This window comes from Dokdonia sp. PRO95 (genome assembly GCF_000355805.1).
In the GTDB taxonomy this organism is placed as follows: domain Bacteria; phylum Bacteroidota; class Bacteroidia; order Flavobacteriales; family Flavobacteriaceae; genus Dokdonia.
The window spans coordinates 590,080-705,422 of the sequence record NZ_CM001837.1; the positions used below are offsets into that span (position 1 = coordinate 590,080).

Below are 115,343 nucleotides of genomic sequence, written 5' to 3' on the forward strand. Positions count from 1 at the left end.
ATACAATCTCTAAACGCATATTACTGGCACGAGCTTTTGTTCATGAGCCTAAGGTGTTATTGCTCAAAGATGCTCTAGAGCATTTTGAAGAAACTCAAGCTAGAGAGATCATGGCTTACCTTGCCAGCCCAGAAAGACCATGGGCACTCATAGTAGCGAGCAACAATAAAGACTGGAGAGCTTTGTGTAATCAACACATAGAACTTGAAGAGGGTAATATTATTTCAAAATCATAAATAGCGATGCTTAATATATCAAACAATCAACTTAATAAGAAGATAGATGTGGGTGGCTATTCGGCTTTTGCAAAGGCACACAAGACCAGGCACTATAAATACTTCAATAGATTCTTACTAGCCTTTGCAATCATAGGTGTAATTGTACTCTTTTTACCATGGACTCAAAATGTTAATGGTAAAGGATATGTCACTACATTAACTCCGGATCAAAGACCGCAAACTATACAATCTCCTATCCCTGGACGTGTAGAAGAGTGGTATGTACTAGAAGGAGACTACGTAGCAAAAGGAGATACTATTTTGCGCATTTCTGAGATTAAAAACGAGTATCAAGATCCTCTTCTTGCTGAGCGTACACGCCAGCAACGTGATGCAAAAAGTAATGCGGTAGGCTCTTACAAATCAAAGGTAATAGCGCTAGAGAATCAGCTCGGAGCTCTGCAGCGTGAGCGTGCACTAAAACTAGAACAAGCAGAAAACAAACTAAAACAAGCTCGTTTTAAAGTACAGAGTGACAGCATTGACCTTGTTGCAGCAACTACTAATCGTGATATTGCCTTAAAACAATTTGAACGTACTGCCACGCTAGAGGCCGAAGGCTTAAAATCTACGGCAGATGTAGAAGATAAAAGATTAAAACTACAAGAGACTGAGGCAAAGCTTATCTCTCAAAACAATAAATTATTAGCTAGCCAAAATAATGTTCTCAACGCCTCTATAGATATCTCTAGAACAAGCGCAGAGTATGCCGAAAAAATAAGTAAAGCCCAAAGTGATAAGTTTAGCGCTTCAAGTGCGCAATACGACACAGAAGCTCAAGTAAGCAAACTCGCAAACGCAAGCACAAACTATGAACTGCGTAGTGCACTACAATATATAACAGCTCCTCAAAATGGATTTATTAATAAAGCTATTAAGGCAGGTATAGGTGAGACTTTTAAAGAAGGAGAACAACTAGTAGGCATTATGCCTGCAGACTATGACCTAGCTGTTGAAACTTACGTGAGACCCATAGACCTACCACTCATACACACAGGAGAACAAGTGCGTGTGCAGTTTGATGGGTGGCCGGCAATCGTTTTCAGCGGCTGGCCAGACGCATCATTCGGAACCTATGGAGGAACCGTAGTTGCTGTAGAAACCTTCATAAGCGCCAATGGTAAATTTAGAGTGCTTATTGCGCCAGATAAAGAAGCAGAGGCATGGCCTAAAAATGTACGGGTAGGCTCTGGAGCACAAACTATCGCCTTGTTACAAGATGTTCCTATATGGTACGAGTTATGGAGACAACTCAACGGCTTTCCGCCAGATTACTATTTACCAGATGGTAGTTTAACGCCTAGAAAAGAGAAAAAATGAGGTTACTTATAAAATATACAATCCTTGTGTTGTGTTACGCTTTCGCGAAAGCGGGACTAGCTCAAACACCTGTACTTTCTCCACAAAATATTTCTTTTGAGGAATACTTAGGATATGTAAAGCAACATCATCCATTAATCAAACAAGCCGAATTAGTATTAAGCACAGGAGAAGCTAATCTACTTAAAGCACGAGGAGGTTTTGATCCAAAAATTGAGGTAGACTATGATCGTAAGAAATTTAAAGACACCGAATATTTTGATCAGCTTAACGCTACTTTTAAAATTCCTACTTGGTACGGAATTGAGCTAAAAGGAAGTTTTGAAGAAAACACAGGTGAGTTTCTCAACCCCAACCTTACCGTTCCCGAAGATGGATTATATAGCGCTGGAGTTTCATTTGCGCTGGCACAAGGTCTTCTTATTAATGAACGCATGGCTACCTTAAAGAAAGCACGCTTTTTTGAACAGCAAACCATCGCAGATCGTGACTTACTCGTAAACAACTTAATTTATGAGGCTAGCTTAGCATATTTTGACTGGGTAGAAGCAGAAAATGAAAAAGCTATTTACGGTACTTTTTTAGAGAATGCTACCACCAGGCTAGACGCCGTAACAAGAAGCGTAGCAGAAGGTGACAAAGCGGCTATAGACATTACAGAAGCTAGAATCACTGCTCAAACAAGACGTCTTGATCTAGAAGCTGCCTCGCTTAAGGCTCAAAAGGCACGCCTAGTTGCGAGTAATTTTTTATGGATAGATGGTATTCCATTAGAAATACAAGAAACGGTATATCCAGAAAAACCTGAGCTTGCAGTACTGGACGCCTCTCTATTATTAGTGGGCATTACAGATACCTCGGTTTTTTTAAATAATCATCCTAAGCTTAAAAGTCTTGACGCAAAGATTGATGGACTAGAAGTAGATCGATTTTTAAAGAAAAACAAGTTGCTTCCTAAGGTAAACTTGCAATACAATTTTCTATCACCAGATGCAGATCGATTAGATGGTTTTAATACGGCAAATTACAAGGCTTTTGTAGATGTGAGCTTTCCTATTTTCTTGCGTAAGGAACGCGGAGATCTAAATCTTGCTAAGCTTAAAGTACAAGACGCCCAGTTTGAACGTACAGCCACTTCCCTTGCTATCAAAAACAAGCTTGACGCCACAGAAGCCGAGATTACATCCCTTTTAGAACAAAATAACCTCATCACTGAGATTGTGGTAGATTATGAAGCCCTTGTAAAAGCTGAGGAGCGTAAATTTTTTCTAGGAGAAAGTTCACTATTCCTCATTAACTCCCGCGAGCAAAAGTTGATAGACGCAAGACTTAAAGCAAATGTCCTTTCTGTAAAGGAACTTACGGCAAAGGCAAAGTTGTATAATGCGGCAGGGCTATAAATCCATCATGACATTGCGATAACGACTTATTATTAAGCATAAAAAAACCGTAATTCTATATAAGAATTACGGTTTTTACTTTTAAAAATCATCAGAAGTTATTCTTCCTTGTCGCTTCCGTTTTCTTTTACTTTCTTACGGTTATCACTACCACGACGGTCTATCAATTTATTAAAAGGATCTATTCCAGCTTCTACTGGTTTCTCATCAACTATCACATCAAAACCATTGTTAATGTCGCTCACTTTCACTTTCTTTAGATACAGTACATTCTCTGCTCCTGTTTCCTCATCCTCTTCGCCAAAAACCCCTAGCTCAATATAATCTGCTAGTGGTAAGGATGCAATGGCATCCTCCTCACCTTCTGGAGTAAATGAAAGACTATCGCCCGCGATGGATTTATATTCTTTTTTTCCTTTCTTTTTAGAACGATACTTACTTATAATCGCATCTATATGTACAGCATAACTACCATCTGGCAATTCTGTATAAGTGGCATCTTCTACTTTATTATCATAAAGTGTGATGGTCTCAAACATATCAGTAACTAGATATTTAAGCGAGTCTGGCGTCACCGCTTTTATATCTGCCACAAACTCTGTAGCTACTGGATAAGGACGTCCTTTAAATTGATACTTCTGGGCAAAGCGTTTTGCTACACCGTTAAAGACATCTTCTCCTAAGTAATCACTCATAGCATATAAAACTAATGACCCCTTTTGGTAATGAATATACTGTTGGTTTTCATTATACATTAATGGCTGCTCCTTAATCTGCTCACTAGTTCTACCTGTCAAGTATCCATCCATCGCGTCTTTTAAGAAACGGCGCATCTGGTTTTTACCATAAGTTTTCTCAAGCACCTTGAGCGAACTATACTCAGACATACTTTCTGACAGTAATGTTGCTCCTTTAGCCTGTGCTCCTATTACTTGGTGAGCCCACCACTGGTGTGCTAGCTCATGAGCAGTTATTGCCAGCGGATAATCTACTGCATCTTGATCATCATCATCTACATCTGCTACAAAACCTACTCCTTCACTAAAAGGGATTGTATTTGCAAAGGCCTGTGCAAAGCTTCCATAATCTTTAGGGAACTCTATGATACGCACTTGCTTATGCTGGTAAGGTGTATAATTCTCATTATAATAAGCGAGGCCCTTTTTCATACCATTCATCATACGATCAAGGTTATAAGTGTGACCAGGATTGTAATAAATCTCAAGATTAATCCCCTGGTATTCTTCTCGCATCACTTCATATTCTGCACTTAAGAAAGAATAGAAGTTGAGCATTTTTGAATCCATTTTATAATGAAAATACTTTCTTCCATCTTCTTCCCACTCCTTAATGAGATAGCCTGGCGCAATCGCTATTTGCTCCGGAGAAGTACTCAATGTAGCCTCAAAGTCTATCCAGTCACTATAACCTCCTATATAACTACGATCTCTTGCTCCAGGGGCATCTGGATCTGGTAAGCGGTCCTTAGGTGCTAGATCATACTTTTCACGTAGTTGTGTGTTTCTTAATTCAAAATTATCATTGTAACCTATAGAAGGAAACATACCATAATTTACAAAGGTTCCATTGGTAGAAATAGGCGACTTATCATCTAGAAATTTATTCTCCTCATTATGCATGGTGAACTTAAACACTAAAGTATCTCCAGGCTGCATAGGCTTACTAAAAGCATACATTTTATAATAATAATCTTCGTTATCATAAACCACTTCTGCATCTCTGTCTAGCGTGATTTCTGTAGGGTAATCTGTGAGACTCACATGTAATGTATCTATAGCAACACTATCCTTATTAATCATGGTAAATGTTGCTCCTGCTTTAAAGTCTCTAGTTTTTGGATACATATCCATAAACGTATTTACAGCTACGAGTCTAGGTTGTGGTATTCCTGCATACTTTCCTAAATCTCTTTCGGCTTGCACACGTAATTCTTCACGTTCTTTTCCTGTGAGTAATTCATTCTCCACGTTATTTACATACCAAGAGTAGCTACCTATACTTAAAAATATCACTAGAGAAACTACTGCCGTTGCTATGATGGGTGTAGATAATCTCGCTTTCGCGAAAGCGATACGACCTTTTACATTAGTCCCCATACCGCGTCTGTAAAATAAAATAGCCGCCATTAAAAGAATAACACCAAATGAGATCCAATAGACCCTAAACGTATAGAAACGAGGTAATACAGAACCGTAACCATCAAAATCTGATGGACTAGGTGTACCTCCAGAATTAAAATCATAGATAGCCTGCTCTACTCCAATTGCATTTTGCAATAATGGAATCGCAACAGCAAGCACTAATAAAGTTACAAGGCCAAGCCATTTATTTTTAATCAATGTGTGCACAAGAAGCGCCATCAAAATCCACGGAATATACTTCCAGATATTGATTAAAAAAGCTTGGAATACATAAAGATCTATCTGGTAATCATAAAAACCTTTGGCCGTTTGAAATGCAAGACCACAAAGGATAAGTACCACTTGCAGAAAACCTGTCATAAGTAATAGCGATATTCCTTTTGATACTAGAAACACCCAGTCCTTTGTAGGCGTTACATCGACTATCTGGTTAAGATGAGCCGCCCTAGAGCGATCCATTAAAAAACCGGCATATAAGTGAATAAGTAAAAATGAAAATAATATCACATATGCAGACGGCTCTGCAAGCATAGTCCACGTTTTAGGCAAAATAGCCGTGTTAAAAATGAGCTGAGAAAAACTCATCATTACAATGGTAAGTACAATGGCTAAGAAAGTTATAATTATGAATGGCCAGCCCGTAATGATATATTTAGTGTCACTTTTAACCAATAACCACAATGTTTTTAACTGCCCAACGAGAGAGAAATCTGTAGATACTGCTGGCATTTCAATGTTTCTTACTTCACTAAAGTTTTTCTTAGTTGCTCTTACCGTCTTTTTCTTGAAAAGACGAATGGTCATTGCATGTTGAGAAAAATTAAAGCGTGCAATAATCCCAAATAAAATTGCAAATGAAATCCCAGCCCATAATAAACGGTTATACAGTAATGCTCCTACCATAGGTATAGAACGACTATTTTGCTCAATTGGAGTCCAGTACTCTGTTGCATCTGCCAGTGCCACATTTGCCATAGGGTCTAATAATGAGAACCAAAATTTGTCATCTGCATTATCAGCCATGCTTGTAGCGATAAGCTGTATGATAATCATGGTAAGTATGGCCATGAAACCTATATTCATGTTACGTGTGAACACCACAATAGCAAAAACTATAGCACTATAAAAAAGTACGTTAGGAAAAATGATGAACGCAAATGGCTGCAAGTAATTCCATAATCCAAAAGGTCCCAAAAGTTCTTCATTTGCGCCAGGCAATATAGAACCTATCAGTAACCCTAAAATAGTTGCTGCGGCAATACAAAGATTTACCGTTATTGCAGCAGAAAACTTTGCAAGGAGGTATTGCACCTTTGTAAGAGGATAAGAATACAATACATTATGCATGTTATTTTTAAAATCTCTATCTATAGTTCCTCCGGTAATTGATGGAATTAACAAATAAGATAGCAATGCCAGCTGGGATAAAATACCCGTTATTGCCAGCGGACTATTAAGATATACATTGCTCGTTACTGTGACATTGTCACTACTAAAAACGCCTAAACCAGCTGCCATAATCAAGACACCTAGTAAAAACATGATTCCAGCAAAAATGTAAAAAAGTGGTTTCTTAAACCACGTTCTTATTTCGTGTAGATATATTGTGCTGAACATATTACTGTACGTTTTCAGGTTGGTTCTGATTTAACGTAGTAAAATATACGTCCTCTAGAGTTGCTACAGCAGATTCAAAACCTTCTCCTGGCGAGGTTGTACTATAGACTCTCACATCTAAATCATTGGTATCATTAAAGCTGGATGAAATCACATTGTACTGCTTTTGTAGCTCATCTATTTTATCTCTAGAAGCACTTATCTTCCAGATATGACCAGATAGACTTTGCACAAGCTCTTTTGGTGTACTTTGCGATAAGATTCTTCCTCCATTGAGAATTGCCATATCAGTACATAGTTCCTTAACATCATCCACAATGTGCGTAGAGAAAATAACAATGTGATTAGTCCCTATCTCACGTAATACATTTAAAAATCGATGCCTCTCTGCAGGATCTAGTCCAGCAGTAGGCTCATCTACAATAATAAGTTTAGGATTATTAAGTAAGAGTTGTGCGATACCAAAACGTTGCTTCATTCCTCCAGAGTAGCCTGCAACGTGCTTATCACGCACATCACTAAGATTTGTAACTTCTAAAGCTTTATCAACAATTGCGTTGCGCTCTACTTTATTAGTAATCCCCTTCAAGCTTGCAAAATAATGCAAGAGGTAGCTTGCGCTCATTTTTGGGTACACCCCAAATTCTTGTGGTAAATAGCCCAAGGTTTTTCTAAACTCAATTTTATTGTTAAGAATATCAAGTCCATTAAACTCTATACTTCCTGTATCTGGCTCTTGAAGCGTGGCAATAGTCCTCATAAGAGATGATTTTCCTGCTCCGTTAGGCCCCAAAAGACCAAACATTCCTGCCTTAATATCTATAGTTACATCATCTAGGGCTTTTACACCATTGCTATATGTTTTTGAAACATTCTTTAAACTGAGAATCATACCTGTTGCTTTTTAGTTGTAGCATAGGTATGACTTATATAACGTTTGTTACAAGTAATTATGTAAATAATGAGGAAATAGGTAAAGACAGCCTATTTGAGTGCACATTGCTTTGAGAAAAGCTCGCCCTTTAATTTAATTTTATAAAAGAATGCCTTTTGAGACGTTCATCTACATCATTTGCTAGACCAATGTAATTCAAAGAGGATATGAGTTTCATATTGCTCAAAAAGCATTAGCAATAAATAGCATACGAACCTTAGTTGGAAAAACCTTTTATGATAGCCAATCTTGCGCCTAAGTCTAAACATTCTAAAAAAGCTTCTTGTCTTTCAAATAAAAATCCATTTGCATTAAAGACCATTTCATAACTATCAGTTTTTAAACTCATCTCCATTGGATCTATAGAATACTGTTGTTTTGTCAGCCCCAAATAGCGTGATTGTAATACTGAAAAACCAAGCTTTAATAAAATCCACATGGGAGAGAAAGGAATTGGATTAATCTTCTCTTCACCTCGTATTAACTTTATCTCTAAAATATCTGCTTTGACAATTGGCACTAATGACCGTTTTCCTGAAAAATTTGAGTGAAGTAGCAGCCCTTTACCTCTAATTTCTAAATTGCATTTAGAGTTAACTTTCAATTTTTCTGAACTACTCGTTTTATTCTCAAAAGAACTGAGAAACATTCCAACACCACCTACTACCCTGCGGTTCTTCCAATTAAACTTAAGTGCTTTACCTATAAGTTTATCAATCTTCTTGCTATCAATATTCCCGTCAGTTAAAATCATTTTACAATTTCTAAATAATTTCTTTATGATTTGTCGAACCAATATAATATCGATTGAGACTAGAAGAAAATAATATGTATACGTAGAAATTCATATAACAAAAAAAGGCTCCCATTTCTGGAAGCCTTTGTGGGCGCTAAGGGATTCGAACCCCTGACCCCTTGGGTGTAAACCAAGTGCTCTGAACCAACTGAGCTAAGCGCCCCGATATTTTATAATCAGGTAACAATAAAATGAAGAATTAAATCTTTCTCTTATTGCGGGTGCAAATATAGAATTAAACTTTCATACTTTGCAATATTTTTTAAGAAAAATCAAATAATTTCTGCTACAACAAAAGTACTGCCGCCTATAAAAATAAGATCACTTGCTCCAGCTGTCTTTTTTGAAGCACTAAAAGCTTCTTTTACACTAGGATACGCCTTTCCATTCAATTTATGAGTCTCTGCAGTTTTTCTTAATAACTGCACCTCCATTCCTCTAGGCACATCTGGTTTACAAAAATAATAAGTAGCATAACTTGGAAATAATGGCAAAATACTTCCTAGATCTTTGTCAGAAACTACACCTAAGACTATATGAAGCTTTTTGTACTTCTCCCTACTTAACTGCTCCATTACATATGTTAGGCCCTCTTTATTATGACCTGTATCGCAGATAACTCTGGGTAATTCTTGTAATACTTGCCATCGACCTAAAAGTCCTGTATTCTTAACTACATTTTTAAGTCCTTTTGCAATGTGCTGTATTCCTACATGGAAGTCTGCACCTTGCAACACTGAAAACGCTACCTGCACAGTCCTAATATTGTGTTTCTGGTATGAACCTATCAAATCTGATTGCATAGGCATTAAGTCAAAATCATAAGCTTTATAAAGTGGTGCGTTACGCTTTCGCGAAAGCGTACTAAAAACATTTTCTGTCTCCTCTTGAAACTCCCCTATCACTACGGGAACACCTTCTTTTATAATTCCTGCTTTTTCAGTAGCGATAAGTGGTAATGTGTCGCCCAGGAATTGAGTATGATCAATACCTATGTTTGTAATAACAGACAACACAGGTGTTATAATATTTGTCGCATCTAGTCTACCTCCTAAGCCCACTTCAATAATTGCAACATCAACTTTTTTTGTTGCGAAATACGAGAAAGCCATCCCTACTGTCATTTCAAAAAATGACAATTGGTGCTCCTCAAAAAAAGCTTTGTGCTTCTTTATGAACCCCATGACAAATTGCTTACTTGCCATCTCTCCATTAATCTTGATGCGCTCTCTAAAGTCTTTGAGATGTGGAGACGTATACAGACCTACCGTATATCCAGCTTCTTGTAGTACAGACGCCATCATGTGACTTGTAGAACCTTTACCATTAGTTCCCGCTACATGAACAGCTTTAAACTCAGTGTGTAGATTGCCAAGGTACTCTGATAATAATTTAATATTATCCAAATCTGCCTTATAAGCAGCTGCTCCTTTGCGTTGATACATTGGTAATTGAGCAAATAGCCAATCTAAAGTTTCTTGATAAGTGATAATGGGTCGCTTTTAAGTGTATGTAAAGATAGGTAGATATTACCTAGGTAGTTCTATATGAAATGCTGAGACACGTATAGATAGCTATAGTTGTTATATGAACCTATTAGTCTGAGAGACTAAAACGATATACAATCTTCCCTATTTGCTTAGAGGGTGCACTAGCATCTGCATTAAACTTTGTTGCTAGCGCTGCGGCTTTTGCAGGCTCAAGAAGACAGCGTGTATTATTAGTAGTCCCACGTACTCCAGGAGTTGCTTTTATCACCTTTCCGTTACGATCTACTTCGATACTTACAACTACAGTCCCTGCTTCATTACATTCTTGCTGGCGCTTAGGCTTCCCAAGTGCTTTACGACCTCCTAGCTGGTAATTACCATCTCCATCAAGGCCTTTTCCAGTTCCGTAGTAACTTGAGGCATTAGGGTCTCCATTAGGATCACCTTTATCTCCCGCTTTGTCATCATCACCTTCACCTGCTTGTGAAGCTCCATCGCTTTTTGGCCCGTTAATTAATGCATCTAAAGCACTCGTAGTAGATTTATCTGGTTTTGGGTCTGGCTTTGCCTCCTCTACTGGTTTTTCAATAGGCTTTTCTTTTGGCTTTTCAACCTTAGGTGTAGGCTTCTCTTTTGGCTTTTCTTCTATAACTGGGGCATCTTCAATATCCTGCGTTACTACCTCATCCTTCACTTCTGGCTCTTGCACTGTAGGCTTAGGCTGTGGAGCTGTATTCTTAGGTGCAGAGGCCACCGGTTTTGTAGGTTGGACATTACCAGACCCCACCTCAGAGGTACCAAAGTTTACAGCGATTCCTCCTTCTTCAGGTGGATCGAGGTATTTCATCCCCACTACAAACATGAGCAATAGTATGATAGCCATCACAATAGTGCTTATGGTAAAAGATTTACGTTTATGTATGGTATCTAAGAATGCCAAGTTTTGGATTGAAAAATTAAAAATTACGCTTTCGCGAAAGCGTATAATGTATAAATGTCAACTAATTAATTAGGACGTACCGCAAGGACAATTTTGTATTTATTGCGGTTTGCAATATCCATTATTTTAACGGCATTCTCGATAGGAACTCCCTCCTCTGCTCTTAAAATAATGGTAGGATCTTCTACTCCTACAAGTTGGCTTGTGATGAACCCTTCAATACTATTCTCAGTTACACGTTCTTTATTTACGTAGTAATCTAGGTCTTTAGTAATACTTACGGAGAGGTTCTGCTTGTTACTGGTTTTCCCTTTTGCTTTAGGCAAAATTAGGTCTAGAGCATCTGGCGTAATGGCTGGTGAGGTTAAGAGAAAGAATACAAGTAGTAGAAAGACAATATCTGTCATACTACTCATACTGAACTCTGGGCTCACTTTATTTCTTCCGCGCAGGTTCATATTAGCTTGGCTCGTTTAGAAGATCTAAGAAATCTACAGCATTTGCCTCCATAGAATGCACTACTTTATCTGTGCGCACTACTAGGTGGTTATAACCCATGTAAGCAATAATACCTACGATAAGACCGGCTACAGTTGTGGTCATTGCTGTGTAGATACCTTCGGCTAGAGTTCCCATTTCTGCTTGTCCTGAACTAGTAGCTAGTGTATGAAAAGCAAGTACCATCCCAATTACCGTTCCTAAAAACCCAATCATAGGTGCAGCTCCTGCTATGGTAGCAAGAACACTTACGTTGCGTTCTAACTTGTAGACCTCAAGTTTACCTTGGTTCTCTATTGCTGTATTGATATCCTCAAGAGGACTACCTATACGTGAGATTCCCTTTGCAGTAAGTCTTGAAACCGGTGAGTTTGCTTGAGCACAATAAATTTTTGCCCCTTCAATGTTACCGGATTGAACATTATCGCGTATTTGATTCATAAAGTTGCTATCCACCTTGGACGCTGCTTTTATTGCAAATAGACGTTCAAAATAAATATAAATAGCAACAAATAGCAGTACAAAAAGTACTGCTATTATGATGATTCCTGCTGTACCACCTGTGATAAGCAAGTCTATAATTGATAAAGTCTGCTCTACAGGCTCATCTGTTGTAAGAACGTCTGCCGCATCTTGAGCGCCGTCTTGTAATAAGATATTAATCATAAATTAGGTCGTTGTGACTTTAATATGAAACGATGGTTATGGTATTAAATTGTATGAGCTTAAGATCCCATTGTTCCTCCCGTAAGAAGAACAAAAGCAATTGCACCTGCAGCAAATCCAATAAATGCTAACCATGTTATTTTCTTGAGGTACCAGATAAAATCGATACGCTCCATTCCCATTGCTGCAACACCAGCTGCAGATCCTATGATAAGCATACTTCCACCGGTTCCTGCAGAATATGCTATAAAGTGCCATAATAAACTATCTGTAGGCGCTTCATACATACCCATTGATGCAGCTACTAAAGGAACATTATCAATAATTGCAGATAATATACCAAGAAGTACTACAACAACATCTTGATTAGGTACTGCTCCGTTTAAGATTTCGGCTACGTAACGTAAAGTTCCCACTGGATCTCCAGACTCTGAAACCCCGTATACTAGACTTTCAAGTCCAGCAACCGCCATTAAGATTCCTAAGAAAAATAGGATACTAGAAATCTCAATACGAGACAATGCTTTGTGAGCACTGTATAAGTGCTTACGTTCTTTTGTAAAATCTTCTTCTGGGTGAATGTATTCTGATACTAACCACACTACTCCAAGTGCGAGCATCATTCCCATATAAGGAGGAAGGTGTGTTATCGTTTTAAAGATAGGCACAGATACAATCATACCTAAACCTAAGAAAAGCATTGTTTTACTACTAAGTAGTCTACCGGCTTCTTCGTCTTCTGTAGTGTCTACAATAATCTCACCTTTGAATGCTGGTAGATAAGAAGCAATTACAAAAGGAAGTACAAAACATATAATTGATGGTACTACTACAAATTTTATAAGTCCCATTGCCGTTACATTATCGGCAATCCAGAGCATTGTAGTTGTAACATCTCCAATAGGTGACCATGCACCACCTGCATTTGCCGCAATAACAACCATAGCTGCAAACCACAAACGCTGATCTCTATTTACAATAAGCTTACGTAGTAAGGTAATAAGTACAATAGTAGCAGTAAGGTTATCAATAATAGCCGAAAGTATGAATGCTAGTATACCTATTATCCATAATAATTTTTTCTTGCTCTTGGTGCGCACAGCACCTTTAAGCACCTCAAAACCACGGTGGAGATCAATAATTTCAACAATAGTCATCGCTCCAATAAGGAAGATAAGTATTTCTGCTGTTTTACCTAGGTGGTGCAACAGTGTGTTATCAAAACCATGCTCTGCTTCGTGCAATGCATCTCCTGTGAGCGCGGTGCCGTTAGGAAAAATACTAAATGCATTTTCATAAGTATCAATAACGTCAAACCACCCTAAGTGGAAACCTACCGCAAGGAAAGCCCATATAAGTGATGCCATTATTAAAGCAGGCACTGTTTTATCTAGTTTAAGAGGATGTTCAAGGGTAATAGATAGGTACCCTATAATAAAAATGAGAATAATTACTGATTCCATAAGTTGTCTGGTTAATTGTAAGTATTAAAGTAATTCTTTTAGTGCAATCTCAAAAGCAGTTTTACTTATATTTTGCTTGCTGCTATTATTGCTATATGTATTTTCGATAGCGTTTCTGATAGTTTGCGAAGTATCGTTAAAGATTGCATCATCTGTCATTTGTACACGACGCTCCATGAAGTATGCAAATACACGAGCCATACCACAGTTTGATATAAAATCTGGTATTAAACTCACCTTTGCATCTGTATGCTCCATTATAGGGCCAAAGAAAATTTCTTTATCTGCAAATGGAACGTTTGCACCACAAGATATAACCTCTAGGCCAGTTCCAATCATGTTATTAATTTGATCTTCTGTAATAAGTCTAGAAGCCGCACATGGAGCAAAAATCTCTGTCTCAAGATTCCATATTTGCTCATTCATCTCTGCAAATGGAATTAACCCTTCTGAGTTTGCATTAAGTGTATTTCCAGTTTTATTAAGGTACATATCACGTATTTCTTCAAAAGAGAAACCGTCTTTATTAATAAAACCTCCTACTATATCAATGATTCCTACCACCTTTGCTCCCATTTGAGCAAGGTAATAAGCTGCTGCTGCTCCTACGTTTCCAAAACCTTGTACAACGGCTCTTTTTCCTTTTACATCACCACCATAAATATCATAATAATGACGTACGGCTTCTGCAACTCCATACCCAGTAATCATATCTGCAACCGTATACTTACGTGTTACGTCTGGAGAATATACTGGATTTTCAATCACTTTAATCACACCTTGACGCAGTTGCCCGATGCGGTTAATTTTATCTGCCTCTGTAGGTTGGAAGTGACCTGTAAAGACTCCTTCTTGAGGATGCCATACTCCACTTTCTTCGGTAATTGGGATTACTTCATGTATTTCATCTACATTAAGATCACCTCCCGTACCGTAATAACTTTTAAGTAATGGTGACACTGCTTTATACCAGCGCTCTAAAACTCCTTTCTTACGTGGATCTTTTGGGTCAAAATTGATTCCAGATTTTGCTCCACCTATTGCAGGTCCCGAGACGGTAAACTTCACTTCCATTGTTTTGGCAAGCGACAATACTTCATTCATATCCAGACCCGTACGCATACGTGTTCCACCACCTGCAGCACCGCCGCGTAGTGAGTTGATTACAACCCAGCCTTCTGCTTCTGTTTCTGGATCATTCCAATGGAAAACTATTTCTGGTAATTTATCTTCATAACGCTGTAAAAGAGCTCTCATACTTTCTAATTAGGTAAGCCCAAATATACAATTTAGAAACACCTTGTAGAAGAAGTGTTAATAATTTAAGATTGATATAACATTCCACTAGTGTGATCCTGCCCTGCACCGGTCACACTTGCTAGACAGTTCGGGAGGTTCTCAAGTTTTAACACTCCTAATAATCCAAAAATAAGCGCCTCTTTAAATTCAACCAACTTAGGGTCTGGCACTATGAGTTTTACGCTTTCGCGAAAGCGTATCCTGTCTAATAAGTAAGCGTTGTAAGCACCTCCACCGGTAACGAGCACAGTAGCACCTTCTTTAAACTGCGCCGCAAGCTGAATAGCAATATGCTCGGTAAACGTGGCCAACACGTCAATAGATGAAATTTGAGCGGCATCTATAAGTGGAAATATATGCGTGTGCACCCATTCTATCCCAAGAGATTTGGGAGCTGGAAGCTTATAAAACAAAATATCATTTAGTTTATCAAGGAGAGGTTGGTGTACAGTTCCTGTTTTCGCGAAAGCGCCACCATCATCATACTCTTTACCTAAATCTTGTGCATATTTATTGAGTACCACGTTTACAGGAGAGATATCATACGCAATTCTCACTCCTTTTTCATCCTTAGAAACATTTGCAAATCCACCAAGATTTAGACAATAATCATAATTGCCAAATAACAGTTGGTCGCCTATAGGCACCAATGGCGCTCCCTGACCACCCATTGCTACATCTTGCACCCTAAAATCACAGACCACGCGATGGTTAATTAAAGAGGCAATTTCTGGTAGGTTTCCTATTTGCAAAGTAACTCCCTGATCCGGCTGATGGAGCACCGTGTGTCCATGAGAACAGACTACATCAACATCCACAAGTTTGTTATTTTTTATAAAATCTTTAATTACGTGGGCCAGATAAGCTGTATAATCTTCATTAAGAGCGTCTAGGTCTTCTCTACTAAGCAAATGAGCCGTAGAAAGTATTTCTTTCCACTTTTTAGGATAGGGAACAGTTTCTGCAACGATGATATCACTGGTAAATGATGGATATATCGAGTCATCTTTTGATGGAGAAACACCAATTTTTGCATAGGCACAATCAATACCATCTAAGCTTGTGCCGCTCATCACTCCTATAACGTTATAGTTTTTTTGTCCCATTGGTCTAAATCTATTGAGAAAAAGGCAAGAAACAAGTATCTTTGTGTAGATTTTTTAGATAATTCTTAATAATTCAAACACGATGGATTTTAGCTTAACAGAAGAACATATAATGATACGCGATGCGGCTCGCGATTTTGCCCGTACAGAATTACTTCCTGGCGTTATTGAACGTGATAACATCCAGCAGTTTCCTGATGAACTCGTTAAAAAAATGGGTGACTTAGGTTTTATGGGTATTATGACAGATCCTAAATACGGTGGAGCTGGTATGGATGCTACTTCTTACGTACTTGTTATGGAGGAATTATCTAAAATTGACGCCTCTGCCTCTGTTATAGTTTCTGTAAACAACTCTTTAGTTTGTTACGGTCTTGAAGCTTACGGAAGTGAAGAGCAAAAACAAAAATACTTAACTAAACTTGCTACTGGTGAGATGGTGGGTGCTTTTTGTCTTTCTGAACCAGAAGCTGGATCTGATGCAACATCACAAGCTACCACTGCAATAGATAAAGGAGATCACTACGTGATTAACGGAACAAAAAACTGGATTACAAATGGTGGTCGTTCTGATGTATATTTAGTTATTGCACAAACCGACAGAGAAAAAGGTCACCGAGGAATCAATGCTTTTATCGTAGAGAAAGGCATGGAAGGTTTTGAAGTAGGACCTAAAGAAGACAAATTAGGAATACGCGGTAGTGACACACACACGCTACAGTTTAACGATGTAAAAATTCCTAAAGAAAATAGAATAGGAGAAGATGGTTTTGGATTCAAATTTGCGATGAAAACTCTTTCTGGTGGACGTATTGGTATTGCTGCACAAGCATTAGGTATTGCATCTGGAGCTTATGAGCTTGCTCTTAAATACTCTAAGGAACGTAAAGCCTTTGGCACAGAAATCTGCAATCACCAAGCAATCGCTTTTAAACTAGCAGATATGTATGTGGAGATTGAAGCTGCACGTCACCTAGTGATGAAAGCTGCTTGGGATAAAGATCAAGGAAATAACTACGATATGTCTAGCGCAATGGCTAAGCTTTATGCTTCAAAAGTTGCAATGGAACAATCTGTAGAAGCTGTGCAAATACACGGTGGTAACGGATTTGTAAAAGAATACCACGTAGAGCGCCTTATGCGTGATGCTAAGATCACTCAGATTTACGAGGGAACAAGTGAGATCCAAAAAATCGTAATCTCAAGAGGTGTTATCAAAGGATAAAATCTTCCAATATAGATTAACAAAAAAATGCGGCAATTGCCGCATTTTTTATTTTATATAATATCACTTTACTATCTAAGCTTCCAGCCGCTGGTGCTTGTACTCGCTTCAAGCCTATCCTCTACTCCATCCTCTAGTTCAGGAAAGAAATCAATACCTGTGAGTTTCTCAATCTGATCTACAGAGGTTACAAATGTTTTTAATGACTTCTTTGATGCCGAGTGATTCATTAAAAAGGCAATCATTTTTACATCACCCCCGGATTGGTCATAAATAATTTTATAAAATGATTCTGGAACAGTCACACCTTCTGTTCCTATTGCACCCATTTTATCTTTGAGAATCCCTCCGGTTACCACATAAACACCATCATACTTTTTTGCCCAATATCGTACTTGCTGCTCTAGTTCGTTCCATATACCCGCATTAAAATCATGTCGCTGGGGACTAATATTACTTGTCAAAAATGTCTCGTCATAAGCCGCCTTGCTAAATTCTCTATCGCCAGCTGGGCAAAGGTGCCCTCTATCATAGCCAGATTTCTTATAATTACGCCAGTGAGCAGACTTTGTCCCTACCTTAGGGTCTACTTCAAAGTATGGGCGTTTAAAATCGGCATTTACGATGTGTTCCTTTTTAAGCTCATAAGCCACCCACTCTGCTTGTTCATCTTTCTCACTATAACTAAGCGAGTAATAATTATGATGCACAATCTGACCCGTAGTTGATGTAGGAAGGAAATAAGTATTTGTAGTAGACTTAGGCTGCTTTCCTTCCTCTACAACTGGCGCATCAATAGCTTGATGAGCATAATTTTCAAATATGTACCATCCTAGTGTAAATAATAGTACTAGTAATGGATAGGTGTATTTTCTTTTCATATATAAATTAACTTTTCACATCTAGCGCATCTCTCAACGCATTCCCCACAAGCATAAAAGCCATTACGAGTAGCATGATTGCTGCACCGGGAATTAGCGCAAGATAAGGTTTCCCAAGAATGATGTAGCTATAGTGATCTTTAATCATCGCTCCCCAGCTAGGCGTAGGAGGTTGAGCACCTATCCCCAGAAAACTCAAACCGCTTTCTATCAAGATGGCTCCAGCAAAATTTGCTGCAGATATTACAATAAGTGGCGCAATTACATTAGGCAATATATGTTTGATGATGATTCGTCCATCTGTATAACCTAGCGCTCTTGCTGCGGTTACATATTGCATTTGTTTTACTCCCATCACTTGACCTCGCACTACGCGAGCTACCTCAACCCACATGGTTAAACCTACAGCAATAAACACCTGCCAGTATCCCTTTCCTAGAGCTAGAGTGATAGCAATTACAAGCAATAATGTAGGGATAGACCACGTCACGTTAATCACCCACATGATTGCAGCGTCAATTTTACCTCCAAAATACCCCGCAAGCGACCCCATAAGTAAACCTATGATAAGCGAAATAAATACAGCAACAAATCCTATTGAAAAAGAAATACGCGCACCTATAAGCATACGACTTAGTAAGTCCCGACCATACTTATCTGTACCTAACAAAAATGTACGTGAGGAGATATTCGCTTTCGCGAAAGCGTTATAATCCTCCACGCCATCTATTTCCAGCGTTTTAGGCATTCCCTCTACGCCATCGCCTACATACTGGATGTAAGTAATACCACTTTCTGAAATAGTATACGAAGTGACGGGAATCTCTGTACTCGTATTCTTACTACCAGAAAACCATTTTGAAAAGAAACTTTGACTCGCATCAACTTGAGCGGGTATGGTGAGTATATCAACAGTAAACCCCGGCCCTTGGGAGTGAATAGAGAGGTGCATTTGATTTGCGTTCTCACTACTATCTGGGGCAATCACATAGGCAAACAATGCAGCTAGGCCACATAAAACGATATATAGTAAACTCAAAACGCCCCAAAAATTCTTCTTGAATTTTTGGAGCGCTAAGCCTGTTAAAGAATTTGCTCGTTGCGACATGAATTAATCTTTTATCGCAGCAAGTTTATCTTTTCTTATATTATTTATTTTGAGATCCTTAAGCACATTTAACGCCTCTTCTACATAAGCATCTTTGGCTAAATTCTTGTGCCAGCGATCACGCTTTTCCTTTAAAATCGTATCACTTTTGAAAAGTTTCTGCTCATAAGGAAGTGACTTGTATGACAACTTAGTATCATAATCATCTATCGCATCAAATTTCTTTGCATACTCCTCACTTTGCGCTAGACGTTCTTTGTACTTCTCATAGTTAAGCGACCACTTCTGATCATCTCTACGATCTTTAATCCATTTAGCATAATCATCTACTAGCTGTAAATGCTCGCTCTTAGACATACGTTGCACACTATTTTCTATAGTTTCATCAAAATCTACATAACCATCCCACACGTCATAACTTGCCGCTTTAATTTTATCCCAAGGAAGCGGGTTTTCTTGATCGCGCTCTCCGATGTCGATATACTTAAAACGATCCGGAACCACTACATCACTTTTAACTCCTTCTAGTTGAGTAGATCCTCCATTTACACGGTAGAATTTCTGCGTAGTTAACTTAAGTGCTCCAAGATCTCCATAAGGGTTTTTACGCAGGTACTGATTAAGATCTGCTACGTTTTGTACAGTTCCCTTACCGTATGTTTGTTTACCTCCTATGATGATTGCTCGTTTGTAATCTTGCATTGCTGCTGCGAGAATCTCACTTGCCGAAGCAGATATTTCATTTACTAGAATTACAAGTGGTCCATCCCATAAGATAGAAGAATCTGCATCCTCAAGTACTTCTGGCTCATCGCCACTAGAAGCTACCTGTACAATAGGGCCATCTTTAATAAATAGTCCAGCAATATCCACCACTGTTTTAAGAGAACCTCCACCATTATTTCTAAGATCGATAACTAGACCTTCCATCCCTTGTTCTTTAAGGCGTTCTATCTCTCTCTTTACATCACTTGCAGCGTTCTTTTCTTTATAATCGTCCATTGTAAAGTAAAACTTAGGAAGATTAACGATACCATATTTTCGACCGTCTTTTTCAACCTCTGCAGATTTTGCATACGTTTCTTCAAGCTCTACAATATCTCTTTCTATAGTGATATTCTGCGTGCTTCCATCCAGCTTCGTTTTTACCGTAAGAATCACCTTAGTCCCTTTTGGGCCTTTAATGTATTCTATGGCATCTTGAAGGCGCATCCCAACAATGCTAATGGCGTCTTTCTCATCTTCTTGACGCACTCTCATAATAACATCACCTTCACGCAACTCATCACCTCTCCATGCTGGACCTCCAGAAATAACATCTGTAATTTTTATTTCACCATTCTTTTTTTGGAGTCTAGCACCTATTCCTTGAAATTGACCACTCATCTGAGTATCAAAACGATCTTTTGCTACTGGAGCAAAGTAATATGTATGAGGATCAAATTCCTCCACTACCGCATTTAAGAACATCGCAAAATAATCTTGACGCTCTAGCTCGTCTGTAAATTCAAAGAATTCTTTGGTATTATCCTTTACTTCATTTCTAGCCTTAAGCTCTAAGGCTTCGTCGCTAAGAATTTCCTTAGGCTCATCTGTACTTACAACATCTTCACCTTCTTCTGGTGTTTTTTCTTGCTCTTCCTTTTTATCAAAATAAGAACTTAACGCATTTAGCTTTAATTGCTGCCTCCAGCGATTTTTAAGTTCTCTCTTGTTTTTTGCAAAAGGCTGCTTTTCATAATCTGTATCTAAGATTTCATCCTCAGTAAAGTCAAACGGCTTCTCAAGCAAGTCTGCTTGAATCTCATTTGCTTCCTTAGTACGCTCCATAAGACGTGTGTAAGTTAGGTCAAAGAATGTCAAATCCTTATCTCTAATAGCATCATCTATCTTATCCTTGTACTTTTCAAATTCTTGAATATCTTTTTTGTAAAAGAAGCGGCGGTAAGGATCCAGTGCATCTATATAATCATCAAATACCGCTGCAGAGAAGTCGTCATCTATATCTTTTGCATCATAATGACCACGCTTAAGTAGATAAGAAATAAGATCAAGTAATGTCTTATCCTTATCTGGATCATCAAATGACTTTGTAGTAAAACTGCAACTCGCTACCGAGAAGAGGAGTACTACTGCGATTAATTTTAAATTCCTTTTCATAAAATCTTTTATTTGCATGTAACTTACAATGTACATTAAAAATTGTGCCACGATAAGAATAACCCTCGTAATCTTTTGTTAAACCCGACTGTCGCTCGAATTGAAGTACAATTTACGTATTTTCGTGCTTAGTTTACAACTCCTCTTATGAACAATAAACCATTAATACTTGTTACTAACGATGACGGTATAACGGCTCCCGGAATACGCAACCTTATCGATGTAATGCTCACCATAGGTGATGTCATTGTTGTTGCGCCAGATAGCCCACAGAGTGGCATGGGACACGCCATTACCATAAACGATACACTTTACTGTGATCCCGTAAAACTTGATCCCGCCGCGACACATAAAGAATATACATGCTCTGGAACACCGGCAGATTGTGTAAAACTTGCAAACCAGCAGATTGTACCTCGCAGGCCAGATATCTGTGTGAGCGGTATAAATCACGGCAGCAACTCTAGCATCAATGTAATTTACAGCGGTACGATGAGCGCTGCAGTAGAAGCTGGTGTAGAAGGCATCCCAGCAATAGGATTCTCATTACTAGATTATAGTCATGATGCCGATTTTGAACCGGCGAAAAAATATGTGGAGCGCATCACTCGCCAAGTCTTGAAAAACGGACTTCCCAAAGGGATTGTTTTGAATGTAAACATCCCAAAACTACCAGCAGCCGAAATTAAAGGAACTAAGGTATGCCGTCAAGCAAAAGCGCAATGGGTAGAAGATTTTGACAAGCGCACAAATCCTATGGGTAGAGATTACTACTGGCTCACTGGCGAGTTTGTAAATCAAGACAAGGGAGAAGATACAGATGAGTGGGCACTATCTCAAGGATATGTATCTGTCGTGCCAGTCCAATTTGACCTCACGGCTCACCACTTTTTACAAGAACTAAATGAGTGGGAAGACTAGTCTAAAGTTTACAAAGCAATCGTAACTTTGACACACATCAATATCTTTCTATAGCTTAAGGTTGAGAATTCCGCTTTCGCGAAAATTTTAAAACAATAAGCTCATTTACAAAGAATTCAAATTTTGGCGAAAGCCGAAACATTACATATGAAAAAAGACATCATTATAGGAATCATAGTTGGACTTATTGCAAACGCAATAGGTGTACTGCTGTTTTCTCTATACATAGGCAGCACACAAGACCGAACCATCACAAACGTACTTCAAACAGCAGTGTCTGAAGGTCGTCTAGGCAAAATTATGGCAATAGGCGCTGTGCTTAATTTGCTGGCATTTTTTATGATGCTTAGACAAGGACAAGATGCGAGAGCGAGAGGCGTTCTTCTTGCTACGATTACTATTGCATTTGTAACTATGATATTAATGTTTACCTAATGAAATATTACATTCTTGCAGGCGAGGCCAGTGGTGATTTACATGGTGCAAACCTTATGAAATCACTATACAAAAAAGATCCAGAGGCAGATATACGCTTTTGGGGCGGTGATCTCATGCAGGAAGTAGGCGGTACTCTTGTGACACATTACAAAGAGCGTGCTTTTATGGGCTTTATGGAAGTTATTACAAACTTGCGTAAAATCACAGGTCTTATTAAAGATTGTAAGAGAGATATTGCCCGTTTTGAACCAGATGCGCTTATACTTATAGATAACTCCGGTTTTAACTTGCGCATTGCAGAGTGGGCAAAACCACTAGGCGTTACTACGCACTATTATATCAGTCCGCAGGTGTGGGCATCTCGTGCGAGTCGTGTCAAAAAGATTAAAGCATATGTAGATCACATGTACGTGATATTACCTTTTGTAAAGGACTTTTATGACAAACATGACTACAAAGTACATTTTGTAGGCCACCCACTTCTAGATGCGGTTGCTGGTCGTAAGCAAGCAGATGCCGCTACGTTTACAAAAGAACACAAGCTCGATGAGCGACCTATGATTGCATTACTTCCAGGAAGTCGTAAGCAAGAAATAAGCGCTATGCTAGATGTGATGTTAAGCGTAGTAAATGATTATCCAGACTATCAGTTTGTAATTGCTGGAGCGCCAAGTCAAGAGGTTTCTTTTTACCAACCTTTCCTCAAAGATTACCCAGTTAAACTGGTGATGAATAAAACGTACGACATCTTAAGTTTTGCAAATGCAGCTTTAATCACGTCTGGTACGGCAACACTAGAAGCTGCTATTTTTAAAGTACCACAGGTAGTTTGTTACAAAGCAAATGCCGTCTCATACAGTATTGCAAAACGTATAATTAAAACTAAATTTATTTCCCTTGTAAATCTTATAATGGATAGAGAGGTGGTAAAAGAATTGATTCAAGGAGATTTAAATACTAAAAATTTAAAGCAAGAGCTGGATAAGATCACTAATGATGATTATCGCGCAAAACTCTTTAAAGATTATTTTGCACTAGAGAAAAAATTAGGGGGTACAGGAGCTAGTGACAAAACCGCATCTCTCGTTGTAGCAACAACCAAAGCACAGCTTAGCAATTAAAAACCTACAAGCCCATCTACTATATGAAACAATTATTCACAGTAGTTTCTTTACTTTTTTTATTGACTTCGTGCGGAAGTTCAAAAACCACAACATCTAGATCAAAAACTAGAACTACTGCTAGGGTTAAACATATAAGCGCATCAAAAACAGACCGCATTATCCAGCAAGCGCAAGCCTTTAGTGGTACTCGTTATAAATTTGGTGGCACTACAAGAAAGGGAATGGACTGCTCTGGATTGATTTATACTGCTTTTCAAAAAGAAAATATAGTCTTACCTCGTATCTCTAGACAGATGGCACAAAGAGGACAACCTATAAAAGACAAAGAGATCTCTAAGGGTGATTTGTTATTTTTTAGGACGAACAAAAGCAGCAAACGCATAAATCATGTGGGACTCGTCACAAAAGTTACGGGCGATGACATTTACTTTATACACGCCACAACCTCAAAAGGCGTTCTTACTTCTAACCTCAATGAGCGTTACTGGAATGACGCATACATAATGGCCAGACGCGTCTTGTAAATTATAATTTACTATATTACTGACAGTTACACCTTAAAAAAGGTTAATCAGTAATATATTGAAGAGGATTAACACACCCATTTTAGTAATACTTCTTGCCTTCATTGCAGGGATTATTTGCTATGACGCCTACCGCGCCTCTTGGTTCTGGATAGTTATTATCCTCCTACTCACTATATCATTTCTCTTTGTACTTCACAGACTTGCTTTCAAAAGACCTCTCAATGCTATAGCTTTTACAACAGGTATTTCTGTTGTATTTATAGCGCTAGGCTATTTAACCTCTGAAAGAGCAAACACACTAAACAACGACACCCATTTTACTCACACAAACACTAGCAACCCTAGCACCTTCTTATTTACTGTAGACCAAGTTCTTAAGCCCACAATGTATCAAGATAAATATGTTGTTACATTAAAGACAATAAATAAAAAAGCTGCTTCAGGTAAGGTAATTCTTAATGTCAGCAAGGATAGTGCATCACAACGTCTTCGGGTAGGAACATGGTATTACACAAGATCTGTACTTTTACCTGTCCCTAAACCCAAAAACCCATTTCAATTTGATTACGGGAGCTATTTAAAAAGAAAACAGATATACGGGCAGCTATCAATTAATAAAAACGAGTTACTTATATCACAACACACCTCTAGCGGATTGAGGGTGTGGGCATCACGCTTTCGCGAAAGCGTACTAAAATCTATACACTCTCATTCATTTACTAGCGACCAACTAGCAGTTATAGATGCACTCGTTCTTGGACAGAAAAATGGTATAGATAAGCAAATAAGCACTAATTATGCATCTGCTGGAATGATGCATATACTAGCCGTCTCCGGCCTGCATGTAGGAATTATACTATTATTACTACGCTTAATTACCAAACCAATAGCTGACTATAAGCTCCGGTGGCTTCGGTCTATAATTATTATCGCTATGATTTGGGCTTTTGCTTTTATCACTGGATTATCACCCTCTGTATTGAGGGCAGCGACTATGTTTAGCTTTCTTGAGGTAGGACAACAACTAGGTGGAAAAAGAAAAACTACAGATGCAGTTATGGCATCTGCGGTGTTGCTACTTTTATACGATCCATTTCTCATATATCAAGTAGGCTTCCAGCTGAGTTATCTCGCTGTTATTGGTATTTTATGGATTCAGCCATGGTTATCATCTTTTTATACTCCGGGCTACTATATAGACAAGCTTCTCTGGGGTATAGCGACGGTTTCAGTAGCTGCTCAGCTAGGCGTGCTACCCTTGAGTTTATTTTACTTCCACCAGTTTCCAGGATTATTTTTTCTCTCTAATGTTATCATCATCCCCTTTCTAGGAATCATATTAGGCGGTGGCATACTGGTTGCAATACTTGCAGCACTGGATATCTTACCAGATGCTTTAGTAGCAACGTATGGCTACGTGATAGACTTAATGAATGGATTTATTTTTTGGGTTGCCAGTAAAGAGGCTTTTATCACAAATCACATCACAATAAGTTTTGCATTTCTTATAGGCTTATACCTCTGCATTGTTTTTAGTATTTCTTTATTCAAAAAATTCAATAATCCCAGACTTGTAGCGGCATCTCTATCTATAATATTATTGACCTCTATTATTATTTATGAGAAAAGCAATCCTCCTACTACGCATCTCACGATTTTCAACAAAAGTAAATCTACCATGATAGGTACTTTCCACAACTCCAAGCTTAAAATACATAGCACAGACTCATTACACACCATAATACAAGATAGCAGAGTACGCAATTATAAGGATGGCTTACGCATAGATGAAGTCGCTGTAGAAGGCATGCAGAACTATTTTCGCTTTAAGCGAAAAGAAATACTCGTTATAGATAGCCTTGGAATATACCAATTAGCTAATGCAAATCCAGATTATATACTTCTCACTCAGTCCCCAAAGATTAATATAAACAGACTTACAGAGAGATTTCCGAAAGCTCTAATCTTTGCAGACGCATCAAATTATAAAAGCTACATAACTCGCTGGAAAGGGACTTGTATAAATAAAAAAATCCCTTTCCATAGCACGTATGAAAAGGGAGCTTATATAATTGAGTGAATATTTTAATTAGGCCACGAGTATTCAAACTCCTTTTGATAAGTTGCCCATTTCTCTTGAGTAGTAATATCTTTATAATCATCGTTACCTACCATCTTAACGTATATTTCTAAACGTTTAGGGGAGTGATAACCAACTATAGGCTGGATATAATTACCCTTTTCATCAAAGAATACCATACTTGGATACCCTTGAAGCTTTAAAGCCTGTGCTAGCTCGTGCTGACTATTACGACTTCTGGACTTTTTAGGATCATAACGAGGATTAGTATATGTATTACCTAAATAGTTAATGATCTCAGTCCCTTCTGCATTAAACTTTACTGCATAGTAATTTTCATTTATAAAAGCCGCTACATCAGGATTTACAAAAGTGTTTTTGTCTAACATCTTACAAGGTCCACACCAAACAGTGTACACATCCATAAAAATCTTTTTAGGATTTTTTTGTTGGGCAGCTAGCGCTTCATTCATAGTCATCCAGTTGATTTCTTGTGCGCTCAGTGTTGATGTAGCAAGAAATAGAAGAAGGTATAATACTTTTTTCATCAAATTCTTTGTTTTAGAGGTAGTCTGTATATGTTTCAAATTCTTACAGACAAAAAACGTTCCACAAAATAGGGAACGTTTTTAAATTATACTATTATATGTGCTTAGCGTATACCATGCATCATTCTAATAAGTGTTTTATTTAATAGCAACATCACAACACCAGCTGCCGCAGGTATTACTGTAAATATCAAAAAGAAGATTGCCATACCATGTTCTTCAACAATAGGATCAATATAACTACCTGTTATACCTGCAGCAAAGTTTGCAATAAAGTTTGCTACGAACCAGATACCGAACATAAGGCCAACAAGTTTTGCTGGTGCAAGTTTACTAACATATGAAAGTCCTACTGGAGATACGCATAACTCTCCTAGTGTATGAAATAAATATGCAAGCACTAAAAATACCATACTTACAGAAGCCGTCTTAGCACCTAATGGAATTCCCATAGACCCAAAAGAAAGAATACCAAACCCAAGACCTAATAAGATAAGACCTATAGCAAACTTTACTGGACCGCTTGGATTGTACTTACTCTTCCATATTTTTGAAAATAAAGGTGCAAAAGCAATAATGAAGAATGAGTTTAAGATACCGAACCAAGAAGCTGGAACTTCTGGAGCATCATCTGCAAACTGACGAGATAACATCCAGATTACAATACCCCATATTATAACAAACCCTAAACCTAAGATAATATTAGAAAGGGCGTATTTACCATACGTTTGTTTAAATAGCATCGCTAATACCCATGTAATAATAAGCATAGGCACTACTGTAAGTATTGTGTTGACTATTTTGAAAGTCATACCACTACTACCTTCAAGAACTCTATCTGTATAATCTGCTGCAAAGATGGTCATAGACCCTCCTGCTTGCTCAAACGCCCACCAAAAGAAAATAGTAAAAAATGCAAGAACACTAATTACAATTAAACGATCACGAGTTACTTTAGACTTTTCGGCATCATCAATAACATCTTCAATTGCATCTGCTGCATTTTCTACACCATCTTCTAATACATCATCAAGTTCGCCCGCTTTTGCTGGTGCTGACCCTATAGTACCAAAGATTCCTTGAGCAAAATAGAATTGTAGCATTCCCACAAGCATAAAAATACCCGCAAGTCCAAATCCATAGTGCCATCCAACAGATTCCCCTATATAACCACAAAGAAGAATACCTAAAAAGGCACCAGAGTTGATACCCATATAAAATATAGTGTACCCCGCATCCTTTTCTTTACCTTGATCTTTATACAGTTGCCCTACCATAGAAGAGATGTTTGGCTTAAACATACCATTACCTATTATGAGTAGTACGAGACCTGCGTAAAAGAAAATATCTGAGCTTATCTCAAAAGCCATAGACGCGTGACCTAATGTCATCAATAAAGCACCTATAATTACAGCTTTTCGGTACCCTGTAATCTTATCAGCTATTAAACCGCCTAGAATAGGAGTCACATAAACTAACCCAGTATAAAATGCATATAATTGTAATGCCTCTGCTCGCTCCCAGCCCCAGCCGCCATCAATAATAGCTGATACTAAAAATAAAACAAGTAATGCGCGCATTCCATAGTAGGAAAATCGCTCCCACATTTCTGTAAAGAAAAGCACAAAAAGACCTGAAGGATGTCCTAAAACTGTCTTTTGATTGGTTTCAGAACCACCGAATTTATATTCCATATTGTATTATTTATTTACTGCTAATATAAGTTGTTTATCCTTAAAGTTTCTCTTTTATGAATTCTGTCATCATTGTATATAAATGAAAACGGGTATTTCCGCCATAGATACCGTGGTTCCTATCTGGATAGTTGAAGTAATCAAATTGCTTATTTGCTTGCACTAAAGCTTCCACAAGACGTGTAGCATTCTGCACATGCACGTTATCATCTCCACCACCATGCACAAGTAATAAGTCACCTTCCATCTTGTCTACGTGACTCATAGGAGAATTGTTATCATACCCACTTGCATTTTCTTGCGGTGTTTGCATATAACGCTCTGTATAAATAGAATCATAAAATCTCCATGATGTAACTGGTGCAACAGCTATAGCCATTTCAAAAGTATCTGCTCCTTGAAAAAGACAGTTAGAAGCCATAAAACCTCCATAACTCCACCCCCAGATTCCTGTACGATTTTCATCTATGTATGAACGTTCACTTAATTGTTTGGCCGCTGCTATTTGATCTAGCACTTCATACTTACCTAATTCTTTCTGTGTTACTTTTTTAAAATCACGTCCTTTTAATCCTGTTCCTCTTGGGTCTACACAAACCACAATATAATCGTTTTGCGCAAGCATATGAAACCAATAATCATTAGACGTATCCCACTTATTTGCTACGCTCTGTGATCCTGGTCCAGAATATTGCGTCATAAACATAGGGTACTTTTTAGATGAATCAAAATCTGTAGGTTTAATCATATATGCATTAAGTGACACTCCATTTACATCAATCTCAAAAAATTCTTTTGGAGAGATATCATAACCTGCATATAGGTCTTTTAAAGCTTGATTATCTTTTATTACACGTATTTGCTTTCCGTTCTTAGCATCATTAAGCGTAAAGCGATAAGGCGTTGTAGTATTTGAGTATGTGTGAATAAAATTGCTAAAGTTTGCACTAAAATCGGCATCATTTGTTCCCTCGTTTACAGCCAGTGCTTGTTTCTTTTTACCATTAAGACCTATCGCATATACACCACGATTTATGGATCCATTTTCTGAGCTTTGGTAAAAAATTCTCTTTGTTTTTGCATCATAACCGTAATATCCTGTCACTTCCCAGTCGCCTGATGTTACTTGCCTCTTAAGACTTCCATCTGCGTTGTGATGGTATACATGGTTCCACCCATCTTTTTCACTCGTCCAGATAAAGCTATTATCTTCTAGAAAGGTAAGGTTATCTGTCACATCTACATACGCCTTATCCGTTTCAAGAACAGCAAGCTTTGTTTGATAAGTAGCCGCATTAAATAGAGAAAGCTTTAATGTGTCTTGGTGACGATTTAATGTTTGTACAGCAAGTACGTTTGGATCTTTTGACCAAGAGATGCGCGGAATATAGTGTCCAGCATTATCACCCAGATTAATCTCAACATCCTTTGCTTTACGGCTATTTCCGTTATCAAGATTATGTAAACGTAGTGTTACTTTTGCATTTGCTTCACCAGCTTTAGGATATTTAAAAACCGATTGGGTTGGGTATAATTCTTTGCCGTAAATATCCATAGAGAATTCTGGCACGTATGTTTCATCAAAACGTATATAAGCAATCCTCTTGCTATCTGCACTCCAATCAAAGGCGCGCACAAAACCAAATTCTTCTTCATAAACCCAATCCGTAATGCCGTTTATGATACTATTTTTCTTTCCATCTGTGGTGAGCTGCTGGGTTGTACCTTCTGCAATGTTAAACACATATAAGTTGTTACCCTTACCGTAAGCAATCATCTTCCCGTCAGGAGAAAATGTAGGCTCTTGGATTAAATCGTCTGATACCTTTGTTAGCTTTCGCGAAAGCGTATTCCAAACATAAAACTCTCCTAGCGTAGATCTTCTAAAGATCGACTGTAGTTTGGTAGCTAATAAAACCTGCTTTTCATCATCGCTAAACTCGTAGCTTATAAAATAATCAAGGCCATCTATATCTGCACTGCTTACCGCTGTACGCACTTTTTCTCCAGTCGCATAGCTATAAATATCTACACTTCCTGTACGTGTTGCTCTGTCAAAGTTTTGAACGGCATACTCCTGTCCATTTGCCATGGAGTGAATAGACTGGAGTCTCTCTGCACTAAAAGTGCCTTCTTTCCATATATCTTCAAGGGTGATTTGCTTTTTTTGCGCAGTGGCGCTCTGGATTGCCATGAGTAAAATGGCACTCAAAAAGAGTTGTATTTTCATATATAATTGCTGATTCTAGTAATGTATCTCAATTTTACTAAAAATAACGCAAAAAGCCCCGTAAAAGCTGTTAAATAGCACCATATTGTTAAGAAATAAAATCACTACATTATCGATATAAAGCTAGGTTTACCTCATTCTCAGTATCTTTGATACTTTTATAAATACAGCTTAATGACAAAGGCAATATCAGGATTTTCAAGACTTTCAAAAACTGAAAAAATAGCGTGGCTCACGTCTACCTATTTTGAGAATCCCGCACAAGCAACTCAAGTACTATCATCTTACTGGAATGATGATAAAAAATTACAGCAGCTTCATGACGAGTTTATAGAAAACACGATTACTAATTACTACTTACCACTAGGAGTCGCTCCTAACTTTGTTATAAACAACCGCATCTATACCATTCCCATGGCCATTGAGGAAAGTTCTGTGGTGGCTGCTGCAAGTAAAGCGGCAAAATTCTGGCAAGAAAGAGGAGGTTTTAAAACTACTGTACTAGGAACCACCAAAGTAGGACAAGTACACTTCACCTATGATGGCGATGCGTCACTTTTGACTTCATTTTTTGAAAGCATCAAGCCACAGTTAATTGCAGATACCGCTGCTATCACAAAAAACATGGAGAAACGTGGTGGTGGCATTAAAGACATCACGCTCGTAAACAAAACTTCGGCGGTAGCAGATTACTACCAACTTCATTGCACGTTTGAAACGCTAGATGCAATGGGAGCCAATTTTATAAATAGTTGTTTAGAACAATTTGCAACAACACTTAAAGCAGGTTTTGAGGCAGAAGCACGCTTTCGCGAAAGCGGAGCAAACCTCTCCATCATCATGTCTATTTTATCAAACTACGTTCCAGATTGCGTAGTGCGAGCCGAGGTAAATTGCCCAGTAGCTCATCTTTCTGAAAAGAATATAGAGGGTGCGGAATTTGCTAAAAAATTCATCCAAGCGATTGCTATTGCCGAAGAAGAACCCTACCGCGCAGTGACTCACAACAAAGGGATTATGAACGGTATTGATGCAGTAATTCTTGCCACTGGAAACGACTTTAGAGCTGTAGAAGCTGGTGTACATGCATATGCCGCTAGAGACGGACAATATAGAAGTCTTACGCATGCTAGTATAGACGATGGAATATTTAAATTCTGGATTGAGGTTCCACTCGCGCTAGGAACCGTGGGCGGACTTACAAAATTACATCCGCTGGTAAAGTGGTCTATGGAGTTGCTAGAAAATCCATCTGCCCAAGAGCTTATGCAAATTGTTGCTGTTGCAGGACTTGCACAAAACTTTGCAGCATTAAAATCACTTACTACAACGGGAATTCAAGAAGGACACATGAAAATGCATCTCATGAACATCCTCAACCAGATGGAAGCTACAGATACCGAAAAACAAGAAACAGTCACTCACTTTAAGACTAATACGGTTACACATAGTGCTGTTATTTCTTTTATAGAAGCACTTCGCTCATAAGTATTTAATAAAGACAAAAGAATACACTAAGTGAACTCATCCTTTTACAGCCACGGTAAGTTACTATTAACCGCAGAATATCTGGTTCTTGATGGATCAAAGGCTCTTGCGCTTCCCACAAGCAGAGGCCAAAAGCTCACAATAAATGCGACAGAAGACCAAGGTTTGTTTTGGAAAAGCGAGCTGCATGATGGCTCCACATGGTTTGAAACCCATTTTACTTTACCCATAAAAGACTGTGCGGTTCCTAATGGAGATATCCCGCAGCGCTTACTCACCATATTACAAGCAGCACAACAACTCAATCCACAGTTTTTACAAGGTCAAGAAGGGCTTACAGCTACTAGCACTTTAGAATTCCCTAGAGATTGGGGATTAGGCTCCTCCTCTACTCTTATTGCAAATATTGCTTTATGGGCGCAGATTAACCCTTACAAGCTACTTGAAATGACTTTTGGAGGAAGTGGTTACGATATCGCATGTGCAACAGCAGAAAGCGCCATTACCTATGAGAGAACCAAAAATGACCCAATCATAAAGAATGTAACATTTGACCCCGACTTTAAAGAAAATATCTTCTTTATACACCTTAATAAAAAGCAGAATAGTAGAGAGAGCATTAAGCATTATAGAAGCTTAGACAGCAAGTTACTACTCAATGAGGTTTCTCATTTTTCTCAGCTTACCACAGCAGTCATGCAAAGCAAAACACTTCAAGATTTTGAACAATTGCTTACTGAGCACGAAATAAGACTTTCAAGTATTATCAAATCTCCTACTATTAAGAGTCAGCTATTTTCTGACTATCCACACCTTATTAAGAGTTTAGGTGGCTGGGGCGGTGATTTTGTAATGGTTACTGGAGAAACTCAAGATATGGCGTATTTTAAAAACAAAGGCTTCCACACTATCATCCCTTACAGCGAGATGATACTCGACTTCTAAGAACGAGTTACAAATAAGCTTCACGCTTTCGCGAAAGCGAACTAAAACCATGGTAAACTAAAAAGGCTCGAACATTACGTTCGAGCCTTCTTAATATGTATGTGATTCAACTACTAGTAAAAAGTAGCTCTATTATCTTCAATCTCTGCAGCTTCTTTAAGCGCATTAAGCACTTTAGAACTTACAGCTACTCTAGCCTTTTGAGCTTGTTGCGATGCAAAAGACGCGTAGTTTTCAAGAGCTGGTGCTTCAGTAATTTTTGTTACTTTAACCACATATACACCTCTTGAACCTTCTATAGGATCAGATATTTCACCTTCTTTTAATCCAAATGCTGCTCCTACCACTTTAGGCTCATTACCTGCTCCAGCGATTGTAGGCGCATTCATAGATATTGCAGATGCAGTCTTTACAGTTTGACCTTGTGACTGTGCCATCTCTGCAAGTGTAGCTCCAGAAAGCTTTTCTTTTATGATTGCAGCTTTCTTCATGTTACGAAGTATAGGAGTTACTTGAGTAGACACATCCTCTACACGCTCTGTTCCTTCTGGAGTACGACGAGTAACTTGCGCTACTATATAACCATTGTTTACTGGAAAACGCTTGATGTCACCTACAGAAACTTCTTCATCAAAAGCCCACTGCACGATTGCACGTTGAGCACCTTCACCTGGAAGATTTTCATCCATTGCACGTATACGCTGCACTGGTCTTACCGTATAACCATTTTCTGTCGCTACTTCTTGGAAATCTCCATCTTGTGCAGCTAGTTCAAATTTTTGAGTTGTATTATAGATAGAAGAAATTGTCTTATCTGATGGTACAATCTCTTTTACTACCGTTGCAACCTTAATTACATCTTGAAGATTCTTTTGATCTGTGATCTCAATCACGTGGTAACCAAAGTTAGTTTCTGCAACACCTACAGATCCAGTTCTGTTATCTACAATAAAATCTCTGTAACCTTCAGCAAAAAGATTAGGGTTTTGGTAATCTAGGTCTCCTCCTTTTTCACTATTATTTTTATCTGAAGAAAATTCTTTTGCTAGTTCTTCAAACTTCCCTTTATTTCTTTTGATAACAGAAAGTAAACTATCTGCAAGTTTCTTTGCATCTTCTTTAGAACGAGTAGCAGATGAAGGAACCGGTCCTCTCTGTGTGTTTGTTACTGCTCCCTTAAAATCAATTAATATATGACGAGACTTTACTGAGTCTGGCATTTTTCTCACATCCATCACACGAGATAAGTTCATGTAGTTGTTGTCCTTGTAAGGACCATACACGCCACCTTTGCCTAGAGCAAATAATGTATCTGCGTTTGTTGCAGGTAAGTTCTTTTTAAAGAACCAACGATTTACATAAGGAATATCTGAATTGTCTAGTAAGAAATCTTCTACTCTATTTGTATTATCAAATCCAGCAAGTGTCTCTGTTACACCTGTTGCACCATTACGAGATGTGTACTCCTTTCTAAGTTTTGACAACTCAGCTTTAAGTGCATTTTCATCTTCTAATGAAGCTTCTTCAGAAAACTTCACAAAACGAATACTGCGAGTTTCGTCTGTTTTGTATTCTTCTTTATGCTCATTTACATATTTCTGAATTTCTTCCTTACTTACTGTCGCCTCTTCATCTGGAACAGATGTGTAAGGAACTTGTACAAATTGTATATCTACATTGTTATTATCAAGCTTGTAAGCAATCTCACCATCTTTAAGTGTAGATCCTACTCCTGCCTTGATAAGGTTATAATATATACTTTGCTTTTCTTGGTTTCTTAAATTTTCTTCAAAATTTAACCAGTTTTGGTAATCATTACGGTTCTGGCTGTCCTTAAGAGTTGCGATAAATTCTTGCATCTTACCTTCACTAAAGAAACCATCGCTATCTTGAAAACGAGGATCACTTTGCAATGCTTGCTTAAGTAATTCTTGCGTGCGGTCTTTACCTACTTCAATACCTAATTCTTCATACTGTTCCTCAAGAACAACACGATTAATCTCCTGCTCCCATACTGTATTTACAGCACGTGTAGTTGAGGCATTTGCTCCTAATCTACGTGTTTGCTCCTCTACTTTTGAAGCAAAAGCTTCACGATCGATACTTACTCCATTTATAGATGCTACACGGTTTTGCTTATCAGCATTAAAACCTCCACTATCTAAAATTGAAGAAAAAATGAATGCAAATAGAGCAAGTGCGATAATGATTATCAAAAAGATGCTCTTGCTACGTATTTTATTTAAAATTGCCATTGTCTGTTGTTTATGCTATAATAGTGGGCGAAAATACCATTTTCTCCCATAATAAAAAATAAAAAAATAAGCCAATTTAGTCTTTAGAAATACGGACTTCCAAGAGTTCAATTTTTGTATTTGAAGTCTCAAGAATATGAAAGATTATTCCATCTATCTCAATGTTCTCTCCTTCTTGTGGTATTTCTTCTGCGTGGCTCACTACTAAACCACCTAAGGTTTCATAGTTCTCACTCTCTGGAAGGTTTAACTTATATGTCTCATTAAGGTAATCTACCTCATGCCTTGCAGAAAGTTTATAGTGGTCTTCTCCAAGCTGTTCTTCTATAAGCTCTGCAGTATCATGCTCGTCTTCTATCTCACCAAAAAGCTCTTCTACAATATCTTCTACCGTCATCATGCCACTTGTACCACCATACTCATCAATGACTACACAAATACTCTTGCGCTTTTTTGTAAGCATATTAAGAACATCTTTTACAAGCATTGTCTCTGGCACATACACCACAGGCATAAGAACACTACTTATTGTTTTAGGCTTTTTAAATAACTCAAAAGAGTGCACATACCCAATAATATCATCTATTGTATCCTTGTAGACTAATATCTTAGATAACCCCGTATCAATAAATATCTTGTTGATCGCTGCTGGAGTAGTGCGCTCATCTACAGCGATAATTTCGGTACGAGGAAGCATCACCTCTCTAGACTTAACCTCAGAAAATTCAAGTGCATTTTGAAATATCTGGATTTCTGTATCTACATCATCTTGATCATTTACAGATTCCATTTGTTCAGAAATATAATTTCCCAATTCCACTTTCGTGAAAGCTAGCTGCACCTCATCTCCATCTGTTTTAAACAAATATTTAAGCACTAAGTCTGACACCCAAATTATAAAAGCACTTAAGAAATAAAACAGCAGATAAAAGATATAGGCAGGTATTGCAAAAAACTTGAGCAGCTTGTTTGCATAGATCTGAAAAAATACTTTCGGTAAAAATTCGGCCGTAATTAGAATGACAATTGTAGAAATAATAGTCTGACTTAATAGACTAAATTCTTGGACGAATGTACCTAACCATATCAAATTTTCGCCAAAAGGCAAACTCTCAAGCCACCCTTGTAGGAGTGCTCCCATAAAATAACCATAAACTACCAAAGCAATATTATTGCCCAGCAACATGGTTGCGATAAACTTAGAAGGTTTGGCTGTAAGCCGAGTCAATACAATAGAAAGAAAATCATTCTGTTTTTTTTCTATCTCAATATGAATTTTATTTGCCGAGATGTATGCAATCTCCATTCCTGAGAAGAATGCAGACAATAGTAATGAGCAACAAACGACAATTATCTGGACTTCAAAGCTGCCCATTAAGAGTTTTTCCTGTTTTCAAATTTCTTACGGAAGTGACGTCTAAAAAAATACATACCTACACTTATCGCAAAGAAAAACAAAAACAAATAAGCTCTAGGCTGATCCTCTCCCCATAGTGACACCACTTTATACCCAGCTAAAACAGCTACTATGATATAAACGTACTCCGTATATTTTGCATATCGCATCATAAGTCTTCATTATTTTCTTTAACGTATTGTTTACTTACGTTGTTTAAAGATACAAAATTTGTAAAGTCTTCATTAGAATCAAAAAGGTCTCCATCATTGCGAGAACCATCTTTTGTTATAATGGTATAGGGTTGATCTGTAAAAATCCAATTATTAGTTTGATCCCAATAAAGCTGCTCTGCTTTGAGTGTAATAGAATCACTAGTTACAAGTGTCACGTTGCGCTGCAAGTCTATAAGATTTGTGGATTTGTAACGTATGGCATAATCTGAGGTAATAACATTCTCCTTGTTATCATCTATAAAGATAACCTCAACACCTTCTGGAAACTCCTCATATGGAAAAGAAGAGTTTGCATAATTCTTAATGTATGGAGTTTTAAGGTGAGCTGTAACTTTTCCAGAGTCTGTATACTTTAGATTGATACCTCTTCCTTCTGTAACAGGCCCATCAGACTTGATACTCATTTTACGTATCTCCTCTCCTTTATCACCACAACTTAAAAACAAAGTCACGGCAAAAGCCGTGACTAAGAATTTTAATATATGTCTATGTTGGAAGTACATTAGTTACCTGGAACTCTTACACTTGATCCAATCCAACATCCTATCTTGATAGTTTGACCTGCTTTTCCAGACTGGAAAACATCTGCTTTACTTGGAGCATAACCTCTGTAACTTGCAGCTGTTTTGTTTGCCGTACCAGCTAGTGATGGGCTTACACGTCCAGCTCTTTCTGCAGTACTAGCAGCTAACCAGTAAACCGCTCTTTTATCAAAAGTAGTCTGCCCACAGTTATTTGCACTTGCCGCATACATCGCTGCAATATTTAAATACGCCTGTCCTAAAGATCCATCTTCAGATAATGCCTTATTAAATAAACCTCTTGCTTTCCCGTAGCTTCCTGCCTTTTTAGCTTGAAGTGCAAGTCTATAATAAGCACTAGCTCTCTCTTTTGGATCTGTTTCAAGATCAATAGCTTCTTGGTAATATCTAGCCTCTGCTGCAGAGTCTCCTCTGTTTCCAGCTAAGATACCTAAGTATTTTGCAGATTTTGCAGAAGGCTCAAGTCTGTGAAGATTCTCAACCATTTGCTTAAATAAATCTGTATCTGTACAGTCTTTTCCAGCAAGACGTCCAGCAGCCTTTTTAATCCATTCCTTGTCATTTTTCATAGACTCGAAATCTTTTTGGTAAAGTGGCACTAAATTCTCACAGTTACCTAAAGCTCCTAATGCACCATCTGTACTACCCGCAAAAATTCCAAAAGCCTTAAGGTTAGTATTGTATCCTTTTACTCTTCTTTTCTCTTTTGCACTTAATGCAGTACCCGCTTCTTCCTTCTCTACTAGCTTCTGTAATTTTGAATCTAATATTGTTGCTCCTTTATTAAGTTTTGCTTGTGTATCATCATAAAGATCAAAAACCTCTTGAAGTTGCACTTGCTGTCCATCCTTATATAAATCTACAGCTAACTTAAAACGAGTGTAGATGTTTTTTGCACTTGTAATAGAGTTTGCATCCATATTAAATGCATTTTGAAATGCATCAAATTGTGCTTTAGGCGTCTCCAATTTATTATCAAACATTACCTGAGCTTGAGCTGCTGCGTTCTTTCCTTTTGGAGTTTTTGCAGGAAAATACTGCTCTCTTTGTTGTAGCAATGAGATTAAGTCCTGAGCTATTGCCGTCTTTTGATCACCGCTTGCGGCTTTAAGATCTGCTTTTAGCAACTTCTCTCCATACTGGTATAATGCAAGTGACCAGTTAGGACAATCTTTTCTAAGTTTTGTAAATGGAGCTCTTGCAGCATCCCAATTTTTAACTTTTGCAGCTTCATTGAATATAGAACCTGTAGTCATACATTCTTCACTTATTTGAGCCTGAGCAGTAAATCCTACTGTCATTATTATAGCTACAAAAAGCGTGGTCAATTTAGTTTTCATAGTGTTAGGTTTTTCAATTAATTAAATTTACTCTGGACGAACCATAAGTCGTTTACTGATAAGCTTATTCCTACATTAATAAAGTTCTCTTGAATAAGACCTGAATTTGTTGTTCCTCGCTGGCCCATCTCAAACATAAGGTTAAAATTACTTATTCTACGTCCTGTGGGTAGTCCTACTCCAAAAGATATGCCAAACTCGTTTATGTCCTCGTCAGACACTACAATACCGCTCTCTTCATATCTGAACCCAGCCCTGTAAGTAATACGATCCCAGTAACTTGTAACAGAGTTATATTTAGGTATATAAAATCCTCCTATACGCATCTGAGTAGCATCATCAAATGTTACATCATCTAGTGTAAATGTTCTATTACTAAAATTGCTTGATTTCTGGGATGTATATTCTGCGCCTATAAACCACTTATTTACACCTCCTATACCTAATCCTAAGGTCAAAGTAGAAGGGAAATCAAAATCTGAATCAAGCACATCAATCTGATCAGAATCCACATCTGCACTTACTCCAGAAGTATTAAAAATCACAGAAGCCACCTGACGTGAATTCTCTGTACCTATGTTTGAAGATGGAGAGTATTTAATAGATGATGTAAGTTGTAACTTATCTGATACCATACGCTCATATTGAGCTGCAAAATCAAAAGTAAATCCAGAAAAATCACTGCGATTACTTTCACGTGTAGCTAGCTCCACTCCTTCTTGAGACCTCAGAGCTTCATTCTGAATATTACCAAAGTTATAATGCGCACTAGCCCCTACTGTTAATCCAGGTGCTACCGTATATCCAGCAGATAAAAATGCCCTGTTAATACCACCACGACCCGTGAAGGCATTCACAACATCTTCAGTACTATCATCTAGATTATAACCCACCGTAGTATATGGCATAAGTCCAAAACTAACTCCTGCCTTTTTTGACACTGGAAATCCTATCGCTAGGTAATCAAATGTAGATTTTGAAGAGCCTTCTTCTGTAAAGCCATCTTTTGCCGTTACTTCTTGGTGGTTACCACCTACCGTAAAAGTGGTGTAACGCAATTTACCTAAAGACGCTGGGTTTAATAAATTCAAGTGTAAACTATCACTATAAGATTGTATACCTCCCATAGATTTATTTTCAACGGTACCTTTAAACTGTTGTAAACCTACACCGTAAAATGAATATGGAGATGTCGTAGCTCCCTCTTGTGCAAGACCCTTGAAGGCCACCATCAACACTGCTACTATAAAAAGTTTTTTAATCATTCTGATATGTTAAGATATAATTGAGGCCCTCTAGCAAAAATTTTGAGTGCGCAAAGATGCTATTTTTTAATCGTTTTGCCAAGAATTCGGCATCACCACCAGTTATTATTACTATTTCCACATTATAATGCTCTTTATAATGATTTATTGCACCGTCTATTTCAAGTAAAACCCCTTGCACTACCCCAGAGTGAATTGCTTCATCAGTACTCGTCCCCACAATATGCTCTGGCATTTGCTTTTCAAGTAGTGGTAAATTTGCAGTTAAGTTATTTAACGTCTCATAACGCAATCGTAGTCCTGGAGATATTGCCCCTCCCTTATAAGAGCCTTCTGCAGTAATAAAATCATAGGTGATACAAGTACCTGCATCTATAATGAGACCATTTTTTTTAGGATACGCTTTCGCGAAAGCGGAAACTAGCGCTATTCTATCTACTCCCAATGTATGTGGAGTGCCGTAATCATTACTAAATGGAAGTGGTGTTTTATGACTGAGTATTATAGTAGGAAATCTAAGCTGCACTGATCGCGCTTGCTCTTCAGAAAGCCTACCTACAGAAGATATAATAGCCTTCTTAATAGGATATAATCCCGCAAATTCACCTACTTCTTCTACAAAGTCTTTAAGAAGGAAGTGGTGCCAAGCCTGTAACACATCGCCATTAAAAACAGCCGTCTTGACTCTCGTGTTCCCTACATCAATAATAAGCTGCATAAATTATAGTAAGCTTCAAAAATACAAAAGCAAAGTACTCGTGGTGTTAAGGGAATGATAAAACTAAGCCGATTTATTGCCCATAAAACACATTTCTAGCATTTTATAGAGCTCTGGATGTTTTCTCTTAAACAATGCTGGACGCTCGAAAAAATACTCAGAAGCCACCGCAAAAAACTCAATCTCACTAGTCCCTCCATACTTCCGTATATCAGACTCATCATTATTTATAGCATCCATCTCCTTATACATGAGATCAAGCCATGGCATAATATATTCTTTCCCAAGCAACTGCTCTGGAACACCATCTACCACACCATCCATTTTATCAAGTAAATGAACAAATTCATGCACAGCTGTATTTCCTTTGTCTGTTTTATTTGTAAATCCAAATACGAGCGCTTTACGCGATAAAATCATATGATTCTCAAATTGCCCAGAACCCACCATACCACCTATGTTTCTATCCTCTCCCTCTGAGTGAAACTCCAAGTTTGCATTAAAATAATCTGGGTAGATTAGAACCGTGTCAAGGTTATTATAATGCCACTCCCCAAAGTTGAATATGGGAATAACAGCACTTGCAGCGACATAAATCTTATCTCTATCTGTAATTTCAAATTGCACAGCCTCCACATTTACTTCTGCGAGGAAAGCCATCATGCGCTTTTTAAAAAATGCTTGTTTCTCTGCAGGTAATTTCTGGTAAAATAACACCTCGTTACTTAAAATCTCCTCCCAGGCTACAGGGAATTGTTTTGGGGTACGCTTTCGCGAAAGCGTAAAAAGACCATAGCCCATAAAAATAAAAAGAGCTGCACCAGCTATAAATAAAATCATTTGCTAAAAATACATCATCCTACTCTTGCCCACTCATAAATTGTATAATCTCATCATACCTATTATTTGAACCAAAAATATATTGAGTAATCATAGGTACATGCTTTTTGTCTAGCGTGATCCTGCGTGCATTTGGCTGAAATTTAATGAGCGCTTCTTTAAAGCGATTATTTGCCACCGTAATAGAAGGATATGTTTTACTGCCTAAATAACTGAGTATAGGTGGCGTTTTATCATTAATGAAATATATGGGAGAGGCATCTTTCCACAACTTAGGATTAGTAGTCCACGTGGTATTGTAATTATCACTCGCACTTGGAGGGTTCTCACTCAAGTAATGATACATATCAAGTCCAGCTGCATCATTAAGGATAATCCCAGAAATATCATCTGGATTGATATTGTACTTAGGATTCATTACCGCCAGTGCCCCAAGGTGTCCGCCAGCCGAATGTCCCGTGACAAAAATCCTTTCAGGATCTCCGCCATATCGAGCAGCGTTTTCCTTTGTCCACGCTATTGCTTTTGCAATTTGCGCAGCTTGATCATCATAAGTAGCGTTAGGACTAAGCGTGTATCCTGGCAGTACAGCAAGAATATCTTTTTGCGCAAAGTTGCGTCCCAACCACCAGTATATTTCTTTTTTGCCTTGATTCCAGTTACCACCGTGCACATAAATAAGTACGGGTGTTTTTTCTTGATTGCCAGAAGGTTCATAAATATTAAGCGTAGGTGCCTCAAGATTTTCTGCTTGACTAGTGCTTATAATTTCTTCACCTAGGTAAGAGATGTTTTTATGTTTAGTACTTGAACAGCTCAACATAGTCACACCTAAAATTGCAATTGTTATATAGATATATGGACGCATATTTTTTTTATGCGAAGCTACTTTAGAATATCACGACTGTATGTTAAGCATATGGTAAGCAAATATTATAATTATCACAATAAGTGAGAAGAATGTGAGGTACAGATATCTTTCGCGTGAGCGACCAAGCACACCTTTCGATTCTAAAAATTAATCCAATTTCGCATACATTGAAAAACCACTATCATAAGGATCAATAAAGTGCTGCGAATTTCTCTCATAAAATTTTTTTGGAGATTCAAAACCTTCAATTATGTATGCTTTACGCTCTAGAATACTTAGACTCTTATTTTTAAAAACCGTCCATATTAGATCTTCGTAATAACTAGGGTCTACAAAGCTATCTGGGTTTTCTATTAACTCCTCCCTATATGGCTGTAAAATATCTCCAAGATCCATAAACTCTATCAATTGCCCATCCACCAGACTCATCATTAGAAATTTTCGATGAAGCCAGCCTATTCTATATGAAGAACCGTATATCCTACCCTCCTTATATCTGTCATCATAATCTTCAAATATTTTGAAGTCTTTTGTAGTTGACATCTTAAAGTAAAAATGTCGCTTAATTTTTACTAATTCTATATCTGTTAAGTCATCTACTTTTAATGGAGCTTCGATAGGATCTAGATAAAAATTGAATTCTTTAACTTTCCTAGATATATTGAGATAGAGCTGGTTATCTATAATTTTAAAACTAGAAGGGACATCCAAATAATTAGGAGTCCAAAATAAATCTCTTAAAGATTGAGGCAAAGCGAAACCACCGCAAGAATACCAACTCTTTAAATATTTCACTCTTTTGTAGATATTCCCTCCTCTGATTTGAGACCAACAGTTAATGAATTTTGTGTTTGAGTAGACCGTCCCATGAGAAAAGCCCTCTACAACAAAGTAATCATACTTCATACCCTCTTTACTATAACTCTTCCTATTCAATTTTAATAAGTTTCTTAATTAGACATTTTTTGCATTCAAAAACTTTTTCGAGTCAAAAGCTATTTATCTTATGATTCCTGAAAGATTATAAACGACTTTACATAGCGCATAAAAAAGTACGCAATATCTCTCAAATACCAATTAAATCTCAAACTTATCTAAAAACAAAAAACCCGATCAAAAGATCGGGTTTTTAGTGGTGCCTCCAGGAATCGAACCAGGGACACATGGATTTTCAGTCCATTGCTCTACCAACTGAGCTAAGGCACCTAAATATATTTAGGTTGCTTATGTTTGTTACTCGTGTATTCTAATAATTATCAGGATAACGTCTAGTAGCTTTCGTAAGCGGTTGCAAATATAAAACCTTTCTGAACTCTGGCAAGCATTTTTTCAAATAAAATTCATTTTTTTTGAAATTAATTTCATGTTTACAATCACAAGAACATTACCCAAAATCATAAACTATCTGTTCCTCATATACTTCCGACGGAAAAATGATTGTTGAGGAAAAATGTGAATGCGAAGGAGAATTTGGAAAATATTGCGGTTCTAAGCACAATCCTAGACTTCCTACGAGCTCATAGTCCTGTTTACCATTTGCAAGCACAATAGATTTTGCACTAAAAACTGTAATCCCAGCGAAATACAACGAGTTTTTATAATGACCGTGTGATCTAAACCTCGCCTTGAGAAGCTTGACTCACAATTCCTGCTAACTCACTACTATAAATTTAAAAATTTCTTTACCGCTAGCTATAAAGCCAAAAGTCGTTTTAGTTATAGTCATATCAATGGTTCCTATGCTAATGTACAGCTAGAATTACAAGACATCAAAACTTGAATCTAATTTTCTACGTAAGTAATTGGGAGTGGTTACGATTAAAGGTATATTCGTGTGTTTACACAACAATTTTATTATGGCAGATCAATATTACGACCCAAAAGATTTAAGAAAATTCGGAAAAATCACAGAGTGGAGTGAAGAGTTAGGAACTAAGTTTTTTGACTACTACGGTAAAGTTTTTGAAGAAGGAGCACTCACTGCGCGTGAGAAATCGCTCATCGCGCTTGCCGTTGCTCACACTGAGCAGTGCCCATATTGCATAGACGCATATACTAAAGACGGCCTACAGAAAGGAATCACTAAGGAAGAGATGATGGAGGCTGTGCACGTAGGTGCCGCTATAAAAAGTGGTGCGACGCTGGTACACGGCGTGATGATGATGAATAAAGTAAATAAACTAGACGGGTAGTTTTACGCTTTCGCGAAAGCGTACTCATACAGATTTCCAACCAAAAGAAATCAACCCTACAAACGACAAACATTTTTAAATGTCAGCAACAAAATCACTGAAGAAAGAAGGTAGCGAACTCGCACAAGCAAACAAGCAGATAGAAATTTTATCTAATGGTATTTTTAAGGACGAACTACCTACGTTTGCTAAAAAAATAAAAGAGACCAACCAGCTACCGTTACGCCCTAACAAACTAGAAATACTCCAAATAAACGTGGGGTATATGTGTAATCAAGTGTGTGATCACTGTCACGTAGATGCTGGCCCAGATCGCAAGGAGATTATGACTTGGGAGACTATGGAGCAATGTCTAGAAGTGATACGCAACACAGGAGCTCACACGCTAGATCTTACTGGTGGCGCACCAGAGATGAATCCGCATTTTAGACGTTTTGTAGAAGAAGCGAGTAAGGCTGGGATTAAAGACTTCATTGTGCGTTCTAACCTTACCATTATACGTGCAAATAAAAAGTACTACGATCTCCCAGATTTCTTTAAAAAACACAATGTACACGTCATCTCATCTATGCCACACTGGACACGTGGTAAAACAGACAAGCAGCGTGGTGATGGTGTTTTTGACAAGTCTATAAAAGCATTACAAGAGCTTAACGAGCGTGGCTACGGTATGCCTGGAAGCGACTTAAGACTAGACCTAGTTTACAATCCATCTGGAGCTTTCTTACCGGGAGACCAGGCAAGTATGGAGAAGGATTTTAAAAAGGCGCTTATGGAGGATTTTAATATCCAGTTCCACAACCTTTTTGCAATCACAAACTTACCTATAGCACGATTTTTAGATTACCTCATCGCATCAGAAAACTATGAGGATTATATGTATCAACTTGTAGAGGCATATAACCCTGCCGCAGTAGAAAATGTAATGTGTAAAAACACAATTTCAATAAGCTGGGATGGCTATTTATTTGATTGTGATTTTAATCAAATGCTAGAATTACCAGTGGCGAGTAGTGTAAAGCACATTAAAGATTATAATGAAGATTTACTTAATGATCGTAACATTATGATCTCTCAGCACTGTTATGGTTGTACTGCAGGCGCAGGAAGTAGTTGTCAAGGAACTGTTGCTTAATACGTAGAAAATCACGACACCAAAAACCGCCATACTCATATTTGCTCAAACAGCAACTACCGAAGCTTCTCGCAAGAAGCTCGGGCAGTCTGTGGCTTTATTTAAAGAGCTCAATAGGCAAACTATTGCTACGGCACGCAAGACAGGAATTCCCTACGTTATTTTTTCTGAAAATGAGCAGGTAGGAAACACCTTTGGCGAGCGTTTTACAAATGCGCTTACCTCGGTTTTTGACAGTGGTTATGACCAAGTTATAACCGTAGGTAATGACACTCCGCATCTTTCGGCGGGGCATATACTTTTAGCACAAGAAAAGCTCAAACAATCTGCGCTTGTTATTGGCCCAAGTACAGATGGCGGCTGTTATCTAATGGGGATTAAAAAGAAACATTTTAAGCCTGAGCAATTTAAAAACCTACCGTGGCAGTCTAGTAAACTGGGGGCTATTATTTCTGATACGCTTTCGCGAAAGCGTACAAACCTTTACCTCCTTGAAACGCTCTCAGATCTTGACACATTTGCAGATTTACAGCAGATGCTCAAAGAGGCTTCCACATTATCAAAAAGACTATTACAACTTATACAAAACATAGTAAATCAAGGTCTTTCTCTTGATTACCATACTACAAACCGATTCTTTGAGTCGCTCACTAAAAGCCACTTTAACAAAGGATCACCTTCATTAGTTCGTATTTAAATCTTGTAAGCCACAACAGCTTACAGTTATTCTTAGATTTTCTTATTTACCAACTAATACACTCAGATGAAATCATTTTATCTTAGTATGCTCTTGCTTTTTACAGCAAGTTTGTATGCTCAAACTACCGTTACCGGAACCGTCACAAGCGCAGAAGATAACACTACAATACCTTTTGTAAATGTCCTTGTAGAAGGCACAAATCAAGGAACCATTACAGACGAAAATGGTGTTTACACCATTACCATACCTACGGATGCATCCGTTTTAAAATTCTCTTCGCTCGGTTATAGCTCACAATTAATTACTGTAGCTGGCAGAACGCAAATAGACGTTGCTCTTAGCATTTCTCAAGAAGGACTTGACGAAGTGGTAGTTACCGCTCTAGGCGTAAAACGCAACACAAGAGAACTAGGATATACAATACAAACCATAAATGCAAAAGATATAGACGAGGTAAAGTCTGTAAACTTTCTAGACAACCTTTCTGGTAAGCTTGCTGGTGTTACTATCACTCAAGGAGCCACGGGTGTAGGATCTTCATCACGTATAAGTATACGTGGAGAAGCTTCGTTTTCTAATAACAATCCGTTGTTTGTAGTAGACGGTGTACCTATTAACAACAACACTGTTTTTAACTTCACAAATGAAGCAGCCGCAGGTTTTCAAGAGGTAGATTTTGGAAACGGCGCGATGGAAGTAAATCCAGATGACATTGCTTCTGTTTCTGTACTTAAAGGCCCAAGTGCAGCAGCACTATACGGTACGCGTGCGTCAAATGGAGTCATTGTTATAGAAACTAAAGATGGTAGCAAGAAAAAAGGACTTGGTATAAGCATTAACTCTTCTATCTTTTTTGACAGTGCTTTCCAACTTCCAGATTTTCAAAACGAGTACGGACAAGGACAAGGTGGCGTTTTTGAATATGTAGATGGTCTAGGTAGTGGTATTTCTGATGATATAACCTATTCATGGGGGCCACGCCTAGATATTGGCAATTTAATACCACAATTTGATAGTCCGGTGACACTCGCAGATGGAACTGTTGTGCGTGGGGGAGATACCGCGCTATACAATGGACTTGCCATCACTCCTACTGAATTTAGATCAAACCCAGACAACCTAAAAGACTTTTATGACACTGGAGTCACCACCATAAATAACGTATCTGTCTCTAGCGGATTTGACAAAGGAGATTTCCGTATATCGTTTACAGACCTACGTAGTGAGTCTATCATCCCTGGTGTGAACTTAGATAGACAAACCATCGCGACTAAACTCAACTTTAAGCCAACAGACAAAACTAAAATCAAGGCGAGCATTAGCTATGTAAACTCTGGTAGTGATAACCGCCCATCAAACGGATACGGAAGTGAGAATGTAAATTACTCACTCGTAGCCTGGGGACCTCGTTCTCTTAATATAGACAGCCTACGTGATTACTGGCAGCCAGGTTTAGAAGGCGTGCAGCAGTATTCTTTTAATTACACCTTCTTTGATAATCCGTTTTTTATTTTACAAGAAAACAGAAACTCTTTTAACCGTGATCGTGTTTTTGGAAACATAGCACTCACGCAGAGCCTTGCAAAAAATCTAGACCTTACCATACGTACAGGGATGGACTACAGCAGTGAGAAACGACAGTTTTTAAGAAACTTTAGCTCTAACCGCTTTTCAAATGGAGCTTATGCAGAGCATGATGTTCTCTATAGAGAGATAAACACAGATTTCTTACTTAACTACGACAACACATTTGGAGACTTCTCAGTAGATATAAGTCTTGGTGGCAATCGTTTATCTCAAATGGCTTCTACTAAACAAATTCAAACGATAAACCTAGCACAACCTGGGATTTTTAGTCTTAATAATGCCGCTTCTCCTATAGAAGCATTTGGGTTTGAGTCGGAAAAGCGTATCAATTCATTTTATGGTGTTGCAAAGCTAGGTTATAAGAACTTTTTATATCTAGACATTACAGGTCGTAATGACTGGTCAAGTGCACTGGCAACCCCTTTTAGTGCAGATAATACTTCATTTTTCTATCCATCTGCAAGTCTAAGTTTTATAGGTTCTAATATATGGGATCTTCCAGAAGTAGTGAGTTATTTACAACTAAGAGCAAGTGTTGCACAAGTAGGTAATGACACTAATCCTTTCCAAACCTCTGGCGCTTTTATCTCACAAACTCCTTTTGAAGGACAGCCTACTTCTAGTGCGCAAAATTTTATACCCAATCCTAATTTAAAGCCAGAGTTTACTACCTCTTATGAAGTAGGTACGGACGCTCGCTTTTTTAGAAATCGTTTAAATATTGATTTTACTTACTATAATACACTAACAGAAGATCAGATTGTATCTCTCCCTATCGCTATTTCCTCTGGTTTTAACCAGCAAGTAGTAAATGGTGGAGCAGTAAGAACTACAGGGATAGAAGTTATTGCTAGCATTACTCCTATTGTAAATGAAAATTTTAAATGGAATACCACACTCAACTTTAGCACAAATAAGTCTGTGGTAGAGAGTATACCTCAATCTGGAGGTCGTCTTACTTTAGGCTTTAGTCGTATTTATGATAGTGCAAATCAAACTGTCTTTTTTCAGGTAGAAGAAGGTGGCGAGGTAGGAGATATTTATGGCACTGGCTATTTACGTAACGATAACGGAGAATTTATTATAGACGATGAAGGTGGTTTTATAGAAGATAATAATTTAAAAAAACTAGGAAACTATACTCCAGATTTCAACTTAGGTTGGAATAATGAATTTCGTTTTAAACAATGGAACGCTTCCTTCTTATTAGACTGGCGTCAAGGAGGAGAGATTGTTTCTCGCACGCGCGCACTAGGTAATGTAGGAGGGCAGCTAGCCGAAACTTCTTTTCGTCCAGAAGATGGCATTATAGCTCAAGGGGTTGTTAATACAGGCACTGCTGCAAATCCTAATTTTACGCCTAATACAACAGCAGTCACTGCCGAAAATTATTACCGCCAGTTCTATAATCGCAATCATGAAGAAAATAATATTTATGATGCTTCCTTTCTTAAGCTTAGACAGTTTTCTGTAGGATATTCATTCAAATTAAAAGAGGGCTTCATCGGACTTAAAGAAGGTATCGATGTCGATCTTTCAGTGATAGGTCGCAATCTTTTTGCCATCACAGAAAATCCACATTTTGATCCTGAGCAACTTGCAGTGCAGGGACAAGGGTTTGTAAGCGGTGTAGAAGATTTGAGCTATGCCACAACAAGAAGCTTCGGATTTAAAGCTGGATTTAATTTTTAACGCTTTCGCGAAAGCGTAACATAAAACATTACAAATGAAACATTTTTTATACATCACTTCCCTCCTGCTATTACTTGGCATGAGTAGTTGCACCGAAGATTTTGAAGAAATAAATACAAATCCTAACGACCCTGTGACCGTACAACCTAGCCTATTGTTAAGGCAGGTTATTTATGATTATGGAGAACAAATGAGTTATGAAGGCTTTGTGGCTGGTGATTTATTATCACAGCACAGAACTGCGCTAGGCTTTAATCTCTTTGATCGCCATGCTCTTAAGTCACCTCAACTAGGAGGGAATCCTTGGCCTATATTTTACACTAATTTGAGAGACAATGAGATTATTATAAATCAATCTAGAGAGTCTACACTATTTGACGTTTATGAAGGTCCTGCATTAATTTTAAAAGCATACATGACGGCTGGGCTTACAGACCTTTTTGGGGATGTTCCTTACTCCGAAGCGTTTAATGGTGCACAAGGCACAGTAACACCCACTTACGATAATCAAGAAGACATCTATATGGCAGATGGTGGAATTTTAGACAACCTAAATACTGCGATTGCTATTATTGAGGCCTACGAGAATGATAACATTTTAGAAGGAGACATCCTTTACGGTGGTGATTTACAAGGCTGGATACGATTTGCAAATAGTTTAAAAATTAAACAACTACTGCGTATTTCAGACCGCGTAGATGTAAGTAATGAACTCCAAGATCTCTTTGATGAAGGCAACTACATTACAAGTAATGATCAAAATGCAATTTTTAACTTTAGTAATACAGTTCCTAATAGTTTTCGTCTGGCGCAATTACGCGCGGGAGATTTTAACAACTTTGTGCTTTCTGAAACGATGGAAACTATTCTTGTAGATTTTGAAGACACGCGACTTAATACTTTTTTTAGAACAGCATCAAGCACAGGTATTTTTAATGGATTAGTTAATGGGATTGATGCATCTGCTGGTGCTCCTGTACTAGGCAATTTATCACTAGGAGGTACTGCTTTTAGAGAAGACACCTCTGTACTAGATGCCAACTTTATGACGGCTTGGGAGACTTCTCTAGCACTAGCAGAAGCTGCCCAGCGCGGCCTTATTACCGCAGATGCGCAGGCACTTTATGAGAATGGCGTTACTCTCGCTTTTGAATACTGGCAAACACCATTACCAGCAGATTATCTAACAGGAAATGCTGCTTTTAATAACGCAGATAGTTCGCCACTAGAACAAATACTTACTCAAAAATGGATTGCAAACATCATAAACGGCTATGAAGGTTGGATAGAATATAGACGTACCGGTTTTCCTGAGTTTATGGATGTGCAAGCAAGTCTTAATGACGGTTTAATTCCCGTACGTATGCCTTACCCATCTGAAGAAGAAGCGCTCAATGCAGATAATTACCAGACAGCATTTGATGCCACAGATGGCAATAGCCTTAATGTGCGCGTGTGGTGGGATGTAGATTAAGGAATTGTGGGCGGGTACTGCGGACATCTCCCCTAGCCCCTCTTCAAAGAGGGGAACACAAGAACCAAGCTTTTGCAAAGCAAAAGCGATTACAACTAGTTAAGTAATTACTATATGAATGTAGAAATCTGGCAATGGGGATTAATTATAGCATCGAGTGTGTTGATGTTTGTGCTGTCCCCGCTTGCCAAAAGTCCTGATGAGTTTTTTAAAGCTACGCATCGTAAGAAGTCTCCTAATGTGTGGATGCTTACGGGTAGTCTCATTATCTCGTGGATTTTTGCAAAGAGTATAACTAATGCTGCCAACTTAGGCCTGAGTTTTGGGATTGTGGGTGGTGTGGCTTATGCGGGTTATTACCTCTCCTTTGGTGTGGCTGGTGTGATTATCTACCAGATGCGTTTGCAAGGTGGATTTACAAGTATACATCAGTTTCTGACTTCTCGATTTGGAAAAGGAGCGATGCGCTTATTTTCTGTGCTCATTGCTATTAGACTTTTTAATGAGGTCTGGAGTAACACGATGGTGATAGGGTCTTACTTTGGAGAAATGGGAAGTACTCCTTACTATTGGGCGATTCTGGTCTTTACGATACTCACTCTGGCTTATGCGCTCAAGGGCGGATTGAGCAGTTCTATATTTACAGATGTGATACAGATGGGATTATTCTCCATACTGCTATGTGTGATTTTATGGAGTATATTTTCGGTAGATGATTTTAGTGTGAAGGAGGTTGCGACTTCTGGAACGTGGAGTTTTGATCTTGGTCTTAATTTGCTTTTTGCAGCCTTGTTACAGTCATTCTCATATCCCTTTCACGATCCTGTATTAACAGATAGAGCTTTTTTAAGTTCGCCAAAGGTGACTTTACGTAGCTTTCTAATCGCCTCGGTATTGGGAGCTGCTTGTATTATATTATTTAGTGTAATAGGTGTGTACGCCCAGTCACAAGGAATGGCAGGCCAAGCCGCGGTAGAAGTGGGTAAAGCTTTTGGCGTAGTCATATTGTTAGTCATAAACTTTATTATGATTACCTCGGCGGCATCTACGCTAGATAGTACATTCTCGTCATTTTCAAAGCTACTTTCAGTCGATTTAAATTTAGGTAAAAATCTTTCGTTTGGGAGATTATCTATGGCTGTAATTGCCATATTGGGAACCACTCCCGTATTTCTCAATGCAGAGATTTTAAGCGCCACGACCATATCTGGAACAATGGTAATTGGACTAACGCCAGTATTTTTATTTTGGCGAAAGCCAGCCCCAAAAATCAGTTATTACTTGAGTGTAGTAACTGGTATCATTTTTGGCTTCATATTAGTTTTTGATGCCTTACCACTATCATTACAATTTACAACAGGATCTTATGCTGCGTTACTCTGGACAAACGTCTGGGGCATCACAGCTTGTACCATATTATACCTCATACCACGATGGATAAAAAGATAATTCTCTTAGCAACATTAATACTCTTTAGTATAAGTTTTGGTTATTGTCAAGATCGGACAATTAAGGGTAAGATATTATTTCAAGGATTAGACCCTTACCCTGGAGTGCTAATCACATCGAACGATTCTACCATTCTAGACACCACAGACTTCAATGGGAATTTCAGCTTTGAAAAGACTAACTACATTAGCTCTATAAAGTTTCAATCAGTAATGGCTCAAGAAGAAAATATTAAGATAATAGATAGCTGTGATTTCTACAATATAATTCTGTTGAACGAATGGACATATGACTATACAAGTATGCGCAGAGCGAAAAGAAAATTGGCAAGAGAGAGAAAGAAATTACTTCCAAACCTTTATGTAAAAGCTTACGAGGATAAAAAATTTGATAGTTCTAATTGTAATTACCAAGAATACAAAAGCTTTAAACGTGGATAAAAAGATAAAAAACATAGGCAATCTCACTGGCAAAGTATTGCTTTATGGCGGTGTGTATAGCAATCTACAAGCGCTAGAGAAACTAAAATCTATTGCAGAGCAACAAGGGATTGCTCCAGAAAATTGCATCTGCACAGGAGATATCGTGGGTTATTGTGCGCAGCCTGAAGAAACCGTACAACTCTATAAAATATGGGGAACACACGGTATTGCTGGTAATGTAGAAAAACAGCTGAGTGAGGGCGCAGAAGATTGCGGTTGCGATTTTAGAGAGGGATCGCGTTGTGATGGTTTTAGCCAGCTGTGGTATCCATATGCACAAAGCAAACTCTCTAAGAATTCGCTAGAGACATTAGAGGCGCTTGCAGACCATATTACATTTACCTACGCTGGTAAAAAGGTGACGGTTGTACACGGCTCATATAATCATATTTCTGAATTTATATTTAAATCTACGCCTTGGGAAATAAAAGGTTCAAATTTTGATACAACCCAAAGTGATGTGATTGTTGCAGGACATTGCGGCTTGCCTTTTCATACGGAGCAAGAAGATAAACTCTGGCTCAACCCTGGCGTGATTGGGATGCCAGCAAATGATGGCTCTACCGAAGTCTGGTATGCCATTCTAGATGATACTTCTGACAATCTTAGCTATGAACATCATACATTTGCATATAATTACAAGCTCACGAGCCAGTTAATGCAAAACGGCTTACTGCCAGAAGAGTATGCGCGTACCATCGTAACTGGCATCTGGGACAACACAGAAATACTGCCACCTGTAGAGAGTGGCTTACAAGGATTTGGCATAAAACTATAAGACGTGAACACTAAGAATATCGCTTACAAATTACTTCTATTGGTTTCGGCAGTTTCATTTGGACAGTCGGATATGGATGTGCTCTTAAAACAGTACAACACGCGCTCTGTTCCTTATATTTCTGTGCAAGAACTCAAGATGGAAATGAGTGACTATTTAATTTTAGACACTCGTAAAAAGGAAGAATTTGAGGTAAGCCATATCCCAGGAGCAGTGTGGGTTTCTGAGAAGGTGAATGATAGTATGTACGCTTTCGCGAAAGCAAAAAAAGATCAACCCATCGTCGTTTATTGCTCTGTAGGGATACGCTCTGAAGATTTTGGCGAGCGACTGAAGAAGAAAGGATTTACAAACGTCAAAAATCTATACGGGAGCATATTTGCGTGGAAAGATGAAGGCTACGAAATTCAAAACAAGAACAAACAACCAACCGACTCTGTTCACGTATTTTCCAAAGTTTGGGGGAAGTATTTAAAAACAGGACATAAAGTTTACTAGATGAATAAATATATACCACTCATTTTTATAGGACTCACCATAGGAGGATTTGCTTTACTGGCATATCATCTTACTAACGAGACATCCACCTGGAAAGACTATCTCTCTAGTAGTCTCATTATTATTGCAAATATTGGGATGTTTATAGCTATTAAAAAAAGTGACCAGTGGACAAAAAAAGATGATGAGTAATGACTAGAAAGAAAATCATACTCATATTTATCATACTCCTTATCCTATTACTCGTACTAACCGTAAGCAAGCTAAATTTTGAAAACCTAAGTTGGTCTATTAATGCGAGTATATACCAGCAGCTCATCACGATGGCGCTTATGTTTTTGTACCTCGTATATAATTATAGAAAGCAATAATGAAAAAAAACATAGTACTCATATTCACCAGAAATCCAGAACTAGGCAAAGTAAAAAGCAGACTAGCCAAAGGTGTAGGTCAAGAAAACGCTCTTGAGATTTACAAGAAGCTCTTATCACACACCAAAGACGTAGTAAGCACTTTAAATTGTACTAAACGTGTGGGCTACTCTGTAAAGGTGCGCGATAATGATATGTGGGATAATGCTATTTTTGAAAAATTCCGGCAAGAGGGTGAAGATCTAGGTATACGTATGCATAGTGCATTTGAAAAAGCCTTTGCAGATGGGTATGACAATGTACTCATTGTAGGCAGTGACCTTTATGACTTGCGTGCTTCTCACATAAATGAGGCTTTTGACGCCCTACACTCTAATGATGCAGTAATAGGCCCAGCCCAAGATGGTGGTTATTATTTATTGGGAATGAACAAGCTTGTAAAAGACGTATTTTACAATAAAGAATGGGGTGGCGATACGGTATTTGCCAGTACTATAAATGATCTAGCAACAGCAAAAGTTCATCAACTTGAAACCCTTAACGACATTGACTTTGCAGAGGACTTAAAACCGTATGCTGAGTTTGCTCAGTATTTACAATAACAAGAAAATTTAATACGTTTAAAAAAACATATTATGGAAAAATATATCATAGAAACAGCAGATTACTTAAAAAGCAAAGGCTTTGAAAACCCTGAAGTAGGTATCATTTTAGGTACTGGTCTTGGGCAACTTATTGATCGTGTTGAGATAGAACACACCGCAAGCTATAATCATATTCCTAATTTTCCAACGGCAACTGTAGAGTTCCATACAGGTAAATTAATTTACGGTACGCTTGAAGGTAAAAAGGTTATCATTATGCAAGGTCGTTTTCACGTGTATGAAGGCTACTCACTTACAGATGTAACTTACCCAGTACGTGTGATGCACGCTTTAGGCATCAAGCACCTATTAGTATCTAATGCTTCTGGAGCGATTAACCTTGATTTCAAAAAAGGAGAATTAATGCTCATAGATGATCACATTAATCTACAAGGAGGATCACCGCTAGCTTTTAAAGGAGTAGAAAAAATGGGAGAGCGCTTTGTAGATATGAGCGCACCTTATGATGCTGCTATGAACAATACGCTACGCACTATTGCAAAAGATAATGGCATAAACTTACACGAAGGAGTATATGCATCTGTAGTAGGTCCACAGCTGGAAACTCGCGCAGAGTATCGCTACTTAAGAATTATAGGAGCAGATGCTGTAGGGATGAGTACCGTACCAGAAATTATCGTAGCAAATCACTTAAAACTTCCAGTGGTGGCAGTATCGGTTCTTACAGATGAGTGTGACCCAGACAACCTCAAGCCAGTAGATATTCCAGAAATAATCGCAATGGCTGGTAAGGCAGAGCCAGAGATGATCACACTCTTTACGGGATTGATTAAATCTTTGTAAAGTACGCTTTCGCGAAAGCGGAATCTAAACCAAAAGATATCATTATTACAAACGAACTACTATCTATTCAAACAACGAGTTATGAGTTACCTTAATGCTACAAATGATCTTTATAAAGAAGCAGCACTTACACCAGATGTAGGACTGTGCTGTACTACAAATCCTATCTGGGAGTTACCTGGATTAAAGATCCCAAAGATTATGCAAGAGATGAATTACGGTTGCGGAAGCACTGTAAATGCTCGTGATCTTACTAATGAGCCTAAGATGCTATATGTAGGTGTAGGTGGTGGTATGGAGCTATTACAGTTTGCATACTTTAATCGTAATAAAGGTGGCGTAGTAGGTGTAGATGTAGTGGATGAAATGCTAGAAGCGTCTCGCAAAAACTTTATAGAAGCAGAGAAGTTAAACCCTTGGTTTAAGAGCGAATTTGTAGATCTTCAAAAAGGAGATGCCCTTAACCTCAATGTGGCAGATAACTCAATAGACGTAGCAGCACAAAACTGCCTCTTCAACATCTTTAAAGCCGAAGATTTAAAACGCGCCATTGCAGAGATGTATCGCGTGCTTAAACCTCACGGTAAACTTGTAATGAGCGACCCTACTTGTGAGCAGGAAATGAATGAAGAATTACGTAATGATGATCGTTTACGTGCGCTTTGTCTTTCTGGGAGTTTACCCATAGCCGAGTATGTAAAAGCACTTACAGATGCCGGTTTTGGAACTATTGAGATAAGAGCTCGTAAGCCATATAGAATACTTAATCCTGGGGCGTATCCTACAGATGAGCTCATTTACATTGAGTCTATTGAAGTAGCAGCAATCAAAGATCCTATGCCAGCAGACGGACCTTGTATTTTTACAGGTAAAGCTGCCATTTATTATGGAGAAGAAGACTTTTTTGATGATAAGCTAGGACACATCCTTCTTAAAAATCAGCCGCTGGCTATTTGTGATAAAACAGCAGGAGCACTTGCTGCTTTAGGACGTGATGACATCTTTATAAGCGAGTCTACGTATCACTATGATGGTGGTGGATGTTGCTAAGCGAATAACTATAAAATTAGCACACTTGTAAGGATTCAAATCTATTGAAACCTTGTAAGGATAATACAAAAGGCACAACTAAGGTTGTGCCTTTTCATTTTTGTAAATTTGTTATTATCACTTTATAATATGCGCAAATACGTAGATACTTTCTTACAATCTTACTCCGACTATTGGAGTTATTTTAAGCGCGAGATTTTCTTTGAGAATAACTGGGATAATTATTTCTGGGGATTAATCATTGTATCTCTTGTAGTATGGGGGTTAGAAATTGCATTTCCGTGGCGTAAGAATCAGAAGATTTTTCGTGAAGACTTCTGGATGGACTTATTTTATATGTTCTTTAATTTCTTCTTCCTCAATCTCATTGTATTTATCGCACTCACAAATACCGCAGCACTGTTTTTTGATGATATTCTAGGCGTGGTAGGATTAGAATTAAGTGATTTCCAACTTTTTGATGTAGACACATTACCCTTTGGCGTAGGGTTGCTTATCTTTTTTATCATATCTGACTTTGTACAGTGGAACACGCACAGAATACTACACAGAGTTCCATTTTTATGGAATTTTCACAAAGTACATCACTCCACGAAGGAGATGGCTTTTGCAGCACAGATGCGCTATCACTGGGTAGAGCCCATTATGTATAAATCCTTTTTATACATTCCTATTGCGATTATAGGAGGTTTTGACCTTGCATATGTGGCTATCATACATTTTACCGCACTTACTGTAGGTCACCTCAACCATGCAAACATAGGCTGGGATTATGGCCCGCTTAAGTATATTCTCAATAACCCTAAGATGCACATCTGGCATCACGCAAAAGAATTACCTGAGCGTGTAAAGTATGGCGTAAACTTCGGACTAACGTTGAGTGTATGGGATTACCTTTTTGGAACAAGTCATGTTCCGCATGATGGTCGTGATATAGAATTAGGGTTTGATGGAGATGAAACATTTCCAACGGACTTTGTAGGTCAAATCACCTATCCTCTTTCTGAAAAAGAAAAGTAGGTTATTGCATACGCTGTCGCGAAAGCGAAATAATCTTATAAAAAATCTGATGCAAAAATTAACTTACTTCATACTTACAATTGCACTTCTCACTAGCTGTAGCAGTTCTAAAAATATCACAACTACTCCCGAACCAAAGACTCCAATGGTTATTACCGAGTCCCGCGTTGAAATCCCGCAAACGGTAATTACCGAATCAGAAGAAGTTGAAACTACAATTTCCGAACTAGAGGAAGTCCTTGAAGTTGCCGTCTCAAATAGTGAACCTGAAGAGTTTGTTGAAGTGGAAACAGTCCAAGAAGCTACAAGTTTTAATCATGACGCTTTTGATACACTTTTAAAGAAATACGTTTCTAAAGAAGGTAATGTAAACTACAGTGGTATCAAATCAAACTGGAGTAGTTTGCGTTCATATATCGCTTCCTTAGGGCAATCACTGCCTACAGAGGGCTGGTCACAAGAAGAGAAACTATCGTACTGGATGAATGCATATAATGCAATGACGATAGATCTTATACTACGCAACTATCCACTTGAGAGTATAAAAGATATTAAAGATCCGTGGGATCAACGGTTTTGGAAATTAGGAGACAAGTGGTATAATCTCAATGAGATTGAGCATAAGATTCTACGTAAGATGGGCGATGCTCGCATACACTTTGGGATAAATTGTGCTTCTTTCTCTTGTCCGCCACTGCTTAATGAGGCATTTACACCTAGTAAGGTAGATGCACAACTAGATATGCTTTCGCGCAAATTTATCAATGATCCTACCCGCAATACTATCACAAGTGATCGCGTCGAAGTTTCAAAGATTTTCACTTGGTTTGCAAAAGATTTTAAAACAGACGGCTCTCTCATAGATTTCTTGAACCGCTACTCCACGACCTCAATTTCAGAGAATGCGAGAGTGCGTTATCGTGATTATGACTGGACATTAAATAAGTAGTAATGTTTTCACAAAACTCACTTAACTACACGTTAATGGGTATTGGTTTTGCTTTCGCGAAAGCGATATTGTACTCTCAATAAGATATATTATGAAAAACTTCTTACGATTACTTACCATAAGTGCCTTTGTAATTACGTTGCAAAGTTGTGCTACGCTAGCTGCAGGTGGAATTACAAGTCAAGGACAGCCTACTAAACAAGTAGAAGGAACACTAACCTCAACTACTGCAAACTCTACTGTAAATGTAGATCACTCTGCCTGGGACAGGCTTCTTAAAAAGCATGTAGACTCAAAAGGAATGGTAGATTATAAAGGATTTGCCAAAGATCAAGAAGCTCTTAATGCTTACTTAGATAAACTTGCTAGCCTAGATCCTAATAATGACTGGAGCGTTCAAGAATTGCTGGCTTATTACATCAATATTTACAATGCGTATACCGTAGATCAAATCCTTAAAAATCCAAATGTTACGAGCATAAAAGAAATAGACGGTGTATGGACTAAGGGAATTGTAACTGTGCAAAACCGCAAACTTTCTCTAGGAGGAATAGAGAATGGCGTACTACGCAAGATGAACGAACCTAGAATACACTTTGCTATAAACTGTGCTTCTATTTCATGCCCACCGCTATTGAGAGAAGCATACACTGCAGGAAAAATCAATGAGCAATTAGAGAGAGCCACGAAGGAATTTATAAATAGTGACAAGAATACTATCACAGCAAATAAAGCAGAGCTATCTTCTATTTTTAAATTTTACACAAAGGACTTTTATAGAGGATCTAATGAAAGTTTAATCCCTTACATAAATAAATACAGCATAGTAGAAGTTAAAGGAGATGCGCCTGTCACCTTTAAAGAATATAACTGGGGATTAAATAAACAATAATTGAAAACCATCTCTACTCTTTTTGCGTAGATTTGATGACCATAAATTATTTAATGAAGCCTTCTATTTCGATTGTCATACCGGTACTTAATGAATCTGAAACGATTATTAAATTACTAGCACACTTGAAAGAGAAGGCTTTTTCTATTGATGATGTCAAGCAAATTATTGTAGTAGATGGAGGAAGCAAGGATGATACTTACAATCTGGCAAGCAGCTATAGCGAGCACAATCCTGAAGTCTCAGTTATAAAATCTGCAAAGGGTAGAGCCAAACAAATGAACACAGGAGCCGCCATCGCAACAGGCTCAATTCTCTACTTTTTACATGCAGATTCTTATCCTCCTCAAGATTATGATAAGCATATCGTGGAACAAGTGGTTGCTGGCAATCCTGCCGGATGTTTTAAAATGAAATTTGACTCTAATCACTGGTGGTTAAGACTCGCTGGATGGCTTACACAATTTAAGTGGAGAGCCTGTAGAGGAGGAGATCAAAGTCAGTTTATCACAGCACATTTATTTAAGGAGCTAGGCACTTTTGACGAGTGTTATATTATTTATGAAGATAATGACCTTATCAATAAGTTATATGCTAGGCGTAAGTTTGTGGTAATTCAAGAGTGGCTTACCACCTCTGCAAGACGCTATGATGAAAACGGCGTATGGAAATTACAATTTCACTTTTGGAGTATTTATGTGCGTAAATGGTTTGGTGCAAGTGCAGAAGATTTGCATAAATATTACCTTAAGAAAATATCTTAACCTCCAGGAGATTCAAAATCTAAGAACCTTCCCTTAGTTATCATGAGGTCATTCAATTCATAGTTGAACTCTCTTCTGCGACCTAAACGCATAAAGTTCTCTTAAAATAGTACTATCTATTAAGGCAGTTATTGCAATGTAATATTGCGATACTTAATTTTACTCATATACCTAATATGGTTTAAAAACAATTGATATGAGCTTTATAAATGCAATGCAAGAACGTTATACCACAAAGAAGTATAACGCATCAAAAAAAATAGATAGTAAACATATAGAAGAGCTTAAGGAAATACTTCGCTTAAGTCCGTCTTCCATAAATAGCCAGCCATGGAAATTCACTTTTGTTTCTGACGAAGCTACCAAAGAAAAGCTTTCTAAAGTATCGTGGATTAATACCGAGAAGGTAACAGATAGTGATACTGTAGTTATTTTTAGCAGGATTAATGATCTAGCAGCTTTTGAAAAACAAATAGAAGAAGAACTACCTCAAGGTGCAGTAGATTACTATAAAGAATACCTAAAACCGTTACCAGAGCAAGAAATCAAGGCATGGTTTGACAAGCAAGTATATTTATCGCTAGGAGTATTATTAAGCGCCTGTGCTGCAATGAATATTGATGCAACCCCAATGGAAGGTATTGAACCAGAAAATTATGATAAGATTATAGATAACAAAGGCTACGCAACGCTAGTAGCTGTTGCTATAGGATATCGCGATGAGGATGATTTTAATCAACCTAGTAAAAAGCCAAAGTCAAGAATAGCTTTAGAAAAAGTAGTAGAAAGCATCTAAGGCACCAAGATTGTTACTTGAGCATCATTAAAAAAGGAGTCACTCTAAATAAGTGACTCCTTTTTTTTAGTCTAAACGTGGAGTATAGAACTAGTCATAAATAACTTCCCCAGTAAAGAAAGCTTCCACGTCAACTACGGGAGGTGTATTGCTTAATATTAAATTACCTGTACTTCTCAATTCTCCTGAGATTGATAATTGAGGAGCTATCAACACGTCGTTTGTACCTCTATGGAAAATGGTAACATGTTGCACAGCTAGATCCTGTAGTGGTAATCTACTATCACCCTCCAGCAAGTTAATATCTAAATTAGTTACGTTTCCTCGTATAAAAAAGTTAGACAAGCCGTTACATTGAAGGAATACACTTTCTGAGTCTAGCTCCATATCAAAATCTCCATCTTTATGGTAAAAATCTTCCTCAATAAGATCATCAGAAACTAGTCGCAAGGTATTCCAACCTATTACTCCATCTCCTAAAACTGTGCTGCCGCTACTATTTCTAATTTGGCTAAGGTTTGGGTGTGACACCCGTAATATAGAAGTATCATAATCTCTCACGAGATTACATGAAGCATTATTTTTTACGATGAGCGTATTATCCTCTACATACACTTCAAAATCTTCTAGCAGGTTTTCTCCAGTCTCAAGTATTACTGATATCTCTGGAGCATCTTTTACAACTAACTGCACACGTTCAAAAACAATAATACTATCAAAGCTCGCTAGGTCATATTCCTCAGTAATTATAGAACCGCTTGTTTTAAGACATGACAATGTATCCTCAGTATCACAAGATGCAAACCACATCATCACTGGCAACAACACTACTATTAAATATTTATTTTTCATCATTAAAATCTATATCCTAATCCAAATTCTACTGCCTCTGCTTTTGCGCCGTGTGCTTTTACAACCATGCTTCCAGAAAAGTGATCTCCAAAAGTTCTTTTGAGCCCTAATCGATTATAAAACCTTCCTTCAAAATCGTACGGATAATACACATAGTACCCGAGCTGGGATACAAATGAAAGTTCATTAAAATGTAACTCATGACCTATAAAAACCCCAAAGCGTTTCCAGTCTTCATCACCTGTCACTTCTCCCTCAGGAAAAGCAATAGACTCATAACGAATAAGCTCTTTTAAGAAATTTGCAAAAAAAGCATCTACACCTGCTGTAAAACTAGATTTATGATTTATACGCTTATCTGCAAATGCCGTAAGGGTTAAAAATCCGTATCGTGGAGAATTATTTATATCACTTTGATTTGCACCACCACTCACAACTAGATTATAATGTATAGGCTCTGAGTATGCTGTTTTTTCTCCTAGTGGGATGTAATCTGGAAACTCATTTGCTTTTGGAAAATAATTAATCCCCGCAGTAAATGCCCAAGTATTTGTGGAGTTATTAGGCGCTTTAAGGTTGGCGTTACTGTAGTGTATAATGGTAACCCCTGCGTGTACTCCTATATTTTTAAAGATATTATCCTGCTTGAAACCAAATTTAAGCATGGTACTACTCAACACAGTGGTACCGTAAGCATTATTTATAAAGTTAGTCTCTCTATCATATGGATTTGTGGCAATTGCAACTCCTTGCCCTATTCTAAACTGCAATCTACGCTTCCAGTAGTAAAAGTTATAATGTGCATAAGCACTATACAATTCCCCTAGATTTTCATTTTTCATATCTTGATAGACAAAAGTGTAGCCCACATCTGGAAAATTGTAGCGCCGTTCCCAGGCCTCGTACCCATACGTCTTTCTATTATAGGCAAGCATTATCCCTTGCGGATGCTCCGTTATTAGATGCGAAATATCTGGATTATGCTCTAATATTGTACCGTAAAAAAAGTCTGCTTCAAGATCAAAAGGACGTAATTTTTCTTCTTGTGCATGTATTGTAATTGTTAACATACAGAAAAAGGTAATCCCTAGCTGGCGCAAGTAATTCATAAGAGTCACTGGTTAGTCTGTGAACTTACGAAAAATTGAACATGAAGGTTTGTTTTTTACTCTAATTATATTGCTGCTGTAAATGTTTTGAATTTAATAATTACGCTTTCGCGAAAGCGTAACAACAATTAAAACCTAGTTAGTCCGCTTATAAATAGGAATTACTGTAAAACAAAAAAGGGGATGCATTTTCACGCATCCCCTACTATATACTAAAATTTTACTACTTACTATTCACATAAAATGCATGTATTACTCCTGGTAACCAGCCTAATAAAGTGAGAATAATATTTATGATTAAATCCTTGCCAGCGCCTTTTGTAAGTGCTACAGCAAGTGGTGGAAATATAATACTTAAAATGATGGTTAGAATTGACATTATTTTTGGTTTAAATTAGTCACAAATATATCTAGTGCCAGTGTATGAGAACGTTAAGTCATTATTAATTGAGATAGTCTTAACTTACTAATCATAATTTGTAGGATTTTTCTTATTTCTTGATTTGGAATAAACGATTAAATACAATTATTCTTTATGTTTTGTATATTGTCATAGATTAAGCAACTGAAATGAAGAGAATTACTTTTTTTTTAATCCTAATTATGTCCAGTTCTATAGGAACTGCACAGATTGACAGCTTGAAAATAAAAGAAAGATTAGAGCGTCTGATGGACTCTTCTGCTACCTATTACGAGGCTAATAACTATAGTAAATCCCTTGAGCTTAACGTTAGAATCGTTGAAGAAGCAAAAAAAATAAATGATACAGATTATTTACAAAGTGGCTTTAGATATTTAGGCTATGACTACTTAATCTTACAAGACACTATACAAGCTAGAGAAAGCTTTGAACGGTCTCAAGAGTATGCTAGCCTTTCTCAAGATAGTCTAGGCTTAGGCCTCACCTATATGGATCTTGCAAATCTTTATGGTTACTCAGAGTCCTCAATTAATAAAGCGCTTCAATACCACGATAAGTCTATTGTAGTTTTTAGAGACTTAAAAGATTCACTTAACTTAAGTAATGCTTATCTAAATACCGTACTTACCCTACAAGAGCATGAGCGATTTGATAAGTCATTAAAATATCTAAAAAAGGCCGATCAATTAAAAGCTCATTTATCAAATGGTCTCAAAGCAAATCTTGAAAATCAGTGGGCTATTTATTATTTACATGAAAAAAAATACAAAAAAGTAGATTATCATATAACCAAAATTTTAAAGGACACCTTGTTGCAAGGGTCTAGTTTTGAACTTGCAGATAGTTATCTTACTTACAGTTTGAGTCTTTACGGTCAAAAGCGATATAAGGAAGCTTATGAGTATGGAGTGAAGTATCAAAATTTGTATGAAGAAACTACAGACGAATATCAGAATGAAGAATCTCAAAAAATAGCTGCAAACTTTCAAGTAGCCGAATACAAAAAAAACATTGAGAGAAATGAATTAAAAAATAGGTTACAAGCAGAAATTGTACGCAGCCAAATAAACTGGAATAAATTTCTAATTGTTGTTACCGCATCAAGTGTTCTTCTCTTAGTTTTACTCTATAGAATGTATAGAAGCAAGAAGAATTATGTAAAAAGTCTAACTGAAAAAAACATAGAATATCTTACGGCAAAGAATGAATCTGAGCAGTCTACAAAAGCTAAGACGGCCTTTTTTTCAACGGTGAGCCATGAGTTGAGGACTCCTCTCTATGGAGTTATAGGACTCAGTACTATCCTTATGGATGACCCAAAATTAAAGTCACATCAGCAAGATCTTAAGTCTCTTAAGTTCTCTGCAGACTATCTTCTTGCACTCATAAACGATGTACTTCAAATCAATAAGATTGATTCAAAAACATTTATAGAAAATAATGAAGTTTTTAATACAAGAGATTTTATTAGGAATATCGTTTCTTCTTTTGAATACATGCGCCAGCAAAACAAGAATAACATTCATATTAACATTGATGATAACGTTCCCGAATTTGTAAAAGGAGATGCTACAAGGCTTTCTCAAATACTAATGAACTTAGTGGGAAATGCTTGTAAGTTTACAGAAAATGGGGACATCTACATATTACTTGAAGCGTCTGGTCTTAATGATCAAAAGGCGAGTATTCACTTTACAATTCAAGACACGGGAATAGGAATTCCAGAAGAAAAACAACAAAGTATATTTGATGAATTTTCTCAAGTAAGCTCAAGGCACTATACTTATCAAGGTACTGGATTAGGCCTTCCTATTGTACAAAAACTACTAGCACTTTCTGGAGCAGAGATACACTTATCAAGTAAAGAAGGAGAAGGATCTACATTTTTCTTTACGCTAGACTTTGAGATATCAAATGAATCATTAATTGTCGACCCCATAATTATTATAGATGATAAACAACTCAAAAACAAACGTATCCTTATTGTAGACGATAACCGTATTAATCAAATAGTCACAAAGAAAATATTAGAGAAGCTTGAAGTAACCTGCAGCATTGCAAATAATGGTCAAGAAGCTGTAGAATATGCTAGAGATAACGAGTATGATCTTATCCTTATGGATATCAATATGCCTGTAAAAGATGGATTAGAGGCCACAAAGGAGATTAGACGTTTTAATACTAACATCCCTATAATAGCACTTACTGCGGTAGAGGTTAAAGAAATGCGTTACAAAATTTACAATGCTGGGCTTACAGATATTATCGTAAAACCATATGACATCACTCTTTTTAAGCGTACAATCCTGCGCAATTTGCAGCATTTAAATAGCAGACACTCCACCTCTACAAAACATCTACAGGTCTAATATTTTTAAAAATACTGCCCTACTCCAAATACCAATCCGCTAGTGGAGTTTGGGGTTATTCCATATCCATAATCTATTCTAAAAGTAGCATTAAAAATCTTTTTGTGAGTAAAACGCAGTCCTAGCCCAGGATACACTCTAAGATTTTGGTCATCTCCAAAATCATCAAAATCTCCACCTGGATTTCTCCAAGATCCAGCATCTACAAAGGCATTTCCTTGTAATACAAATGATTCTTTATCTAATAGGGTATATCTATATTCAGTATTAAGTACAATTACTCCTGTACCACGGTCTATTGTATTACCTACGCCTCTTATATTTAGATTATTATCAACAGAAAATGGTGCAAATGGCGAGTCTGCATTAGATGCTAGGCCTACTCGTAATCTGTTTGCCCAGTTACCCTTATCCCCTACTCTAGTAAAATATTGAAAGTCATTCCACCATATTGTAAAATCTGGTAATCTGCGATCATTTGCCATCACATGCTGCACATTAAATGTACTTTTAAAGCCAGATATATACTGGTAGTAATAATCTAGTGCGTTATATTCATAAATACCTTTAAGAAGTACCTTATCTACATTAAACTCCTGAGGAACCCCTGCAGATGTAGCGCCTGCTAGGTAATCATACTTCTCATTAAATAGATTTACACCTGCCTCTACCCGATGTTTAAAGTTTATGGCATATAATCCTAATACTTCAAAGGAGGTATTGCTGTACTTATAATCTGCAGTTCCTTCTTCTAGAAAAACTGGCTCCTGCGTGGTTAATCGCTGCGCATTGACCGCAATCCCGAACTTATTATTAAATAAAAATGGAGCTCTAAGATTCACTCCATAAGAATTAAAAATATCTCGTTGATAAAATCCTCCGAAGGCTATATTTCTACCTAAGGTATTGAACTCGTATACACCTATTCTAAAGGCAAATTCATCATCGTTAGTAGTATAGACATTAAGCTGAGGGTTTATTGTTATATTCTCTTCAATATAATAGCGAACTTCATAATTATCATAAGAAGGAATCACTTGATAATATGCGTGCCGTACTGCTGGCAATCTTTTGAGTCTAATGATATCTACCTCTAGCATTGTAGAATCTAAAGGACTATCTACACGCAAATCACTAATTAACTTGATAAAAGAGGTCTTAAGTTTTTTGTTGCCATGAATGGTAAAATGATCCACAAAGCCTTCTTGCGCATTACTCATAGAGCAATACAACATAAGTAAAATGTATAACCAAAAGTATTTCATGTACTGTAGGATTTACTATGCTTTATAATTGGGTTATCTCATAATCAACATATTCTCTTACATTAAAAATACTGCCCTATCCCAAATACAAGTCCGCGATTTTGAGTTGCTCCAAGTCCTACTCCATAATCCAACCTAATGACAGCGTTGAAGATACGTTTATGTATAAAGCGCACTCCTAAACCAGAGTACAACTCTACATTATTGATACTCGCTAGATCATCAAAACCCTCTCTAGGACTTCGTATTGACCCAGCATCTACAAAAGCATTTCCTTGAAGTACAAACCAATCCTTTTCTATAAGTGTGTGCCTATATTCTGTATTTACAAAGACAAAGGATGTCCCTCTATCAATATCATTACCTGCTCCTCTAAGATTAAACTGATTATCAACCGTAAAAGGAGCAAACTCAGATTCGTTATAAGAAGCATACCCTAGCTGTAGTCTACTTGCCCAATTACCCTTTGTGCCTACTTTTTTAAAATACTCTGTTGCATTTTGTGCTACAAGCCCTTCTTCTAAGAGACCATCACCGCCTAAAATATAACGCACATCAAGAAGATTGCGCACTCCCTCTACATATTGATACGTGATGTTTAAAAAATTAGTCTCATACTCTCCGCGTAGGGATACTTTATTTGCATCAAGTACTGCTGGCAGTACACTTTGCACCTCCGTATCATCGATGTCGTAAGATTCTTTGTATACTCTCACTCCTAACTCTGCCTTGTTGTGAAAATCTATTTCATACAATCCATAAACCTCTGCACCTACATCATCTTTCTTGTAGTTTATAGGAGTTTCACCTAAGTAAACAGGTTCAAAAGTCACATTTTTAATATAGTTGACACCTAAGCCCAATTTGTTAGTAATTAAGAAAGGTGCTTCCCAGTAAGCTCCATAAGAGTCAAAAACATCCCGCTGATAAAAGCCACCAAGTATCTGACTTTGACCAAGAAAATTAAATTCGAATGCGCTTACGCGAAAAGCAAAACTACCATCGTTTGCCTCAGAGATGCGCAATCCTGGGATAATGGTAAAATTTTCGACAATCTTATAGGTGAGTTTGTACGTGCTGTCTGTAAGTTTAGTTTGAACAACGGTTGCATTTGCAATGGCTGGTAGTCTATTTAAACGCTCAATATCTGTTGCGACTTTAATAGAGTCATATGCCGTTTGTGATTTTACTTTAATAAGCCTTCTCAATAAAGATTCATCTACACGTTTTAATCCCTCAAAAGTGATTTCTTCTATAATAGGTTCTTGTGAAAAAAGAAATGAAGTCATTAACAGAGCGCAGACGAGGGAGAAATATTTCATAAAGGCTATAGCTATATTAAAAACGTTGGTCGAAAGTAATGCACAATCATTGCGCAACACGCCATTATTTACTTAATTAAATGATGAGCATCCTATTTAATACTTACCATAATGCTGTCTTATTACAGCTTCGGCTGGTTTATTTTGAGGTGTAAACTGGTTGTTTTCTGGACCTCCTACCTCATCATGTTTTATAAACCATTTCCAGATAAATCCTCCTGCCATCCACTCTTCATCCCATACTGTATTAAAGAGAGCTTGCGTCGCTTGTGCCTGTCCTTCAAGATTTACGGTGGTCATAGACCTATCTGCCTTCCAAGGTTCTTTGCCCGTATAATCTACAGAGCGGTAACCAAATTCTGTAAAAATCACTTTGCGGTTTTCCGCTTTCGCGAAAGCGGACATCTCCTCCTTCCATCGTTGCCATCCAGCTGTAACACACTCCACAGATGGCGTTTGATCATCACAAACAGGAAAATAAGCATCAATCCCTATGTAGTCTAGTTGGCTCCAGAATGGGGTTTTCTTATACTCATCCCAGTTTGCAGCATACGTAAGTTTACCATTGTACACCTTTCTTATATCAATAATAAGTTGCGCCCAAAAATCTGGTCTGTTTGTTACAAATTGCTCTAGCTCTGTACCTATACAAAATATAGCTGCTCCTTCCTCTTGCGCCAGTGTGGCATAATCCATTATAAAATCACGATACGATTGCTCAAGTGCCAGCCACTCCTCTTCTGTCTCCATCTTGAGGTAACCAGTAAACTCACCACGACGTATCCATATCTGAGGTTTTACCATTACATCAATATTTGCTTTATGAAGTTCTGACACATAATTGCGACCTCCTTCTCTGGTCTCACCATACCACTGCCTATCTGTATTATAAACAATTTGCGGCTTGTCCATTTGTGGCACAAACCCAAACGGCATTACCGCAGCATAGTTTGCATTTATACGTTGTACAGGGCTTATATGAGTGCTATCTACCGGATTACGATTTGCAACAAAACTCACCCCGTTGATTTTCTTTTCTTCTGTTTTTTGAGCGGTACATGCTTGTAGACAAATCAATAAAAAGAAACATCCTATAATATTTTTCATCTACTTATTTTTTGACTTAAAGATATATGTTTATGATTAAAATTTGAAAATCATAGTAGCTATAAGAATTTACGTAAAAGCAATAAGACCCTAAGAGCTGGGTAACTCTCAAGGTCTATCATAGTGTGCTGTATACTCATTGTAGTTAACGTAAATAAATATACATTGCACTCGTAAAGAGCTTAGATTAGGGGAACCTAAGCGCTCTAGCTATATGTTAAAAAACTGCTCTCAACCCTAGGTTAAAAGTCTGCCCTAATCCAGTATCGTTTCCTCTTACAAAGTTTGTATATAACGCTTCAAGATTAAGAGCATCTGTAAGTTGATATTTTGCCCCACCGCCTACAGCTGTAAAGTCTTGTGAGAATTCGTTTCCTAGGTCAAGAAGTTGTGAGTGCTGTACAAGGCCTAATACTGTAAATTTCGAACTTGGGAAATAACTTAAAAACAATCCAGGAGTAAGACGCAAACTATCATTTGCAAAACTATCCTCATCATCTCCAAAGTTGAGCTCAGAATTCAAATCTGCAAATAGTTGCCAGTCTCCTCCTGCAAAAGTATGATCAAAGAAAAATCTGTTTTGCCATGTAAATCCTTTTTGATCAAGAAAAACACCTTCTTCTGTCTCATTATCTACTAGAGGAATAAAAAACGAACTCTGGATAGAGAAGTTATTTACTTTACTAAACGGAACAAACTTTACAGATGGTGCAATAGAAGTAAGACCACTACGAGCAGTACCTCGCTCACCATCAAATTTAAAAACATCAAAAGCATCACGACCTCCTATAGTGCTGGATCTGGCCTCTAGAATCAATCCTACGTTTACTCTATTATTATTTGAAACACCAGTGTACACTTCAAGTGTTGAGGTAAAGAAATTATTTCTTGGGATATCACGATCTTCACCATTTTCGCCAAAGGTATCTTTTGTTTCTGTGTAAAGATTATTAAACCATTTGATATCAAATTGCCCTTTTGAGATAAGTTTAGAAGGTGTGAGTGTCTGTATTACAGAGCCTCCGTCTTCAAGGTTTTCTGTATCATCTTGTGCAAAAGAAGTTGCTGCAATAAGCATTAAAGCGACTAGTAGGATTGTTTTTTTCATTGTAGTTGTTTTTGATTATTTGTTTGTGCGTCATACACCAGACGGCTAGGGTTTAATACTATCTGGTGAGAACGGCTTTTTAAGTCAATAGTTATCTACCTCGACAGGTATCGAGTAGTTGTAGTAGGTAAATTTTAAAGGAGTTATAGCAAGTAATCTATACCAGCTCTAATGTACTAGAAATTATTATTTAGTATCATTAAGTGTCCAGTCATAAGGGTAGTATGACAGCTTTGCATCACTAGAAATAGCCTCTTTCCGGTATTTATTTAAAAAATCTATCTCTGTACCATTGCGTACAAAATCTTCTTTATACCATTCAAATATTTGAGAAATCTGCACCTTATTTCCTTTCACTTTAATGAAGTTAGGATTATTTAAAGCAAGCGTAGTCTGGCGTTGTAATTGTGATTTTAATTTGGCTGGTGTATATGCCTCATTGATGATAGGAGGACATCCTAGTCCTGCACATACTAGCACAAAGTGAAAACGAGGTTCACCTGGAAATTGTGCTCTTAACTTCTTATTTTCTATATCGTTTAAAGTGATATTTGTCCCGCCTAACTTGAAGGTGTTTTTATCAAAGAAACCTTTTATAGATAGTGGTTGCTTTACCGGATATTTCTCTGTGATTCCTTTTATTACTGCTAGATTGTATGCGTTAATCCAAAACGATTGATACGTTGCCGCATCAGATGTGCTTACAGATATAGATGCTGCATTTTCTAATAGCTCATCTAGCGCTTGCGGGTTTGCCTTTACAGCGGCATAATTAACTAAACCGTTTTTTACGTTTGCCTTAAAAAAAGTATCTGCATCAGCAAAAAATGATGCAGTATCTTGAGCTTGGATATGCACACTTGACAAGGTGATTACAAGAAGTAGTGCGAGGTTGGTAATTGATTTCATAAGTAAACTTTTTCTGCACAATCGGTCGAGCTCAAATAAAGAGACTTACAACCAGATCATTAAAAATTTAAAATATGTAGTCTGTAACGCTCCATAATGAGCATCAAATTTTCCTTACAGCACTTTCTGCATTTAGATAAATTCTAAATAGACAGCATCCCGTTAAGTTTGTTATCTTTAAAACGACCCAAGGATATGTTATCTCATAGAAACAAGTTTTAATATGCTTGTTTAGACTACTATATATTTTGCTTTCGCGAAAGGGTAACAAAAAGATTTTTTCGCGAAAGCGGGACAACAACAACCATACATTTCTTAATTTTTACTTAGGTGAAAATTATATAAAACCAACCTCTATGGAAGAACACATCGTCATTATAGGCAACGGGATTTCTGGCGTTACAACCGCCCGTCACATCCGCAAAGCTTCTGACAAAAAGATCACCATCATTTCTGCCGAAACAGATCACTTCTTTTCTCGCACAGCGCTTATGTACATCTATATGGGACATATGAAATATGAGCACACAAAACCGTATGAAGATTACTTCTGGAAGAAAAACCGTATTGATCTTAAACGCGATTTCGTAGAGACTGTAGATCATGAAAACAAACAATTACTACTTTCTGGTGGTGAAAAAATGAGTTATGATAAGCTGGTGCTTGCGGTAGGGTCAAAACCTAATAAATTTGGCTGGCCAGGGCAAGATCTAGATGGTGTACAAGGGTTGTACTCAAAACAAGATCTAGATATGCTAGAGGCAAATGCTCCAGATAAAGAAACCTGTAAACGTGCCGTAGTAGTAGGTGGCGGTCTTATAGGTATTGAGATGGTAGAGATGCTGCTCACGCGTGATATACCGGTCACATTTTTAGTAAGAGAAAACAGTTTCTGGAATGGCGTTTTACCACAAGGAGAAAGCGAGATGATTAACAGACACATTAAATCTCACCACGTAGATTTACGTTTAGGCTTTAATCTAGATAGTATTCTAGCAGATGATAATGGTAAAGTGCGCGCTGTTACTATAAAAGAGACAGGAGAAGAAATCGCCTGCAACGTAGTAGGGCTTACCGCTGGTGTGTCTCCTAATGTGGCTTTCTTAAAAGATAGCGGTATTGAGTTAGGCCGAGGTATTAAGGTAAACCCTATGCTGGAGACTAATATAAAAGATATTTATGCCATAGGTGATTGTGCAGAGCAACACGAGGGTATAAACGGTCGTAGACCCATTGAGGCTGTCTGGTATACGGGCAGAATGATGGGAGAAGCACTTGCTCAGACATTAACTGGAAACCCTACTGCCTATAACCCTGGTCACTGGTTTAACAGTGCAAAATTTATGGATATAGAGTACCAGACGTATGGATGGGTGTTCTCAAAACCTAAAGAAGGCAATACACACTTTCACTGGATGCATAAGGATGATAACAAGTGTATCACTATAGAGATGCAAGAGGGTACTCGCAAGTTTGTGGGTATAAATAACTTTGGTATCAGGCTACGTCACGAGCTATTTGACCGCTGGCTTACTGAGGGACGCACAACAGATTATGTGCTAGAGCATCTTAAAGATGCAAACTTTGATCCTGAGTTTTATAGCCATTATGAGAAGGATATTCTAGATGCTTATAATGCTGCATACGAGACATCACTTAGTCCCAAAAAGAAAAGCTGGAAAAGAATTTTTGCATAACCAACCTAACGACTTATACTTATGAAAATTATTAAAAACCTAGGCTTGGTGATCTTTATTACTGGGCTTGCCATCTGGACAGCTTCCATCTTTATGGGAGACTTCACCTTACAACAAAAACAACTTGATTCCTTTATTTCTGAAAAAGGAATTAAAAGTGAGCTAGTAGCTCAAAAAATCTCAGATAACGTAGTGGGTAAAAAACTAGGCACATTTGCTTTTACAGGTGCCGTAAGAGATGCCCTTGCTCAAAACAATGACTACTATGATGAACAAATTGCAAAATATGATGCGGCAAAGGAGTGGGATAAAAAAGGAGAACAATATCAGTACAGAATAAATGATAAAGACTTTCAAGCCTTTAGCTTCTCACTAGCCAAAAAAGCCGGAACAGGATTTATAGTAGAAAACAAAGGGCTTATGTGGTTCTTAACCTTTGGGCTAGGGATACTAGGAGCTCTTATGTTCATTTTTCCTAATCTCGTGTTATTAGGCAAACCAGGTATCAAAAATGACCACGTATATCACGAGGCAGCAACCAATAGAGGATGGATTGCCTGGCTGGTACTTGTGTACCTCGTGCTATTTTATCTCGTGCTTTATTTTAATGCAGACTATGTGGTAAACTGGACATTCATACTCGACCCCATAAGTAATGCGCTTAATGGTGGAGATGCGAGCCAGTGGTTTGTATATGGCTTTTTATACTGTGTGATTATGGTAACGATGGCGGTGCGTATGTATATAAAATACCGTCACAATAAATACCAGATTGTACGTACTACCTCTGTACTATTCTTTCAGATTGTATTTGCCTTTCTTATCCCTGAGATTATGGCAAGTTTAGGAAAGCCTGGTTATGATTTTAAAAACGCATTCCCACTAGATTATGATTTCTTCTTTGAGTGGAATCTCGACACACTTACTCAGAGTGGTGGTTTAGGTATATTCATCCTCGTATGGGGTATTGTGCTTACACTAGTGATTGTACCGGTAATGGTTTACTTCTTTGGAAAAAGATGGTACTGTAGCTGGGTTTGTGGTTGTGGAGGCCTTGCCGAAACTCTTGGTGATCCCTACCGCCAGCATTCTAATAAATCTATGAAAGCCTGGAAGCTTGAGCGCTGGCTCATACACTCGGTTCTCGTGTTTTCACTAGTGATGACACTCGTCACATTATACTGTTATTTTACGGGTGCAGAAGCTTTTTTAGGAATCAACTCGCAGTGGATAAAGGACACGTACAGCTTCCTGATAGGAGCTTGGTTTGCAGGAGTAATCGGGACTGGTTTCTATCCTATTTTTGGTAACCGAGTATGGTGTCGTTTTGGATGCCCACTAGCAGCTTACTTGGGGTTTGTACAACGTTTTAAATCTCGTTTTAGAATTACTACAAACGGAGGACAATGTATCTCTTGTGGTAACTGTTCTACCTACTGTGAGCAAGGAATTGATGTACGTGCATATGCTCAGAAAGGAGAAAACATCGTACGTTCTAGTTGTGTAGGTTGTGGTGTATGTAGCGCTGTATGTCCTCGTGGCGTACTTAAGTTAGAAAACGGACCAGAAGCAGGTCGTATCAACCCTACCCAAGTACTACTAGGTAATGATGTAGACCTTATGGATTATGTGAATAATGATCAAAATGTAGCGTAACTATTTTATTACGCTTTCGCGAAAATGTGATATTTCAAAAGACCACCTCAGGAAACTGTGGTGGTTTTTTTTGGTTTCTAGCAAAGCTAAACGAACATGAACAGTAGACGTAGTTCCTAAAATCAAACCTAATTCTCATTCAAGGTAAAGCTTGATATGTTATCTTTAAAAGATATAAAATCTTTGAAAATCGTTTTATTTTCAGCTGTAACCATCTATCAAAATCACTATTGATCAATAATAAAATAATATAGTCTCATTTAAAATAATGACAACCCTACCTCAGCAACTAGAAAATCCTGTCTGGTATTCTTTATGTGAAACACATAAAAAGTTTGCAGTTACTTTTGATGGTGTTCTGTTTTATAATCCTACGGTATGTACGTTTGGGGCTTTCTTTGATGAGCCGAAGACTGCAAGCGCTTCTAGGGAATATATAAAGACCAGAAAAGATTTCTTCTTTGTTTCAGAAAACCAAACGCCCCAAATAGATGACACAAAGATTGTTCTAAATAGAAAAATTGATGGTTGCCAGATGGTCTTGAAAGAGTTAAGTGGCGTTGCAATCACAGAAGAGATTATCTTATTGGATGAGTCTTATATTGATGAGGTTTATGAGCTCATATGGTTAGTAATGCCTGGCTTCTATCAAAAACGAAGCTTTGAAATGGGCAATTTCTATGGAATTATTAAAAACGATAAACTAGTTGCCATCGCTGGACAACGCATGCAAACCAATCTGTTTGTAGAAATAAGCTCAGTAGTTACCCATCCAGATTACACCAAGCAAAAACTAGCTAGTCAGCTCATTGCTTACAACGCTCAAGAGATTTTAAAAGAAAACAAAACAGCCATTTTACATACCAATAAAGGAAACCTTGCAATCCCATTATATAAAAGATTAGGATTTGAGGTCACTAGGGATATGAATTGGTGGTTATATTGTAGAAAATAGTGAATACTATGAGACAACTTTTTATCTTATCAATCATTTTATGTTTTAGTGCCAGCGACACCTTGTTATATGCTCAAGAAACTAATTTCATAAATGACTATATACAGCGTTTAGAAAAATCCCAAAAATATCTCAATCTCGTTGCAGAAGTAATGCCTAGTAAGAACTACGACTACAGAGTGACGCCTGAATCTAGCAGTTTTGAAGAAAACTTAATGCACATTGCATGGGCAATGGATTGGCATAGCGAATCACTTTTAAATGGTCGTCCAGCAAGAAATTGGGAGACAGACAACGAACTTAAAGTTGCTTCCAAAACTAAGGAGGAAATGATCGCTGCTGTAAACAAGACTTTTGAACACACCGTCAAATTAATCCAAGAGCTTGATACAACCCAATTAAATGACACAGTAGCCTACGGCAATCTGCAACGCACAAAGCGCCAAGTGTTACTTATCCTCACAGATCACATAACCCATCACAGGGCACAAATGCTAGTTGCATTAAGACTTAATGGCTTAGTACCGCCACGGTATATGTTGTATCAGTAATGTAAATTTTCAAATCTGTTTTAATATTTTTTTCAAATCTCCGGCAAATTATGAAAACTACACCTGCACATAATAACCGTATAGCAATCATGACGTTTTCATCTGTGTATCCTCACTATGTTGCTAAAGTGGAGAAAAAAGGTAGGACTAAAGAAGAGTTGCATAAGGTAATTATGTGGTTAACGGGATATAGCAAATCTGAGCTTGACGAGCATATAAACACAAAAACAACGTTTACTACATTTTTTAAAAATGCATCACTTCATCCTAATGCTCAGCTTATCAAAGGAGTTATTTGCGGTTATCGTATTGAAGAAATAGAGAACGATCTTACTCGACAAGTTAGATACCTTGACAAACTAGTTGATGAACTAGCCAGAGGTCGTTCTATGGAAAAAATCTTACGCACACTATAACATTTTCGCTTTAAGCTTGTGACAAAATAATTCATGAGGGAATATTTTTTGATCACCGCCTACTCTTAATAGTGGCGGGCAATTTTGTAACGCAAATTCCTGATGCCGTCAACTTCATATTCTAGAGGTTAATTATCACCTTCCCTCCACAATTCTGGACTCAAATCATTGCAAATAAACTTTTATAACTACTCGATAAAGCATCGATTACAAATCGACGCTAAAAATACTATTTAGAATTATTATAAATAATTTGGTAATTTAAAAAGACATGAATATGTTTGCATCAAATTTACTATTTATATTAAGTCTAAATAAAAACAATGAAACAATTTTTACCAATCTTAAGCCTCATATTGCTTACAAATATGGCTATTGCTCAACAAGGCTCAATCACCGCCACTGTTGTAGATGCAAATCAATCTCATCTATACGGTGTTAATGCTACCCTCAACACATCAAAACAAGGGGCACAAACAGGAAATGATGGAACATTTATTATTAAAAATGTGAGTGATGGAACTCATGTTCTTACAATCTCATATCTAGGTTTTAAAACAAAAGAATTTACAGTAACAGTAGCAAATAATCTACGTACTACCTTGGACACAATCACGGTGTATGAAGGAAACGAAATCCTTTCTGAAGTGATTTTAGAAGGAGAACGACGCAATAAATTTTCAAGAAAGAAAACTGCTTACGTTTCCAAACTACCTCTAAAGGACATTGAAAACACGCAAGTCTATAGTACTATCACAAATGAATTATTAAAATCTCAAGTAATCACAAACTTTGACGATGCCCTTAAAAATGCTACAGGTGTCGAACAGTTATGGACTTCTACAGGACGTGGTGGTGATGGTGCAGGGTATTTTTCCTTACGAGGTTTTTCTGTGCAACCACAGTTAGTTAATGGATTACCGGGTCTTACAAATGGAACTATAAACCCTGCAAACATAGAGCGCATAGAAGTCTTAAAAGGTCCCTCTGCTACACTTTTTGGCAATGCAGTAAGTTCCTATGGAGGCCTTATAAATGTAGTTACTAAAAAACCATACGCAGGGACTGGTGGAGAATTATCTTTTACTTCTGGAAGCTACGGACTCAATCAGATCGTAGGTGATTTTAATACTCCTCTAAGTAAGGATGACAATCTATACTTTAGACTAAATACAGCATATACTACTGAACAAAGCTTTCAAGATGCAGGTTTTAGAAAATCATTTTTTGTTGCCCCTTCTCTATCATATAAAGTAAATAATAAACTGTCGTTTTCTTTTTATGGAGAAATTACTCAAGCAGAACAAACAAACCCAACATTTCTATTCTTAAATAGAAGCGCCCCTACCCAAGCATCTAATCTTGATGAATTAGAATACAATAACAAATTATCATTTACAAGTAACGAGCTTACTCTAGAAAACCCTACACAAAATTATAGGGTTGAGATGGACTATAAGTTATCTGAATCATGGCAATCACAAACCTTGTTATCTAGAAGCGCTACATCTACAAAGGGATATTACTCGTACTTATTTGACTTTGGCATTCTTGGTAATGATACATTCTCTCGATTTATCAATAAACAAAATGCTAACACCCAGACTACAGATATACAACAGAATTTTGTAGGTGATTTTAAAGTAGCATCTCTTAGAAACAGAGTGGTAATAGGTATTGATTACTTCAATGCAACAGAAACTAACAATAGCTCAGGTTATGCTTTTTATGGTAATGTAACTCCAGATGGCGGAATTAATAATGACAATCCATTTACGGCAGATGTTGAAGACACACCGTTTCCGTTATCAACATCTGCAGTAGATGCGGCAATTGCAACTCAAGGTGTAAGTAACATCAAATCAAAATACCACATCTACAGTCTATACGCATCTGATGTACTCAACCTAACGGAATCGCTATCTGCGATGGTGGGATTACGATTAGACCATTTTGATAATGAAGGTGATCTAGCAAATGCAGATGATGATTATAACCAAACTACACTCTCGCCTAAGTTCGGCCTATTATATCAACCTATAAAAGATGTTCTTTCCGTATTTGGGAACTACCAGAATGGTTTTACAAACGTAGCTCCACAACTCGTAGGAAATCCAGAAGATGGACCGCAAACTCTACAAACTTTTGATCCAGAACAAGCTAATCAAGTCGAGTTTGGTTTAAAAACAAACCTTTTTAATAATAAGCTTAACGCTACCCTAAGCTACTATGATATTACGGTAAAAGACCGCGTGATTACTGATCCGTCCTCGCCATTCAATAAAATTCAAGGCGGAGAAGTTACAAGTAGTGGTTTTGAAATTGAAATAAATGCAAATCCGCTAAAAGGATTAAATATAAGAGCCGGGTACAGTAATAATGATAGTGAAACCACAGCCTCTGATAACGCCGAAATTCTCAACCGTAGACCACTAGAAGCTGGACCCGAAACACTTTATAACTTCTGGACAAATTATGAATTTCATGAAGGAAGTTTTGATGGCTTTGGTATAGGCCTAGGATTTAATGGAGCTAGTGAGCGACTTGCAATAAACTATGCATCAACGGGAACGTTTACACTTCCAAGTTATATCATTGCAAATGCCTCAATTTTCTACCAAGCAGATAAATATAGGATAGGTCTAAAGGTTAATAATGCTTTTAATAAAGAATATTATAAAGGCTGGACAACCATCAACCCACAAACGCCAAGAGCAGTAATGGCAAACATTTCATATAATTTTTAATTAGCCCACTAAAGAGGATATGACCACCTGGTCATGTCCTCTTTTTTAAATTTCTGATAATGACTAACAAAAAAATCATATTTCAAATTCATAAAATACTTGGTCTAGCTACAGGTATAGTTGTTTTTATAGTTGCTATTACAGGGTGCTGCTGGGCTTTTAGAGAGGAGATTGAGCAGCTTTATGATGATTATAAAACGGTCACACCCCAAGATACTCCTATTATTACTCCTACCGAGGCAAAGACGCTTGCACAAGAAGTATTTCCAGAAAACACAGTGCACGGAACCGTATTTAAAAAAGCTGGTAACGCTGTAGAAGTAATATTTTATGATGCCGAACCAGAATTCTATCAAAGCGTCTTTCTCAACCCTTATTCTGGTGAGGTTATTCAAGTAGACAATCACCTTACAGGTTTCTTTGCTTTTATACTCAAAGGACATATGCGCCTATGGTTACCTAAAGATATAGGAGAGCAAGTGGTTGGGGCATCCATACTACTATTTATTGCCATAATTATTTCGGGATTTATCTTATGGCTTCCTAAAAAGCGTAAAAATATTAAACAACGCATACGGTTTGACTGGAAAAAAACAACGAGGTGGAAGCGCAAAAACTTTGATTTGCACACAGTCGTAGGTTTTTACATTTGCTCCTTAGCATTAATTATAGCTTTTACAGGATCTATGATGTCGTACAATTGGCTCAAATATGTAGTGTATAAATCGACGGGTGGTGATAAGGAGGTTCAGTTTATTATTCCAGAAAACATAAGTAGTGGCCAACACACTAAAGGACCCTTACCTATAGACTACCTCATAGTCAAATTACTTAAGGAAAATCCCGAAGCAGAAGCCTTTGAGCTCCACTACCCTCAATCTTCAGATGAAAGTATATATGTGGAAGTATCCAACAGTAAGGGGCTCTATTATGATGCAGATTTTAGATTTTTTGATCAACATACTCTAGAAGAGTTAACTACTCCAAGTATTTATGGAACGTATAAAAATGCTAGTGTTGCAGATAAAATTCAGAGAATGAATTATGACATACATATAGGAGCCATAGGCGGTATCGCAGGTAAAATAATAGCATTTTTAATAAGTTTACTTACAGCCACTTTACCTATAACTGGAATATTACTATGGTATGGAAGAACATACAAAAAGAAGGGTAGCGTATAGTTTTTCACAAAGCACTCTTTAAAAAAATGTTCAAGCTTTTAGACTAACACACTTAATATTGTGGGGATTAATAAAGTCTTCTTCTGGTAGGTACGCTTTCGCGAAAGCGTAATAAACAATATCTTGTCAGAAAGCTACACAGATGACTACTTCACATTTACTAAGCAAACACTTACAGCAGTTCATTGCGGGGCCTAATCTGACCGGATCTCACCTGTCACAACACTTGGATGATGTTTCCATCAAAGAGGCAAACATAAGCCTCTATGGGGTCAATAGCATAGCACAACTAGTATTTCATATAAACTATTATATAAGTGCAGTAGGAGACGTGCTAGAGGGCAAACCACTTCTTGCTAAGGATTCTTTAAGTTTTGATGCTCCCATAATCACTACTGAAGCAGCCTGGCAGCCACAAAAAGAAAAGCTTTATACGGCAATACATCGCTGTGCTCAACTAGTAAAAAGTTTTCCTCAAGAAAAATTAAAGGAAGAATTTGTATTAAAAAAATATGGGAGCTATGAGCATAATCTGCTAGGTTTACTAGAACACTCACATTACCATTTTGGGCAGATAGTAATTATAAAGAAAATGTTGCGTGCTGGATTAAGGTGATCAAAGGCTACACTTTAAATCAAAAAAAATCTCGATAATACTATCGAGATTTTTTTAAAAAACTATTCTTGTTCTGCTGGCTTCATTACAAAGTCTTCCATAAACTTCGTGGTATAATTACCTTCTATATAATCTGGGTGATCCATTAATTGCCTGTGGAAAGGTATTGTAGTTTTAATTCCTTCTATCACAAACTCATCAAGAGCACGTTTCATTTTATTAATTGCCTCTTCTCTTGTTTGCGCAGTAGTAATCAACTTTGCAATCATTGAGTCATAATTAGGAGGAATCATATAACCACTATAAACGTGCGTATCTATACGAACTCCATGACCGCCTGGTGCATGTAAGTTTGTAATACGTCCAGGTGACGGTCTAAAGTCATTATATGGATCTTCTGCGTTAATACGACATTCTATTGAGTGCAGTTGTGGGTAGTAATTCTTACCAGAAACTGGTACACCTGCAGCAACAAGTATTTGCTCACGGATCAAATCGTAATCTACCACTTGCTCTGTAATAGGGTGCTCTACTTGGATACGAGTATTCATCTCCATAAAGTAGAAGTTACGATGCTTATCTACTAGAAACTCTACCGTACCTGCTCCTTCATACTTAATAAATTCGGCAGCTTTTACAGCAGCATCTCCCATACGCTCACGCAGATCGTCAGTCATAAATGGTGACGGCGTTTCCTCTGTAAGTTTTTGGTGACGTCTTTGTACAGAACAATCTCTTTCAGATAGGTGGCATGCTTTACCATTACTATCTCCTACAATCTGGATCTCGATATGGCGTGGCTCTTCAATAAGCTTTTCCATATACATCCCGTCATTTCCAAATGCAGCAGCACTTTCTTGACGAGCTCCTTCCCAAGCTTTAAGAAGGTCTTCTTCTTTCCACACGGCACGCATACCTTTACCACCACCACCGGCAGTAGCTTTAAGCATTACTGGGTAACCAGTCTCAATAGCTAGTTTCTTACACTCTTCAAAATCTGCAATAATCCCGTCAGATCCAGGTACACAAGGTACACCTGCGGCTTTCATTGTTTCTTTTGCTGTAGCTTTGTCTCCCATTTTAGAAATCATCTCTGCAGATGCTCCTATAAATTTGATATCATGCTCCTCACATATTTTTGAAAACTTAGCATTTTCAGATAAGAAACCATATCCTGGGTGAATTGCATCTGCATTTGTAATCTCAGCAGCAGCAATTACGTTAGACATTTTAAGGTATGACTCATTACTAGGTGCTGGGCCTATACAAACGGCTTCATCTGCAAATTTTACGTGTAAACTCTCACGATCTGCAGTAGAGTAAACAGCAACAGTTTTGATGCCCATCTCCTTACATGTGCGTATTACACGAAGTGCAATCTCACCACGATTTGCTATAAGTATCTTTTTAAACATAGTGTTTATTTTTTATTGTGGTACGTACTGTTGAGTGGTAAAATTACGCTTTCGCGAAAGCGTACTACCCCAATACCTCCTCAATGATTAAAATACCCGCAAGGGATTATGATGGATCTACCAAGAATAATGGTTGATCAAACTCTACAGGAGAAGAATCGTCTACAAGAATCTTTACGATTGTTCCAGATACTTCACTTTCGATCTCGTTAAAAAGCTTCATCGCTTCAATAACACAAAGAACATCTCCTTCTGAGATTTGTTTTCCTACCTCAACAAACATAGGCTTGTCTGGTGCAGGCTTTCTATAGAAAGTTCCAATTATAGGAGACTTTATAGTGATATATTTTGAGTTTTCGTCTTCAGCTGGAGCTGCTGGTGCAACTGGTGCTGCGGCAGCAGGAGCAGGTGCTGCAGGAGCTGGCGCCTGTGGTGCCATCTGCATTGCAGGCATTTGCTGTACAAAAGTAGTAGGTGCCTTATCATCTTCGCCAGTCTTGATAGTGATTTTTACGTCATCCATCTCAAGTTTTACTTCGCTCGCGCCAGACTTTGCAACAAATCTGATCAGGTTTTGAATTTCTTTTAAATCCATAAGTGTTTGAATTTAGCTTGTTTAGTTTTAGTTGGAGTCATATGCCCACTTGAAGTAAATAGAACCCCAAGTGAATCCGCCGCCAAAGGCAGCAAATACAATATTATCTCCTTTTTTTAGTTGGTTTTCGTAATCACTCATCAGCAAAGGTAAGGTAGCTGATGTGGTATTTCCATACCTATGTATGTTTATAAGTACTTTGTCATCATCAAGACCCATTCGCCTTGAGGTAGCGTCTATGATACGCTTATTTGCTTGATGCGCGATAAGATAATCTACGTCATCTCCAGTAAGGTTATTACGTTTCATTATTTTATCACTTACATCTGCCATATTAGACACTGCAAATTTAAAAACAGTCTTTCCATCTTGAAAAACTGTGTGTTGCTTATTATCGACCGTTTCTTGTGAGGTAGGTAGTATACTTCCTCCAGCCTCAATCTTTAAGAACTCTCTACCTATTCCATCAGATCGCAATAACTCATCTTGTAATCCTAACCCTTCTTCATTGGGCTCAAACAAGACAGCCCCAGCACCATCACCAAAGATGATACAGGTAGTTCTATCTGTATAGTCTATAATAGAGGACATTTTATCTGCCCCGATAAGAAGTACTTTTTTGTAACGACCAGACTCAATATAACTCGCTGCTGTAGACATCCCATAAAGGAAACTAGAGCAAGCCGCCGAAAGGTCAAATGCAAAGGCATTTACGGCTCCTATTTGAGTTGCAGTATACACTGCTGTGGATGCAACAGGCATATCTGGTGTTGCAGTAGCAACTATGACCATATCAATTTCTGAAGGATCAAGTTGTCTTTTTGCAAGAAGATCTTGGGCTGCCTTCACGGCTAGAAACGATGTTCCCTTTCCCTTTTCCTTGAGGATTCTACGTTCTTTAATACCAGTGCGAGAGGTGATCCACTCATCATTAGTGTCTACCATACCTGCCAGTATTTCATTGGTCAAGACATAGTCTGGAACGTAAGCGCCTACAGCTGTAATTGCCGCTGAGATTTTACTCATTTGTTTCAGTTAGATTTTTTTCGAATATTGACGATTATAGTCAAAAACGAGGGGAAAAATACTAAAAATTGATCAAAACCAGCCTTTAATTAACTTTTTTTGATCAATTGTGAGCATAAAAAAAACTCTCACGTTGTGAGAGTTCTATTTTATAAAAGCAAAGCTTACGCTTCTACTTCTTCCGTCTTATCAATAACTACTTGACCTCTATAGTACAACTTCCCTTCAAACCAGTGTGCTCTATGGTAAAGGTGTGCTTCTCCAGTTGTTGGATCTACAGCTATTTGTGGTATAGCAGCTTTGTAATGCGTTCTTCTTTTATCTCTTCTTGTTTTGGAGATTTTTCTCTTAGGATGTGCCATTACGTACTCTTATTTATCTGTTAATAGTTTTTTTAAAGAATCCCATCTAGGATCTGTATCTTCTTTTTCTTCTTTTACTTTTTGATCTGGAATACTTAATTCTTCCAACTTATCTAATATATCTGACTGTAATGTTCCGTCTGCAATACCAGGGTGAACCCTTTTATTAGGTAAGGCAAGAATGATGAGCTCATAAATATATTGAGCCACATTTACCTCATATTCACCGTAAGGCAAGATTAAAATATCCTCAATATCATCATTAAACTCATGACCAAACTTTACTACGAGCGTATAATCATCTTCTACATGCTCATCATAAGGCTCATTTGTAACATCACAATTTACATTGATAGTTCCTGATATCTTAAAATCAAACTCCATTAAGGTAGTCTTCTTTGTTAAGAGAAGAGTAGCCTCAATGTTTGCATCATTAAAGTCATCATATTCAAAAAGATCAAAGAACGATTTTGTAATCGTGTAATCAAATGTATGCTCTCCCTCTTTTAAACCTACGTATTGTATGGTGTATGGTTTCAATCCTTTCATCACATCAGCCATTTGGAGCGTGCAAAGATACATAATTTTTTATATCACAAAGCACAAGCTCAATTTTATTTTAATTCTATACAAATACCCCAAAAAAAATCTTTCAGCACTTTACCTCTTTGCAGGCGGCCTACCTGACCGCTCTCTACCAGGACGTCTAGGAGACACTCTAAGAACATCCTTTGTAATCTCTTTATATTCCTTCCTTTTATTAAAAATTTTTACCGCCGAAAAAACAGCTTCTCTAAAAGAACCTTCATCTGCCGTAGATTTTCCAGCAATCTCGTAAGCAGTTCCATGATCTGGAGAAGTACGAATTTTATCTAACCCCGCAGTATAATTTACCCCTTTACCAAAAGACAAGGTCTTAAACGGGATTAATCCCTGATCGTGATAAGCAGCAAGAATAGCATCAAAATTTTTATAGTTACCTGACCCAAAGAAACTATCTGCTGCATACGGCCCATAGACTAACTGACCACTTGCTCGCATTTTTTCAAGTGTAGGTATCAACACTTTATCATCATCATCCCCTATCACTCCATTATCACCCACATGAGGATTAATACCTAGCAGTGCAATTTTAGGCCTATCTACTCCAAAATCCTGCTTTAAAGCACTATATAATGTATTTACTTTCTTTACAATCACCTCTGGCGTGATCTCACTAGCAACATCTTTTACAGCTACATGATCAGTAAGTAAGCCTACCTTGAGCGTATCTGTAATCATAAGCATCATTGCATCTCCCTCTAACTCTTGAGCTAGATAATCTGTGTGACCTGGGAATGCAAAATCTTCTTTCTGAATATTAGCTTTATTAATAGGAGCAGTAACAAGCACGTCTATATCTCCGTTTTTAAGTGCCTTAGTAGCTTCCATAAAAGATTTCAAAGCATAATCGCCTGCTGTATCGGTCGCCTCGCCCCACTTAATCTCTACAGGCTCCTTCCATAAATGAAAGACATTTATTTTATTATCTAACGCTTTCGCGAAAGCGTCTATTCCATGAAACTCCCCCTGCAACTTCAAAGACTTCTTGATATAAGAAAGCGTCTTTGCCGAAGCAAAAATGATAGGAGTACAAAAATCAAACATCATCACCTCTGAAAATGTCTTTATCACAACCTCTGCCCCTATTCCATTTAAATCTCCAATAGAAATCCCTACACGTACTTTTTGATCTTTATTCATGTGATGCCTCTAGCGTTTTGTATTTTTACAACACAAAAGTAACCAAATAAAATCCATTCATGTTCACAGGTATTATCGAAGATCTTGCTACCATAGTTTCTATTGAAAAAGACCAAGAAAATATACACTACACTGTAAAAAGCGCCATCACTAGCCAACTTAAAATTGACCAAAGTGTAGCCCACAACGGTGTTTGCCTCACGGTAGTTGACATAAAGGATGACACCTACAAAGTTACCGCCATACAAGAAACACTTGACAAAACTAATCTTAACAGCCTCACTACTAACGACACTGTTAATCTAGAGCGAGCTATGCAACTAGGCGCACGTCTTGACGGTCATATTGTACAGGGCCATGTAGACCAAGTGGGAACATGTACTAACATTGAAGAAGAAGATGGAAGCTGGAGGTTTACGTTTAAATATGACACCTCTCTTGGAAATGTCACTATAGAAAAGGGATCTATTACTGTAAACGGAACAAGCTTAACGGTGGTAGACTCTACAGAAGGAGGTTTTAGCGTAGCGATTATTCCATACACATACGAAAACACTGTCTTCAAGCACTTTATCGTAGGCTCGGAGGTAAACTTAGAATTTGATGTGATAGGAAAATACGTAAAACGACTTACGCAGGGCTATTAGATCTCACCCTATTAATCTTGTAAGCATAAAAAGCACCTGCAAGAACACCTAAAATTACTAACACTATAATATGATCATCTATAGGCGCAACAAGACCTGGCAATGATGAAGTCCTTGTACTTGGAGGCGGAGGTCCATCTTGCGCATAGCTAGCCACCCCTACAAATAAGAGAAGCATAGTTAACATGAAAGTTCTGAGATTGGGGCTCATAATAATTCAAAAGTAATACTCTTTGGCTGTAAAGCAACTTTATCAGCCACAAAAGTTTAGGTTGGGTATATTTGTGTATTTCGACACCAATAATACGCATTTTAACGGAATAACAAACAAATTACTTGTTATTTTAATTTAAAGTTAGAACACAATAAAATATCAACTCAGACAGATTATCTAGTTGATATTTTACTAAAACGATAAAGTTTATGGATATTGTATTCTTAACAAAAAAGTGGTCCCACTTGGGCTCGAACCAAGGACCCTCTGATTATGAGTCAGATGCTCTAACCAACTGAGCTATGGGACCGTTGTTTTCTATGTTTCTCAGATGAGGTTGAAAACGGCTGCAAATTTAAAACAAATCTTAACCTAACCAAAGGTTTTTATTGCAAATTATCTATTTCTTGACATAATTCTATCAAAACACCTCCTGCAGTCTTAGGATGCACAAAGGCAACCAGCTTATTATCAGCTCCTTTCTTAGGTTTTTCATTTAATAAAATAAAGCCTTCTTTTTTTAGTCGCTCCATTTCTTCTACGATATTATCCACTGCAAAAGCTATGTGATGTATACCCTCCCCTTTCTTTTCTAAAAATTTAGCAATAGGTCCATCTTCTGTGGTTGCCTCTAATAATTCTATTTTATTAGGCCCAGATTGAAAGAAAGAAGTACGCACTCCTTCTGAGGCTACTTCTTCTATTTTATAATGAGCTACACCAAGCAACTTTTCGTATAAATCATTTCCCGCCTCGAGATCCTTAACCGCAATCCCTATATGCTCTATTTTTTTCATAGCTTCTTCAATTTGTAACACACAACTATGTTGTTATAATAATGTGTTGCCCAGTTTAGCTTTCGCGAAAGCGTAATTACTACATTTATTATTGGTAAAGTTCGATGATAACTTGTTTACACAAAAGTAATACAATTCAAAAAACGTATTTTTGCAGTCTATGGAATCAAACAGACAGAAAAAAGTAGCAGGAGTTCTTCAGAAGGATCTTGCAGAAGTTCTTCAGAACGCACTACGTGACAGTGGTAAGGGAGGCATCATTGTGTCCGTTACTAAAGTAAAAGTTCCTACAGATCTTTCTATTGCCAAAGTATATCTAAGCGTTTTCCCTAACGACAAAGCAGCCGATATACTTAAAGAGGTAAATCAAGTAAAACCTATTATAAGACACAATATCTCTCAACGCACACGCCACCAACTACGTCGCATGCCTGAGTTACAATTTTATATAGATGATACGCTAGAGTATCTGGACGGTATCGAACGATCTCTTAAGCGCGAGGAAAACCCACTAGAAGACCGTAGCCTACTAGCCCGACGTAAAAAGATATAAATGCAATTTCCCTATTATATTGCAAAAAGATATCTCATTTCAAAAAGCGGCACCAATGCCGTAAATATCATCACATTAGTATCTGTAGTAAGCATTATACTGGGAACGCTTGTGTTGTTTATCGTACTATCTGCGTTTTCTGGACTTAAGGAGTTTAATTTATCTATAACTTCTATTATAGATCCAGATTTAAAAATTGCTCCAGCTTCAGGAAAGACCATCACCCTATCTCCAGATCAAGAACGGCAACTAAACTCCTTAAAAGGCGTAGCTTCTTATTCTAAAATTATTGAAGAACGTGCATATCTAGAATATGATGGAAGGACTTCACTAGCTTTCTTAAAAGGGGTAGATGAGCGCTACCTAGATGTCACTCAAATGGACAGCACCATTTTTGTAGGCTACTGGCCTAGTCCAGGAGAACCTGAAGTTTCTATGGGACTTCTCGTGCGCAAGCGATTATCAATAAATGTAGGCGATTATGGGAGTCTTGTAACTATCATGACTCCAAAACCAGGCACAGGGCAAATTTCAGACCCAACGCAGGCCTTTAATTCTTCTAAAGCGATGGTGAGCGGTGTCTTTCAAGCAGGAGATGCGCTTGACAACGATCACGTTTTTGGTAATATTGATTTTGTAGGCTCTCTTCTTAATTATCCAGTAAATCAAATAAGCACCATCGAGTTTAAACTAGATCCAAATGCAGATGAAGATAATCTGCGAGATGAGTTAAGTGCTATTTTTAATGATAATATCATTATTAAGAATAGAATAGAGCTTAACGATGCTCTTTATAAAATGCTTAATACAGAGAATCTGGCTTTATACTTTATATGTACGCTCGTACTTATTATCGCTCTATTTAGCTTCGTAGGAAGTCTAATTATGATTATTGTAGATAAACGTAAGCACATCAAGACACTCAGTGACTTAGGAGCGACATTACCCACTATTAGAAAGATAATATTTACTCAAGGAGCACTTATGATTGTGATAGGAGGCGCTATTGGTATTTTACTAGGTGCAATCCTTATAGTCCTGCAGCAACAATTTGGCTTTATACCTATCACTGCAGAGCTTCCTTATCCTGTAAAATTTGAGGTAGTTAATATTGTACTTGTATACGCCACAATATTAGTACTAGGTTTTCTAGCAGCAAGACTTGCCGCTACTAGAATAAATAGAAAACTTATAGAGGATTCTTAAACGAATTGGTAATCACCAAATTCTTTTTCTATAAGATCAAGTGCTGCAAAAACATCTTCGCTTTGATCTGATGTCACAAGCTTCATACGATATTCCTTAAAGTGAGGAATCCCTCTAAAGTAATTTGTATAGTGTCTTCGGGTTTCAAAAACACCAAGTACTTCACCTTTCCAATCTATGGACATTTGCAAGTGACGCCTAGCAGCTTCTATACGTTCTTTCATAGTAGGAGGCGCCTTGTGCGTTCCCGTCTCCATAAAATGCTTTACTTCATTAAAAAACCAAGGATACCCTATACTTGCACGACCTATCATAGCACCATCCAGTCCATATTTATCACGCATCTCAACAGCGCGTTCTGGCGTATTTACATCACCATTACCAAACACTGGAATATGCATACGAGGATTATTCTTCACCTCTGCAATAGGAACCCAGTCTGCATCACCTTTATACATTTGAGCCCTTGTACGCCCGTGAATAGATATGGCAGCACAACCTACATCCTGTAATCTCTCTGCAACCTCCACTATTTTTATACTATCATGATCCCACCCTAGACGAGTTTTTACCGTTACTGGCAGTTTGGTATGATTTACCATCGCCTTGGTCAAACTCACCATTAAATCAATATCCTTTAAAATTCCCGCTCCTGCTCCTTTTGAAACCACCTTTTTTACGGGACACCCAAAGTTGATATCTATAATATCTGGGCCACTCGCCTCTACAATCTCTATACTGCGCAACATAGACTCTTCGACAGCACCAAATATTTGAATCCCGACAGGGCGTTCTTTTTCATAAATATCAAGCTTCATGACACTCTTTGCAGCATCTCTTATCAAGCCCTCACTAGAGATAAACTCCGTATACACCACATCTGCTCCCTGCTCTTTACATAACGCTCTGAAAGGGGGATCACTCACATCTTCCATAGGTGCAAGTAAAAGCGGAAAATCCCCTACATCTATATCTCCTATTTTTGCCATTATTCGGTATTAAAAAGCGCGGTAATAAATCTCACCACTATATTATTATAAAGGTCTATGTTTTAAATACGCTTTCGCAAAAGCGTAACAACCGCAAAGGTACTTTCTTTTTCTAAGCGAATAAAATGAAGAACTCAAGAAGCACTGGAAAACCGGATTTAATACCAAATAATAAAACCACTTCGCTGAAGTGGTTTTGTTATAATATATGCGATGGATACTTATCTTAATTATTGATTCTATCTCGCTCTGCCTTATCTAAATCACGATTATTATCTTTCAATTTGTAGTTTCCAAAATTATATTTGAATCCAACTCTAAGAAACTGAGTCTCCAATTCAGGAAAATATTGATTATCGAGCCCTTCATATTTCGCTGACACTACTGCATTTGCTTGATTGAGAATATCACCCACCGTTAAGCTCAAAGAAGCCCTCTTATTCCATAGCGATTTACGAAGACCTAAATCTAATTGAATAGTTTCATCTTGCGTATACGAGCCTACAATAAAGCTAGACAAATACTCAAAAGTCACAAAACCCGTTAAGGTTTCTGCTTTATCTAATGTAAGATAGTTTCCTATGTAAGCATAAAATCCGTTTACATCGTTTTTAAAGCTAGTGTTTGTAGATCTGTTTATCAAGAATGAATCCTCTTCATGAAAAGCACTCAGATATACACTAGTATAAAGCCAGCTACTTATAGAGCGCCCATGGTTAAAGTCTAGTCCCCATGACTTACTACCTAATGCATTCTGGCTGTCTGACCTCAGCACTTGATTCTCGTTGTCTTGCGTAGCTACCGTTACGATGTTCTCTCCATTATCTCTATAATAAACATCAAAAAAGTATTCATCTTTTAATGAATAATTCACATTGAATTGATGGCTAAAGGATGGTTGAAGCCCAGAATTTCCTATTATAAAGTTATTCTCATTTATGAAATATGCAAAAGGATTAAGGTCTTGGTAACGTGGCCTTTCCAACCTGCGAGAATAATCTATTGCAAAGCTGTGATTTTCAAAAGGGCTATATTGCACATAAGCACTAGGAAATAGTTCTAAGTAATCTAGCTCAGTCTTTGTGTTTAAAACAATTGAGTTACCTACGCTATTTGTTTGCTCAGCTCTTAAACCGCCTTTAATAGACCACTTTTCCCAATCTCTATTAAACGAAATGTATGCAGCGTATACATTTTCATCATACAAGAAGTTATCATTTTGAGCCTGCTCAAGTCCGGTATTTTCTACATTGTTTAGATCAAAAAAATCAATTTTAGATTGAGAGTCTATAATAGCCACTTTGGCTCCTGACTCAAAAAGGACCTTGCCAAAACTCGTATTATAATCTACTTGCCCTGTAAAAATTTCAATATCCTGAGTGGCATCAGTTGCAAATCTTACGTTACTGAGCACATCATTACTTTGATCTGTATAAGTAGACCCCAGTCGCTGTAGTTTACTGCGATTAAAACTAGTAAAATGCGCACTAGTACTGAGCTCCCCTTTCTCTAAAGCATAGGTATGTTTTAAATCAAAAGCAATATTATTACGATCGCTATCTATAGAACTCTGTGTTCTTATAAAAAATGGATCTTGTGATGTAGATAACACATCTGTAGTAGCTCTTGTAAATTCAAAAACATCTGGAGAGAATAAACCTATTACAGACAAGCTTAGCTGTGATTTTTTATTCACCTCATAATCGACTACAAGATTTGCATTGTGTGCCTTAGACCATGTCTTGCGCTCAAAATCTTGATCCCATATCGTACTAACTCCTTGATTTAAATAATTAATTGAGTTATCACTCTGCTTTGTAGCTTTAAGAGGGTTGTAACTGTAATTAAAAAACAGACTCACTTTGTCATTTTTAAAAAAATGGCTGGTACCAAAAGTATGCTTAGGGTAAATTGCATACGTACCTGTAGCACTTACATTTCCTTTATAACCCGCAGCAACAGCCTTAGATGTATTAATATTTAAAATAGCTCCTCCTTCTGCATCATATTTGGCTGGAGGATTTGTAATTACCTCTACAGACTTAATATTATTTCCATCTAGACTCTCTAGCAAACTTCGTATCTCTTCAACACTAAGTTGTACTTTTCTATCATTGAGATATACAGCCACTGGCTGATTTCTAACATTTATCCCTCCTTGAGTGATCACCACAGCTGGAGTACGTCTTAAGATATCTAATGTACTTCCTGTAGAGAGAATACTATTTTCCACATTAAAAACAAGTCTATCTGCTTTACGAGAAACAGTGGGTGTCTTGGCCGTAATGGTAATTTCATCAAGGCTTTCTTGGCTAGCTTGTAAAACAACTGGAGGAATCGTTTTATTTGCCGAAAGGGAAAACACCTCAGTTGTAGCATCTTCATACCCTACAAAACTTACTTTAATATAATACTGCTCAGATGCTTTGATAGAAGAAATCACAAAAGACCCATTGTCTTCTGTAATAGTACCTTGTATAATCTTCTTTTCGGCGTCAAGCAAAACCACGTTTGCAAATGGAATAGGTTGTGCATTAACATCTTGCACTTCACCATTAATGTTAAAGTCTTGAGAATAAGCGGAAAACGCCGTTAACACAATGATTATTAGAATGAGGGAATTCTTAATTTCTGTCATAAGTTGTTAAAAATAGGTACAAACCTAATAATGAGCACAATGTATTTAACATTTTTTTATAATAATTATTCTAATCTGCAATACGGTTACAATATGACCTCATATCTCGTATATTTGCAGTCTATTTGAGAGACTATGAAGAACATTAGAAATTTTTGCATAATTGCCCATATTGACCACGGTAAAAGTACACTTGCAGATCGTCTACTAGATGAGACTGCTACGGTTACAAAGCGTGAGTCTCAAGCACAGCTGCTAGACAGTATGGACTTAGAGCGTGAGCGTGGTATTACAATAAAATCTCATGCTATACAGATGGAGTATGTGCATGAAGGAGAGCATTATGTTCTTAATCTCATAGACACTCCTGGCCACGTAGACTTTTCATATGAAGTTTCTAGAAGTATCGCAGCTTGTGAAGGAGCATTACTAGTAGTAGATGCTGCTCAAAGTATACAAGCACAAACTATCTCAAATCTTTACCTAGCATTAGAAAATGATCTCGAGATTATACCAGTTCTTAATAAAATAGATCTTCCTAGTGCAAATCCAGAAGAAGTAACAGATGATATTGTAGACCTTTTAGGTTGTGAACCAGAAGATATCATACCTGCATCTGCAAAAACTGGAATTGGAATTAAAGAAATACTAGCTGCGGTAATCGATCGCATTCCTGCACCAAAAGGAAATCCAGATGAGCCACTCCAAGCTTTGATATTTGATAGTGTTTACAATCCTTTCCGTGGTGTGGAGACCTACTTTCGTGTAATTAACGGAAGTATAAAAAAGAACCAACAAATTAAATTTGTTGCCACAGGAAATACATATGGTGCAGATGAGGTGGGAACTTTAAAACTAACTCAAGCTCCAAAACAAGAAATTAAAGCAGGAGATGTAGGGTATTTAATTACAGGTATTAAAGATGCCCGCGAAGTAAAAGTAGGTGATACTATTACAGATGCAAAAAACCCTACCCAAAACGCTATTGCAGGTTTTGAAGATGTAAAACCAATGGTATTTGCAGGTATCTACCCAGTAGACACAGAGGACTACGAAGAGCTTCGTAACTCTATGGAAAAACTACAACTTAATGATGCTTCTCTAGTTTTTGAACCAGAAAGTTCGGCTGCACTAGGTTTTGGTTTCCGTTGTGGATTCCTTGGAATGCTTCACCTAGAGATCATACAAGAACGTCTTGAGCGTGAGTTTGACATGACGGTTATCACGACAGTACCTAACGTGTCTTACCATGCCTTTACTCATAAAAACCCTGAGGAGATTATTTTAGTAAACAATCCTTCAGATCTTCCTGAGCCTTCTTCATTAAACCGTGTAGAAGAACCATTTATTAAGGCAACAATCATTACAAAATCTGATTTTGTAGGACCTGTCATGTCTTTATGTATAGAAAAAAGAGGTCAGATTGTAAGCCAGACATATCTTACTACAGAAAGAGTAGAGCTTAATTTTGACATGCCACTTGCAGAGATTGTTTTTGACTTCTATGATCGTCTTAAAACAGTATCAAAAGGATATGCTTCTTTTGATTATTCTCCTATAGGTCTACGCGCATCAAAACTTGTAAAAGTTGACGTGCTTCTTAACGGGCAAGCGGTAGATGCTCTGTCTGCATTATTACACCAAGACAATGCTTACGATATAGGTAAGCGTATGTGTGAAAAACTAAGAGAGTTAATACCACGCCAGCAGTTTGATATTCCAATACAAGCAGCTATTGGAGCTAAAATCATCTCTCGTGAGACGGTTAAAGCTCTTCGTAAGGATGTAACTGCTAAATGTTATGGTGGAGATATCTCTCGTAAGCGTAAGCTACTAGAAAAACAAAAGAAAGGTAAGAAGCGTATGCGCGCCGTGGGTAATGTAGAGATCCCACAAGAAGCCTTTATGGCGGTTCTTAAGTTGAATGACTAATCATCAACAGCAATAATAACAAAGGGTGCAGTTTACAAACTGCACCCTTTTTTTATAGCCTACTTAAAAGTGCTTTTATTTTGGAAACATTAGAGGTTTGAAGTAAGTTATTTTCATGACCTGCTAGCGAGTGCATTTTTATAACATGATTATACCCAAGCGTGCTACTACTTAAACTACCATGCACTTCGCTAAAACCTTCCTTCTTAAATTTCATAACATTATCAATAGAGATTCCTCCGCCAGGTAAAATAACTATACGATTTCTAGCCGCAGCTTGTAATTCCAACAAGGTTTTATAACCTCCATTCACATTAGCATTCCTTCCAGCGGTTAGCACCCTAGTAGCACCTATATTTATGAGTAGCTCTAATGCTTCAAAAACATCGGGCGTCCAATCAAAAGCTCGATGAAAGGTGAAAGGTAGTTCGCCACATTCAGCTATAAGTTGTTTAGTCCTCTCCGCGTCTATTGTAAAGTCTCTATTTAATATCCCAGAAACTATTCCTTGAGCACCTTGCGCTTTCGCGAAAGCGATATCTCGCGACATCACATCAAATTCGGCTTCCGAGTACATAAAATCTCCAGATCTTGGTCTTATAAGCACAAACACAGGAATCTCAAGTTCTTGCAGTACCTTCTCTATCAAACCATGACTAGGAGTAATCCCTCCAAGCGAGAGCTCTTGACATAACTCAATACGGTGCGCACCTGCATCTTGAGCAGCCAGCGCACTCTCAAAGGAATTTGCACAGATTTCTAATTTCATACCTTAAAGGTACTAAACCATTTTAAGCACCAAGTTTTAAAACTAAAGTCGGCATCAAGAATTATGGGTTTTCTGTATCTTAGACACAAACCCACCAAATCAATGCGCTACCTTATCTCATTTTTTCTGCTCCTTTTTTTAATTTGTAGTTGCGAGCATATTACAGAGGTTACTCCCGCTCAAAAAGATCAAGACCTCATAAGCTATGTGAATCCATTTATTGGCACCGGTGGTCACGGTCATACCTACCCTGGGGCGACTATGCCTTTTGGCATGATGCAACTTAGCCCAGACACACGATTAGATGGTTGGGACGGCTGTTCTGGGTATCACTATGATGATGAGTTTATCTACGGCTTTAGCCATACACACTTAAGCGGAACGGGAGTTTCTGACTATGGAGATATTTTGCTCATGCCTTCTACTTCCATAATGTTTAATAATGGTGCAGATGGAAAACCTGGTTATCGAGATCATTTTACGCATGACACTGAAGTAGCACAACCAGGATATTACAGCGTACATCTAGACAACTCAAATATAGACGTAGCGCTTACTGTAGCTGCTCGTAGCGGTGTGCATAAGTACGCTTTCGCGAAAGCGGACTCTTTAAAAAACTTTGTGATTTTAGATCTTGAGCACCGTGATGAAGTACTGAGCACTAAAATAGACACACTTTCTAGCACAGAACTCTCGGGACACAGACATTCCAAAGCTTGGGCTAGCAACCAAAAGCTGTTTTATTACATCAAAACATCACACAGTTTCAAATATCTAAAACAACCTGAAGGGACGAAGAACGGCGCTACATCACACAAAGCTGCATTGCAGTTTGACAATCCCAAGAATGAAGAAATAATTATAAAAATAGGAATATCTGCCGTAGATGAAGCTGGGGCGAGAAAAAACCTAGAAACCGAAATAGGAAACAAAACCTTTGACCAAGTAAAGCAAGATGCACAAAGCACTTGGGAAAGTCAGCTAGAAAAAATTGTTGTAGAAAGTGAAAACTCAGATTACAAAACTAATTTTTACACTTCGCTATACCACACCATGCTCGCGCCTAATCTTTATCAAGATGTAGATGGCCGCTACCGAGGGATGGATCTAGAAATTCACAAAACAGACGCTTTTGATTACTATACAGTTTTCTCATTGTGGGATACGTATCGCGCAGCGCATCCCTTATATACCATCATAGAAGAAGAACGTACTAACGACTTTATAAACACCTTTCTTGCTAAATATGAGGAAGGCGGCATTATGCCTATTTGGGATCTAGCTGGCAACTATACTGGCTGTATGATAGGCTACCATGCAGTGCCCGTAATCGCAGATGCCTACCTAAAAGGAATACGTGATTACGATACAGATAAAGCTTTTGAAGCGATGCTTCATAGTGGCTCGCAAGACAAACTTGGCCTTGCTTCTTACAAGAAGTACGGTTTTATACCCGCAAATGACGAAGCAGAGTCTGTGTCAAAGACACTAGAATATGCTTATGATGACTGGACCATCGCTCAAATGGCTCAAGAGATGGGTAATGAAGAGATCTATCAAGAATTTACAAAGCGCGCACAGTCTTATAAAAATGTATATGATCCTTCGTCTGGTTTTATGAGAGGTCGCATGCGCAACACATGGTTCTCCCCTTTTGATCCGTTTGAAGTAAATTTTAATTATACAGAAGCAAATGCCTGGCAATATAGTCTCTATGCACCTCAAGACATAAGTGGTCTTATTCACTTGTCTGGAGGAAACAAGGCTTTTGAAAGAAAACTAGACACACTATTTACAGCAGAGACTACAACTTCTGGTCGTCACCAGCAAGATATCACAGGATTGATAGGTCAATATGCACATGGCAATGAACCTAGTCATCACATGGCATATTTATACAACTACATCCAAAAGCCTTGGAAAACTCAAAAGCGTGTACACGAGATCCTTACTACATTATACACCAATTCTCCAGATGGAATTTCTGGTAACGAAGATTGTGGTCAAATGAGCGCGTGGTACGTTCTAAGCTCTTTAGGCTTTTATCCTGTAACCCCAGGAAGTAATGAATATGTTATTGGTACTCCTTTATTTGATAAGGCAACTATACGTTTAGAAAATGGCAATAGTTTTACCATTGTTGCAGAAAACCTCTCTGAAGAAAATATACATATAGAAAGTGCCTTTATGGATGATAAGGCTTACCCATACTCGTACTTGAAGCATAAAGATATTATGGATGGCGGCGAACTCATTTTTAATATGGCGGCCTCTCATTCCCGATGGGCTAAACACCCTGCTCACAGTCCCAAAACGAGTATTATAGACAATAAATTTACTGCAGCACCCTTCATAGCAAAAGGAGAAGCCAACTTTAAAAAAGCGACCGAAATCACACTCGCTACCACAGATAAAAATGCGGATATTTTTTACGCATTAGAAGAAGATGGCAACAATTTTAAAAAGTATAGAAAACCTTTTAAAGTCAAAAATCATAATACGTTGCGCACCTACGCAAAGGGTCGTCATGGACAAAGTGCTACCATTGAGTCACCATTGTTTAAAATAAATGAGAACTATAGCCTCACACTAGACGCTACCTACGCAAATGCTTATAACGCTGGCGGAAATAATGCATTGATAGATGGTGTGAGGGGAGTAAAAGAATTCCGTTCAGGCACATGGCAGGGTTATAATGCTCAAGATGTAGTAGCTACGCTAGACTTAGGTAAAGCACAAAGCATAAGCAGTATTGAAACTGCATTTTTACAAGATCAACGCAGCTGGATTTTCTATCCTACAGAAGTAACATTACTTACATCTCTGGACGGCGAAAATTTTGAAGTCTATCACCAAGAGCAGATTGATGCTGCTGCTCCCGATGAGAATATTGCAATTAAAAATATAACTGGTGAAAAGCAAGCTACACAAGGGCGCTTTATAAAACTTATTGCAAAGACCTTAGGAGATCTTCCAGAGTGGCATTTAGGCTTCCCACATAGAGGAAAGAGCTGGGTATTTATAGACGAGATTGTAGTGCAGTAACAGAATAATTATGGTAGATCAATTAGTTTCAGTACAGTGGCTTAGGCAACATTTTAGTGGTGATAATATCGTATTACTAGATGCAAGCGCTCATTTTAATACTATCGCAAACATACAAGGCGCGCAACATTTTGATATTAAAAACACTTTTAGCGATACAAAAAGTGCTTTTCCTAACACATTTCCTCAGCCTGCACAGTGTGAAAAAGAATGCCAAGCCCTCGGCATAAATACCGATAGCCATATTATCGTATATGATGACAAAGGGATTTTTACCAGTCCGCGCGTGTGGTGGATGTTCAAAACAATGGGGCATCACAATGTATCTGTTTTAGACGGTGGCCTTCCAGAATGGATAGCAAATAATTTTCCGGTTACAACAATTGTTAAAGTAAAAAGATCTCCAGGCAATTTTAAGGCTCATCTTGATGAGTCTGCCATTAAGAGCTACGCTCAAATAGTTGAAAATATCAACACCTCAAACTGCCAACTCATTGATGCCAGATCTAGCGGTAGGTTTAATGGAACTGATCCAGAGCCGAGAACTCATATACAAAGCGGCCACATTAAAAATTCACTTAATCTTCCCTACACCATGGTTTTAGATAATGGGAAGTTTAAATCTAAGAAAGAATTAAAACTCACTTTCGACAATCTTAATCTTGCAGACACGCCTATTATTTTTAGCTGTGGTTCTGGAATTACCGCCTGTATTATTTTATTTGCTTTCGCTTTAATTTCAGATAAAGAGCGTAGTGTTTATGACGGCTCATGGACAGAATGGGCAGAAAAGCAAGAACTATTTGTTTAATATCAATCCAGTAAATATCGCATCATGAACAGAAGAAAATTCATAAATAAGTCCGTAGTTGCGGGAGCTGGTATTGCTACAGGAGCAAGCTTGATGGCATGCAATGACCTCAGCACAGAAAATAGGAAGAAAGATGATAACGCTTTCGCGAAAGCGAAAAATGAAAACATTATAAAACCATCTCCCATTGCCATTTGCACCTGGGGCTTTTCTGGAGCAACAGCAAAAGCTGGCGAACTCTTACACAATGGTGTTTCAGCACTCGATGCAATTATAGCAGGCGTTGCTGTGGAAGAAGAAAATATTAAAAATACAACTGTAGGTATAGGAGCCACACCAGACAGAGATGGTAATGTAACGCTAGATGCCTGCGTAATGAATTCTGATGGAGACTGTGGAGCTGTGCTTGCAGTTGAAAATATTGTCAATGTCGCTGCCTTAGCCCGCAAAGTTATGGAAGAAACGCCGCACGTAATATTAGCAGGAAAAGGCGCCGAAGAATTTGCTTATGAGCAGGGGTTCACGAAACAAAAACTACTCACCGAAGAACGCAAAGAAGCTTGGAAAGAATGGCTAAAAACTAGTAATTACAAACCTGAAATTAACATAGAGAATCACGACACCATAGGGATGCTAGCAATAGATAGCAATGGAGATATTGCAGGTGCATGTACTACATCTGGATTAGGTTATAAAATGAAAGGGCGCGTAGGAGATTCTCCAATTATAGGTTCTGGTCTTTTTATAGACAATGAAGTGGGCGGTGCCGTAGCGACAGGAATGGGAGAAGAAGTACTCAAGACAGTTGGGAGTTTTTTAATTGTAGAGTTAATGCGTTCCGGGATGTCACCACAGGCTGCCTGCGAGGAAGCAATCCATAGAATCACAAAGAAAGGTCCTCGTTATAAAGATTTTCAAATTGCATATATCGCTATGAATAAATCTGGCGAAACTGGCAGTCATTGTATTCACGAAGGATTTACCATGATGAAATATCAAAATAAAAAAAATGAAAATATTTTATCTTCATTTTACGACACAAAAAATAGTTAGGTCATCACGCACATTTGCCACACAAAATAGACACGATGCCTATTTACATCGCCAAAATACACAAAAGACACTATTTTACTAAGGTTAAGTTAATTGCAAAAACTAAAAAACGTTTTTTTAAGGACTGAATTTCAATCAATTAAACACCAAGATCATCGCAGAATTCAATATTACACAATATTCTATTTAAAGATTTGTTATATATTTGCGCAAGCCGTTATGGCAAAAAACATTTAAGACTGTTGTAATTGACTTTAAATAATCAATTATGATTTGGGGTGAAAGCCAAGCATTCTTGCTTGGCTTTCTTTATGCCCTTAAGTCAAGGATTGGCTTTCACAACAAATCATAACGGGGTCGCGAGTAGACAAGCTTTAATGCTAGCACTATTTTAAAACGAGCGGTTTTATGTATTTTTCATTCTTGCTTGGCTTTCTTTATGCCCTTAAGTCAAGGGGTGGCTTTCACAACAAATCATAACGGGGTCGCGAGTAGACAAGCTCTAATGCTAGCACTATTTTAAAACGAGCGGTTTTATGTATTTTTCATGCTTGCTTGGCTTTTACTGTGATTGAGGTTAAGTTCTAATACCCGATATGTTCATTTTTTTCATTGACAAAAAAACGAACCAAAAAAGTCTAGACTTAACCGAACTTTGCTAAAAATTTCCCTCGCTACGGCACAAACTAAAAGTCATCGCTGATTATGTCTTTCTAAGCTTATTTTGAAATACGTCTATTATATAGTATTGAATAGGCTGTAGCTAGTTTGCTTAACCCTCCACTCATTTCATTTTTTACGCAAAATTCGCTTAGGTCATTAAGTTTGGGCATTACTATTTATCAACACTGCTGCTATATCTAAGTACATCTTCTTACATTTGAGTTTTAGCCGTAATACGCTTTCGCGAAAGCGTAATTCAAAACACCTTCACGTGACCAATACCACCGAGAATACCCAGAAGAGATTATTTTTACTAGATGCATATGCGCTCATTTTTAGGGGGTATTATGCACTCATAAAAAACCCACGTATCACAAGCACCGGCATGGATGTGAGTGCAATTATGGGCTTTACTAATAGTCTTTTTGATGTTATAAAAAGAGAACGTCCAGACCATCTTGCTGTGGCTTTTGACAAAGGTGGAAGCTCTGCACGTGTAGAAGCTTATGAAGATTACAAAGCAAACCGCGATGAAACTCCAGAGGCAATACGCATCGCGATTCCTCATATCCAAGAGATTCTTAAGGCTATGCACATCCCCATTATAGAGCGCCAAGGTGTAGAAGCAGATGACCTCATAGGAACCCTATCTAAGCAAGCCGAAAAGGAAGGTTTTAAGGTTTATATGGTCACACCAGATAAAGACTATGCACAGCTAGTATCTGAAAATATCTTTATGTACAAGCCTGCCAGAATGGGTAACGGTATAGAAATATGGGGTATTCCAGAAGTCCAAAAACGCTTTGAAGTAGAACGCCCAGAACAGGTTATTGATTACCTAGGAATGATGGGTGATGCCTCAGATAACATACCTGGACTTCCAGGTGTGGGCGATAAAACGGCAAAAAAATTTATTGCTGCATATGGATCTATGGAGGGCTTACTTGAAAATACAGATAAGCTCAAAGGTAAAATGAAGGAGAAAGTAATTGCAAATGCAGAGCTAGGCCTACTTTCAAAAAAGCTAGCCACTATAATGCTAGACTGTGATGTAACTTTTGATGCAAAAGATTACGAACTTTCTGAGCCAGATGCTGAGGCTGTGGGTAAGAAGTTTGAAGAACTTGAGTTCCGCCGAATGAAGGATCAGTTTATCAAAATATTTTCTGGAGAAGCAGATCAAGGAACGCAAGTTTCTTCTACACCTTCGGCAAAGAAAGCAGCTGCTCCTAGTGCTGGAGCTGGTCAGTTTTCATTATTTGGTGGTGATAGCGGGGCGACTGCAGCCGCAGTTTCTGATGCGTCAACACGAAAGACTATAAAAGACACGCAACATTTTTATCAAAAAGTTGATAGTCCGCTTGCGCGAAAATTATTCATACAAAACCTGAACAATCAGTCTTCTGTTTGTTTTGACACAGAAACTACAGGTCTCGATCCGCTCGTTGCAGAACTAGTAGGGATTGCTTTTTCATGGGAAGCAGGAAAAGGTTACTACATACCCTTTCCAGAAAGCAAGGAAGAAGCTCAGGCACTTATAGAAGAGTTGAGACCTTTCTTTGAAAATACCGAAATTGAAAAGATAGGACAGAATTTAAAATACGATATTAAGGTTCTTGCTAAGTATCATGTAAAGGTAAAAGGCAAACTCTTTGATACCATGCTAGCGCATTATCTCATCAACCCAGACATGCGTCACAATATGGACGTACTCGCAGAAACCTACCTTAACTACACACCCGTTTCTATTACAGAACTTATAGGGAAGAAAGGAAAGAACCAGAAATCAATGCGCGATGTTTCTGTAGACGATCAAACAGAATATGCGGTAGAGGATGCAGATATTACTTTACAACTTAAACATCATTTTGAAAAAGAGCTAGACGAGGCTGGTACTCGCAAGCTATTTGATGACATAGAAATTCCGTTATTACGTGTGCTAGCGGCTATGGAGGTAGAAGGAATCAATCTTGATGTCTCTTTCTTACAAAGTCTGTCTGGTGACCTCAATGCAGATATAGAGCGTCTTACATCAGAAATTTTCGCGGAAGCGGGAGAAGAATTTAATATAGGATCTCCTAAGCAGTTGGGTGAGATTTTATTTGACAAAATGAAACTTGTCGATAAACCTAAAAAGACAAAAACGGGTCAATACTCTACTGCCGAAGATGTACTCTCGTATCTTGCAAAAGATCACGACATCATCCAGAAAGTACTAGACTACAGAGGCTTATCAAAATTAAAATCTACCTATGTAGACGCACTACCAGAGCAAGTAGCTCAAGATGGACGCGTGCATACAGATTACATGCAAACGGTTGCAGCTACGGGACGTTTGAGCTCAAACAATCCTAACTTACAGAATATTCCAATTCGTACAGAGCGCGGTCGTCAAGTGCGTAAGGCTTTTGTGCCAAGAGATGAAAATCACACACTACTCGCTGCCGATTATTCTCAAATAGAACTGCGCATTATTGCAGCTTTAAGTGAGGAGGAGAACATGATCCAAGCCTTTACAGATGGAGAAGACATTCACGCTAGTACAGCTGCCAAAGTTTTTAATGTGCCACTAGAAGAAGTTACTCGCGAGCAACGTAGTAATGCTAAGACAGTAAACTTTGGAATTATTTACGGGGTTTCTGCCTTTGGACTTTCTAACCAGACCGATTTATCTCGTGGTGAGGCAAAAGAACTTATAGACAATTATTACAAATCATACCCAAAACTACGCAACTACATGAGCGAGCTTGTTGAGTTTGCAAGAGAAAATGGTTATGTAAAAACAGTGTTAGATAGACGTCGCTACCTTAATGGTATTAACTCTAGCAACGGAGTTGTGCGAGGCGCAGCCGAGCGAAATGCGGTGAATGCTCCTATACAAGGAAGCGCAGCAGATATTATTAAAATCGCGATGATTAATATTTTTGAAAAGCTAGAAAACAGCCACTACAAAACAAAGATGCTGCTTCAAGTACATGATGAACTTGTTTTTGATGTTCCTAATGACGAGCTAGACGCCATTAAAGAGCTCATCAAGACAGAAATGGAAAGTGCTTTTAAGATGGCCGTGCCGCTTGATGTTGAGGTTGGACTAGGTCAGAATTGGCTTGAGGCGCATTAAAAATAGCTTAGATAAATTAACATCTGAAAATTAGTAATTAAACATTTATTAACAATAATATACAAGTAAATTATTGAGTTAAAGTATAGATTTGGCGCTTATTAAAATCTAACACATCAATACCAATGAAAACACTCAAAAACATCAGTTTATTAGCCCTCTTTTTATTTGCTGTAGGAGCAAGTAACATGAATGCTCAGAAGCTAAAAGCCTTCGGAAGTTCTATTGAAAAGAAAATAGGACCCGTAACAAAAAGAGTTCCTTACTTAGACGTAGTAAGCTATTTAGGTCATGCTGCTCCTGGTACAGAAAATGAAATCAAAGATGGAAAGAAATTTTACTACATCTACTTATGGGTTCCTGCTGTAGCACCAGAATTAGGATTAAGAATGATGTCTCCTGCTGGAAAAGTAAAAACCAAAAACCCAATTGTAGGTGCAGGTTATGAAGAAAACAAAGACTCAAAAGATTATTTTGACACTTACATCACTTTAGAGAGATCAAGCGTTTTTACAAAAGATGGAATTGCAGGTTCTGCAAACGCAACTTGGACTACTCTTGAGAGAAACGATGATAGTGGAGAAATGCCAAAGCAACCAAGCGGAAGCAGCTACAACTCTCTTTTACGTTACGAAAGCCAAGCAAGCAACCCTTTAAAAGCATTAACTAAAGGACTATACAGAATAGGATTTACTACTTACAAAACAGGTGAGGTAAATGGAACATTCTTAGCTCAAGTAGGTTCTCCAGTAAAATTACCTGGAGTTGTGATGTCTAACACACTAGAAGGACTTCTAGAGCAAATGGACTAATTAGTATTCATTACTAAACTATCTTCAACTACGCTTTATAAAAGCAGTTAAAAATAAAAGCCCAAATATCTTGCGATATTTGGGCTTTCTTATTTGTACTATTTTATATTTTCTAGTTACTCTCTCACGTAAGTAGATATTGCCATTGTATCGTCAAAACCTCCCATAGGTGCATTATTTAATAAGTCTCTAGTAAGTGTTTCTTCAAATCTCAATGTATCCCTATCTTCAGAGAGCAACCCTACAATACTATTATCAATAGTTACTGTTCTCTCGGTCTGCACATATGACGGAGGATTTACATAGTTGATTACTACTAGGCATATAAATTCGTTTAAATGACCATTCCCATCATCATCTACACATGTAGTAATAGGATAAGGCGGTATCACCGTGTTATCCGATCCAAAAGTAATCTGCTGCGGACTCAGAACTGCTCCGTTTTCCTCCAATAAGTTAGTTGAAAGAATACCATCATTATTTAAATCTAATGGCACGGTAATCTCGTAAGATATTTGTTTGTATACACCTCCCTTGACGCTGTCTTTCTTACTAACATCGTCATCACCGCAGCTAAAAAAGCTAAGAGCTACAAGAGAAAAAATATTAATCCGTTTCATAATTAAATTTACTATTTCAAATATAGAGCGTTCTTGCATTAGATTATTAAGTAAGTGTAACAATTTTAACATTTTACTTAAATCTATGGGGATCACATATTTCGATTGCATAAAAAAGCCAGACATTCATTAATTGAATATCTAGCTTTGAGTTATTAATAGTAGCTTACTACTATTGTTTTTGATAGGTTACTGTTACCACCTCTTGTTCTGAAGTGGTCGTTCCATCATTGTTATTTCTTTTTTTATAAAAAATTTCTTTAAATACGATAGTTTCAAAATCTGCAGAAACCTCACCTTCCATATTATTTTCGATAATAACAGCATTTTTATTCTGGGTGTAAGTAGGAAGAGGATCGTAATCTGCGATTACCCCGCAGTAATTTAATACGTCACCATCTTCAGTTGCATCAACACATACTCTTAATGGATTAGGTGGATATACTTTGTTATCCTCTCTAAAAGACACGCCTTGCGCTAAAATGCTACGATCTAACTCATCAAATAATTCAATGGAAGCAATTCCATCACCATTAATATCTATAGCGTTTTCAACTTTATAGGATACCGCGAGATACGTTTCTCCCTTTACAGATAACTCATTTTGGTTGTCGTCACTAGAACAACTCAAAGTCAGAATAAATAACACTAATGCTATATACTTCATTTATAAGTGTTTTGATGTGACCAAAGTAATAATTATTAAGCTTTCGCGAAAGCATAACTAGAAAAAACCCCAAATTCTTATCACTAAGAATTTGGGGTTTTTGTTTTAAAATAAATATTTAAATGTCCAACTTATCGATACGCTTTATAGACCACTACTATCTGATTAGTTCTATCACCAGTTGCTGCACTAATAAAACGATCTACATTAAGTGTAAATCCATCAGTATCAAAACTATCTAAAGATGCTCTAATAAAACCTCCTTGAGTCGTTCCGCTTGATCCACCACTTGTGCCGTCATCAGAAAGTGGCGATCCATTATTATTTATAAAATAAGCTGCTACACAATAATCTTCTGAAGCGTATGTCCCTATATTATTAATACTTGAACCACTAAAGGCATTTGAAATCACTTGTTGATCTATCGCACCAGAACCACCATTTATAGCATAACCCGTAGTCATTCCGCCAGCCATTCTAATATCGTTTGAATTATTTGCACCAGATCTAGCTGTACCTTCATCAAAACCTTGCACTCTATTTATTGCTGTAAACTCAACAGAGCTAGGCTCAAAACCTACTCCTGTAACATTAATTACTCCAGAGCCATCTATGAGAATCTTACCAAAACGTACCGTACTTTGGTTTGCTCGTGCTACTTGATTCCACTGACTATCTTGCCAAAAATAAAATCCTTTTGAAGTTAAAGCACCATCACCTGTATTGTATACCATAGTACCTTCTATGAGATTAGGTCCATTAGGGTTTACTACAGTAGTAACATCGGATATGGAATTTAAATCTACACGTGGGATTAGAAGACCACTATCACTACTTGTTATATCAAGAGCTGCATAAGGTGATACTGTCCCTACGCCTACTTGACTATAGCTAACTGTTTTAAATAAAACGAATACTAGTACTAAAATTAGTCCTTGCCTCACTCCTATCATTTATCAAAAATTTTAAATGTTAATCGTATAGTTTCTACATAATTACAAATTACTAAAGTGATAGCAATAGAAAAAACACACACTTTACAAATTTTTGAGAAATACGCATTTACAACACAAATCTATAGGTCCACTTTACTAAAAACGTATTTCTAATTTGCTGTCCTAGCACCTGACTATCAAAAGCTTCGGTAAGATTTTCTCCAGAAGACGCTCCTCCTTCTATTCCCTGTGACCATACCAAAAACACTTCTGACCCCGGAATATATTCCCACCTTGCCACAAGATTAGAACGAAACTGCACAAAATTAAAATCTGGATTACCAAAACTATAATCTGTCACACCATCCATATCTTCATCTACGGCATAGCCGCCATCTATCTCACTTATTTGGTTCTGATTAAATAAAGTAACTCGCTCATTGAGATTTTCATTCTCACTATCTGCCACAAAATTAAAATTAGAATAACTTCCCTTCGCTATAAATGGCTGTGCATAATATTGTATCGTAAAATTAGGATTGATATTGTAATTAACACGCAACGTTGCACTCAGCGTTTCTTGCTCAATCTCCCCAGTTATATATCTCGTCCCGAAGGTCGCAGGCGCATACGACTGCTGTGATACGTATTGCGTTTTATTAGGGTTCATATCATATTGCGTAGAGAGTGATAAACTCAATGCGTCTAGAGGCTGATAGTTGAGACGTAGCTCATACCTATTTAAGGAAAAGTTATCTTGTTTTGCTTGAGAATTTACATATATCGCGATTGCACTTAATTTCTTACGTTGATCTGTACCTACAGCAGCAAAATAAAAATTCTCTTCATTAAATCTCCAGCGTGGCCCACCACGTAAGAAGGAGTTTATAAATATGCGAGGTTTATGTGCTCCTCCTACTTCTGTAAACCAATTGTTCTTCCAATTAATTTCTGCTCTACCTTCATACTGAATACGGTTGAAGTTTCCATCAAAATCATATTGCGTGGTTTGCTCTACCCCTACATTTGCTTGTCTATACCAAGAAGTTGAGTTATTCCAAAAGCGCCTCACACTTGCAAATTGCACAATACGATCTGCGCGACGTAAGAAGCCTATGTCATTAAGTTCTAATCCAGGAGATCTCCAGTTTCCTCCTAGTTCGTATCTCCACTTACCGCTCCCTCTACCTACAGCTAGATTACCACCAGTTCCAGAGAGACTTGTCGCATCTGGGTCTACTTCTAGATGATTTGCATCTACTCGCTGGTATAAATGTGTAAGTGACGTCTGCGTATTTAAAATAGCTTGAGGGTCTCCATTTACACGACTTATAATACCACGACCTTCTACATAATACTTGCGATCTTTCCAGTTATGTCTAAAATCAATTCCTCCAGTATAAGCTTGGGTATGGAGAAAATCTAGACTACGCTCCATATCTCTGTGAGTTGTGGTAAATATCCCGCCTACAAAAGAGTTACGGTCATTAAAGTCTTTCTGTATACGACCTACAAAATAATTAGTAAGTGGCTCGACTAGCTCTTTACGCTTTTTTCCTAAAAGTCCATCTAACTCTAGAGGGTCTGTAATCTCTTCTCGATTGTCTATTTCAATCTCGGCAAATTCTTTTCCTGTCACACTTTCTAGCACACCTATTGTCCAGCCATCTTTTGTTTTACCACTAAACTTTGCCGCTCCTAATATGGTAGTGTTGGTAGGAAAATCTTCATACTCTCCTTTTGAGGCATCAAAAGTGGTCCCTCCCTGCGGAGTGCGCCCTATACGTCTCGGGAAAAACACATTATCTGCACCACCACCTACTCTAAAATCAAAGACACTCTTATTTTCTACAAAGAAAGGACGCCGCTCTTCAAAAAATATTTCAAATCCATCTAATGCAATAGCGCCAGGATCTGCATCTACTTGTCCAAAATCTGGATTTACAGTAAGATCAAGTGTCAAATCATTAGTAATTCCAATTTTTGCATCGAGACCTACATTCCCTCCAAAATCATCTCCATCTCTAAAAGGGTTTCCTGCTTCTTCCTCAAAAGTGTCATACTGACCCAATACAAAAGGTTGAATCTCTAATTGTTTCTGTGGTTTGATTCCTTTAATTCCACGTAGCTCTCCAAATTCGCTCACCCATCCTGGAGGATTTGCTGGTAAGGGTTGCCATGTAGAACGCTCTTCATTTGCAAAGTAGCGTCTTGTAGACTGTATGCCCCAGGTCTGAACATCTTCTGCACTAAAACGTAGCTGACTCAAAGGTATACGCATTTCTGCCGTCCAGCCCTGTTCATCTTCTCCCGTGGCTAGATACCAGATAGGATTCCAGCTACTATCAAAGTTTCCGTTATTTGACACAAACTCATCGCCTTTTACTCCAGAAGCAGAGGCAGTAAAAGAAAAAGCCGTACGATCGTCATTATAACTATCTATATTGATCTCTACCCAATCACCAGGAAAATCATCTCGACGCCCTAGCCTTCTCTCTATTTTAGACTTATCACTTTCAAGACAATGAAAAGCCACATAAAGATTTTTATCGTCGTAAGTAATTTTCATTTTAGTCTGCTTAGTGGGTGGTGCACCCACATCTGGCTCAAATTGCAAGTAATCTGTAGACCACTCCACATTTTTCCATGCTGTATCAGAGAGGTCTCCATCTATATCTGGAGCCTCTCCATTAACAGCAATTGTGTTGTAGACTTTCTTGGGGAGGTTAGACTCAGTAGCTTCTGTTTGTGCTACTAAGCTCAGGGAACTTAGAAAAAAGAGTACGATTACTACTCGGATTTGATTGATAGTAAGTAACATTGGTTTGGTTTTGATTGATGTTACTTGAAAGACTCTACAGCTCTGTAAATGTGACAGCAACAAACACGCTTTATGATTATCTTAACATTTTAAGTGGAGAAGTACGCTTTCGCGAAAGCGTGAAAAATCAAGTATTAAGAGCATTTTTAGAACTACTTTGTAATACTTATTTGACAAAGAAAAAGAACAATATAAAATATAGTCAGACAGACGTTTGTGTGATAAATAAATTTATGTACTTTTGCAAACCCGTTTTTAGGCGGGAAATGGAATGTTTAATTAAAATTAATTAGTGTGGACGCATTAAGTTACAAAACAGTATCTGCAAACAAAGCTACCGTAAACAAGGAGTGGGTTTTGATAGATGCAGACGGACAAACGCTAGGTCGTATGTCTTCTATCGTAGCTAAGTTTTTACGCGGTAAGTACAAGCCAAGCTTTACACCTCACGTAGATTGTGGAGATAACGTTGTTATCATAAACGCTGCAAAGGTGCAATTATCAGGAAACAAGTGGACGGAAAAATCATATATCCGTCACACAGGTTACCCAGGTGGGCAACGTAGTCTTACAGCAAGAGAGCTTTACGAGAAAGATCCTACACGTGTAGTAGAAGCTGCCGTGAAAGGGATGTTACCAAAAAACAAATTGGGGAGTGCTATCTTCCGTAACCTTAAAGTGTATGCAGGAGCAGAGCACGATCAGGAAGCGCAGAAGCCTCGTGCCATTAACCTAAACGAAATTAAGTAAATGGAGACTTTACACAAAATCGGTCGTCGTAAGACCGCAGTAGCTCGTGTTTACCTTTCTGAAGGAAAAGGAAACATCACTATTAACAAAAAAGAACTGAACAACTACTTCCCTACAGGAACACTTCAGTACAAAGTAAACCAACCACTTGTTATGACTAACAATGAAGGTAACTTTGATATTAAAGTAAACGTTTATGGTGGTGGTATTACTGGTCAAGCTGAGGCTATCAGGCTTGCTCTTTCTAGAGCAATGTGTGAGCTAGACGAAGAAAATCGTCTTATCCTTAAGCCAGAAGGACTTCTTACTCGTGACCCAAGAATGGTGGAACGTAAGAAATTTGGTCAGAAGAAAGCACGTAAGAAATTCCAATTCTCTAAGCGTTAATATATCGCTTTGCTCTCAAGTGGTTTTATCATTACAGAGAGACTATTGGAAACTGATTACTATCAAAATTTAAAATTAATTGAAATGTTGTCGTTGCTTATTATGCTTTCGCGAAAGCGGAGTCTAATAAGGTTAGTTTAGCATCTAAACTTCGTGAACTCGGAGTTGCTAATTTTAATGTCCAACGGAACGTAAACTATTACAAAAATGGCAAACAACATCGAAATAAAAGAATTGCTTGATGCAGGTGTACACTTTGGACACCTCACAAGAAGATGGGATCCAAACATGGCACCGTATATCTATATGGAGCGCAATGGGATACACATCATCAATCTTTACAAAACTGCAGCAAAGATAGAAGAGACTTGCGAGGCTCTTCAAAAAATTGCTGCTTCAGGTAGAAAAATACTCTTTGTAGCTACCAAAAAACAAGCTAAAGATATCGTAGCTGAAAAAGCACGTAACGCAAACATGCCTTACATCACAGAAAGATGGCCTGGTGGAATGCTTACTAACTTTGTTACAATACGTAAGGCTGTTAAGAAAATGCAGACAATCGACCAGATGAAAAAAGACGGTCGTTTTGATACACTTTCTAAGAAAGAAAAACTACAGATGAACCGTCTTCGTGAGAAGCTTGACAAAAACCTTGGTTCTATTTCAGATATGACTCGTCTTCCAGGCGCTCTATTTGTAGTAGATATCAAGAGAGAGCACATCGCGATTAAAGAAGCTCAAAAATTAAACATTCCAATTTTTGCAATGGTAGATACTAACTCTGATCCAAGAGAAGTAGATTATCTTATCCCTGCAAATGATGATGCTTCTAAATCTATAGACAAAATCGTAGGTTTCGTTTCTGAAGCTGTTAGCGCTGGTCTTGCAGATCGTAAAGCTGGAAAAGATGCTCAAAAAGAAGGTGCAGATGCCCCTAAAAAAGAAGCAAAAGCTCCTAAAGCTCAGCCTGCAAAAGCACCTGTAGCTGCTAGCGAAGAAGAAGAATAATAACTATTTGATAATACTTAAGAGTCGTCTACTTCTTTTCTTTGTTGAAAACGAATAGACGACTTTTTTCAATTTTAAAACCTTATATATCATGGCAAACATTACCGCCGCAGACGTAAAGAAATTAAGAGAAGCTACTGGAGCTGGAATGATGGACTGTAAAAAAGCCCTAGTTGAAGCAGATGGTAACTTTGATGAGGCAATCACTGTACTACGCAAAAAAGGACAGAAAGTTGCTGAAAAGAGAGCAGATAGAGATTCTTCTGAAGGTGTAGTTATTGCAAAAATCAATGCAGATAACACACGCGGAGTTGTTGTATCACTTAACTGTGAGACTGACTTTGTAACAAAGAACGATTCTTTTATCGAGCTAGCTACAAAAATGGGAGAAATCGCATTAAGCGTAAACTCTAAAGAAGAAATGCTTGCTGCAGATTTTGACGGAATGACTGTTACAGAAAAGCTTATCGAGCAAACTGGTGTAATAGGTGAGAAAATCGAAATAGGAGGTTATGAGACATTAGAAGCTCCTTTTGTAGGTTCTTATGTACACGGTAACAAAATAGGTGCCCTAGTAGGTCTTAGCGCTGCTACTGATAACGCTGCAGAAGTTGCAAAGAGCGTTTCTATGCAAGTAGCATCTATGGGAGCAAACACGCTTTCTTACAAAGATTTTGACCCTGCATTTGTAGCATCAGAAACTGAGGCACGTATTGCTGCTATCGAAAAAGATAATATTGAATTAGGTCGTCTTGGGAAGACTCTTAAGAATGTACCACAATATATCTCTATGTCACAACTTACTGAAGAAGTAATGGCACAGGCAGAGGCAGATATTAAAGAACAATTAAAAGCAGAAGGTAAGCCAGAGAAAATCTGGGATAACATTGTACCTGGTAAAGTAGCTCGTTTTGTTGCAGACAACACGACTCTTGATCACGAGCAAGCGTTACTTGACCAACGTTTTATTATGGATGAAAGCCAGAACGTAGCAGAATTTGTTGCTTCAAAAGGTGATGCATCTGTAGTAGCTTTTAAAAGAGTTTCTCTAGCATAATCGCTTTACAAACTTTATTGATATTAAAAACGCCTCCAGATGGAGGCGTTTCTTTTACAAAACTTTATTGTCCTGCAATACCCTATAAAACCTTCCTTATAGCAACTAGAAGATCTTACTATCTAACATAGTCAAATCTATTTTTTTTGATTAAATTACATAATCTATTAAACCAATAAAATAACGTTATTTCAAAAAAACATACAACAAATTATGTTAGGAAATTTATTAATTAACTTACAGAGTATGGCATTGCTCCAACTTGCATCCATATACCATCTATTTTTTTAAATAGATATATCACAATCGAACTATCCAATCTACCTTTTATTGATGATACAATAA

General features: G+C 37.7%; 102 protein-coding genes and 3 tRNA genes (2 of these 105 only partly in view). 52 read left to right on the forward strand and 53 right to left on the reverse strand.

Features of this window, described 5'->3' with window-relative positions; genetic code table 11:
- The 3 genes in view from D017_RS02470 to D017_RS02480 are tightly spaced (at most 6 nt apart) and all read left to right on the forward strand, a layout consistent with a single transcriptional unit that may run on beyond the window.
- Window positions 1–236 carry the final stretch of an ATP-binding cassette domain-containing protein gene (locus D017_RS02470; protein ID WP_035334495.1) on the forward strand. Its footprint begins 1,423 nt before the window's first position, so 236 of the gene's 1,659 nt are visible here — the last part of the coding sequence; its start codon lies beyond the left edge, outside the window; its stop codon occupies window positions 234–236.
- Between the two features lie 6 nt (window positions 237–242).
- Window positions 243–1,598, forward strand: a complete 1,356-nt coding sequence (locus tag D017_RS02475; protein ID WP_035334496.1) for a biotin/lipoyl-binding protein — start codon at window positions 243–245, stop codon at window positions 1,596–1,598.
- Window positions 1,595–2,998, forward strand: coding sequence for a TolC family protein (locus tag D017_RS02480; protein ID WP_035334497.1), 1,404 nt, complete (start codon window positions 1,595–1,597; stop codon window positions 2,996–2,998). The genes D017_RS02475 and D017_RS02480 overlap by 4 nt, the downstream gene beginning before the upstream one ends.
- 98 nt (window positions 2,999–3,096) lie before the next feature.
- Here D017_RS02480 and D017_RS02485 read toward each other — a convergent pair whose 3' ends face one another.
- From D017_RS02485 to D017_RS02535, 11 genes are all read right to left on the reverse strand, one after another.
- Entirely contained in the window at window positions 3,097–6,777 is a 3,681-nt protein-coding gene (locus D017_RS02485; protein WP_035334498.1) for a M1 family aminopeptidase, read from the reverse strand.
- 1 nt (window position 6,778) lies between these two features.
- The gene (locus D017_RS02490; protein WP_035334499.1) at window positions 6,779–7,669 is read right to left on the reverse strand and encodes an ABC transporter ATP-binding protein; all 891 of its coding nucleotides are present in this window, start codon (window positions 7,667–7,669) and stop codon (window positions 6,779–6,781) included.
- A 259-nt stretch (window positions 7,670–7,928) separates the two neighbouring features.
- The gene (locus tag D017_RS02495) at window positions 7,929–8,465 is read right to left on the reverse strand and encodes a hypothetical protein (RefSeq protein WP_035334500.1); all 537 of its coding nucleotides are present in this window, start codon (window positions 8,463–8,465) and stop codon (window positions 7,929–7,931) included.
- Window positions 8,466–8,595: 130 nt separating this feature from the next.
- Window positions 8,596–8,670: transfer RNA gene (locus D017_RS02500), tRNA-Val, on the reverse strand.
- A gap of 109 nt (window positions 8,671–8,779) precedes the next feature.
- Entirely contained in the window at window positions 8,780–9,997 is a 1,218-nt protein-coding gene (locus D017_RS02505; RefSeq protein WP_035334501.1) for a folylpolyglutamate synthase/dihydrofolate synthase family protein, read from the reverse strand.
- Between the two features lie 106 nt (window positions 9,998–10,103).
- On the reverse strand, window positions 10,104–10,937 hold the full coding sequence (locus tag D017_RS02510) for an energy transducer TonB (protein ID WP_035334502.1): 834 nt from the start codon (window positions 10,935–10,937) through the stop codon (window positions 10,104–10,106).
- Window positions 10,938–11,002: 65 nt separating this feature from the next.
- The gene (locus D017_RS02515) at window positions 11,003–11,395 is read right to left on the reverse strand and encodes a biopolymer transporter ExbD (RefSeq protein WP_035334503.1); all 393 of its coding nucleotides are present in this window, start codon (window positions 11,393–11,395) and stop codon (window positions 11,003–11,005) included.
- Window position 11,396: 1 nt separating this feature from the next.
- Window positions 11,397–12,101, reverse strand: a complete 705-nt coding sequence (locus D017_RS02520; RefSeq protein ID WP_035334504.1) for a MotA/TolQ/ExbB proton channel family protein — start codon at window positions 12,099–12,101, stop codon at window positions 11,397–11,399.
- A gap of 59 nt (window positions 12,102–12,160) precedes the next feature.
- Window positions 12,161–13,564 (reverse strand): sodium:proton antiporter NhaD, encoded by a 1,404-nt coding sequence (gene nhaD, locus D017_RS02525; protein ID WP_035334505.1) that lies wholly within the window; start codon window positions 13,562–13,564, stop codon window positions 12,161–12,163.
- A 24-nt stretch (window positions 13,565–13,588) separates the two neighbouring features.
- Window positions 13,589–14,821 (reverse strand): Glu/Leu/Phe/Val dehydrogenase dimerization domain-containing protein, encoded by a 1,233-nt coding sequence (locus D017_RS02530; RefSeq protein WP_035334506.1) that lies wholly within the window; start codon window positions 14,819–14,821, stop codon window positions 13,589–13,591.
- Between the two features lie 65 nt (window positions 14,822–14,886).
- The gene (locus tag D017_RS02535) at window positions 14,887–15,969 is read right to left on the reverse strand and encodes an anhydro-N-acetylmuramic acid kinase (protein WP_035334507.1); all 1,083 of its coding nucleotides are present in this window, start codon (window positions 15,967–15,969) and stop codon (window positions 14,887–14,889) included.
- A gap of 82 nt (window positions 15,970–16,051) precedes the next feature.
- Between D017_RS02535 and D017_RS02540 the strand changes: the two genes are divergently transcribed.
- Complete coding sequence (locus D017_RS02540) at window positions 16,052–17,194, forward strand: acyl-CoA dehydrogenase (protein WP_035334508.1); 1,143 nt, start codon at window positions 16,052–16,054, stop codon at window positions 17,192–17,194.
- 71 nt (window positions 17,195–17,265) lie between these two features.
- Here D017_RS02540 and D017_RS02545 read toward each other — a convergent pair whose 3' ends face one another.
- The 3 genes from D017_RS02545 to D017_RS02555 are packed head-to-tail and all read right to left on the reverse strand — an operon-like array spanning window position 17,266 to window position 21,343.
- A complete protein-coding gene (locus D017_RS02545) occupies window positions 17,266–18,075 on the reverse strand; it encodes a DNA/RNA non-specific endonuclease (protein WP_035334509.1) in 810 nt (269 codons plus the stop codon).
- A 7-nt stretch (window positions 18,076–18,082) separates the two neighbouring features.
- Window positions 18,083–19,183, reverse strand: a complete 1,101-nt coding sequence (locus tag D017_RS02550; RefSeq protein ID WP_035334510.1) for an ABC transporter permease — start codon at window positions 19,181–19,183, stop codon at window positions 18,083–18,085.
- Window positions 19,184–19,186: 3 nt separating this feature from the next.
- Window positions 19,187–21,343 (reverse strand): carboxy terminal-processing peptidase, encoded by a 2,157-nt coding sequence (locus tag D017_RS02555; RefSeq protein WP_035337870.1) that lies wholly within the window; start codon window positions 21,341–21,343, stop codon window positions 19,187–19,189.
- A gap of 147 nt (window positions 21,344–21,490) precedes the next feature.
- Here D017_RS02555 and surE point away from each other — a divergent pair, with 147 nt between their 5' ends.
- The 5 genes from surE (at window position 21,491) to D017_RS02580 (ending at window position 26,433) form a co-directional block, all read left to right on the forward strand.
- The gene (gene surE, locus D017_RS02560; protein ID WP_035334511.1) at window positions 21,491–22,264 is read left to right on the forward strand and encodes a 5'/3'-nucleotidase SurE; all 774 of its coding nucleotides are present in this window, start codon (window positions 21,491–21,493) and stop codon (window positions 22,262–22,264) included.
- 147 nt (window positions 22,265–22,411) lie between these two features.
- A complete protein-coding gene (locus tag D017_RS02565; RefSeq protein ID WP_035334512.1) occupies window positions 22,412–22,699 on the forward strand; it encodes a hypothetical protein in 288 nt (95 codons plus the stop codon).
- Window positions 22,699–23,823 (forward strand): lipid-A-disaccharide synthase, encoded by a 1,125-nt coding sequence (gene lpxB, locus D017_RS02570; RefSeq protein ID WP_035334513.1) that lies wholly within the window; start codon window positions 22,699–22,701, stop codon window positions 23,821–23,823. The genes D017_RS02565 and lpxB overlap by 1 nt, the downstream gene beginning before the upstream one ends.
- 23 nt (window positions 23,824–23,846) lie before the next feature.
- The gene (locus D017_RS02575) at window positions 23,847–24,350 is read left to right on the forward strand and encodes a C40 family peptidase (protein ID WP_035334514.1); all 504 of its coding nucleotides are present in this window, start codon (window positions 23,847–23,849) and stop codon (window positions 24,348–24,350) included.
- Between the two features lie 58 nt (window positions 24,351–24,408).
- Window positions 24,409–26,433: a ComEC/Rec2 family competence protein gene (locus D017_RS02580; RefSeq protein WP_051583781.1), complete on the forward strand. Its 2,025-nt coding sequence runs from the start codon at window positions 24,409–24,411 to the stop codon at window positions 26,431–26,433.
- A 5-nt stretch (window positions 26,434–26,438) separates the two neighbouring features.
- Here the strand turns inward: D017_RS02580 and D017_RS02585 are convergent, their stop codons facing one another.
- The 3 genes from D017_RS02585 to D017_RS02595 all read right to left on the reverse strand — a co-directional run bounded on the left by D017_RS02585 (window position 26,439) and on the right by D017_RS02595 (window position 30,905).
- Complete coding sequence (locus tag D017_RS02585; RefSeq protein ID WP_035334515.1) at window positions 26,439–26,981, reverse strand: thioredoxin fold domain-containing protein; 543 nt, start codon at window positions 26,979–26,981, stop codon at window positions 26,439–26,441.
- 104 nt (window positions 26,982–27,085) lie between these two features.
- On the reverse strand, window positions 27,086–28,675 hold the full coding sequence (locus D017_RS02590; protein ID WP_035334516.1) for a peptide MFS transporter: 1,590 nt from the start codon (window positions 28,673–28,675) through the stop codon (window positions 27,086–27,088).
- Window positions 28,676–28,715: 40 nt separating this feature from the next.
- Window positions 28,716–30,905 carry a S9 family peptidase gene (locus D017_RS02595; protein WP_035334517.1) on the reverse strand — a complete coding sequence of 730 codons (2,190 nt, stop codon included), beginning with the start codon at window positions 30,903–30,905 and terminating at the stop codon, window positions 28,716–28,718.
- Window positions 30,906–31,079: 174 nt separating this feature from the next.
- Here D017_RS02595 and D017_RS02600 point away from each other — a divergent pair, with 174 nt between their 5' ends.
- Together D017_RS02600 and D017_RS02605 are read left to right on the forward strand one after the other, a co-directional pair.
- Window positions 31,080–32,393: a hydroxymethylglutaryl-CoA reductase, degradative gene (locus tag D017_RS02600; RefSeq protein WP_035334518.1), complete on the forward strand. Its 1,314-nt coding sequence runs from the start codon at window positions 31,080–31,082 to the stop codon at window positions 32,391–32,393.
- Window positions 32,394–32,423: 30 nt separating this feature from the next.
- Complete coding sequence (locus D017_RS02605; protein ID WP_035334519.1) at window positions 32,424–33,338, forward strand: GYDIA family GHMP kinase; 915 nt, start codon at window positions 32,424–32,426, stop codon at window positions 33,336–33,338.
- Window positions 33,339–33,451: 113 nt separating this feature from the next.
- Here D017_RS02605 and D017_RS02610 read toward each other — a convergent pair whose 3' ends face one another.
- The 11 genes from D017_RS02610 to D017_RS02660 form a co-directional block, all read right to left on the reverse strand.
- Entirely contained in the window at window positions 33,452–35,593 is a 2,142-nt protein-coding gene (locus tag D017_RS02610) for a peptidylprolyl isomerase (protein WP_035334520.1), read from the reverse strand.
- Between the two features lie 76 nt (window positions 35,594–35,669).
- Window positions 35,670–36,968, reverse strand: a complete 1,299-nt coding sequence (locus D017_RS02615; RefSeq protein ID WP_035334521.1) for a hemolysin family protein — start codon at window positions 36,966–36,968, stop codon at window positions 35,670–35,672.
- Window positions 36,968–37,162 carry a hypothetical protein gene (locus tag D017_RS02620; protein WP_013750109.1) on the reverse strand — a complete coding sequence of 65 codons (195 nt, stop codon included), beginning with the start codon at window positions 37,160–37,162 and terminating at the stop codon, window positions 36,968–36,970. Before D017_RS02620 ends, D017_RS02615 begins: the two co-directional genes overlap by 1 nt.
- Complete coding sequence (gene lptC / locus D017_RS02625; RefSeq protein WP_035334522.1) at window positions 37,159–37,728, reverse strand: LPS export ABC transporter periplasmic protein LptC; 570 nt, start codon at window positions 37,726–37,728, stop codon at window positions 37,159–37,161. Before lptC ends, D017_RS02620 begins: the two co-directional genes overlap by 4 nt.
- A complete protein-coding gene (locus D017_RS02630) occupies window positions 37,728–39,107 on the reverse strand; it encodes a hypothetical protein (RefSeq protein ID WP_035334523.1) in 1,380 nt (459 codons plus the stop codon). Before D017_RS02630 ends, lptC begins: the two co-directional genes overlap by 1 nt.
- A gap of 17 nt (window positions 39,108–39,124) precedes the next feature.
- A complete protein-coding gene (locus D017_RS02635) occupies window positions 39,125–40,372 on the reverse strand; it encodes a hypothetical protein (protein WP_035334524.1) in 1,248 nt (415 codons plus the stop codon).
- Entirely contained in the window at window positions 40,365–41,090 is a 726-nt protein-coding gene (locus D017_RS02640; RefSeq protein ID WP_035334525.1) for a type III pantothenate kinase, read from the reverse strand. The genes D017_RS02635 and D017_RS02640 overlap by 8 nt, the downstream gene beginning before the upstream one ends.
- Window positions 41,091–41,153: 63 nt before the next feature.
- The gene (locus D017_RS02645; protein ID WP_081804622.1) at window positions 41,154–41,930 is read right to left on the reverse strand and encodes a M90 family metallopeptidase; all 777 of its coding nucleotides are present in this window, start codon (window positions 41,928–41,930) and stop codon (window positions 41,154–41,156) included.
- Window positions 41,931–41,949: 19 nt separating this feature from the next.
- Window positions 41,950–42,798: an alpha/beta hydrolase gene (locus D017_RS02650; RefSeq protein ID WP_035334526.1), complete on the reverse strand. Its 849-nt coding sequence runs from the start codon at window positions 42,796–42,798 to the stop codon at window positions 41,950–41,952.
- 150 nt (window positions 42,799–42,948) lie between these two features.
- Window positions 42,949–43,707: a hypothetical protein gene (locus tag D017_RS02655; RefSeq protein WP_035334527.1), complete on the reverse strand. Its 759-nt coding sequence runs from the start codon at window positions 43,705–43,707 to the stop codon at window positions 42,949–42,951.
- A gap of 227 nt (window positions 43,708–43,934) precedes the next feature.
- Window positions 43,935–44,007 (reverse strand) — tRNA-Phe (locus D017_RS02660).
- A 650-nt stretch (window positions 44,008–44,657) separates the two neighbouring features.
- On the opposite strand from D017_RS02660, the gene D017_RS02665 reads away from it, so the two are divergent.
- The 19 genes from D017_RS02665 (at window position 44,658) to D017_RS02755 (ending at window position 62,078) form a co-directional block, all read left to right on the forward strand.
- On the forward strand, window positions 44,658–44,993 hold the full coding sequence (locus D017_RS02665) for an arsenosugar biosynthesis-associated peroxidase-like protein (protein WP_013750118.1): 336 nt from the start codon (window positions 44,658–44,660) through the stop codon (window positions 44,991–44,993).
- A 79-nt stretch (window positions 44,994–45,072) separates the two neighbouring features.
- A complete protein-coding gene (gene arsS / locus D017_RS02670; protein WP_013750119.1) occupies window positions 45,073–46,128 on the forward strand; it encodes an arsenosugar biosynthesis radical SAM (seleno)protein ArsS in 1,056 nt (351 codons plus the stop codon).
- A 91-nt stretch (window positions 46,129–46,219) separates the two neighbouring features.
- The gene (locus D017_RS02675) at window positions 46,220–46,825 is read left to right on the forward strand and encodes a DUF2064 domain-containing protein (protein ID WP_051583782.1); all 606 of its coding nucleotides are present in this window, start codon (window positions 46,220–46,222) and stop codon (window positions 46,823–46,825) included.
- 66 nt (window positions 46,826–46,891) lie between these two features.
- Window positions 46,892–50,107: a SusC/RagA family TonB-linked outer membrane protein gene (locus D017_RS02680; protein WP_035334529.1), complete on the forward strand. Its 3,216-nt coding sequence runs from the start codon at window positions 46,892–46,894 to the stop codon at window positions 50,105–50,107.
- Between the two features lie 34 nt (window positions 50,108–50,141).
- Window positions 50,142–51,581, forward strand: coding sequence for a SusD/RagB family nutrient-binding outer membrane lipoprotein (locus tag D017_RS02685; protein ID WP_035334530.1), 1,440 nt, complete (start codon window positions 50,142–50,144; stop codon window positions 51,579–51,581).
- 114 nt (window positions 51,582–51,695) lie between these two features.
- Window positions 51,696–53,030 carry a sodium:solute symporter gene (locus tag D017_RS02690; protein ID WP_035334531.1) on the forward strand — a complete coding sequence of 445 codons (1,335 nt, stop codon included), beginning with the start codon at window positions 51,696–51,698 and terminating at the stop codon, window positions 53,028–53,030.
- Window positions 53,015–53,470: a hypothetical protein gene (locus D017_RS15245; protein ID WP_152023850.1), complete on the forward strand. Its 456-nt coding sequence runs from the start codon at window positions 53,015–53,017 to the stop codon at window positions 53,468–53,470. The genes D017_RS02690 and D017_RS15245 overlap by 16 nt, the downstream gene beginning before the upstream one ends.
- Entirely contained in the window at window positions 53,463–54,290 is an 828-nt protein-coding gene (locus tag D017_RS02700) for a metallophosphoesterase family protein (RefSeq protein WP_035334533.1), read from the forward strand. Before D017_RS15245 ends, D017_RS02700 begins: the two co-directional genes overlap by 8 nt.
- Window positions 54,291–54,293: 3 nt before the next feature.
- Window positions 54,294–54,788 carry a rhodanese-like domain-containing protein gene (locus D017_RS02705; RefSeq protein ID WP_035334534.1) on the forward strand — a complete coding sequence of 165 codons (495 nt, stop codon included), beginning with the start codon at window positions 54,294–54,296 and terminating at the stop codon, window positions 54,786–54,788.
- On the forward strand, window positions 54,789–54,980 hold the full coding sequence (locus D017_RS02710; RefSeq protein ID WP_021778162.1) for a hypothetical protein: 192 nt from the start codon (window positions 54,789–54,791) through the stop codon (window positions 54,978–54,980).
- Entirely contained in the window at window positions 54,980–55,159 is a 180-nt protein-coding gene (locus tag D017_RS02715) for a hypothetical protein (RefSeq protein ID WP_035325526.1), read from the forward strand. The genes D017_RS02710 and D017_RS02715 overlap by 1 nt, the downstream gene beginning before the upstream one ends.
- Window positions 55,159–55,761, forward strand: a complete 603-nt coding sequence (locus tag D017_RS02720; protein WP_035334535.1) for a TIGR04282 family arsenosugar biosynthesis glycosyltransferase — start codon at window positions 55,159–55,161, stop codon at window positions 55,759–55,761. Before D017_RS02715 ends, D017_RS02720 begins: the two co-directional genes overlap by 1 nt.
- Before the next feature lie 33 nt (window positions 55,762–55,794).
- A complete protein-coding gene (locus D017_RS02725) occupies window positions 55,795–56,607 on the forward strand; it encodes a purine-nucleoside phosphorylase (RefSeq protein WP_035334536.1) in 813 nt (270 codons plus the stop codon).
- 81 nt (window positions 56,608–56,688) lie between these two features.
- Window positions 56,689–57,657: an arsenosugar biosynthesis arsenite methyltransferase ArsM gene (arsM, locus tag D017_RS02730; protein ID WP_035334537.1), complete on the forward strand. Its 969-nt coding sequence runs from the start codon at window positions 56,689–56,691 to the stop codon at window positions 57,655–57,657.
- A gap of 129 nt (window positions 57,658–57,786) precedes the next feature.
- The gene (locus D017_RS02735) at window positions 57,787–58,677 is read left to right on the forward strand and encodes a sterol desaturase family protein (RefSeq protein ID WP_035334538.1); all 891 of its coding nucleotides are present in this window, start codon (window positions 57,787–57,789) and stop codon (window positions 58,675–58,677) included.
- 49 nt (window positions 58,678–58,726) lie between these two features.
- Window positions 58,727–59,626, forward strand: coding sequence for a DUF547 domain-containing protein (locus D017_RS02740; RefSeq protein WP_035334539.1), 900 nt, complete (start codon window positions 58,727–58,729; stop codon window positions 59,624–59,626).
- 91 nt (window positions 59,627–59,717) lie between these two features.
- A complete protein-coding gene (locus D017_RS02745) occupies window positions 59,718–60,518 on the forward strand; it encodes a DUF547 domain-containing protein (protein ID WP_035334540.1) in 801 nt (266 codons plus the stop codon).
- A gap of 53 nt (window positions 60,519–60,571) precedes the next feature.
- The gene (locus tag D017_RS02750) at window positions 60,572–61,282 is read left to right on the forward strand and encodes a TIGR04283 family arsenosugar biosynthesis glycosyltransferase (protein ID WP_035337880.1); all 711 of its coding nucleotides are present in this window, start codon (window positions 60,572–60,574) and stop codon (window positions 61,280–61,282) included.
- 196 nt (window positions 61,283–61,478) lie between these two features.
- Window positions 61,479–62,078, forward strand: coding sequence for a nitroreductase family protein (locus tag D017_RS02755; protein ID WP_035334541.1), 600 nt, complete (start codon window positions 61,479–61,481; stop codon window positions 62,076–62,078).
- A gap of 90 nt (window positions 62,079–62,168) precedes the next feature.
- Here D017_RS02755 and D017_RS02760 read toward each other — a convergent pair whose 3' ends face one another.
- From D017_RS02760 to D017_RS02770, 3 genes are all read right to left on the reverse strand, one after another.
- On the reverse strand, window positions 62,169–62,933 hold the full coding sequence (locus D017_RS02760) for a head GIN domain-containing protein (protein ID WP_081804623.1): 765 nt from the start codon (window positions 62,931–62,933) through the stop codon (window positions 62,169–62,171).
- Window positions 62,933–64,000 carry an acyloxyacyl hydrolase gene (locus tag D017_RS02765; RefSeq protein ID WP_225969326.1) on the reverse strand — a complete coding sequence of 356 codons (1,068 nt, stop codon included), beginning with the start codon at window positions 63,998–64,000 and terminating at the stop codon, window positions 62,933–62,935. The genes D017_RS02760 and D017_RS02765 overlap by 1 nt, the downstream gene beginning before the upstream one ends.
- Before the next feature lie 262 nt (window positions 64,001–64,262).
- Window positions 64,263–64,418, reverse strand: coding sequence for a YqaE/Pmp3 family membrane protein (locus D017_RS02770; protein ID WP_035334543.1), 156 nt, complete (start codon window positions 64,416–64,418; stop codon window positions 64,263–64,265).
- Window positions 64,419–64,642: 224 nt separating this feature from the next.
- Between D017_RS02770 and D017_RS02775 the strand changes: the two genes are divergently transcribed.
- Entirely contained in the window at window positions 64,643–66,829 is a 2,187-nt protein-coding gene (locus D017_RS02775; RefSeq protein ID WP_160164952.1) for an ATP-binding protein, read from the forward strand.
- 5 nt (window positions 66,830–66,834) lie between these two features.
- Here the strand turns inward: D017_RS02775 and D017_RS02780 are convergent, their stop codons facing one another.
- From D017_RS02780 to D017_RS02800, 5 genes are all read right to left on the reverse strand, one after another.
- On the reverse strand, window positions 66,835–68,094 hold the full coding sequence (locus D017_RS02780; protein WP_035334544.1) for a hypothetical protein: 1,260 nt from the start codon (window positions 68,092–68,094) through the stop codon (window positions 66,835–66,837).
- Between the two features lie 62 nt (window positions 68,095–68,156).
- Window positions 68,157–69,383: a POTRA domain-containing protein gene (locus tag D017_RS02785; RefSeq protein WP_225969327.1), complete on the reverse strand. Its 1,227-nt coding sequence runs from the start codon at window positions 69,381–69,383 to the stop codon at window positions 68,157–68,159.
- A gap of 129 nt (window positions 69,384–69,512) precedes the next feature.
- On the reverse strand, window positions 69,513–70,523 hold the full coding sequence (locus tag D017_RS02790; protein ID WP_035334545.1) for a glycoside hydrolase TIM-barrel-like domain-containing protein: 1,011 nt from the start codon (window positions 70,521–70,523) through the stop codon (window positions 69,513–69,515).
- A gap of 217 nt (window positions 70,524–70,740) precedes the next feature.
- A complete protein-coding gene (locus D017_RS02795; protein WP_035334547.1) occupies window positions 70,741–71,631 on the reverse strand; it encodes a hypothetical protein in 891 nt (296 codons plus the stop codon).
- A 186-nt stretch (window positions 71,632–71,817) separates the two neighbouring features.
- On the reverse strand, window positions 71,818–72,540 hold the full coding sequence (locus D017_RS02800; RefSeq protein WP_035334548.1) for a DUF547 domain-containing protein: 723 nt from the start codon (window positions 72,538–72,540) through the stop codon (window positions 71,818–71,820).
- 356 nt (window positions 72,541–72,896) lie between these two features.
- Between D017_RS02800 and D017_RS02805 the strand changes: the two genes are divergently transcribed.
- The 8 genes from D017_RS02805 (at window position 72,897) to D017_RS02840 (ending at window position 82,362) form a co-directional block, all read left to right on the forward strand.
- The gene (locus tag D017_RS02805; RefSeq protein ID WP_035334549.1) at window positions 72,897–74,237 is read left to right on the forward strand and encodes an FAD-dependent oxidoreductase; all 1,341 of its coding nucleotides are present in this window, start codon (window positions 72,897–72,899) and stop codon (window positions 74,235–74,237) included.
- Window positions 74,238–74,258: 21 nt separating this feature from the next.
- Window positions 74,259–75,893: a 4Fe-4S binding protein gene (locus D017_RS02810; RefSeq protein WP_035334550.1), complete on the forward strand. Its 1,635-nt coding sequence runs from the start codon at window positions 74,259–74,261 to the stop codon at window positions 75,891–75,893.
- A 268-nt stretch (window positions 75,894–76,161) separates the two neighbouring features.
- A complete protein-coding gene (locus D017_RS02815; RefSeq protein WP_035334551.1) occupies window positions 76,162–76,848 on the forward strand; it encodes a GNAT family N-acetyltransferase in 687 nt (228 codons plus the stop codon).
- Between the two features lie 8 nt (window positions 76,849–76,856).
- Complete coding sequence (locus D017_RS02820; protein ID WP_035334552.1) at window positions 76,857–77,399, forward strand: DinB family protein; 543 nt, start codon at window positions 76,857–76,859, stop codon at window positions 77,397–77,399.
- Window positions 77,400–77,449: 50 nt separating this feature from the next.
- Window positions 77,450–77,815, forward strand: a complete 366-nt coding sequence (locus D017_RS02825) for a DUF2200 domain-containing protein (RefSeq protein WP_035334553.1) — start codon at window positions 77,450–77,452, stop codon at window positions 77,813–77,815.
- A gap of 323 nt (window positions 77,816–78,138) precedes the next feature.
- Window positions 78,139–80,562, forward strand: a complete 2,424-nt coding sequence (locus D017_RS02830) for a TonB-dependent receptor (RefSeq protein ID WP_035334554.1) — start codon at window positions 78,139–78,141, stop codon at window positions 80,560–80,562.
- 59 nt (window positions 80,563–80,621) lie between these two features.
- Window positions 80,622–81,746, forward strand: coding sequence for a PepSY-associated TM helix domain-containing protein (locus D017_RS02835; RefSeq protein WP_035334555.1), 1,125 nt, complete (start codon window positions 80,622–80,624; stop codon window positions 81,744–81,746).
- A gap of 142 nt (window positions 81,747–81,888) precedes the next feature.
- Window positions 81,889–82,362: a DinB family protein gene (locus tag D017_RS02840; protein WP_035334556.1), complete on the forward strand. Its 474-nt coding sequence runs from the start codon at window positions 81,889–81,891 to the stop codon at window positions 82,360–82,362.
- A 62-nt stretch (window positions 82,363–82,424) separates the two neighbouring features.
- Here D017_RS02840 and accC read toward each other — a convergent pair whose 3' ends face one another.
- The 6 genes from accC to pdxA all read right to left on the reverse strand — a co-directional run bounded on the left by accC (window position 82,425) and on the right by pdxA (window position 87,503).
- Entirely contained in the window at window positions 82,425–83,777 is a 1,353-nt protein-coding gene (gene accC / locus D017_RS02845; RefSeq protein ID WP_035334557.1) for an acetyl-CoA carboxylase biotin carboxylase subunit, read from the reverse strand.
- Window positions 83,778–83,883: 106 nt separating this feature from the next.
- Window positions 83,884–84,372 carry an acetyl-CoA carboxylase biotin carboxyl carrier protein gene (gene accB / locus D017_RS02850; RefSeq protein ID WP_035334558.1) on the reverse strand — a complete coding sequence of 163 codons (489 nt, stop codon included), beginning with the start codon at window positions 84,370–84,372 and terminating at the stop codon, window positions 83,884–83,886.
- A 27-nt stretch (window positions 84,373–84,399) separates the two neighbouring features.
- Window positions 84,400–85,398, reverse strand: a complete 999-nt coding sequence (locus D017_RS02855) for a beta-ketoacyl-ACP synthase III (protein WP_035334559.1) — start codon at window positions 85,396–85,398, stop codon at window positions 84,400–84,402.
- 164 nt (window positions 85,399–85,562) lie between these two features.
- Entirely contained in the window at window positions 85,563–85,760 is a 198-nt protein-coding gene (gene rpmF / locus D017_RS02860) for a 50S ribosomal protein L32 (protein ID WP_013750156.1), read from the reverse strand.
- A gap of 9 nt (window positions 85,761–85,769) precedes the next feature.
- Entirely contained in the window at window positions 85,770–86,309 is a 540-nt protein-coding gene (locus D017_RS02865) for a DUF177 domain-containing protein (protein WP_035337895.1), read from the reverse strand.
- Window positions 86,310–86,420: 111 nt separating this feature from the next.
- The gene (gene pdxA / locus D017_RS02870; RefSeq protein ID WP_035334560.1) at window positions 86,421–87,503 is read right to left on the reverse strand and encodes a 4-hydroxythreonine-4-phosphate dehydrogenase PdxA; all 1,083 of its coding nucleotides are present in this window, start codon (window positions 87,501–87,503) and stop codon (window positions 86,421–86,423) included.
- A gap of 59 nt (window positions 87,504–87,562) precedes the next feature.
- Here pdxA and D017_RS02875 point away from each other — a divergent pair, with 59 nt between their 5' ends.
- Window positions 87,563–88,150, forward strand: a complete 588-nt coding sequence (locus D017_RS02875; protein ID WP_035334561.1) for a riboflavin synthase — start codon at window positions 87,563–87,565, stop codon at window positions 88,148–88,150.
- On the opposite strand, the gene D017_RS02880 is transcribed toward D017_RS02875, so the two are convergent.
- From D017_RS02880 to mce, 3 genes are all read right to left on the reverse strand, one after another.
- Window positions 88,134–88,328, reverse strand: a complete 195-nt coding sequence (locus D017_RS02880; protein ID WP_225969328.1) for a hypothetical protein — start codon at window positions 88,326–88,328, stop codon at window positions 88,134–88,136. The two genes, D017_RS02875 and D017_RS02880, sit on opposite strands and share 17 nt — an antisense overlap.
- Window positions 88,329–88,600: 272 nt before the next feature.
- Window positions 88,601–88,674, reverse strand: a tRNA-Ile gene (locus D017_RS02885).
- 76 nt (window positions 88,675–88,750) lie between these two features.
- Window positions 88,751–89,161 (reverse strand): methylmalonyl-CoA epimerase, encoded by a 411-nt coding sequence (gene mce / locus D017_RS02890; protein ID WP_035337898.1) that lies wholly within the window; start codon window positions 89,159–89,161, stop codon window positions 88,751–88,753.
- 160 nt (window positions 89,162–89,321) lie between these two features.
- On the opposite strand from mce, the gene rbfA reads away from it, so the two are divergent.
- Together rbfA and D017_RS02900 are read left to right on the forward strand one after the other, a co-directional pair.
- Window positions 89,322–89,714, forward strand: a complete 393-nt coding sequence (gene rbfA, locus D017_RS02895; RefSeq protein ID WP_035334563.1) for a 30S ribosome-binding factor RbfA — start codon at window positions 89,322–89,324, stop codon at window positions 89,712–89,714.
- Entirely contained in the window at window positions 89,715–90,920 is a 1,206-nt protein-coding gene (locus D017_RS02900) for an FtsX-like permease family protein (protein ID WP_035334564.1), read from the forward strand.
- Here the strand turns inward: D017_RS02900 and dusB are convergent.
- Together dusB and D017_RS02910 are read right to left on the reverse strand one after the other, a co-directional pair.
- Window positions 90,917–91,909 (reverse strand): tRNA dihydrouridine synthase DusB, encoded by a 993-nt coding sequence (gene dusB, locus D017_RS02905; RefSeq protein ID WP_035334565.1) that lies wholly within the window; start codon window positions 91,907–91,909, stop codon window positions 90,917–90,919. The genes D017_RS02900 and dusB overlap by 4 nt on opposite strands.
- A gap of 226 nt (window positions 91,910–92,135) precedes the next feature.
- Window positions 92,136–94,547 carry an outer membrane beta-barrel family protein gene (locus D017_RS02910; RefSeq protein WP_051583785.1) on the reverse strand — a complete coding sequence of 804 codons (2,412 nt, stop codon included), beginning with the start codon at window positions 94,545–94,547 and terminating at the stop codon, window positions 92,136–92,138.
- Between the two features lie 135 nt (window positions 94,548–94,682).
- Between D017_RS02910 and lepA the strand changes: the two genes are divergently transcribed.
- The gene (lepA, locus tag D017_RS02915; protein ID WP_035334566.1) at window positions 94,683–96,479 is read left to right on the forward strand and encodes a translation elongation factor 4; all 1,797 of its coding nucleotides are present in this window, start codon (window positions 94,683–94,685) and stop codon (window positions 96,477–96,479) included.
- 52 nt (window positions 96,480–96,531) lie between these two features.
- Here lepA and D017_RS02920 read toward each other — a convergent pair whose 3' ends face one another.
- On the reverse strand, window positions 96,532–97,248 hold the full coding sequence (locus tag D017_RS02920; RefSeq protein ID WP_035334567.1) for a copper homeostasis protein CutC: 717 nt from the start codon (window positions 97,246–97,248) through the stop codon (window positions 96,532–96,534).
- A gap of 102 nt (window positions 97,249–97,350) precedes the next feature.
- Here D017_RS02920 and D017_RS02925 point away from each other — a divergent pair, with 102 nt between their 5' ends.
- The 5 genes from D017_RS02925 (at window position 97,351) to D017_RS02945 (ending at window position 106,753) form a co-directional block, all read left to right on the forward strand.
- Window positions 97,351–100,293 carry a GH92 family glycosyl hydrolase gene (locus D017_RS02925; protein ID WP_035334568.1) on the forward strand — a complete coding sequence of 981 codons (2,943 nt, stop codon included), beginning with the start codon at window positions 97,351–97,353 and terminating at the stop codon, window positions 100,291–100,293.
- Window positions 100,294–100,303: 10 nt separating this feature from the next.
- Window positions 100,304–101,104, forward strand: a complete 801-nt coding sequence (locus tag D017_RS02930; protein ID WP_035334569.1) for a sulfurtransferase — start codon at window positions 100,304–100,306, stop codon at window positions 101,102–101,104.
- Window positions 101,105–101,128: 24 nt separating this feature from the next.
- Window positions 101,129–102,157: a N(4)-(beta-N-acetylglucosaminyl)-L-asparaginase gene (locus tag D017_RS02935; protein ID WP_035334570.1), complete on the forward strand. Its 1,029-nt coding sequence runs from the start codon at window positions 101,129–101,131 to the stop codon at window positions 102,155–102,157.
- Between the two features lie 934 nt (window positions 102,158–103,091).
- A complete protein-coding gene (gene polA, locus D017_RS02940) occupies window positions 103,092–105,941 on the forward strand; it encodes a DNA polymerase I (protein ID WP_035334571.1) in 2,850 nt (949 codons plus the stop codon).
- A 125-nt stretch (window positions 105,942–106,066) separates the two neighbouring features.
- Entirely contained in the window at window positions 106,067–106,753 is a 687-nt protein-coding gene (locus D017_RS02945) for a LipL32 family surface lipoprotein (protein ID WP_035334572.1), read from the forward strand.
- Between the two features lie 116 nt (window positions 106,754–106,869).
- On the opposite strand, the gene D017_RS02950 is transcribed toward D017_RS02945, so the two are convergent.
- From D017_RS02950 to D017_RS02965, 4 genes are all read right to left on the reverse strand, one after another.
- Window positions 106,870–107,373 carry a hypothetical protein gene (locus tag D017_RS02950; protein WP_152023852.1) on the reverse strand — a complete coding sequence of 168 codons (504 nt, stop codon included), beginning with the start codon at window positions 107,371–107,373 and terminating at the stop codon, window positions 106,870–106,872.
- Window positions 107,374–107,545: 172 nt separating this feature from the next.
- Entirely contained in the window at window positions 107,546–108,040 is a 495-nt protein-coding gene (locus D017_RS02955) for a hypothetical protein (RefSeq protein WP_035334574.1), read from the reverse strand.
- Window positions 108,041–108,171: 131 nt separating this feature from the next.
- Window positions 108,172–108,993: a hypothetical protein gene (locus D017_RS02960; protein ID WP_035334575.1), complete on the reverse strand. Its 822-nt coding sequence runs from the start codon at window positions 108,991–108,993 to the stop codon at window positions 108,172–108,174.
- 109 nt (window positions 108,994–109,102) lie between these two features.
- Complete coding sequence (locus tag D017_RS02965) at window positions 109,103–111,796, reverse strand: DUF5916 domain-containing protein (protein ID WP_035334576.1); 2,694 nt, start codon at window positions 111,794–111,796, stop codon at window positions 109,103–109,105.
- Window positions 111,797–112,090: 294 nt separating this feature from the next.
- Here D017_RS02965 and rplM point away from each other — a divergent pair, with 294 nt between their 5' ends.
- From rplM to tsf, 4 genes are all read left to right on the forward strand, one after another.
- The gene (gene rplM / locus D017_RS02970; RefSeq protein ID WP_035334577.1) at window positions 112,091–112,546 is read left to right on the forward strand and encodes a 50S ribosomal protein L13; all 456 of its coding nucleotides are present in this window, start codon (window positions 112,091–112,093) and stop codon (window positions 112,544–112,546) included.
- Window positions 112,547–112,933, forward strand: a complete 387-nt coding sequence (gene rpsI / locus D017_RS02975) for a 30S ribosomal protein S9 (RefSeq protein WP_013750177.1) — start codon at window positions 112,547–112,549, stop codon at window positions 112,931–112,933.
- 207 nt (window positions 112,934–113,140) lie between these two features.
- Entirely contained in the window at window positions 113,141–113,941 is an 801-nt protein-coding gene (gene rpsB / locus D017_RS02980; protein ID WP_035334578.1) for a 30S ribosomal protein S2, read from the forward strand.
- Between the two features lie 91 nt (window positions 113,942–114,032).
- Window positions 114,033–114,998 carry a translation elongation factor Ts gene (gene tsf, locus D017_RS02985; RefSeq protein WP_035334579.1) on the forward strand — a complete coding sequence of 322 codons (966 nt, stop codon included), beginning with the start codon at window positions 114,033–114,035 and terminating at the stop codon, window positions 114,996–114,998.
- Between the two features lie 232 nt (window positions 114,999–115,230).
- Here the strand turns inward: tsf and D017_RS02990 are convergent, their stop codons facing one another.
- On the reverse strand, window positions 115,231–115,343 hold the 3' end of the coding sequence (locus D017_RS02990; RefSeq protein ID WP_035334580.1) for a hypothetical protein. It continues 436 nt past the right edge of the window; only the last 113 of its 549 coding nucleotides appear in the window; the start codon falls outside the window, past its right edge — the gene reads right to left on this strand; the stop codon is at window positions 115,231–115,233.

What these genes read in the sequence shown, in the direction of transcription:
- D017_RS02475 (WP_035334496.1), top strand. Translation starts at nt 243, where the DNA reads ATGCTTAATATATCAAACAATCAACTTAATAAGAAGATAGATGTGGGT.
- D017_RS02480 (WP_035334497.1), top strand. Translation starts at nt 1,595, where the DNA reads ATGAGGTTACTTATAAAATATACAATCCTTGTGTTGTGTTACGCTTTC.
- D017_RS02485 (WP_035334498.1), bottom strand. Translation starts at nt 6,777, where the DNA reads ATGTTCAGCACAATATATCTACACGAAATAAGAACGTGGTTTAAGAAA.
- D017_RS02490 (WP_035334499.1), bottom strand. Translation starts at nt 7,669, where the DNA reads ATGATTCTCAGTTTAAAGAATGTTTCAAAAACATATAGCAATGGTGTA.
- D017_RS02495 (WP_035334500.1), bottom strand. Translation starts at nt 8,465, where the DNA reads ATGATTTTAACTGACGGGAATATTGATAGCAAGAAGATTGATAAACTT.
- D017_RS02515 (WP_035334503.1), bottom strand. Translation starts at nt 11,395, where the DNA reads ATGAACCTGCGCGGAAGAAATAAAGTGAGCCCAGAGTTCAGTATGAGT.
- D017_RS02520 (WP_035334504.1), bottom strand. Translation starts at nt 12,101, where the DNA reads ATGATTAATATCTTATTACAAGACGGCGCTCAAGATGCGGCAGACGTT.
- nhaD (WP_035334505.1), bottom strand. Translation starts at nt 13,564, where the DNA reads ATGGAATCAGTAATTATTCTCATTTTTATTATAGGGTACCTATCTATT.
- D017_RS02530 (WP_035334506.1), bottom strand. Translation starts at nt 14,821, where the DNA reads ATGAGAGCTCTTTTACAGCGTTATGAAGATAAATTACCAGAAATAGTT.
- D017_RS02535 (WP_035334507.1), bottom strand. Translation starts at nt 15,969, where the DNA reads ATGGGACAAAAAAACTATAACGTTATAGGAGTGATGAGCGGCACAAGC.
- D017_RS02540 (WP_035334508.1), top strand. Translation starts at nt 16,052, where the DNA reads ATGGATTTTAGCTTAACAGAAGAACATATAATGATACGCGATGCGGCT.
- D017_RS02545 (WP_035334509.1), bottom strand. Translation starts at nt 18,075, where the DNA reads ATGAAAAGAAAATACACCTATCCATTACTAGTACTATTATTTACACTA.
- D017_RS02550 (WP_035334510.1), bottom strand. Translation starts at nt 19,183, where the DNA reads ATGTCGCAACGAGCAAATTCTTTAACAGGCTTAGCGCTCCAAAAATTC.
- D017_RS02555 (WP_035337870.1), bottom strand. Translation starts at nt 21,343, where the DNA reads ATGAAAAGGAATTTAAAATTAATCGCAGTAGTACTCCTCTTCTCGGTA.
- surE (WP_035334511.1), top strand. Translation starts at nt 21,491, where the DNA reads ATGAACAATAAACCATTAATACTTGTTACTAACGATGACGGTATAACG.
- D017_RS02565 (WP_035334512.1), top strand. Translation starts at nt 22,412, where the DNA reads ATGAAAAAAGACATCATTATAGGAATCATAGTTGGACTTATTGCAAAC.
- lpxB (WP_035334513.1), top strand. Translation starts at nt 22,699, where the DNA reads ATGAAATATTACATTCTTGCAGGCGAGGCCAGTGGTGATTTACATGGT.
- D017_RS02575 (WP_035334514.1), top strand. Translation starts at nt 23,847, where the DNA reads ATGAAACAATTATTCACAGTAGTTTCTTTACTTTTTTTATTGACTTCG.
- D017_RS02585 (WP_035334515.1), bottom strand. Translation starts at nt 26,981, where the DNA reads ATGAAAAAAGTATTATACCTTCTTCTATTTCTTGCTACATCAACACTG.
- D017_RS02590 (WP_035334516.1), bottom strand. Translation starts at nt 28,675, where the DNA reads ATGGAATATAAATTCGGTGGTTCTGAAACCAATCAAAAGACAGTTTTA.
- D017_RS02595 (WP_035334517.1), bottom strand. Translation starts at nt 30,905, where the DNA reads ATGAAAATACAACTCTTTTTGAGTGCCATTTTACTCATGGCAATCCAG.
- D017_RS02600 (WP_035334518.1), top strand. Translation starts at nt 31,080, where the DNA reads ATGACAAAGGCAATATCAGGATTTTCAAGACTTTCAAAAACTGAAAAA.
- D017_RS02610 (WP_035334520.1), bottom strand. Translation starts at nt 35,593, where the DNA reads ATGGCAATTTTAAATAAAATACGTAGCAAGAGCATCTTTTTGATAATC.
- D017_RS02615 (WP_035334521.1), bottom strand. Translation starts at nt 36,968, where the DNA reads ATGGGCAGCTTTGAAGTCCAGATAATTGTCGTTTGTTGCTCATTACTA.
- D017_RS02620 (WP_013750109.1), bottom strand. Translation starts at nt 37,162, where the DNA reads ATGATGCGATATGCAAAATATACGGAGTACGTTTATATCATAGTAGCT.
- lptC (WP_035334522.1), bottom strand. Translation starts at nt 37,728, where the DNA reads ATGTACTTCCAACATAGACATATATTAAAATTCTTAGTCACGGCTTTT.
- D017_RS02630 (WP_035334523.1), bottom strand. Translation starts at nt 39,107, where the DNA reads ATGAAAACTAAATTGACCACGCTTTTTGTAGCTATAATAATGACAGTA.
- D017_RS02635 (WP_035334524.1), bottom strand. Translation starts at nt 40,372, where the DNA reads ATGATTAAAAAACTTTTTATAGTAGCAGTGTTGATGGTGGCCTTCAAG.
- D017_RS02640 (WP_035334525.1), bottom strand. Translation starts at nt 41,090, where the DNA reads ATGCAGCTTATTATTGATGTAGGGAACACGAGAGTCAAGACGGCTGTT.
- D017_RS02645 (WP_081804622.1), bottom strand. Translation starts at nt 41,930, where the DNA reads ATGATTTTATTTATAGCTGGTGCAGCTCTTTTTATTTTTATGGGCTAT.
- D017_RS02650 (WP_035334526.1), bottom strand. Translation starts at nt 42,798, where the DNA reads ATGCGTCCATATATCTATATAACAATTGCAATTTTAGGTGTGACTATG.
- D017_RS02655 (WP_035334527.1), bottom strand. Translation starts at nt 43,707, where the DNA reads ATGAAGTATGATTACTTTGTTGTAGAGGGCTTTTCTCATGGGACGGTC.
- D017_RS02665 (WP_013750118.1), top strand. Translation starts at nt 44,658, where the DNA reads ATGGCAGATCAATATTACGACCCAAAAGATTTAAGAAAATTCGGAAAA.
- arsS (WP_013750119.1), top strand. Translation starts at nt 45,073, where the DNA reads ATGTCAGCAACAAAATCACTGAAGAAAGAAGGTAGCGAACTCGCACAA.
- D017_RS02680 (WP_035334529.1), top strand. Translation starts at nt 46,892, where the DNA reads ATGAAATCATTTTATCTTAGTATGCTCTTGCTTTTTACAGCAAGTTTG.
- D017_RS02685 (WP_035334530.1), top strand. Translation starts at nt 50,142, where the DNA reads ATGAAACATTTTTTATACATCACTTCCCTCCTGCTATTACTTGGCATG.
- D017_RS02690 (WP_035334531.1), top strand. Translation starts at nt 51,696, where the DNA reads ATGAATGTAGAAATCTGGCAATGGGGATTAATTATAGCATCGAGTGTG.
- D017_RS15245 (WP_152023850.1), top strand. Translation starts at nt 53,015, where the DNA reads ATGGATAAAAAGATAATTCTCTTAGCAACATTAATACTCTTTAGTATA.
- D017_RS02710 (WP_021778162.1), top strand. Translation starts at nt 54,789, where the DNA reads ATGAATAAATATATACCACTCATTTTTATAGGACTCACCATAGGAGGA.
- D017_RS02715 (WP_035325526.1), top strand. Translation starts at nt 54,980, where the DNA reads ATGACTAGAAAGAAAATCATACTCATATTTATCATACTCCTTATCCTA.
- D017_RS02720 (WP_035334535.1), top strand. Translation starts at nt 55,159, where the DNA reads ATGAAAAAAAACATAGTACTCATATTCACCAGAAATCCAGAACTAGGC.
- D017_RS02725 (WP_035334536.1), top strand. Translation starts at nt 55,795, where the DNA reads ATGGAAAAATATATCATAGAAACAGCAGATTACTTAAAAAGCAAAGGC.
- arsM (WP_035334537.1), top strand. Translation starts at nt 56,689, where the DNA reads ATGAGTTACCTTAATGCTACAAATGATCTTTATAAAGAAGCAGCACTT.
- D017_RS02735 (WP_035334538.1), top strand. Translation starts at nt 57,787, where the DNA reads ATGCGCAAATACGTAGATACTTTCTTACAATCTTACTCCGACTATTGG.
- D017_RS02740 (WP_035334539.1), top strand. Translation starts at nt 58,727, where the DNA reads ATGCAAAAATTAACTTACTTCATACTTACAATTGCACTTCTCACTAGC.
- D017_RS02745 (WP_035334540.1), top strand. Translation starts at nt 59,718, where the DNA reads ATGAAAAACTTCTTACGATTACTTACCATAAGTGCCTTTGTAATTACG.
- D017_RS02750 (WP_035337880.1), top strand. Translation starts at nt 60,572, where the DNA reads ATGAAGCCTTCTATTTCGATTGTCATACCGGTACTTAATGAATCTGAA.
- D017_RS02755 (WP_035334541.1), top strand. Translation starts at nt 61,479, where the DNA reads ATGAGCTTTATAAATGCAATGCAAGAACGTTATACCACAAAGAAGTAT.
- D017_RS02760 (WP_081804623.1), bottom strand. Translation starts at nt 62,933, where the DNA reads ATGATGAAAAATAAATATTTAATAGTAGTGTTGTTGCCAGTGATGATG.
- D017_RS02765 (WP_225969326.1), bottom strand. Translation starts at nt 64,000, where the DNA reads ATGTTAACAATTACAATACATGCACAAGAAGAAAAATTACGTCCTTTT.
- D017_RS02770 (WP_035334543.1), bottom strand. Translation starts at nt 64,418, where the DNA reads ATGTCAATTCTAACCATCATTTTAAGTATTATATTTCCACCACTTGCT.
- D017_RS02775 (WP_160164952.1), top strand. Translation starts at nt 64,643, where the DNA reads ATGTCCAGTTCTATAGGAACTGCACAGATTGACAGCTTGAAAATAAAA.
- D017_RS02780 (WP_035334544.1), bottom strand. Translation starts at nt 68,094, where the DNA reads ATGAAATACTTTTGGTTATACATTTTACTTATGTTGTATTGCTCTATG.
- D017_RS02785 (WP_225969327.1), bottom strand. Translation starts at nt 69,383, where the DNA reads ATGACTTCATTTCTTTTTTCACAAGAACCTATTATAGAAGAAATCACT.
- D017_RS02790 (WP_035334545.1), bottom strand. Translation starts at nt 70,523, where the DNA reads ATGAAAAATATTATAGGATGTTTCTTTTTATTGATTTGTCTACAAGCA.
- D017_RS02795 (WP_035334547.1), bottom strand. Translation starts at nt 71,631, where the DNA reads ATGAAAAAAACAATCCTACTAGTCGCTTTAATGCTTATTGCAGCAACT.
- D017_RS02800 (WP_035334548.1), bottom strand. Translation starts at nt 72,540, where the DNA reads ATGAAATCAATTACCAACCTCGCACTACTTCTTGTAATCACCTTGTCA.
- D017_RS02805 (WP_035334549.1), top strand. Translation starts at nt 72,897, where the DNA reads ATGGAAGAACACATCGTCATTATAGGCAACGGGATTTCTGGCGTTACA.
- D017_RS02810 (WP_035334550.1), top strand. Translation starts at nt 74,259, where the DNA reads ATGAAAATTATTAAAAACCTAGGCTTGGTGATCTTTATTACTGGGCTT.
- D017_RS02815 (WP_035334551.1), top strand. Translation starts at nt 76,162, where the DNA reads ATGACAACCCTACCTCAGCAACTAGAAAATCCTGTCTGGTATTCTTTA.
- D017_RS02820 (WP_035334552.1), top strand. Translation starts at nt 76,857, where the DNA reads ATGAGACAACTTTTTATCTTATCAATCATTTTATGTTTTAGTGCCAGC.
- D017_RS02825 (WP_035334553.1), top strand. Translation starts at nt 77,450, where the DNA reads ATGAAAACTACACCTGCACATAATAACCGTATAGCAATCATGACGTTT.
- D017_RS02830 (WP_035334554.1), top strand. Translation starts at nt 78,139, where the DNA reads ATGAAACAATTTTTACCAATCTTAAGCCTCATATTGCTTACAAATATG.
- D017_RS02835 (WP_035334555.1), top strand. Translation starts at nt 80,622, where the DNA reads ATGACTAACAAAAAAATCATATTTCAAATTCATAAAATACTTGGTCTA.
- D017_RS02840 (WP_035334556.1), top strand. Translation starts at nt 81,889, where the DNA reads ATGACTACTTCACATTTACTAAGCAAACACTTACAGCAGTTCATTGCG.
- accC (WP_035334557.1), bottom strand. Translation starts at nt 83,777, where the DNA reads ATGTTTAAAAAGATACTTATAGCAAATCGTGGTGAGATTGCACTTCGT.
- accB (WP_035334558.1), bottom strand. Translation starts at nt 84,372, where the DNA reads ATGGATTTAAAAGAAATTCAAAACCTGATCAGATTTGTTGCAAAGTCT.
- D017_RS02855 (WP_035334559.1), bottom strand. Translation starts at nt 85,398, where the DNA reads ATGAGTAAAATCTCAGCGGCAATTACAGCTGTAGGCGCTTACGTTCCA.
- rpmF (WP_013750156.1), bottom strand. Translation starts at nt 85,760, where the DNA reads ATGGCACATCCTAAGAGAAAAATCTCCAAAACAAGAAGAGATAAAAGA.
- D017_RS02865 (WP_035337895.1), bottom strand. Translation starts at nt 86,309, where the DNA reads ATGAAAGGATTGAAACCATACACCATACAATACGTAGGTTTAAAAGAG.
- pdxA (WP_035334560.1), bottom strand. Translation starts at nt 87,503, where the DNA reads ATGAATAAAGATCAAAAAGTACGTGTAGGGATTTCTATTGGAGATTTA.
- D017_RS02875 (WP_035334561.1), top strand. Translation starts at nt 87,563, where the DNA reads ATGTTCACAGGTATTATCGAAGATCTTGCTACCATAGTTTCTATTGAA.
- D017_RS02880 (WP_225969328.1), bottom strand. Translation starts at nt 88,328, where the DNA reads ATGCTTCTCTTATTTGTAGGGGTGGCTAGCTATGCGCAAGATGGACCT.
- mce (WP_035337898.1), bottom strand. Translation starts at nt 89,161, where the DNA reads ATGAAAAAAATAGAGCATATAGGGATTGCGGTTAAGGATCTCGAGGCG.
- rbfA (WP_035334563.1), top strand. Translation starts at nt 89,322, where the DNA reads ATGGAATCAAACAGACAGAAAAAAGTAGCAGGAGTTCTTCAGAAGGAT.
- D017_RS02900 (WP_035334564.1), top strand. Translation starts at nt 89,715, where the DNA reads ATGCAATTTCCCTATTATATTGCAAAAAGATATCTCATTTCAAAAAGC.
- dusB (WP_035334565.1), bottom strand. Translation starts at nt 91,909, where the DNA reads ATGGCAAAAATAGGAGATATAGATGTAGGGGATTTTCCGCTTTTACTT.
- D017_RS02910 (WP_051583785.1), bottom strand. Translation starts at nt 94,547, where the DNA reads ATGACAGAAATTAAGAATTCCCTCATTCTAATAATCATTGTGTTAACG.
- lepA (WP_035334566.1), top strand. Translation starts at nt 94,683, where the DNA reads ATGAAGAACATTAGAAATTTTTGCATAATTGCCCATATTGACCACGGT.
- D017_RS02920 (WP_035334567.1), bottom strand. Translation starts at nt 97,248, where the DNA reads ATGAAATTAGAAATCTGTGCAAATTCCTTTGAGAGTGCGCTGGCTGCT.
- D017_RS02925 (WP_035334568.1), top strand. Translation starts at nt 97,351, where the DNA reads ATGCGCTACCTTATCTCATTTTTTCTGCTCCTTTTTTTAATTTGTAGT.
- D017_RS02930 (WP_035334569.1), top strand. Translation starts at nt 100,304, where the DNA reads ATGGTAGATCAATTAGTTTCAGTACAGTGGCTTAGGCAACATTTTAGT.
- D017_RS02935 (WP_035334570.1), top strand. Translation starts at nt 101,129, where the DNA reads ATGAACAGAAGAAAATTCATAAATAAGTCCGTAGTTGCGGGAGCTGGT.
- D017_RS02945 (WP_035334572.1), top strand. Translation starts at nt 106,067, where the DNA reads ATGAAAACACTCAAAAACATCAGTTTATTAGCCCTCTTTTTATTTGCT.
- D017_RS02950 (WP_152023852.1), bottom strand. Translation starts at nt 107,373, where the DNA reads ATGAAACGGATTAATATTTTTTCTCTTGTAGCTCTTAGCTTTTTTAGC.
- D017_RS02955 (WP_035334574.1), bottom strand. Translation starts at nt 108,040, where the DNA reads ATGAAGTATATAGCATTAGTGTTATTTATTCTGACTTTGAGTTGTTCT.
- D017_RS02960 (WP_035334575.1), bottom strand. Translation starts at nt 108,993, where the DNA reads ATGATAGGAGTGAGGCAAGGACTAATTTTAGTACTAGTATTCGTTTTA.
- D017_RS02965 (WP_035334576.1), bottom strand. Translation starts at nt 111,796, where the DNA reads ATGTTACTTACTATCAATCAAATCCGAGTAGTAATCGTACTCTTTTTT.
- rpsI (WP_013750177.1), top strand. Translation starts at nt 112,547, where the DNA reads ATGGAGACTTTACACAAAATCGGTCGTCGTAAGACCGCAGTAGCTCGT.
- rpsB (WP_035334578.1), top strand. Translation starts at nt 113,141, where the DNA reads ATGGCAAACAACATCGAAATAAAAGAATTGCTTGATGCAGGTGTACAC.
- tsf (WP_035334579.1), top strand. Translation starts at nt 114,033, where the DNA reads ATGGCAAACATTACCGCCGCAGACGTAAAGAAATTAAGAGAAGCTACT.